Raw genomic sequence first — 109,240 nt, 5'->3', positions numbered from 1 at the left:
TGTCACAGCCTCATTTTTTAACTTAACTTCTTAAGAAATTTGTAAAACTCGTTTATTTAAAAGCTTTCAAATTATAAAATACTTTTTTCCCCTTATACTGGGCTAAGTCTCCCAATTCATCTTCAATGCGAAGCAATTGATTATACTTAGCAATTCGGTCCGTTCTACTTAAAGAACCTGTCTTAATTTGACCAGCATTAGTAGCAACTGCGATATCAGCGATCGTTGCATCTTCAGTTTCACCGGATCGATGTGAAATAACTGCAGTATATCCTGCTCGTTTAGCCATTTCAATCGCATCGAAGGTTTCAGTTAGGGTCCCAATTTGATTAACTTTAATTAAGATCGAATTACCCACAGCTTTTTCGATCCCTTTTTGCAAGATCTGGGTATTTGTCACAAAGAGATCATCTCCCACCAATTGTACCTTATCGCCTAAACGCTCGGTAAGTAACTTCCAACCTTCCCAATCATTTTCATCCATCCCATCCTCGATAGTAATAATGGGGTATTTAGTAACTAATTCTTCAAGATATGCTACTTGTTCCTCAGCATTACGTTTAGCTCCTGACTCCCCTTCAAATTGTCCATAATCATAGATGCCATCTTGGAAAAATTCAGATGCAGCACAGTCAAAACCTAAATAGACATCGGATCCCGGTTGATAGCCTGCCTGTTCAATCGCTGCTAAGATTGTCTCGATCCCATCTTCGGTAGATTCAAATCGAGGAGCGAAGCCACCTTCATCGCCAACCGATGTCTCTAATCCTCTTTCCTTTAACAATTTTTTCAGTTGATGGAAAATTTCAGCTCCCCAGCGTAGAGCTTCTTTAAAACTCTCTGCGCCAACTGGTAAAATCATAAATTCTTGGAACGCGATAGGTGCATCCGAATGTGAACCACCATTGACAATATTCATCATCGGAACAGGGAGTTCCTTAGTATTAAAGCCACCAAGATAATGATAGAGTGGTAATCCTAAATAATCCGCCGCTGCTCTTGCTACAGCAATCGAAACTCCTAAAATCGCATTAGCTCCTAATTTACCCTTGTTTGCCGTTCCATCTAGTTCAATCATTGTTCGGTCAATCCCTTGTTGATCTAAAACATCAAAACCAATCAAGGCTTCCGCTAAAACATGATTCACGTGGTCAACAGCCTTGCTAACGCCTTTTCCGTCATAGCGGTCTTGGTCTCCGTCTCGTAATTCAACGGCCTCGTGCTCACCGGTTGAAGCTCCTGAAGGTACCATACCTCGACCAAAAGCACCACTTTCTGTATAGACTTCAACTTCCACTGTTGGGTTACCGCGCGAATCTAAGATTTCACGTGCATAAATATCTGTAATAAATGACATAATTTTACTCCTTTATTGTTACTTAACTGCTACGGCTTGGACTAACTCAATATATGAGGCTGGTTCTAGACTGGCTCCCCCTACTAAAGCTCCATCTATGTCTGATTGATTGATAAATTCTTTAATATTATTAGGTTTTACGGACCCACCATACAAGATACGAATGGCATCCGCAATATCAGCACCCCATTCTTTAGCAATACTTTGACGAAGGCTAGCAATGATCTCATTAGCTTCTTCGCTCGAAGCCGTCTTACCTGTGCCAATCGCCCAAATAGGTTCATAAGCAATGACTATTTTCTTCATAGCATCTGATTCTACCCCTGTTAAAGCTTGCTTAACTTGATTCCATACAAACTCCTTGGTTAAACCTGCTTCATGCTGTTCTAAACTTTCACCACAGCATAAAATAGGCACTAATTCATTAGCTATCGCAGCTTGAACCTTATCATGAATCATTGCATCGCTTTCAGCAAAAAGCTGACGTCTTTCTGAGTGTCCTAAGACCAGATACTTAACCCCCATGTCACTTAATGCCTTTGGACTCACTTCTCCAGTAAAAGCCCCTTGATCTTCTAGATAAGCATTTTGAGCGCCTACTAAAATGGGACTGGCAAAAGCGGCTTGTAAGACCCGGTCAACAAATAAACTTTGGGGAATAATAATACTTTCAACAATCTCTTTATCGGGGATTTGATTCTTTACTTTATTCACAAATTCTTCGGCTTGCGACAAAGTTAGATGCATCTTCCAATTCGCTGCCACTATAGGTATTCGCGTCATTGTTATCCAGTTCCTTTCTATATTTGACTAAACTCGATCTTGAATTGCCGAGATGGCCACTAAATCTTGTCCTTCTAAATAAGTCAATGAGGCACCCCCACCGGTTGAAATATGTGTGAATTCATCTTGATAGCCCAATTGTTTGACAGCTGCTGCTGAATCCCCACCACCTACAATCGTTGTTGCATCCTCTAATTGACCAATCATTTGACAAACAGCAAGTGTTCCCTTCTCAAATCGTGGCATTTCAAAGACACCCATCGGCCCATTCCAAACGACTGTCTTGGCAGATTGAAGCGCTTCTTTAAATCGGTCGATCGTTTTAGGACCAATATCCATTCCCATATAGTCTTCTGGAATTTCATCAATTTCGACAATCTGTGTCTTGGCGTCATTATTAAAGGCACTGGCAACTATATGATCTACCGGCAAGATAAGTTTATCTCCCCCACGCTCTAAAAGTTCTCTAGCTAATTCTAAGCGGTCCGCTTCACAAATTGATTTTCCAATCTCATAGCCTTGCGCCTTTAGGAAAGTATAGGCCATTCCTCCACCAATCAGTAATTTATCCGCTTTATCCAGTAAGTTCTCAATGACTTTAATTTTATCGGAGACCTTCGCTCCTCCTAGAATGGCAACATATGGATGTTTAACGTCATGAATAGCTGGTGCTAATCCCTCTAATTCTTCCTCCATCAAGAATCCTACAGCAGAATCCAAATGACTCGCTATTCCCACATTAGAAGCATGTGCACGGTGTGCTGTTCCGAAGGCATCATTCACAAATAGATCGCCTAAAGAAGCCCAGTAACGCCCTAATTCTGAATCATTTTTAGATTCCTTTTTACCATCAAGATCTTCAAAACGTGTATTTTGTACCAATAACACATCACCGCTTTGCAAGGCTTTTATGGCTGTTTCTAACGCTTCTCCCCGCGTTTGTGGGCAAAAGGCGACTGATTGGTGTAATAACTCCCCTAATCGGATTGCGACAGGCTCCAAATTACGGTCAGGATTTTGCAAATCATCTTGACTTTTGATCTTACCTAGATGCGAAAATAATACTATTTTTGCTTGATGATCGATCAAATACCGAATCGATTTTAGAGCTGCCTTAATCCGATTATCGTCTTGAACTTTACCGTCTTTCATTGGAACATTAAAGTCAACACGCATTAAAACGACTTTTCCTTCAACTTGAAGGTCCTTGATTGTCTTTTTGGACATAATATTCCCCCTAAATAGCTACTAACAAAATGCTTCTTAACTTTCCATCACCAGCAATTATAGGCAAGGCTGTGACGAACATGTCACAGCCTTATTACCGTTTTGCAAATTTAATTTAAATGAATAAAATATTCTAATAATGAAATCATATTAGCAGTAAAGCCGTATTCATTATCATACCAAGCAGCAGTCATAACGATTTGCTCGTCACCTTTACCTACAACCTTCGTTAAAGAAGCGTCAAAAACTGAGCCCGCAGGGTAGCCAATAATATCTGCAGAAACAATTTCATCTTCTTCATAGACGAAAGCATCATTCGTATATTTCTTAACAGCAGCATTCACTTCTTCAGCGGTCACTTCTTTATCAAGAACTGAATACAATTCAGTAATAGAACCAGTAATCGTTGGCACACGCATTGCGGATCCATCAATCTTTCCATTTAATTCTGGAATAACTTTTCCAATTGCCTTAGCAGCCCCTGTTGAAGCCGGAATAATTGAGAAGGCTCCAGCACGGCTCTTACGACCTCCAGGAGCATCTTGTAATTTTTGTGTAGCCGTATATGCATGAACCGTTAACATTTGACCGGACTTCACTCCAAACTCTTTATGAAGTGCATTTACCATTGGCGCTAAACAGTTCGTCGTACAAGAAGCAGCCGAAATAATGACATCATCTTTGGTCAATGTGTCTTGATTCACCCCATATACGATCATTTTCGTTTGGCTATCTTTAGCAGGTGCAGAGATAAGTACCCGTTTAGCACCTGCATCAATATGGGCTTGAGCTTTCTCAGCGCTATTATAAAAGCCCGTACATTCTAGAACATATTCTACACCTAATTCACCCCAAGGTAAGTTGCGCGCATCTTTTTCTTCGAAGGCTTTAATTTCTTTGCCATTGACAACTAGCGCGTCTTCTTTAACAGCTACCTCATAAGGAAAACGACCTTGAGCAGAATCATATTTTAAAAGATAAGCTAGGTCTTCATTATCTGTAAGATCATTGATTGCTACAACTTCAAGATCTGATTTTTTCTCCAAAATACGACGTAAAGCTAACCGTCCAATCCGGCCGAATCCATTAATTGCAATTTTAGTCGTCATTACAGTTCCTCCTTGGAATTATCAATTTGAGCCTATTATACCATGAATCCGTTTAACATTTAATCCCTAAAGTAGGCTAAATTGAAAATGCTATCTTTTTTGTTGGAATATAATCCATAGCATTATTCGATTTTTAAATGGCAAAAAATGAAATAGGAGACTCAGGGATGATCCCTTAGTCTCCTAATAACGAATTATTATTTTTATGTTTTAACCGACTGTCTATTTTTCGTAAAAATCGCTGTTTTTCGAGTTATCCTCCACGCTAGCAACCACTATCGTTGAATCGTGTAAGATAATTGATTAACTATGATCAATCTTTTCTATTGGGTAATTTCTTACTTTCTAAGACCTCATCTACTAGTCCGTATTCCTTGGCTTCAATCGCAGTCATGAAATTATCACGATCGGTATCCTTCTCAATCACTTCAATGGGTTGACCGGTCCGTTCACTCAAAATTTGATTAAGCCGTTGACGCGTTTTTAAAATATGTCTCGCAGCAATCTCAATTTCCGTTGCTTGTCCTTGAGCACCACCTAGGGGTTGGTGGATCATAATTTCAGCATTAGGCAGGGCATAACGTTTTCCCTTCGTTCCAGCCGCAAGTAATACCGAACCCATGGAAGCTGCCAAACCAATCACAATCGTCTGCACATCGGCCTTAATAAAATTCATTGTATCAAAAATAGCCAATCCTGCTGTAACTGAGCCTCCTGGAGAATTAATATAAAGATAAATATCTTTATCAGGATCTTGTGCATCTAAAAAGAGCAATTGAGCGATGACGGCGTTCGCCATATTATCTTCCACTTGACCGGAAAGCATTATAATACGATCTTTTAACAAACGAGAATAGATATCATAGGCTCGTTCGCCACGAGAAGTCTGTTCAATTACTGTTGGTACTAAATTCATTCAATCTCCTCCTTTTGAAGCTATTTAAGCATCTACCTTAGTATAAATTAATGGTCAAATTAGGTCAAGCAATATGCTTCATTACAAAATAAAAAGGTACTAACGGTAAGCCCCCTAGTACCTTTATTGAATTAATTATTCACAACTTTTTTACCATCATAATAACCGCAAGCTGAACAAACGCGGTGGCTTAACTTTAATTCTCCACATTCAGGACATGCATTCATTCCCGGAACATTTAACTTAAAGTGCGTACGACGTTTTCTTTTAACGGATTTTGATGTTCTTCTCTTTGGTACTGCCATTATTGACACCTCCTGAAATTATTGTGATGATTCGACATCATCCTTATTTAATAACGTTTTTAAGGCTGAAAAACGCGGATCGACGGTTTCTATTTCTTCTTGACGGTTTTGATATTCTTCCTCTGTCAGAACGTCCCAATCATTTCCCTTAGGGAGTTCTTGGCCTTCTTCATCTGAAGCGAGCACCTTATATGGTAAATTCAGGAGAATATTATCCACCGCCGAAGTGATTAAATCAATATAATCATGGTCAAGCGTTAAAGTAGTTTCTTCATAGTCTAAAAGAGTCTCATCCATTCCTGGTCGGACATAGCGTTCTTTTACCTCGATCTCTAAAGGTACTTGAACCGGCTTTAGACTGCGAGTGGACGGTAGGGTCACTTTTGCCTTTAGTTGGCAATGCAGAAAGATATCCTCTTGTCTATCTACGAAATACCCTTTTGCTTGAACTGGGCTAATCGCAATAATCTCAGATTTTCTTTCTTTTATCGCCGCTTGGATATCCAAGGTTTCATCAAAGGAAAGGATCCCTTCACGACTTTGATCGTGAATCTGACGTATCGTCCATTTCATTTCTATCACCTCTAAAACGACAAAGGTAATTATACGTAACTTTGTCTAAAATGTCAATCTTTGCTGTCATTAAAACGGAAGAATCATAGCCCGTCTTTTCACAATTTGTTCTGGAACTTGATGATTTAGATTATTCTGATAAATACGATCTACTTTTAAATTTAATTGATAGGAGTCTTCAATCGTTTGACTTAAATTCGTAAACAATTGAACAGTCCCTTGACGACGGCTTTTTAAAAATGCCTGACCTCGTCGATTAAATCCTAGCACTCGTAAAGCTGGCTTTTCATCAAAAACATTCAAAGCGCTTTGCCATTGGCTTTTGGTATTAGCTAATAAGATTTGTAATAAGACTCGCTGAACCGCTGCGCGAGTCCAACGTTGATTTACCAATCGATTGAGTAAATCCTCGTAGCTCGTTGAAAGCAGAGCTGCTTGATAGATAGCTGTCTCAACACCATCTTTCACCAAATGTATCGTCTTGAGTTGGGAAATACCGCGAGAGATGATGGCATATTTTAATAAAGGATAATAATCCTCCCACCTTATTAAGGGGCCTGATAAGTATGCTTGATAGCTTGCAATCGGCAAATCAGCCGCTTGCAGTTGCCCATGAATCATACGGGACCGTAACTGACTCGCTGAAAAAATCTGGCCCGGCATGAGGTATTGGGGTAGCTCCAGACTTTGAAAAATAGTCTCTGCTTTTTTCTCTCGTTGAATAACGATCATTTTGGTTTTCGTTTGATGGAGTTCTTGATAGTAACCAAATCCCAGGAGATTATTTCCCTCTTTTAAATTCACAGGATCTTTGATAAATTGATCTCTTTGAAGACTCTCCAAGGCAATTTCGTAGGCCTTAGGATATGACGATCCTTCCTTTAATGCTGCTTTCAGGTAATTATCAAAAGTCGACTGATGGTCATTCAATAACCGATATAAATCATGATACGCATGTGTATCTAACCCATGACTAGCAAAAGCAAGAAAATCACATTGCAACGCTGCTACCAATTCCGCAGATCGTCTGGCAAAATAATCAGCTGCTTGAATCGTGGCAGTAGCAGGTAATTCTAATACTAAATCAGCCCCATTTAAGAGGGCAGATTGCGCCCGTTGCCATTTATCTAAGATGGCGAATTCTCCCCGTTGAACGCTATTACCACTCATCAATACCATCATACACTGCGCCTGACTTTGACGACGAGCTTCTTTTAGTAGGTATGCATGTCCATAGTGGAAAGGATTGAATTCCGCAATTACTGCACAAGTACGCATCAATCTTCCTCCTTATAACAAGCAAAAAACCAACGAGCAGCAGTTTTATCCTGATCCGGCGAATAGGCATCTAGGCTAAAATCACACGTCACCTTAATTCGAGAAGATTTAAACCCTACTGCCTGTAATAAGGTTAAATAGGTTGACATAGGATAAGTTCGTTCAATCAAAGTTGTCTTTAGACGTTGATACATCCTTGGATCTTCTACCGATTGCTCATAGTAAGTCAATTGATGTTGAACCCTTAACTGACTTTCATCCACCTGACTATCCCATAATAGAGCTCCTCGATCATCCTGATCATGATAGGAAAAATCCGCAAAATAATCGGTCAATTGATACGGCGTCCAAACGTCAAACAATAAAAGCCCTCCTGGTACTAAGCGCTGATATAATTGGTCCAAGGCACGTCTTAAAGATACCTCATCAACTAGGAAACACAAACTATCCGCATAACAAGTCACTAAATCATAATCACTCGCTAAACTCTTTAAATCAAGCATGTCAGCTTGAAAAAACTGACCATTCATCAGTGGTTCGTTAATAGAATCTGAATTGCCTGCTAACATCGCTGGATCACGATCAAAACCATGAATCTCTTTGGTAAAAGGTGCAAGCATGCGAGTAAAATACCCCGTCCCGCACGCTGCATCCAAAACTTTATAACCCGGACCATCAAGATGTGCCAAGGTAAAAGTTAACCATTCTTCATATAGACTTAGATCATTAAAACGATCATAGATTGTCGCAATATTTTTAAACTCGTTCATTAATTGAGCCATGAGCTAACATCCATAAGTGGAGCATCTGCCCAAATTTTTTCCAAATTATAATGACTTCGTTCTTCATAATGAAAAACATGGACCAAGATGTCATACACATCAATCAAAATCCAACGTCCACCCTCTTTACCTTCAATTCCTTTAATGTCAAGCCCAGATTCATGTAATTTTTCACAAATTGAGTCCACAATCGCCTTTAACTGACGATCATTAGATGCTTGCATAATCACAAAGTACTCTGCCATAGGCGTCAAACCACTCACATCTAAAGCCATGATATCTTGAGCCATCCGATCATCCGCTGCTCTAACAATCAGTTCTAATTTTTCAATTGATTTAATAGTCATCCTATTCTATATAACTCCTTCTTTTTTTATTCCTTGTGTCCATGCATTGTAAGCCTCCAATTGCAATGGGTAAATCTCAGTGCATTGGTTCATCAAATGACTAAAACTCATCCGAATTTTGTCATAACAAGCCTGATCTAAATTCTCAAAAGCCTTCTTTCGAATTCGATCAACCCCTTCAAATTGACGGCCTGGTTCAATATAATCAGCTAAATAAAGAATTTTAGCTAACTGAGACATATCAGGCTGTCCGGTCGTATGAAAGGCAATCGCTTGAAGAATCTCATCATCTTGACAAGCAAATTCTTGTTTACAAATCTGAGCTGCTGCAAACCCATGCCATATAGCTCCATTGGCTGACCGTAAATCCTCTTTGGGATAATAAGCTAGAGCTAGCTCCAATAGCTGTGCATCGGGCATTTCTTTCGCATAATCATGCATCAAACACACAATCGATGTTTTTTCAACGGATTCATGATAGCGTTTAGCTAACATCATACCGGTTGCTTCTACTCCTAGCACATGCTTAAAGCGCTTGGAGGATAATTTGATTCTTAAGCGTTCAATAAGTTCATCTCGGGAAATTATGAGCCAGTTCGTTTGATAAGTTATCATTTTCATTGTCTCTCCTATCTGGGATATGCATAAAGACCTTGCTGCTGAATGTAAGCCTCTACTACAGCTGGTACTTGATAACGGATGGACTGGTCAAGATAGACCCTTAAGCGAATTTCAGTGGAAGATAGGTCTACAAGCGGGCTATCTACCCATAAAATAGGGTATTTATCCTGCTCAACCATGAATCCCGGTCGATTCACCCCGACAATTTGCACTAATTGAAGGAGTTCGTCAGGTTTGTACCAAGTCGGTAAATCCTTGACGGAATCAGCCCCCATAATAAAATAAAAGTCCGTTTCTGGGTAATTTTCCTTAAAATGACGCAGAGTATCCACCGAATAATTCTTTCCTCCACGATTCACTTCATAACTTTGTAACTTAAATAGGGGGTTATCCGCGATCGCTAATTCAACCATCTTTAGCCGATGACTAGCAGCAATCGTTGTTTTTCCTGGAACATGAGGCGGTTTAGCTGTTGGCATAAACCAAACTTCATCTAGCTCCAATTGAGTCCCCACCTGCTGTGCCATCATCAAGTGACCTAAATGCGGTGGATTAAAAGTACCTCCCAGAATGCCAATCCGTTGATTAGACTTAGGCTGATGAATAACTAAGGTGGAAGAATCTGTCATAACTTCCTCATTCACCTCAATTGTATCAATAGTATTTGCACCCATCACATGCATGGCTGGTAATTTCATGACTTAATCTCCTATTTTAGCCACGTCTTGACTCAGCGATTGATATTTTTCTTTTTTAGATGGCCGATAAAGAACCGCCGTACTTCCAATTACGTGTACCACATGCGCCTGAGTCGTCTGTGCGATCCTCTCAGTCACTTGGTCAATCTCTTCACTCGTATTCTGAAGGAGGTTAAATTTAATTAATTCCCTTTTTTCAAGTGCGGAATCTATTTGTTCAATAAAGGCCTCCGTCAAGCCTTGTTTACCCATTTGAAAAATTGGCTTTTCTTTTTGACCTACTTTTCTTAAAAATTTAAGTTGTGCTTTTGATAAGTTTGTCATACTTTCTCCTTTCTTATTAAATCATGGATGGACGAACAACAGGAACCATTCCTTTAGGAAGTTGAACATTCACTTGTACTCTTTCATTGACCGCTATCCACCCTAATCCAGGAATAACTAAGTCTTGATCAGACTTAACCGTTAGATGATGGGCTTGCCATTGAGGAATCAGACTTCTCTCCTTAGCTGTCGGAGGCATTAGTAAATCATCACAATGCGCTTTATAAAAATCCGCGGCTTTTTCTAATTTACTTCGATGCAAATACAAATCATTAGCCACGTTTAAGATAAAACTAGTCCGCTCCCCTTCCACAAAATCAATTTGACACAGCCCAGCTAAAAATAGCGTCTGCTTGGGATTCAACTGAAATACTCTAGGTTTAATTGGTTTTTGCGGGATGACTTGGCCATAACTTTTACGACTCAAATAATGTGCCCATTGATCCTTCTTCACAAAGCCAGGTGTATCTACTAAACCATATTCTTCCGATAAAGGAATCCGAATAAGATCCAAAGTCGTTCCGGGATGATTCGATGTGGTAATCACTTCTTGATCGCCCCCATAATGCTGAATCAAACGATTTAACAAGGTCGATTTACCGACATTAGTGATTCCCACTAAATAGATATCTCGGTCTTGAATGAAATGATTAATAACCTCAACTAATCCTTCAATCCCATTGGCTTGCTTGCCTGAAGCAAGAATTACTTGCTTGGGCTTTAATCCTAAACTGCGAATATACTGCATCAACCAATGTGTTAGTCGTGATCGATTCACAGATTTTGGTAGGAGATCCACTTTATTCGCTATAACCACAATATTATCCTGACCTAGCAAACGAGGCAAACTTGTTAATAGACTCCCTTCAATATCGAAGATATCGATAACATGAATAATCAGAGCCTGATCATCGGTAATTTTTCGAAGCTTATCTAGGAAAAAGTCTTCATCCAGTTCTAAATCACTTAATTCATTATAATGTCTCAAACGAAAGCAACGTTGGCAGTAGAAATCTCCCTTTTCAAGCCCCTTTTTAAAAGCAGAAGCAGGCAAGTAACCCAATCGATCTGGTGATTCGGTTTGGATTAAAGCACCACAACCAATACACTGATAACCTGCTTGATGATCATTTGTTTCCAAGCTCTCCCCCCCAATCTGAATGGCTATCAATACCTAAAATTTTAAAAGCATAACGCTCTAACTTACGATTCACATAAGTATATACATTATCATGATTAAGTATTGGCTTAACCAAAATAACCGACAGTCCTAAACGATTAGCTCCAATTACATCCGTCATAATTTGATCCCCAATCACAACAACCTCTTCTTTTTTAAGGCCCAAGGCCTTTAAGGCTTTTTTAAAGTTATACGTTAAGGGCTTTAAGGCATTCGCTTTAAAAGGAAGTTCCAAAGGATCAGCCACACGCTTAACCCGCTCTGGATAATTATTTGAAAGAATAAAGCAAGAAATTCCAGCCTGATTCATCATCTCAACCCACTGGCTAAGCTGGGGAGTCCCCTCCGCTTGATTCCACGCTAACAAAGTATTATCTAAATCAACAATCATTCCACGGATTCCTTGACGAAGTAAATCCTCTGCATCTAGATTATAAGGCGAATTAACCATCCATGTCGGACGAATTAAATGTTTAAGTCTCATAAGCGCTCCTTCTTTTTATATAGCTTATAGTATATCATATCCGCACGCTATTATTAAAAAAGAGACCGGATCTACGATAAAAAAACTGTTTACAAACTCAACCTCATCGATTCAGTCTGTAAACAGTCTTTTAATTAATCTAACAAATCAAAAATTTCAATAGCTACTAAATCAATATTATCAAAGCGAAAAACCGTATTCGTTTGACTATCAGTCATTTCAAAAATATCTTCGTTGAGTAGGTAGGCCACTTGACATTTTTCAACGCCCTCCAACTCAAAACGACGAACTTCAATGGTCTCATTAGTTTTTGTCATAGTTTCTAAGCGTTGAATGATCCCTGTTAAAACTGATGCTTTCATTTTATCTCTCCCATCTTCAACTCTTCTGATCGAATGATTGTATGGTAACAAATTCAGATAGAATTGCAAGAACTTTATGGTCTAAATAGCTATTAATTTAATAAGAAGCCTCTCTCTTAAGAAGACTTAGCGATCTATTTTATCACCAATAACCAATTCCCTGACGCCTTGTTTAATTTTATTAAAGAAGACATCAAATAAGTCATGTTCCTCTTTAGCATATGCTTCTTGCATCTTTTGGTAAAAAGCAAGCACCTCATCAGCAAATTTTTCACTAGACAGCTCATAGAGATCACTTTCTTGGATTGGAGCAATCTGTCCAGCTGCTTGTTCAGCTAAAAATTCGGCAGTTACCCCAGCTAATGTCTCCTGATTTGTATATAATCGGCCAAAACTATCCTTGACCATAATCGATTTAAGGTAGTCATTTTCTTTAGCAATAATGGGACAGCGATTGACCAATGATTCGAGGTAAGTCAAGCCCTGCGACTCCGATTGACTGGCATTTAGATATAGATCAGCTATTTGATAATAATCAGATACATGCTCATGATCGACAAAGCCAACAAAGTCAACTTCCAAATGATGCTTACGACAATAAAGTTCCAGAGCTTCTCTTTCTGGTCCATCCCCTGCAACAAGTAACTGTAGCTTTTTATTCGTTTGTCGTAACTCCTTATAAGCCTCTAACACTTCCTGAATATTCTTTTCTTTAGATAGTCGTGAAAGCGTCAAAAGGACCGTATCTTCTGCTTGGATTCCCATTTTTTGACGCAAATCCTGCCGCAAGTCTGTCTTAACCGTTTGGATTGGGACGCCTGTTGGAATTACTTGAATAGGAACCGTCACCCCATAATCCTGCAAAGTATCTTGCGTCAATTGACTCGGTGCGATAACACCATCCGCTCGGTTACAATATTGTTTAGATAAGGCACGAACATGACTAGGCTGTAATAGCATACCATCCATAATATAATGTGTATAGTTTTCATACATTGTATGATAAGTATGAACTAAAGGTATTTTTAAGCGACTCGCCACATAATGTCCCGTTAGCCCAACGGAAAACTCGGTATGCGTATGAATTAAATCTAAATCCATAGACCGAGCTATTTTTAAGCAGCGATCAAAGCCACGGTATGCAATCCGCCGATCAGCAAAACTTAAAAATGGAAGGGATGCAAGTCGAACGATATCTTGCTCTTCTTCCGCCTTAGGATCTGTTGTAGTGAATATAATCACTTGATGTCCCTGTTTTCGTAATTCATCAGTTAAAGTTTTTATTGACGTTGACACCCCACTTAATTGCGGAAAATATGTGTCCGTAAACATACCTATTTTCATAACAATTCCTTTCTTTACATGGGCCTTTACCTTAATTATAGCCTAAGTTTTGTTAAGATCCTAGTTTTATCTGAAGGAATTTTTAAACATAGCATTTTATTAAAATAGCTTCCTAGTTACTATTATAACCCTAGCAATTATCCTATACATACCCATTTATTAATGGTAATATTAGATGCAACAGTCATATATAGAGGAGCTTATTGATGATAAAAAATTCTACTAATCCATCCCAAAAAAGACTTACTACTTTACAAGTCTCCCTTTTAGGAATTATCCTAGGTTTACGAATTGTTCTATCCTTCGTCCCATCCATCAACCTTGGTAATCTCGTCCAACTAGGAGTTGGATTTATAGGGGCTGCACTGTCTGGAGCTCTATTCGGCCCTTGGTACGCCCTTATCCTTTCACTTTTTAATGATTTAATCACTTCGCTTTTACAAGGTAAAAATATATTCTTGGGCTTCACCCTATCAGCTGGACTTGGTGGTCTTTTTTATGGCTATTTTTTATATCGTAAGCCAGCTTCTTGGAAAAACATTTTCTTTGCCGTTTTATCGGTGACCCTAATCATTAATCTTGGTCTAAACTCTATTTGGATTAAAATGATGTATGGCAAAGCGTGGGCTGTTTTTATGCCAATGCGGATCGTTAAAAATACACTATCGCTTCCATTAAATACAATCATTCTATATTTCGTTTTTAATAACCGAACTGTAAAATCTTTTATTAATAAATATCAATTTTAATTCTCATAGAATACCAAAACAACTAAAAAAACTCGCTGTAGAAGCTTTTATAAAGTCTCTACAGCGAGTTTTTTTATGTCAAAGAAGCAGTATCCTTGATAAGGACCAGCAATCATTAGCCAGACTAACTTTCAGCAATGATAGCTTCTAATAATCTTTGAACCTCTTCTTGGGTACAGGTTTCATTCAAAATTCGGTCTAAAATCGACTGACCAACCTGACTATCCAGTTTACGAATTAAGTGTCTCTGCTTTAAAATACTAGCTGCAGACATCGAAAATTCATCTAAACCCATAGCCAATAATAAAGGTGCAGCCGCTGCTTCTCCTGCCATCTCACCACACATACCCACCCATTTTCCTTCTTTATGAGCAGCATCAATCACAAATTTTATCAATCTCAATATAGAGGGATTAAAGGGTTGATAAAGATATGAAATTCGTTCATTCATTCTATCAGCAGCCATCGTGTATTGAATCAAATCATTAGTGCCTATTGAAAAGAAATCTACTTCCTTAGCAAAATGATCTGCTAATAACGCTGCTGCTGGTATTTCAATCATCATACCCAATTGAATATCGCTAGAAACAGAATGTCCCTGTTGAATTAATTCTTCTTTTACTGATTCAAAAATTCGTTTAGCTTGGCGAAACTCATCTAAGCTAGCGATCATCGGAAACATAATTCTTAACTGCCCATAGATAGAGGCTCTTAACAAAGCCCTAAGTTGCATTCTAAAAAGGGCCTCTTGATCCAAGCATAAGCGGATTGCTCGATATCCTAAAAATGGATTCATCTCTTGAGGCATTGTCATATAGGGTAATGTTTTGTCCCCACCAATATCCATGGTTCGAACCACGACTTGTTTTGGAGCCATTTTTTCTAAAACGAATTTATAAGCCTTAAATTGTGCTTCTTCACTAGGCATAGTGTCTGAATCCATGTATAAGAATTCAGTACGATATAGACCGATCCCTTCTGCCCCGTTCTTGATAGCCATCTCCAAGTCTTCCGGCCTACCGATATTAGCAGCAAGCTCTACCTTTACTCCATCTTTAGATTGGGTATTTTTATGAATAAGGGCTTGCAACTGCTGGGACTCTTGATCTAATTGGTTAATTTTTGCTTGATAAACTGCCTGCTCATCAAGACTAGGTTTTAATATAAAGTGCCCTGATATAGCATCCACGATCCCGTGTTGACACCCCTTAACCTTAACCATTAGATCTTTTACACCCACGATGGCTGGAATTCCAAGCGACCGAGCCATAATCGCTGAATGAGAGGTCCGACCACCCACTTCAGTTACAAAGGCCTTTACAAAGCGGGGATCTAACTGAGCCGTATCACTTGGCGTTAAATCGTGAGCCACAATGATAGCAGGTTGATTTAATTGCCAAGAACCTTTTGACTGCTTTCCTAGGAGCTGCGCCATCAATCGTTGACTAACATCTCGAATATCCATGGAACGCTCTTTCATATAGTCATTCTCGGACATCGCTTCAAAGCTAGTCAAATAGAAGCGGCACACCTGTTGTAAAGCCGCCTCTGCATTTAGATGTTCATTTAATATTTTGTCATAAATCGCTTGTAAGAACTCTGGATCTTCTAGCATTAACTGGTGTGCATCAAACACCTTTGCTTCTTCTTCACCCATGGTTAAACAAGCTTGAGAGCGCAATTGATCAATCTCTTGTTTAGAAGCTTCAATTGCTTGAAGCAACCGTTCTTTTTCTCGGTCTGGATCCTTCACATAATAAGTATTAAAGCTTAAATCCGCCTTTTCTAAACAATAAAGAGGGGCTAACGCAATCCCATCACTGGCAGCGATCCCCTTCAACTTTTGCGACATTAGTCTGATAATCCTTCTTTTTTCATTGTCTCTTTAACAACAGCCATTGCTTCTTCTTCATCAGAACCTTCTGTAAGAATAGTTACTTCTGATCCCTGACCCACACCTAAAGACATCACTCCCATAATGGATTTAAGGTTAACAGATTTTCCTTTATATTCTAGCGTGATATCTGAAGAAAATTTACTTGCTGCTTGTACTAACAAAGTAGCTGGACGAGCATGAATTCCAGTTTCTGATGTTACAACAAAGTTTTCCTTTTTCATATTTGATCTCTCCTTAATGATATTGCTTCGATGGTAAATCACTTACCTTATGCTAAAGGTAAACGTTGACATAATTATACACAAAAAAATGGTTAAAAGCGATAGAAAATAGATTTTTGTCAAGAACTAAACATAAATAACTCAACTAGTTCATAAAATCTTGAATCCATTTATAAACCATTCGCTCTCCAAAACTACATTTTAGCAATTGTGGTCACTTTAATAGACGACTGCCATGGCTGTAACTGACGATTACTGGTCCTATTAATAAGATTTAAATCTTTCCACATACCACCAGGTCATTGTTATTTATACCATTAGTACGCTCTTTATTACATTAATTGTTTAAGATGAACTTCTGGATGCTTATCTTTAAACCAATTTTCGGCAAACATATTTTCAAAAAGGAATACCGGTTGGTCAAAACGATCTCTAACTAACAAATTGCGTGATGAAGACATTTTCGGATCTAATTCAGCAGGATCAATCCAGCGAGCAATTTTGGAGCCCATATTCTCCATCTCCACTTCAGCATTATATTCATTCTTCAAACGATATTGGAAAACCTCAAACTGCAAAGCCCCGACCGCTCCAATAATATACTCTTCTGTATGATAAGAACGATAGAGTTGGACAGCGCCTTCTTGAACGAGTTGTTGCATTCCTTTATGAAAGGATTTTTGTTTCATCACATTTTTTGGCGATACTTTCATAAATAATTCAGGGGTAAATTGAGGTAAATCCGGAAATTGAACTTCCTGATTACCTGCATAAATGGTATCTCCGATTTGAAGATTGCCTGTATCATAGAGACCAATAATATCTCCTGCATAAGCATCTTGAATCTCTTCACGACTATCTGCCAAAAATTGGGTTGTATGAGCCATCCTTAAAGTCTTACCCGTTCGTTGAAGAGTCACGTTCATACCCTTTTCGAATTTGCCTGAAATAATTCGCACAAATGCAATTCGGTCTCGGTGAGCCGGATTCATGTTCGCTTGAATCTTAAAAATAAAACCAGTTAGGTTCTTTTGAACCGGATCTATAACCTCACCAGTTACCGTCTCAACAGCTGCTGGACTAGGTGCTAAATCCACAAATGCATCTAAAAAGGTCTGTACTCCAAATCCTGTCAAAGCTGACCCAAAGAAGACTGGTGTTAATTTTCCACAATTAACTTTTTCTCGATCAAACTGATTCCCGGCTTCATGTAATAAATCGGCTTCTTCAATCGCTTGACTATAAATGGAAGACTTAGTGAAATCATATTGACCTTGAAGCAGCATTGGATCCGCTAAATCTATTAACTCATCTTCATCCTGCGAGTGCCGAATTTCTAAACGCTGATTATATAAATCATAAAGACCTAACAAAGTCTTACCCATACCCATCGGCCAGTTCATAGCATAGGCATCAATACCTAGGACTTCTTCTAATTCAGAAACTAAATCTAGAGGTTCTCGCCCATCTCGGTCTAACTTATTCATAAAGGTAAAAATAGGAATACCTCTTTTGGAAACCACTTCAAAGAGTTTTTTAGTTTGAGGTTCAATACCCTTGCCTGTATCCACCACCATCACACAAGCATCCACTGCCATCAAGGTCCGATAGGTATCTTCCGAAAAATCTTCGTGACCAGGCGTGTCTACGATATTAATCTGGTACCCATCATAATCTACCTGCATTACCGAAGATGTAACAGAGATCCCTCTTTGCTTTTCGATCTCCATCCAATCTGATTTGGCAAATTTGTTCGATTTTTTCCCTTTAGCTTTGACAGTCCCAGCCTCTCGAATTGCTCCTGAGTATAGCAGAAGATGCTCTGTAATGGTTGTTTTACCAGCATCCGGGTGAGAAATAATCGCAAATGTCCGCCGACGTTTAACTTCTTTGTTCAAGTTTTCTTCCATTTATAACTCCTCAAAATAAATTCTTTTTCATATAGTCAAATAAGAAAGCTGGACAAAGCCAGCTTTCATTTCAATCTATTTTTTTCAACTAGCCTTGCTTAAAGTGCAACAGCTTATCATCCTCTTGCTTTAAATGCTCTGTTTCATTCTTGATCACTTCTTGCACTAATCGTTGCAAGGTCGCTTTTTCATCTTGAGTCAAAGGATCTTTATTCGGTCGAACTTCCTTTGTAATTACGCTTAAACGATCCTCTTCTCGATAGTAATCCACTTGGTTAAGAAAACGATCAATCTGCTTATCTGGATAAACACGTTCAAAATCCTGTGCTTTAAGATATTGAACTTGCTCTTCCATCATCTCGATCATTTGTGACTGCATTGTCTTTAAACGGTCTTTAAGGTCTAATCCTGTGTCAGTCAGTTCCTGACTATAATGCGCCAGATTTTCCTTAAATTGAATAACCTGTTCATTGGTACGTTCTAGAAGTTGATCGGCTTGTTCTTGAGAATGACTAATAATCTCGTTCCCCGTTTTACGCGCATCTACCAAACCATCTTTTAGAGCAGCCTCGATCGATTGATAATAGGATAAGTCTTTTTCAAGGGTTTGAATTTTCTGCTGCATTTGAAGCAATTGGTTTTCAAGTTCTTTTATTTTCTGATCCCTATGTTCAACTAATTGACTAACTTGTTGACGGTTATAGCCAAAAAGAGCCGTCGAAATTTCAGAAATTTTATCCACCTTGCCACCCCATTATTCTTAATATCCAATCTATCCTACCAAAAATAACCGAGCTTGAACAGACTTTTCCTCATTTAAGCCATAGAACTTTCTAGATAATGACGAATTAATTCGTAAGTCGCATTCACTGAAGTCGCATGTGTACGTTCAAAAGCATGGCTCGCATCAATACCAGCCCCGAATAACCCGTGCTTAACATCATGGCCAGAGAACATGGCACCAGATGCATCACTTTGATAAAGTGGATAAATATCAATCTTATAGGGGATCTCATTTTCTTGACATAAGGACACCAATTGATTACGAAGGCCGACATGATAAGGGCCAGAAGCATCTTTAGCACAGATCGAAACAGTGTACTCATCAGAAGTCTGATCATCACCTAGCGCTCCCATATCCACCGCAATATACTCTTCAACTCGGGAATCAATATTCGAATTGCCACCATATCCAATTTCTTCATTGTTGGAAATATAAAAATGTGTCGTATGAGCCAAGGATAATTCACCTTTTTGAATGGCTTCCATCGCTTCAATTAATAAAGCAACACTTACTTTGTCATCTAAATGCCGTGATTTTAAAAATCCAGAATCTGTTATTTCAGCTCGAGGATCTAAAGAAATGAAATCTCCCACTTGAACTCCTAATTCAGCAACATCTTCCGGTGAAAAAACAGGATAATCTAGACGAACTTCCATATTCGTTTGGTTACGTTCTGCAGTGCGAGCATCGCGATAAACGTGGACTGAAGTTTGATGCATCAAAATGGTGCCAGAATAGGTTTTGCCAGTTTGAGCCGCATGCACTAGGCAGTATACACCTTCAATGGCGTTATACATGTAGCCTCCAATCAAATCTAACTTCAACCGTCCGTCTGGCTTAATCGCACGGACCATAGCCCCTAAAGTATCAACGTGGGCCGTCATAAAACGATGACGTTGAGTATCTTTTCCTTCTAAAGTAACTAATAAACCACCCTTATGCGTTGATTGAGCTTGAATCCCTTTATCTGCTAGATCTTTTTGAATATGATCTAAAATATCTTGAGCATAACCGGTAGGTGAAGGAATTTGAGTGAGTGCTTTCACTCGTTCGAGACGTTCTCTTGTTTTTGCATCTAATTGATAATTTAAATCTACTACCATTTAATCACTCCTTGATTTGTAATCGCTTAATACCACTATACAAAGGATTTAAAAGAAATTCAATGACTTTTCAAATCCTTATTGTTTTTTCATTTTAAAGATAACTTAGGAATAAACTAGCAATCGTAAAATAAATAAAAACTGACGTTAAGTCACTCAAAGTAGAAATAAAAGGTCCTGATGCGACCGCAGGGTCAAAGCCAAACTTAAGCATCACCTTTGGAATTAGAGCCCCTGCAATATTGGCTACAACAATCGCACAGGCCATTGCCACCCCAATAATCACGCCTAATAATAGATTCTGTTTCCAAATACCTGCTACTAAAGCAATCGTTAACCCCATCACAATACCTGTAATCACTCCCGTTAACATCTCAAAGCCAAAAGACTCAAAGAATGGATCATCCTCACTGCGATTCGTTAACTTACGAACCGCAACTGCTAAAGATTGTGTCCCGGCATTACCTGCCGTTCCTGTTATTAGCGTCACAAAAATAGATAAAACAGGGGCTATTGAAATCAAACCTTCAAATTGACTGATTAACGAAGCGGTCCCCATTCCCAAGAACAATAGGGTGATTAACCAAGGCAAACGACTCTTAGAAGCAGACAATGGACTTTTATGGGTTTCATTAACATCAACTGCTGCCAAACCGGAATAATCACTATCCGCCTCTTCTTGCATAACATCTAGTACATCATCTACAGTAATAATACCCAATAATTTATGGTCAAATCCCACAACCGGTAAAGCTAATAGATTATAGTCGCGTACCATTTTAGCAACTTCCAACTTATCATCTGACACTTGAACCGAAATAACCCGTGTATTTTCAATCTCCTTAATCGGTGTCAAATCTTCCTTGAGAATTAAATCTCTCAATGAAATAACACCTTTTAATATACGATCTTCGTCTACCACATAAGCATAGTAGATAGTTTCTGCATCAACAGCACAGGTCTTAATATAGTCATAGGCTTCCTTGACCGTAAAGTTCTCTTGAACCATCACTAATTCGGTAGTCATAATTGAACCGGCACTATCCTCAATATAATTCATCAATTGAGATAACTCACTAGCCGCCTCCTTAGGCATCAAATGAAGAAAAATAGCGATTTTATCGCGGTCCTCAATATGATTCAAAACATCCACTGCATTATCGGCATACATCTTTGCTAAGACAGTAGCAGCATACATGCTTTCCATCTCTAAAAAATATTCCTTACTCAAATCAAAATTTTCATTCTCCATATCATCAAAGATTTCTGCGATTTCGTCTGGAGATAAATATTGATAGACCAAGGCTCTTTCTTGGGCTTCAAAATGGTTGAAAAGCTTAGCCTGATCATAAGTATGTAGGGCTAAGTATTCATTCCTAAAACGCGTCATCTTTTTATGCTGTAATAATTGCTTGAAAATGGCTAAACTGTCTTCAAAACTTCTTTCAAATACTTCCATAACGGTCCTCCTGCTTCTTCTGTCTAGCTAACCAATCTATCATATCTTGGGGTAAAGACTGGTTAAAATGCATGGGTTCTTGGGTAAAAGGGTGAATAAAATGCAGTTCTTTACAATGAAGCGCTTGTCGCATCAACCCTTGATCCATTGGCCCTCCATATAAATCATCACCAATTAAAGGCCCTCCTTCATGAGCTAAATGAACACGGATTTGATGTGTACGCCCCGTGTGCAATCTCAATCTTAAGTGACTCCCTAATTGATAACGGTTTATGGTCCAATATTCCGTCTTGGCTTTCTGCCCTTGAGGATCCACCTTACGGGTAATAATGGAATCGCCACAACGAGCAATGGGTTGATCAATTATCTGATGATCCGGCCAATTCTTACGTGAACTCAAGGCTTCATAAAATTTATAAAATGTCCCTTGTTTTACTTGACGATCCATTAAGGCATGGGCCAAACGATGCTTAGCTACCAACATCAAACCGGTTGTATCACGGTCTAAACGAGTAACAATATGAATCACTTGATCTTGATAATTTTTAGACTGATAATATCCTTTTATTCGATTGGCAATCGATGAATCAGGTGTCTTAACTGAAGGGATTGAGGTGACATTCGCTGGCTTATTAATAACCAACAAATCGCGATCTTCATAAACAATCTCGATGGGAATCGATGAGGCCACAACCGAATCATAACCCTCTTCAACCGGAGCCACTAAACGTAGATGATCGCCTTTTTGAATGAAAAATCGAATCGGCACCTTAACATAATTTAAGTAAATACTGCCTGCGAATTTAACATCACGCATAAAGGCTCGTGGTAATTTTTGTTGATTCAAAAAAGCTTTAATCGTCATCGGCTGATCCTCTTGATAGATCCAATTTAATTCCATGACTTATCTCCTTGAAGGGGTGGCTTATCCACTTGTCGGTGACCAATAAAAGAAGCTTCTACCCGGTCCCAATAGTGTAAATGCTTCGCATAGACAAAATGAACTCGCTCTTGTGCCATTTGCAGGCGTAATCGTTCAATTTGACAATGATCTCTAAACAAATGATCAATACTTAAGAATAAAGGAATATCTGCCTCTTGAGGATAAAGATCTAGCCATTCCTGTTTTGGCAAAATAATCGGCGAAGCCAGAGTTCGGAATAAACGATTATTAACCGATGCCATCTCAGTCATTTGGATCGCCTCGACACAAGGGTGCAACACCGCACCACCTAGAGACTTATTCAATCCTGTCGACCCCGTAGGTGTTGCCACGCAGAGTCCATCGCCTCGAAAAGTCTCAAAAAAGACATCCTTGATCGACACATCACACACCATCGTCTTACCAAACGAACGAAGAGCTACCTCATTTAAAGCCAGACGTCGTTCGATCGTTTGATCTTGAAAATAAAGCTTAACTTCTAATAAAGGATAAGACGTTTCTTTCATACGGTTCTGAACCAAGCTATCAATCATACGATCGAACTCATCAGGTAACCAATCCGTATAAAAGCCCAAATGTCCAGTATGCAAGCCTAAAAATTGAACACGATCCATATGATCTTCATAAGCATGAAAAGCTCCTAAAAGGGTTCCATCCCCACCTATGGATAGAACGTAATCTGGATTTAATAACCCTTCTTGACAAATAAACCCCGCTTGAACTAATTTTTCCTTCACCTTACTCGCTAACTGAATAGAGGCTGTATGGGAATTTCGATAAATAGCTATTTTCTTCATGAATTGCTACCTTCATTTCGTGATTTTGGTAACCGAGGATCCTCTTTTTGAAAACGGCTATCAAAAATCTTATTTGCTTCACGAATTTCTTCACGAATGGCACTCATCTCTTCATCCAAACGAAAGGCAGCTTCAGACGCACGTTGCAAACGGCTTAAAATAGCTTGAGGGTATTGACCATCATACTTATAATTTAGGGAATGCTCAATCGTCGCCCAGAAATTCATCGCCAAAGTCCGAATCTGAACTTCCACAATCACATTCTGAACCTGACCATGTACCCGCTCAATCGGATATTCCAATACCATATGATAAGAACGATAACCCGAAGGTTTATGTTTCTTGATATAATCGCGGATTAAAATCACCTTGAAGTCCGAACGCTCCATTAAGATATCCGCTACTTCGTAGATATCATCTACAAATTGACACATAATTCGGATCCCAGCAATATCCTGCACACCTATCAGAATCTCTTCGGGAGCAATCTGCCGCATATCCATTTTTTCTAAAATACTTTCCTTTGATTTAACACGCCCAGTCACAAACTCAATCGGTGCGTGGCGATCTAAATCGTGGAATTCTTGACGAATATTTTTAAGCTTGACTTTTAATTCAGCCACTGCTTGCGCATAAGGGGCTAAAAAAAGATCCCAATCTTCAATAAAGTCCTCTCGCACGGACAAACCCTCCCTAAACTCATAATCAGATTTATTTTATCATAAGAGAAAGATTTAATAAAAGATTTCAAAAAAGGATTGATTTTTTATCAGCTTGATTAGATAATAGCATAGGTCTACTTATTAGTTTAATTAATATAAAGCATATCATTATTATATATCTCATCTATGTGTTACTATAATGGTGACTTGGAATTCAATAACAAAGGAGGAAATCAAATGAATAAATATCTTATTGATTATCATATCAATGGTCATGCTAAATATTTTGATTTTTATTTATTTGTAAATCCTTTAGGTCGCAAATGTTTCTTTTCTGAACAAGAAATCAGTCGAACTAAAGCGCTCATTTCTTCCAAAGTAGACTTGAATATCCTATGTGTTTGTAATGAATATATTCTCAACGATTTTTTAAGCCGAATCGGTTTGACGAACTGCTCCTTAAAAGTTCGCAATGAAGTTTACCATAAACTTTATCATACCGCATTGGCCATTAAATCTGCTAGCTTACAAGGTAAACAAAAAAGTCGGCATTATTTTCTTTGCTTAGAAAACAATTTAGAAAAAGATATGTCCAAACTTACTCAGGATACACTTTATCAAATTGCAGAACTAGCTAATTTAGATGTAGACCTATTCATTGAAGACTATCAGTCAAAATTAGTCCGTAAATTATACCTTAATGATTTAAAAATTGCACAAAGTATGACTGTTCATAAAACACCTACTCTGGTGGTTTTTGATTCAACAAATGACTTAGGCGGCTATAAAATTGAAGATAACGTTACACTAAAGAGTGCTCTAGAACTCTTAGACCAAATGATGATTTGCCAGTGTGACTGTTCACCGATAAACATCAAATCGACTCATCCTCTATTCATTCTCCATTAAGACCTTTATTCAACCTTTCTAATCGATTGCTTCCCCTTCGAAAATTTTCCTAGGAATTGCGGTCGATTCTTTTTGTTTTAGGACTCGAACAACTAACAAAGCAATGGTATGATAAAGAGTAAACGTTATTTCCTCCCTCAACCTATCTCCAACAAAAAAAGACCGGGAACGATCCCAGTCTTTCAAAAATCGAATTAAGCCAATGCTTTTTTAGCTTCTTCTACTAAAGCTGAAAAAGCTGCTTCATCATTAACTGCTAAATCCGCTAACATCTTACGGTTAACTTCAATACCAGCCTTTTTCAAACCATTCATTAAAACAGAATAGCTCAAACCATTTTGGCGTGCCGCTGCATTAATCCGTGTGATCCATAAACGACGGAAGTTCCGTTTGGTTTGACGACGATCACGGTAAGCATACATGTATGACTTCATTACTTGTTGCTTAGCTGTTTTATATAATTTAGATTTTGCGCCATAGTAACCTTTTGCTAATTTAAGGGTACGTTTACGACGTTGACGAGTAACATATCCACCTTTAACACGTGCCATATTTTAGTCCTCCTATTCCTGATTCTATAATGCGTCGATCATTTGCTTGATTCGTTTCATATCTGAAGCAGAAACAAGTCCTGATTTTCTTAATTGACGACGTTGTTTTTTAGTTTTTCCATGGAAACGGTGAGAAGTAAAGGCATGATCTCTTTTCAACTTACCAGAAGCAGTCTTCTTAACACGTTTAGCTAATCCACGGTGAGTTTTTTGTTTTGGCATGGTAATCCTCCTAAATATGTTGATTTTTGATTGTATAATTATTTGCCAGAATCTGTGTTAGGGGCCACTATAGTATACATACTACGCCCTTCCATCTTCGGCTTTGATTCAACAACCGCAATATCTTTGGTATCTTCAATAAAGTCCTCTAGAACATCTCGTCCTAGATCCTTATGAGTGATCGAGCGTCCTCTGAATCGAATGCTCGCTTTCACTTTATCGCCTTTTTCTAAGAATTTGATTGATTGACGCAATTTTGTTTGATAATCGTGGTCATCGATCGAAGGGCTAAACCGTACTTCTTTAACATTAACCGTCTTGGTATTTTTGCGTTGTTCTTTTTCTTTCTTTTGTTGTTCATAGCGATATTTGCCATAATCCATAATCCGAGCCACTGGGGGCTTGGCTTGGGGCGATACTAAGACTAAGTCCAATTCAAACGATTCCGCAATCGTTAGTGCATCTTTTAAAGATTTAATCCCGATTTGGTCTCCATTATCTCCGATAACTCGCAATTCTTTTGCGCGAATTTGATCATTTATCAAGGCTTCTTTAGCGATATGAGTCCACCTCCATTATATTTGATGAGTTTAAGTAAAAACACAAAAAGCCCGTCCAAAGACGCGCTCATTTCTCCATCAAAAAACCTATGATATAGGTTTTATCATGATTAGCCCTACACTTTAGTGCCCGGCGAGAAACAGCTGTCTCTACTTGTTGTCTCAACTTTTAGTATCATATCATAATACTCGGATGAAAGCAAGAACTCTTGAGATCATTTTTTAGTGCAAGCTACTTCTATCGCTTTTACTTTTAAACTCTGCTACAATAGGAACGATAAAATAAGAATGGTGAATTGTATGCAGAAAAAACTTTTCAGCCTATTATTAGGGATAATTTTCCTAAGCTCATGTAGTCAGACGCAAAATATACCTGAACCCGAAGAAAAAAATGATCAGGAAGCCGTTGCCGCCGTAAAACAAACACGTAATATTAAGGAAGAAAAAATGGCCAGTTTTAAAGAAACGATTAATTTAGAAGACGAGAGTTTTGAATTGGATTCTTGGAATTATGACAATTTCGATTCCATGGAAAAAGTCATTAACGAGGTTATTAATCAATATGGATTTTCAAAGAAAAATCTTGGAATCGCCTATTATAATCTGGTATCTGGTGAAAGTTACTATCTTAATGAGAACAAAGCTATCCATGCTGCTTCTACCAATAAAGTAAGTACTTGTGTCTTAATTTCGAACCTTATCAAACAACATAAGCTTAATTGGACCACCCACATCCAGGCAAACCCCTCGCATTTCGAAGAAGGAGCAGGAGATATTACTAACCATCCCCTTAAATCCTCCTACACCGTCGATGATTTGGTATATAACGCCTTAGTCTATTCCGACAATACCGCTTGGAATATTTTGATTGATTATTATTCTAAACATGTCGGGGACTATTGGACCGCCATCATTCAACAATCTAAACTCAAAAATCCACCCGAAAGCTTAAAATCGCATCTTAACTATGCCACTCCACGCATGCTGCAAAATTACCTATACCAGGTGGCCACTGAAGCTCAGCATCAGCGTATCTTAAAATATCTCTTTCTCTCTGAACCTAATGAGCGTTTTAAACTCTTTGTCAAAAATGGAATGGCCACAAAATATGGTCAATACGGGCCCGGCTACCACGATATTGGCATCTACTATGATGGCAAACGTCCTGCTTATATTTTAGTGCTTATGACACGAGATATTGGGACCGTTGACTTATTCATGGGAGAGTTGAATCTAAGGGTCAACCAATACTACCGCTATCAATTAAGCCATTAATCAAATAAATAAGTCACTAAAAGAACTCGTTAGCTATTCAATAGCTAGCGAGTTCTTTTCAACTTAACTTGTTTGAATTTCTCTCAAAGTTTCATCAGAAACAACCACTGAACATAAAAGCATATAACCCATTTGCACCCAGATAATTGAAACGTCCATTAGTCCATGAAATAGGCACACTCCTATCAAGCTAATTATTAAACCAAGCTCCGGAGTCAATCTCCATTCCTTTAGTTGAAAAACTAGCCAACGAAAGAATGGACTTAAAAAAAGAATAAGCAACATCATTCCAAAAATACCATAGTTAGCTAAACTATCAACAAGAATTTGATGAGCATGCATTTTAGCTTGGTCAGATACCAAATAGTAAAACTTAACAAAAGTCATGGACCCACGACCAATTAAAGGACTGGTTTCAAACAACTTCCAACCTGCTAACCAAATTCCATATCGATCCGCAAAACCATAAGCCAAATTAGTAAATCGTGGCAAAAGACTAGGCTTCAAAACAAGCCCCACAAGTAAACCAACTGATGCTACTGCTAAGGCCCATGCTAATTTTGGTTTTAAAGCCAAAACCATCATCACAACACCTAAAAAGGCCGTTGGAATCGACCAACGCGATCCCGTTAGAATAAGTGCTATTAAATTCATAAAGATGGCAATATAAGACAAGATTCGTTCATAAGGTTTTCGCGATTTAAAAATTAGGTAAATTGCCATCACCAAGACCATCGCAATCAGCAAACCGTAATAATTAGGATTGAAGACCGTGGCTTGGGCCCGCGTCTGCAAATTTTGATATTTAAAAATATACATCAAATCATAGCCTGCTCTTAATACTTGGTTTACATAATGACCAAAAGCATAAAATGCTAATAAAATCGAACCCCAAGTAAATATCTTTAAATTCCATCGATAAAGTCGAGCTGTGACTAGCTGTTTATAAATCAAAAAGAAGAGACCAAATATACCAAAGGCAAGAGGAAGTAGTATTCCTAGATAATTCCGATAATACAAAGCCACCGCAATCGCATAAATCACAAATATCAGCAAATAACGCAACTGACTAATCTCTGATATAAGATCTTTCCAGTGACGAATCGTTAAATAAATCGTCGCGATAACTATCACTGGCCCACAAATATAATAAGGCAAAAGAATTGCAAAGGAAGTTAATAAAAATACCTTTTCATCGTTAGATAGACTGGATACGTTCGAAAATAAAGATTTAAGCAAAAAAATCACTCCCTCATCTCAGCATAGAACATTCCACGTTCATATTAGTAAAATCTTACCTCAAAGCCCTCTTAATTACTAGTAATTTTCAAAGAGTCTATGACTTTTATTGGCTATCGAACTTAGTTGAGGTATAATGATCACGATTGACTTTATTATACAAGGAGGAAACCTATGCTTAAACTTCCTAAACTTACCCGAAAATTAGTCATCCATCTCAGCCTCTGCTGTCTAGCTGGTTCACTAATTACACTTCCTAACCAGATTAATGCTCAAGTTAACCAATTGAGTAAAACCCCTCATTTTTCCTGGTCTAAAGAACAATTTCAAAACATTGATCCAATAGTCATGCCAGACAGTTACCCCAATGATTTATTAGAAAAATTTGATCAAGAACTTGAGGCTCGTTCTTATGCTGTCATTGATGAGGAGACCCATCATATTCTTGCTCAAAAAGAAGGCAATATCCCCTATCCTATTGCTTCCATGTCAAAAGTTATTTCTACGTATTTAGTCTTCAAGGCAATCAAAGAAGGTCGCTTGAATATGGATGAGGAAATTCAAGCCCCTGAAGAGATTACTTCTGTCCTATCTGATGATCCTGAATTATCAAGTACAGGGCTTGTTGGTGGTGTTTCTTATTCTGTTAAAGACCTACTCCATGGTGTCATTATGAAGTCAGGAAACGATGCAACCTCAGTCTTAATGTGGCATATTTACGGTTCCGAGCAAGAGGGTACCCAAGCCATTATTGATCAGCTTAAAGAATGGGGAATGCGCGACTTTGCCTTCTATACAGTATCTGGTCTTCCCAATAGTCTAGTCCCTGAGTCTTGGCGACTACCCGGTTCCGATAAAACCAATGAAAATGTCATGTCTGCCCAAGATGTTGCCCTCATGGCTCAATATACTGTGGAAGAATTCCCTGAGATATTAGAGATTTCTCAAAAGCAACAATATGTTTTCAAAGAGGGGACGGATTACGAACAGATATTCTACACGACCAACAAACTATTACCTGGTCAAGAATATGGACGCGAAGGTATCACAGGTCTTAAATCTGGATCAACCGATGCTGCCGGCTTGAACTTTGTAGCTACTGGGCAAGAAAATGGTCGAAAAATAATTGCAGTCTCTATGGGCAATATGATGCGCGAAGATGGTAGCTTTTCTAGCCCTTACCAAGAGATCTATACTCTATTAGATGCTTTAGCCCAATACCCAGATCTTTATAAAAACGATCAGCTGCCTTCCAATAAACATCTAAGTCTTGCTGAACAGGAAGCACTCGAAGCATCGATCCAAGGCTCACTAGACCAAGCTAATCCAAACAAAGCCAATAAAGAAAAATCGACGAATAATTATACAAATCATCGCGACAATGCCATCACCAATTTCTTTAAAAAGATATTTCCCTTCTAAATCGGGAGCTCCTCAATCAAATTGAACTCTACAATTTAACAAGACTTATAATTATCATGCAATTGATGAGAAATATAAGTGAACATACTAGAAATAATCTTAAGTTATTAGACGGTTGACAAATTAATAAGCAGTCAACTAAACAAGTAAGGGATATAAAAATATTTTAATATATTTTAACGTATATTAAGAAAGATCGTTCAAAAAGCATATTACAAAAAGCGAGAAATGGGCTAGCCCGTTTCTCGCTTTTGATATATTTATTCTTTAATACGACTCTTATTGGCAATATCAGCTTTAATATGCTCAATAAAGCTTTCTAAAGACATTGCCTGTGTCTCTTCATGTCCATATCGGCGAACATTCACCTTACCAGATTCTACTTCCTTATCTCCAATTACTAATTGATAAGGTACCTTTTGAGTTTGAGCTTGGCGAATCTTGTAACCCAATTTTTCATTGCGAAGATCCATTTCAACCCGAATACCTTGTGCTTGTAATTGGTGATACATCGCCTCAACATGATCTCCATGCGCTTCGAGATTCACTGGAATTAATACCACTTGCTCAGGTGCTAACCAAGTTGGGAAGGCTCCTTTATATTCCTCAATCAGATAGGCAACAAAACGCTCCATTGTCGATACCACTCCACGATGAATAACCACAGGACGATGGGTATTTTGTCCATCTTCACCGACATAGGTTAAATCAAATCGCTCCGGTAATAAGAAGTCCAATTGAACAGTAGACATTGTTTCTTCAAGTCCCATAGCTGTCTTAAACTGAACGTCTAACTTAGGTCCGTAGAATGCTGCTTCTCCCTCCGCTTCAAAATACTCTAATCCCAACTCATCCATCGCTTCTTTTAACATCGCTTGAGCTTTTTCCCACATCTCATCATCATCAAAGTATTTCTTTGTATCCTTAGGATCACGGTAAGATAAACGATAACGATAATCGGTAATCCCAAAATCACGATAAACTTCTTGAATTAAATTTAAGACCCGTGTGAATTCTTCTTTAATCTGATCAGGTCGTACAAAAATATGAGAATCATTGAGTGTCATTTCACGAACTCGTTGAAGGCCTGATAAAGCACCTGATTTTTCATAACGATGCATCATACCAAGCTCTGCAATACGAATTGGTAATTCACGGTATGAATGAATATCATCTTTATAAATCAACATATGATGCGGACAGTTCATAGGCCTTAAAACAAGCATTTCCCCATCTCCCATGTCCATAGGTGGGAACATGTCCTCTTGATAATGGTCCCAGTGACCGGATGTCTTATACAAGTCCACTTTAGCCATTACTGGGGTATAAACATGCTGATAACCTAGTTCAATTTCCTTATCTTGAATATAACGTTCAACCACTCGACGAATGGTTGCTCCTTTAGGAAGCCAGAATGGCAGGCCTGAGCCTGCTTCTTGACTCAGCATAAAAAGCCCCAATTCTTTACCCAGTTTACGGTGATCTCTTTCCTTCGCTTCTTCCCGTTGTTTTAAGAAAGCATCTAGATCTGCTTGCTTAAAGAAAGCTGTTCCATAAACCCGTTGCATCATCTTATTATCAGAATTTCCACGCCAATAGGCCCCCGCTAAGGACAAAAGCTTAAAGACTTTAATCTTACCCGTTGAAGGAACATGACCCCCTCGACAAAGATCCGTAAATTCTCCTTGTGAATATACTGTAATCACTTCGTCTTCTGGTAAATCATGGATTAATTCTAATTTGTAGGGATCGTTTTGGAAAATTTCTAAGGCTTCTTCACGACTCACTTCTCTGCCTTCGATTGGGTAATTTTCTGCCACAATCTTCTTCATCTCTGCTTCAATTTTTGGCAGATCCTCATCAGTTAACGGAATTTCTTTATCCGTATCATAGTAAAAGCCATTTTCAATGGCAGGACCTACCCCAAAATGAATACCAGGATATAAACGCGTCAAAGCTTGCGCCATCAAATGTGCCGCTGAATGTCTTAACACTGCGAGGGCTTCCTGACTTTTATCAGTTAAAAGCTCCACCTGTCCGTCCTCTACAATTGGATGATTGTGATCAATAATTTGACCATTCAGTTTAGCAGCCAAGGTAGCTTTAGCTAAGGACTTAGAAATGGACTCTGCGATTAAATCCGGGGTAACACCGGATTCATATTCCCTAACCGAGCCATCCGGTAAAGTAATCTTAATAAGTGACATATTTTTTCCTCCTCTATCATAAAAAAACCCATTGGTTACTATATAACCAATGGGACGTCTAATTACGTGGTTCCACCCAATTTCATTACCAAATTGGTAATCTCAAAAGAGTTTAACGGCTCTACCGTCTCGACTTACCTATCTAATTTTCAGTCGAAAAAAATGAAAAGAGGTAATAAGATCTATCAATGGGACTTTTCATCAACCAGTCGCTTTCTAAAATTGAGAGAGACCTCATTTTGGCTTTTCATAGAGTCAAATGACTTCTAGCTTCATTAAAGCACGATTAAGTCGAGATTGCAAGGATTAATTTAATTTTCCTTATTCATCCGCAAAAAAAATCCTTAACTTTGACAAACCACTAATAACGATTTATAGACAATCCATTATTTGCCCAACTGGCTAGTCTTCACACATGCGACAAAATTAACAAAAATTCCCAACACCATCGGAAAAGCTAAAGCCACTTGTTTTTCTTTGAAATAATACAAAGCTAAAATAACGATTTGAATGAATAAAGCAATGACTAACAAAGTTGTAATATACCTTCTGTCTATCAGTATTTTTTCTTCGTCAATTTTGTGTCGATTATTCATAAGCTCCTCCTAATCGCGACCCTGTAAGCGTCGATTTTCTCCATCAAGGTAAAATTCTTTTGCTAAATACCGCACTCGTTGCATTAATCGCTTCGCCTTAACCGGTTCATCAGCCTCTCGAGTAGAAGCCAAATGTTGTTCCATTTCATTCATTGAAAAGTTTGACGTGAAGAAAGTCGGTAAAGATTCCTTCATCCGAGACTCTAGAATGACGGATAAAATATCATCCCTTAGCCAAGCAGAATTTGATTCTGCACCCACATCATCTAAAATAAGCACCGATACCCTTTGCAGCTTCTTAAGTTCATTATATACACCGTTATTCGACTTAATTAAAGCCTTCATTTCATTGGTCAAAGTTGGATAGTGCACCATTGTTACGTCAATATTTAAATAGACCAATGCATTGGCTAAGGCTCCTAATAAATAGGTCTTTCCCACACCAAAAGGACCCGTTAAATACATCCCCCTAGCTAAATGCATATCGTCCTGTACTTGACCCAAAAAATCAGTCACCGCTTCTAAAACTAGTCGTCTTTGTGGATTATTTATATCATATTTATCAAGTGACGCCTCCTGCACATCGCGTGACATCATTCGATTATCAATCAAGGATTTTTTGTAGAGCTGGCTTTGCCGTTCTTGATAGGCCCGTGTCGGCTCATAAGTAATATCAATATACCCTGCGTTCAAAAATAATTTAGGCTGAAACCCAGGGTTTTGACCCGGCTTTCCTGCAGCAAGTGCCTCACATTCTAACTTATATTCATTTAATTTCGACAAACTATTAACAATCATTTGAGTTGTTATCTCTTCTGGGTGTTCATTCAAAAACCGTTGAATGGGTTCAAAAGAAAGCAAAGATTGAAAAATCGCTTGACTCGATCCAGCTTGAGGCAAACGCTTCAACACCTGATCCATTACCTGTCCAATATTTTGCATCTATCTCCCCTCCTTTTTTAAAATCGCCTGTAGGCGCTGCCGAATCTCATCTTCTGATAGTTCAACCCCCGAATTCGTTTGCTTATCGGTCGATGGTGACTCTTCACTTCCATGCTTGTTAGGATCTGATGTAGCTAACCATGAAGGGAGTTTTTCCTGACGCTTAGACCGCCTTGAGTACTTATTAAATTTAGCAGTTCTAAAGTCATTTTTTGCTTGGTCTTTCTTCTTTTCCTGCGCTTTATGCAAGTAATCTAAAGTCTGGGCAGGATCCTTAAGACCAGCTTGTTGCCATTCATTAGCGATGCGATCAGACCACCCCTTCTCAAAGGTTGCCTTTTTCTCTAATGCAATCAGATAATAAATCAACATATTAATCACGCCATTAGACAGCGAAGAATTTTTTTGCAATTCTTTAACAAAATGATATTCAGAAGACGTCGCAAAGCCTCCTGCTGCTACTTTTACCCTTTGTAAAAATTCTTTTGGACTTAAACTTTGACAAAGAGTAACGATCTCCAATTCTTTATCTGAGAAATGAGGATAATTCGTTTTTAGCTGGGGATCAATAACCAAAGGTTGATCTTGAATAGTCAATTCTGGTTTTTTCCGCTCTTGCTTAAAGAAAACCTGCTTTTGTGCATATGTTTTTAAATCCACCAAGTTAATATGTCCTGAAATAGGATTTTGAGCTAAATAAGTTACCTGAGCCATCGCTGCTTCATCTAGTTGATAGAACTGACTCAAACTAGCTATTTGTAATAAAACAGCCTGAGTTAAATGATCCATGTTCATCGACTTGGTAGACAAAATCTGTAAATACAAATCAAAGTTAAAGGATAGATCTTGTAAACTCAAAGGATCTATCTGCAAACCTGATCGATCTTTAAAATCTAAGCCTTGAACAGCTTCTTGTATCTCTCCTAACCGATTACTTTGATTCCCCACGTGATAAACCGAGGAAAAATCAAGGGTCATGGGACGCCAACTGTCTTCTAAATCACTTTGATTAATCCACTGTTTGATCAGATTGAAGTAAGCCTGATCCCCAATCTGGTTAAACAAAGCCAGAGAAAGTTGAGGATCCTTAAAAAAACGTTCAGAAGACAAAGGCCATTTCAATTCATAAATAATGGTTTGCCGATCATGGTTCGAATGAGAAGATTGATCTCGATATGTCTCTAGCAAGCCTGCTCCTTCAAGGTTTACTCGTGCTTGATTGAAATCCTTAATCCCCACATTCATTTGACTGATTAACACTGCATGCAATTGACGCGTCGACCAATTAAGCGCCTCTAAGGGTTGATTCGCTAAGGTCAAATACAGACTCAAAGCTAGTCCTCCCATAAAAGGTTGATATAGCTGTGTTAACACTTGCAATTGGCTTGGCCCTAACTGATTTTGAGTCTTTACCCGATAAGCTTGATATGGATTAATCATTCATCTTCATCCTTCACAAGTTCTACAGGCGTTGTCGGGCTCTCCGTCTTTTTAGTATCTAAGGCTTCGAGTTCCTTAATGAACATCTCCTTCGATTGAAACTTACGATAGACAGAAGCAAATCGAATATAGGCCACTTCATCTAACTCTAACAATAAAGGCATCACATATTCACCGATTTGCTTACTTTCAATTTCTGATTGATTCTGTTCAATAATTTGTGTCTCAACTTGATTTACTAAGTCTTCCATCTGTTGACCCGTAATTGGTCGTTTTTCGGCCGACCGAACGATCCCTCTTAATAATTTATCGCGATTAAATTCCTCGCGCATCCCATCACGTTTAATCACTAATATTGGTCGTCGTTCAATACGTTCATAGGTATTAAAACGATAGCCACAAGCTAAACATTCACGACGGCGACGAATAGCATTCGCGGAGTCATCTGGTCTTGAATCAATCACTTTCAGCTGCGATTGATGACATTTTGGGCATTCCATCAAAGCCCCCCCTCTCTACTAACCCTTATAGAATCTATTATAACTTATTTATAAGCCCTTGTAAGGCTTGATTGACTTGATTTTTCATTTCTAAATAGCCATTTTGATTATTAATAACTCGGTCAGCTAACTGGCGCTTTTTTTCTAAGGGCCATTGACTATCGATTCGACTTTTGGCCTCCTGATAGGAATAGCCATTTCTCTTCATCAATCGTTCTAATTGACTCGCTTCATCCAACCAAACTAACCACACTTCATCATATAATTCTAATCGTCCGGATTCGTACAACAAAGGGACTTCCAAAAAACACAACTCTGCTTGAACTTCTGCCAACATTGCTTGCAGTCGTTCAAAAATATGCGGGTGCGTTAATTGGTTCAAAGTTTCCAAGGAGTTAGGATCACTAAATACGATTGAGGCTAATTGCCTCCGGTCAAGTTGACCACGATCGTCCACAATTCTATCACCAAAAGTATGACTTAAGGTCTCTAATAAAGGAGCTTGATTCATCAAGTCATGCGCAACCTGATCGCTATCAATAACGTGATAGCCAAGTTGTCTAAGGTAGGCCGCTACTGTGGATTTTCCTGATGCGATTCCACCTGTTATTCCAATAACGTAGGGCATTAATTTACTTCCCCCAATCTTTGACAATGCGGACAAAAATGAGTTCCTCTCTGAGCTAACTTTATTTTCTGAATCTCATGTCCACAACGAAGGCAAGCTTGTCCTTGTCGCTGGTAAACCTTCAACTGATCCTGATAATGTCCAGCCTCGCCTAAGGCATTTCGATAACTTCGAACTGAGGATCCACCAGCTTTTACTGCAGACTGAATCGTCTCAATAATCGCTTGATGCAACTGTATTATTTGATTGTTTCTTAAATCTTTTGCTCGCCTTGCCGGATGAATTCCAGCTTGATATAGACATTCATCAACATAGATGTTCCCTAAGCCAGCCACCAGACGCTGACTCAGTAAAGCCGGCTTAATCATTTGCTGTGACTTAGCTAAAGATTCTGTAAAATCCGGCAATAAAAAGCAATCCGCCGTGGGCTCTGGCCCTAACTTTTTATTCGCAAAAAATTCGGCCTCTTGACCCAATTCAAGTCGTTCAAAACGTCCAAATTTACGGACATCTTGATAAACCAACAATGATTGATCGGTAAAATAACATTTAAGATGAACATGAGCAGGCAAATCAGCCGAGTTGGCTTGCGGAAAAAAATGGAATTTTCCTTCCATTCTTAGATGAGACACCAAAATACCATCGTCCAAATAAAAGAGTAAGTACTTGCCACGGCGAGACACTTTTTGAATTGTTGAGCCTGCAAGACTAGCTTCAAACCCAGAGACTTCCTCTGGCGTTCTCGCATCAACAATTCGTGGCCATAATACTTGAATTTGTTCAATCGTTCGACCCGTCACTAAACGATCTAACCCTTGCCTAACAGCTTCAACTTCGGGTAATTCAGGCATGGTCTTCCTCCTTTTTAATCTGACGTGGTCTAATCTTTTCGCGATAAATTGAACAAATAATTAATGTAATAACTGAAATTATTGAAATACCCACCCCAAGGATAAGGCCCTTTGGAATAAAAGTTAATTCTACTTGGTGATTACCCCGATTGATTGGGAAAGCCAATAAGGCATCCCACGCTTTAATAGGTTGAACGCTTTGCCCATCTAGCTTAACTCGCCATCCCTCATCATAAGGAATCGATGTTAATAAATAATCGGAGTGATCAATATGGACTTGACCTGTGACATAATTAGAACCCCATTCGCTCACCTCTAGTCCCTCAGCTTGATGGGATTGAATCAAATCCTTAACTCGTTTAGCATCCATACGATATAGTTTCAATTGAGTTAGATCAAATTGGCGGTCTGCTTTTAAAGTAATTTTAAAAGATTGTTCAACCCCTTTTGCCCCTGAGGCCACATTGAAAACTTGATCGTTGGTAAATTTTGAACGATAAGCAAAGGATTGATCATTCAAGCTAAGAGTCACCTCATTAAGATAGGTCGATAAACTTCGCGGTATCTTAATAAAATAAGGATCATCTGTTTCAGGAGTGAAATGAAGGCTGATTTCACCGGTTTCACTTCCTTCTTTACGAGTATAGATTTGATGACCTTCAGCTGTCGTTCCAAAATTAACGTCCTGCGTTTGCCAATCAACCGGCACTTCTTCAAAGAAAGGATCAACACTTTGAGTCATCGTTTGAGCAATCAGGTTTTGATTCATAATCGGCTGATTATCTAATAAATTTAGACGAACCGTTGCTTCGTTTACCCCATAAGCAATGGGTAAACTATCCGGCACTTGATAAAGGGTAAAGCGATCCGTTTTCCCAATTTCATGATCTTGACTGACTAAATCAAAGCGAGTTACATCAGTCGGAAAAACGTATGTTTGGTCAATGATCGCCTGATCATCCGAATAAAAAGGCTCATTTTGAATCAAATACTTTACGGAAAGCAAAGCATCCGTTAAAGGCGTACCATAGTAATAGATTGCGGCATCGACACCTGAATTTCCTAAACGTTCAAACAGATCGCGAGTCGCCCCCTCTAGAGATGATGAAAAGTTAGTTAAGCCTGGATAATTAAAGGTCATAGGATCATTCTTAGACCGATAAAAAGTCTTGCTAATCCGATAAAAATCATGTTGATCTGGACGGACTTGGTCGACTGCCTGGCCAATTGTGGCCAAAGCATTTTGGAACTTGTAGGCATTATTATGATTAATATCTTCCTGTGAAAAATAGGCGTTAGCCCCTAACTCTGAAAAAGTCAATATAAGAACTAGTCCCCATTTTAAAAACTCATTTGAAAAGTAATAAAGACCGACCATCATAATTCCAGCAATCAAAGCAGACAGTTGAATCTGGATCGGCGATAAGAATGAATAATCACCGGCCATGACAATAACCATCACCATAAACCAAGCTCCTAGCCCCGTCATCACTTGCCAATCCTTAACACGACTCCGTTTTAGTCCTTGAAAAGCTAGAATCAGGAGATAGAATATAAGGATCCAAGAGAAACGATAAAAGAAGCCCGCAGGGTTTTGACCCATGTGCCATATTTTACTGGTCCACTCATGACAAATTGATAAGAAAAAGATTAACAGAACGATTGCTGAGCCTGCTTTTTGCTTCCATGATCTTTCTTTTTGTGTAAAATAACAAAACACACCTATTAATCCTAAGGATCCCATATATAGATTAGGTAGGTTAGGACCCGCTGACCAAGAATCATTGTCAAAAGCCCCTATCATGTATTTGGCTAAAATATCTAAAGGATTAATCTGAAAATGCCAATCAAAAACCATTGAAGAGGAAAGTGCTCCTTTAGAAAAAACTAAGTTATAGATATTAGGAATAAGAATGAATCCTGTAAGTCCAATAGCTAATAAAGAAAAAGCTGCTAATTGAAGAATTTTGATCAAAGATTCCCGATAAAAATTAATTTGAGGTTTTTGGACATGATTAACCCATAAGTAATAAAAAGTATAGATCGCGATAAAAATGCTAATCATATAAGCCATATAGTATTGGATCAAAAAAGTTAGCGCCAATAAAATGATATATTGTTTGGGATTTTCCCCATCTAAAAAACGTTCTAAACCAACCATCACTAATGGCAGAAGCCATAAAGCATCCATAAAAATAGGGGTCATCTGATAAGAAACGGCAAAACCATTTAAAGCATAGGCTGTAGCAATCGCTATCGTTAAAAAGGGTTTTGTCACTCCCTGATGCCGTTTCATTAAATAATAAGTCATCGATAGAGCCATCGCTCCATAGCGCAACCACACGGAAAAGAAGACCGCATCAATCATTCGTTCAATTGGAAATAGTACGTAAAATAGATTAAAAGGACTTAATAAATAATAGGCCCAAGTCCCTACCATATTTCCTCCTAGAGACTTAGTAAAAGAATAAAATAAGGTTCCCCAATCTCCCGTATGGATAACACGTCTAAGCAAAATATACAGATCAATAAATTGCTGATTAAAGTCAATCGCTAAAAAAGACTTGACGCCAAAAGGGTAGAACCCATTAAAATACCAAGCCAACATCATCACAGCCAGAGTCACAAGAAAAGTACTCATATAAATTGAAATCTTTTTTTTCATGTTTATTTTTCCTCCTCAACATTAGTTTCTTGAATAATGTAATGGGGCCGACGTTTCACTTCATAAAAAATTTTCCCAATATATTCTCCTAAAATCCCAATTGAAACAAGCTGCACTCCACCAAAGAATACAATGGTAAAAATAGTCGTAAAATATCCCGAAACGGTTTGGTCCTTATTCACAAAATACATGACAAACAAATATAATATATACAGAATAAATAAACCAATACAAAATAAACCGAGTCCGAAAATTAAGCGTAACGGCTGATTTGAAAAAGATAAAATACCATCCAAAGCATAATTGAGAGATGATCTAAAAGACCACTTAGTTGTTCCAGCTTCACGCAATTCATTATCATACTCCACCACAGCTTCTTTAAAGCCGATCCATGCAAAAATCCCCTTGGAAAACCGATTATATTCAGGCATTCTTCGAATAGCTTCAACAGCCCGACGTGACAAGAGACGGAAATCCGATACTCCGTCCTTTAAATGCACTTCCATCATATGATTGGCTACTTTATAAAATGAATGGGCAAAAAATGTTGTAATTGCCTTTTCGCCTTTACGGTTACGCTTTGCCGAAACTAAGTCGTATCCTTCCTGGAATTTTTCGAGCATAGGTTGGATCAGATAAGGGGGGTTTTGTAGATCGCCATCCATAATAATTACACAATCACCAGTCATATGATCTAGCCCAGCTAGTAGTCCAGCTTCTTTCCCAAAATTACGACTAAAGGAATAATAACGAACCCGACTGTCCGCTTGAGCAATCGACCGCATTAAAGGCAAAGTCTGATCATTTGACCCGTCATCAATATACACAAATTCAAAATCGTAGTCCGATAACTGATTGACATAGTCTGATAGCACTTGATGCATTTTTTCAATCATTTCCTCTTCATTATAAAAAGGGACTAATATACTGACTTTCATGGTCTCCTCCTATGCTTCAAAATATATTTTTCGTGACACAAAATTAAAGATCATGACCACGACACCGACTAAAACCTTCGATAACATGACATCAAAATTTAAATAGTCAACAAAGAATGCCAAACCAACCACCGTAATAATCAAACCAACGAGACTCAAAACAAAAAAAGCTATAATTTCTTTGTGACGACTCGTCGCATCAAACTTGGAAATAAAAACAAAACGCATACTCATCGCATAATTATAAAAAGTCGCTAAAATAAAAGCTAGCGTTGCCGCTATGAGATGGTTTACTCCCCAAAGATAGTTCAAGACATATAGAATCCCCATATCTAAAAGAGTAGCTGTTCCGCCAACTAATACAAAGCGAAAAATTTGTTTCATTAAATTATTCATAATTTAGCTCCTTACTATCCAATGACTCCATTATATCGTAAAAATTTATATTAAGCATTGCAAGTCTACAATCTAGCTAATGAAGAAATAACTTAAAATATTCATACAATGATCATCAATTGAAGTGAAGCTAACCCATCACTATTCATTCAACTGGGAACTAAATGCGATTCAAAAAAAGAACCAAGCCATTTAAATGGCTTGGTTCTCGATATGGAAATTTCCAATCATATATCTATTTCTGACTTTATAATCGCTCGGTAATTGCAACTAATACAAAGTACAAATAGTTAACTTTATTATTTTGGTGAGACAAGGATCTTAACTTGAGACTTATCTTGGGTCAAAGCTTCAAACCCTTGTTCAACGATATCTTCTACTTTAATCTTTTGTGTGACTAATTTATCAGCAGGGAAGTAACCATTCTCCATTAATTCTAAGACCTTAGGGAACACATGACGATAGCCAATAATTCCCTTCATTGTTTTTTCTCCAATCGCAAATTCATTAGGATGAATACTGGCTTCTTTTTCCCAAATAGAGACAATCATCACTTCACCCGCTTTACGTACACTAGCAAGAGCTTGCTTCAAGACAACAGGTACACCTGTTACTTCATAAGCAACATCAACGCCACCATCCGTTAATTCCATAATCGCTTCAACCATATCTTGGTCAGCTTTTGGACGAACGACAACTGCACCTAATTCTTCTGCTTTTTCTTGGCGTTCCGTTGATAATTCAACTGCATAAATCTTAGAGGCGCCGGCAGCTTTTAGGGCTTCAATCACTAATAAGCCAATCGGACCACATCCAAAAACAACCGCTGTATCACCCGCTTTAATAGCAGATTGACGAACCGCATAAAGAGCAACAGCAGCTGGCTCAGTTAAAGCCGCTTGCTCATAAGATAACCCTTCTGGGATTATGTGCGCTAATTGTTCATCAACCACACAATACTCAGCAAAACCACCATCTGCTGCTAAACCAACAAAATTTAAATCAGGGTCTAGATTATAATCACCAATTAACCCATTGTGTGCAATGATCGGCTCGATCACAACACGATCGCCTACTTTGACACGATCCACCTTGTCTCCTACTTCAACCACTTCCCCACAAAACTCATGTCCTAATGTTACAGGAGCCTTAATTCCTGAAATAGGGTGAGGTTGATCTTGAGGAATGAAAATAGGTCCTGCTAAGTATTCATGCAAATCCGTACCACAAATCCCTGTATATTTAATCGCCAATTTAATTTCTTTTTCTTTCGGACTAGGAACCTCTACTTCTTCAATCCGAACATCTTTCGCACCATACCATCTTGCTGCTTGCATTTTCGCCATGCAACCACTCCTTTCAATGTTATCTCTAGTTTATAAAGCGCGATTACTTGCGTCAAATAATCCGCCTTGAAAATATATTGTAAATATTAATAAAAGTTTTAGTCAGCTCCTATCTTTTGAGATGAAGTCGTTAATTATCGCTCCAATAATCATTTTGTATCTATTAAAAAAAATAATAAATGTCTGACAACTATAATTAGATGAGCTGGATCTCCTTTTTCTAGGATTACTTAACTAGATTTCCTTATATTTATTGACTTTGCTATAATAGGAAAAATAGAAAGGAGTTTGATAATCGATGACGATTACTCTACCTAAAATTGGCCATCTCAATCCCGGCCCATATAATAAAATAACCGATGTCCCCGGCGTTAGAGTGGGCCATGTCACACTCAACGAAGGAGAAATTCAAACAGGGGTCACCGCAATCATCCCTGGTCCAGGTAATGCCTTCTTAAATAAGTTTCCTGCTGCAACCCATGTCATTAACGGCTTTGGAAAGTCAGTCGGCTTAGTTCAAATTGATGAACTGGGCTCACTAGAAAGTCCGATCATTCTATCCAATACTTTTGCCGTCGGAACTTGCCTCAATGCAGCGATTCGTTATAACTTGAATCAAAATCCTTGTATAGCGGATACGACCGGAACCATTAACCAAGTCGTTTTAGAATGCAATGACCAAAAACTTAATAATATCCGCTCAATGCCAATTCAAGAAAAACACGTTTTACAAGCCTTAGAAGAGGCACACTTTGGTTTTCCAGAAGGGGCTGTTGGTGCCGGTCGCGGCATGAAATGTCATGACCTTAAAGGAGGCATTGGATCTGCCTCAAGACAAATCCAGGTCGATGGTAAAAATTATATCCTGGGTGCTCTGTGTTTAACCAACCACGGCAAGTATGAAGATCTGGTCATCAATCATCAACCGATTGGTCAAGAGATTCCGAGACCCCACGATCCATCTAAAGATCAAGGGTCAGTCATCACACTTCTGGCTACCGATTTACCCTTATCAAGTCGTCAACTAAAACGGCTGGCCAAACGCGCTGTAGTAGGACTTTCTCAGTCAGGTTCTTTAATCACTAATGGAAGTGGCGAAATCGTTCTCGCCTATTCTACAGCCAATCGCATCCCCCATGAGAGTGGTCAATCCCTACATCAAATAACCGTCTTTGCGGATGACCGGCTTGACCAAGTCTTTCGAGCTGTAAAAGAGTCCGTCGAAGAAGCTGTTATCCATTCTTTGCTTTATGCCGAAAGTGTCACTGGCTATCGTAACTATCATTTAACAAGTTTAGCAGAAATTTTACCGATGGATTATTTTTCAACAACTAAACTCTAAAGGAGCTTATTATGAACGAAACAAAAACACAACTTCCAAAAAAGGACCCTAGCTTTGCTTATGCTAGTCTAGTCTTAGTGACCATCGCCATTATTATGGTCTGTGGCATTCGAATCTTCCAAGCCCCCCTAGCTGTAGTCATGTTTCTATCTTGGCTTATTGTCAATTTCTTCGCTCATTTTTTAGGTTATACCTATCCCGAGCTAGAAACCATTGCCATTGATACTATCCGCAACTCAATCCAAGCGGTCATCATCATGCTAGGAGTTGGCGTCTTAATCTCCGCCTGGATCGCTGCCGGAACTGTACCGACTATCATCTATTATGGTTTATCTTTGATTAACCCCTCCTATTTTCTTGTTGCAACCCTTTTGATCTGTGCATTAACCTCCATGTTCACCGGGACTTCATGGGGAACTATCGGAACAGTCGGTATTGCCCTTTTAGGTATTGGAAATGGCATGGGGATTCATCCTGGTATGATCGCCGGCGCCTTAATCTCAGGTTCATGGTTTGGCGATAAACTGTCTCCCCTTTCCGATACCACGAATTTTGCCTCCTCTGTAATGGGCGTTCCATTGATGACCCATGTTAAACACATGCTATACACAACCGTCCCTGCCTTGATTGTCTCAGCCATTCTATTTTTAATTCTTGGTTTTGGGGCAGGAACAGCAAATGTGAATACCGATTCAATCAGCACCATCCAAGCAGGTTTACAAGCAAATTATCATATTGGACTTATTTCCCTTATTCCTATGATTGTCGTTATTACACTGTTACTCATGCGTCGACCTGCCTCCCAATCAATCCTAATTGGAGGCGCCCTGGGAATCCTATTTGCCATTTTTTATCAAGGATTCGATACGAGCATGGTATTAAAAGCTGCTCTAACAGGCTTTGATTATGACTTTAATAATGACTTTTTATCAAAATTATTAAATCGTGGTGGTATGGACTCAATGACTCGAACCATTCAGGCTCTCATCTTCACAACCGGCATGGGAGGAATGTTACGTGAAATGCGAATTCTCAATGTACTCGTTGGAAAAATTTCCCATAAGATCAACTCAACCTTCTCATCGATTGCTACAGGAAGCTTTGTTTCTTATCTTTCCATCGCATTAACCGGCTCCCACATGTTTGCAGCCATTATGGTTCAATCCACCGTCCTTGATCTTTTTAAAAAGAATGGTCTTAAACCTGAGAATGCTTCACGAATCTGTGAAGATTGTGGAACGCTTGGTGTCACTTTAATTCCTTATGGCGTCACGGCGCTCTTCATTGTGGATACTCTAAATATCTCATTCAGTCAATATGTCCCTTATGCCTTTTTATGCTATCTTTGCCCTATTTTTGGCCTTTTATGTGGCTTAACAGGCTTTGGAATTGCTCGTTATTCCGAAGAAGAAATGTTAAAGCTTAACGAAGAAGGAAACATGTAGAGGTCTTAACGATATCATAGTACAATTATTCTAAAGCTCTCTATACTAATCATTAATTATTGTCATAAGTGGTGCTAAGTGCATTTACTCTGTCCGTTTCTCAGAACAATGATAGAGCTTCGCTTATAAACTGATCAATACTTATTCGAAGGACTTAAAAATCTAACTTATTATAAATAAAACCGCTCAGGTCAATATTTTAATGACCTGAGCGGTTATTTTAATATTCGGATTAACCCATTCAATCTGCTTCTTGATCCCAAATTCCCTTATGAGGTTCTATGCCTAGCGATTCTGGAGCAAAACTTGGCTTTTTGATTCCTTGAGCACGTTGATCAGTATAATCTTTAACAATTCGAACACCTTGATGTCCCACAAATAATAAGGCAATCACATTCGTCCAAGCCATTAGCCCATAACCAATGTCGGCCATTGCCCAAATAACATCTGAAACGACCATGGTGCCGATAAAAATTGATACAAGGAAACAACATTTCAACCCTACAAAAACTTTAGACTGATCGCCTACAATATAAGCTAAGCTACTTTCTGCATAGAGGTAGTAAGCTGTTAGAGCCACAAATGCAAAGATTAATATAGCTAAGGCCACAATCACGTTTCCAATATTTGGGATCGGAATAACGGATTGGATAGCATGGGCGACAAAGGGATTTCCCGCTTGTAAACCAGGTACTCCTTGATGAATGAGCGTTCCATTCGGATGGATCACATTATAAGAATCGGTTACCAAAATCATAAAGGTCGTCGTCGTACAGACAAATAAGGTTCCAATATATACACTTAAACCGCCTAACAATCCTTGTTGGGCTGGATGACTTACCTGAGCAGTTGCCGATGTAATAGCAGAGGTACCAATACCGATCTCATTAGCATGGACCCCACGACGGATACCCCACTGGAGTGCACTGGCTACTACCGCACCAAAAACTGCTTGCTGGCCAAAGGCTGATTGGAAAATTAAAGAGATTACTTCGGGCATTTTTCGGTAATTCACTACAATCACAATCAAAGATAAAGTAACATAAACCAAACCAGCAATCGGTGATAATTTTTGACTAGTATGACCAATTCGCTTTAATCCTCCAAAAATCACAATACCTAATAACAAAGTAAAAGCGATCGCCAATATAATTACAGGAAGATTAAAAGCATCATGCAAACCTTGAACAATATAAAAGGCTTGAACACCTGACATCAAAAAGGTCAATGCTATGGCAGTAATCAACGAATAAGCAATGGCAAACCCTTTGCCAAGCCTTTTCGATTTAAAGCCTTTAGCCATATAGTTAGCCGGCCCACTCTTGTATTCATTATGAATAACTTGTTTATATGTTTGACCAAGAGTTCCTTCTAAAATAGCTATGGATGATCCAAACAAGGCTAATACCCACAACCAAAAAATTGCACCTGGCCCTCCAAAATAAATCCCCATCGCCATTCCAGCAATATTACCCACACCGATCGTTCGAGCGGCTGTAAAAATAAATGATTGGAATGGTGACAATCCCTCCTCAGATTCGCCTCGCTCTTTCAATAATCGAAACATCTCCTTAAGTTGAGTGAACTGAGGAAATTTCATAATTACCGTATAATAGACACTCACCCCCAATATTAAAAAGATAATCGGCAAGCCCCACAGTAGGCCCGCTATTTGATTAAATAATCCTGACATCTAAGTCATCCTTCCTTAAACAGATTAGTCGCTTGACCTCATTATTAAAAGTCCATTAATTTTATGAGTTAGCTATAAGACTTTCTAATCATAGCGGAAAATCTTTATCAAGAAAAGACTTTTTTTCATTTTATTCGGTTTTCACAGCCAATCTGGTTTGCTACATACTCGTGTTAACCAAAAAAGTGTGACTAAATCTACTTTACTAACAGCTTTAGTCACATTTATTTAACGTTTTTTATACCAATGCCAACACCTCTGAAGTGCCTGCATCCATTAAAATGAATCGCTAATCTCGCATCGTCAAATTAAAAACGCTCGCTCCTTTTACCATATCGCTATCTTGAAAATGACGGAAAAAGCAAGTTTCTAACTTGGTCCCTCTCCCAATCGACTCATCAAGTCTAATATGAGATAACCCACCTATATTCAAGAAAATAGATACCATAAAAGGTCGCATTTTCTTCTCCTTTATTCCTCTAAAATTGAACGAATCACACGACAAGGTGACCCATAAGCTAAGACATTAGTTGGAATATCCCTGGTCACTAGGCTACCCGCACCAACCACTGAATTATCTCCAATGGAAACACCATTTAATATCGTGACATTCGCCCCTAACCACACATTCTTCCCGATTTTAACCGGTTGATTATATTGCAACTTTTTCCTTCTTTGTCTTGGATCAATAGGGTGTGAAGCAGTTACTATTGTCACATTGGGTCCAATCATGGTATCATCGCCAATCGTAATCATCGCATCATCCACCAAAGTCAGATTAAAATTACAATATACTCCTTTCCCAAAATAGGTATGTTTCCCCCAGCTTGCATGAACTGGTAATTCAATATAAGATTCTTGACCAAAGGATCCAAATAGCTTCTCACACAAAGCCGTTCTTCGAGTTAAATCTTCAGCCGGCGTTTGATTCAATTGATATAGTAATTGATTGTACTGCCTCTGTTGTTTGATAATATCTGTTTGACCGGGGTCATATAAACGACCATCATTAAAAAAATCATCCACCTGGTTATTCCTCATTTCTACAAATAAATTCTTAAAATATAAAATAAAAAAATATATTAATACTGGATCTTCGTTTATTCACCATGACCTAATTGGTTAATGAATCCTGCACAATCTAATACGTATCCTAGCAATATATCATCAATCTGCTAAGATATAGCCCTCACAAATAGACCATCGTAAGCTGGGCCTAGTATATCTTTTGATCCCCATCGTTTTCATACTTATAAAGCTTCGTTCGTCTAATAGCTGAGTAACAATCTATTTGCTAACTACTTATCCAATTAACTAAATAGCTAAATTAAAAAGCAATCATTGGTATGAGTCTAGATTTCTCTTCTAAGATCGTCTCAACTACCATAGAATCGATCCTATATTGGAGAATTGATACTACATCGTTCAATGCTACCACTTATATAAAAGTCATCAAACACCCCTCAATTTACAAAAATATGATGAAAACGTCACTAAACTAAGTTTAACAGTCTATAAGCGCTTATCAATATGTTTTTCAATTTATCAGTGCATGATTTCTTAAAAAACATTTTAATAACTACCCTAATATAAAAACAAGTACAAAAAAACCCAGAAAAATCTGGGTTTTTGCTAATCGATTAAATTAGATATTGTTCTATAGCTGTTTACCAAAGAAGGCCAAAGCATCTTCTGAGCGAATCATCTGACCATGTTCTTGCAGAACCGCTATAGTCACATAGACGGCCTCTCCATATTCAAATAAATTCAAAAGCCGATTCGCTTGACTTTCATCTTTTACAAATTCTTCTAAACCATATAGAACAAGGTAATAATTATCACCCATATGATACAGATCACTTTCAACTTCGGTAAGAGGGAGCTCTCTAGCCAATTTTAAGAAGTCCTCTAAGGATGAAAATTGAACCACTTCATATTCAATCGTCTCATCTTCGGGAGTCACTTCATCCGACTCATTAGCCGACTTACTTGGAATAGCTTCTAGAATTTGTTGAAGAATTCTTTTGTCCACATAAGAGTTTGGAGCTTCCATTAGATCTTCCGTTTCCTCTTGCCCTTCCTTATGAAGACGTTCTTGCCTTGCTCTTAGACGACGACTTAGTTCATCATCCCATACCTTATCTAAGTCTTCCACATTCGCCCGACTTATATATAATTCCAAGCCTTGACTATTAGGAATCACTTGGAAAGTTACCGCATCACTATCATTAAAGTGTCGATCCACATCAACTTCCTCAAGGATGGAATAAAAGAACTTTTCAATTTGAGCTTGATCTCCAATTAAATCTAAAAAGTTAATCCCTCTATCTAATAAATCCTCTGTCTTGATAATCACCTTAATCAGATTATCATTGATATGTTCCATTTCCAAAATGTGTCACCTCCACTTACTTTCATTATACTATTATTTGAATCACTTACCAATAAAATCACTAAAGTGTTGTTATCATAGCAAAATTTAACCCTGTTTTCAAGCTCAGGCCTAATGAGTAAAAAAAACAAGCAACGACAGTCACTTGTTCTTCTACATATTATGGATGCATAATTATTCATTGACTAAGGCTCGTGCTCTTTCTAATTCACGTGCCCTAACTTCTCGCGGTAAAAACCGACGAATTTCGTCGTCATTATAACCAATTTGAAGACGTTTATCATCAATAATAATTGGGCGTCTAAGTAAGCCTGGGTTTTCTTGAATCAATGAATAAAATTGGTTCAAGGGAAGCTCAGAAATTTTGACATCTAAGTTTGAATAAGCCTTGGAACGAGTAGAAACAATATCTTCCGTCCCTTCCTCGGTCATTCTTAGAATATTCTTTAATTCATCACGAGTTATAGGTTCTGTAAAAATATTACGTTCTTCAAATGGAATACCGTGCTCTTCTAACCACGCACGGGCCTTTCTACATGACGTACAACTGGGAGTGACATACAATGTTACCATGGAATAACTTCCTTTCTTTTAATGAACATGTTTCGCTCACGAATTTCGGTCACGTATATATTTAAGTTGTTAAGTTAAACACAACGCTTCAGAAGACCAAAAATAAGATAACGATTCTAAATTAGTCTTCCTATGTCTAAATATTACAATAAAAATCATTAAATTACAATGATCATTTGATTTTAAGTGTAAATTTCATAGAATCTTCATGATCAAACGTTTTTTCTTTTAGCTATTCTACTAAAAATAGCTTATAATAAGATTATGATAAGAAGTATGTAAGAAAGAGGTATCCACATGAAAGAACGTATTTTTTCTGGGGTTCAACCTTCAGGAATTCCAACTCTGGGTAATTATATAGGCGCAATGAAATCTTTTGTAGATCTACAAGACCAATATGACGCCATTTACTGTGTTGTTAATCAACACGCCATTACCGTTAACCAAGATCCTGAAACACTTAGACAGCGGACCAAACAACTCGCTGCCTTATATCTTGCTATTGGTATTGATCCCCAAAAAGCTACCATTTTCGTCCAATCGGATGTCCCTGCTCATACTAAAGCCTCTTGGTTAGTTACTTGTCTAACTGGTCTAGGCGAATTGGAACGAATGACTCAATTTAAAGATAAAGCTCAAAAACAACAATCTGTAGGGGCCGGTCTTTTATGCTACCCAGCCTTGATGGTCAGTGATATTATTCTCTACCAAGCCAAATATGTGCCCGTTGGAGATGACCAACGACAACACTTGGAATTAACCCGTAACTTCGTCGATCGTTTTAACAATCGTTTTGGTGAAAACTGCTTGGTGAAGCCTGAAGGGGTCTATCCAAAAGCAGGCAGTCGCGTAATGAGTCTACAAGACCCTTCCTCAAAAATGTCTAAATCAGACAGTAATCCTAAAGGCTATATCTCACTGCTAGATGATCCTAAACAAATGATCAAAAAAATAAAATCAGCGGTGACTGATTCACTAGGTCAAGTAAAATATGACCCTGAAAACCAAGCAGGTCTGGCAAATCTGATGGCAATCTATTCAAGCTTAAGTGGTCAATCATTAGAGTCAATAGAAGCAAATTATCAAGGTAAAGGCTATGGACCTTTTAAACAGGATTTAGCTGATTTACTTGTAGCTACTTTACAGCCAATCCAAGAACGTTACCAAGCCCTTATGACCTCTGACGAACTCTTTGATATCCTCTCTCAAGGAGCCATAAAAGCCAATGAATTAGCCAATCAAACATTAGCAATCATGGAAGATAAAATGGGGATTGCTTACCGATAATTTTTTAGTAAACCTCGAAATTTGGAAAATCAACTTAATCTCTAAACAGAAAGGCCCTGTAGGATGAACTTCCTACAGGGCCTTTCTGATATAACTAATAGAGTATCTTCTTTGTCATACGCTACTTCATTAGTTCTTCTTACAATGATTACATCGACCATAAAAAGTCACTTCAACATCACTTATATCATAGTCGCTCGCCTTATTAGCTGCTTGAACCATCTGATCTATTTCATTTAAATATAAATCTTCAACATGACCACAATCCTTACAAATAACATGTGCATGTCTTCCATGATTAAAATCATACAATTTTGTTTGCCCTTGAACATTTAATTCTAGAACATAACCCGCATTCACAAAGGTATTTAAATTATTATACACTGTCGCTAAGCTCATCCGATCAAACTGAGGCTTTAGTGACTCATAAATTTGTTCAGCGCTCGGATGACTAGGATGCGTCATTAAATAAGCAAGGATAGCCCTTTTTTGGGGGGTAATTCTTTGATTAGAACTTCTTAAATCTTCTAGGATACGACTAACTCGTTCTTCGACAAGTTGATTGTTCATGCCCCAGTTCACCTCTTTCCGTTTTGATTATAGCACTAATCCCAAAAAAATTAAATACCTTTTAGGCTTTCCTAAACAAATAAATATCAGAGAAATAAAAAAACGCACCTCAAAAGGTGCGTTGATCATTACTACTCTTGTAATCCTTCAGGATTTGATTCATGATCTTCAAAACGATATTTTAAGACTGGCTTACGTGAAGCTCCTGCTTCATCAAGTCGACGAACAGGTGTATTATGAGGCGCTTCTTGAACCAATTCAGGTGTTTCTTCAGCTTCCTTAGCAATCTTCGTAAATACATCAATTACAAAGTCTAAATCACGCTTAGATTCAGTTTCAGTTGGTTCAACCATTAAACATTCGTGAACAATTAATGGGAAGTAAGTCGTTGGTGCGTGGACACCATAATCTAATAGACGCTTACCAACATCTTTAGCATTCACATTGTAGTCTTTCTTTTGACGAGTTAAATCGAAGACAAAGTCATTCTTGTTGAATTTATCATATTTGTCAAATGGGCAATCATACAAGTGGTTCAAGCTAGCTCTTAAGTAGTTTGCATTAAGAACTGCATCTTCTGAAGCACGACGCAATCCTTCTGCGCCCATTGCACGGATATAAGTATAAGCACGTACATTGACACCAAAGTTACCGAAGAAGCCTTTCACACGACCATAAGATTGTTCTGGAGTAGCAAATTCGTATTTATCCCCATTTTTAACCACGTTTGGTCCAGGGATAAATGGAGCCAATTTTTCGTTAACACCAATTGGTCCAGAACCAGGTCCACCACCACCGTGAGGGCCAGTAAAGGTCTTATGTAGATTCAAGTGGCAAGCATCAAATCCCATAGCTCCAGGAGAGGTGATCCCCATAATGGCATTTAAGTTAGCACCGTCATAGTAAGCTAGTCCCCCAGCTTCATGAACAATGTCTACAATTTCTTTTGCATCTTTTTCGAACAATCCGGCTGTCGATGGGTTTGTAATCATGATACCCGCTGTATCAGGACCTACAGCTGCACGAACAGCTTCCACATCAATGATACCTTCCGGTGTAGAGGGTAACTCTACCGTTTCAAATCCAGCAACAATCGCTGTAGCAGGGTTTGTTCCGTGAGCAGAGTCAGGAATTAAAATAACACGACGTTGGTCTAATTCACCCTTAGCACGGAAGTAAGCTTTGAAAGTAAAGATTGCAGCTAACTCACCTTGTGCCCCTGCAGCAGGTTGTAAAGTTACAGCATCAAATTGTGTAATTTCCTTCAATGATTCTTGCAATTCATACATTAATTGCAAAGCACCTTGTGCAGTTTCTGGAGCTTGAGCTGGGTGAATATTAGCAAATCCATCCAAAGCAGCAATATTTTCGTTAATTTTTGGATTGTATTTCATCGTACATGATCCCAATGGATATGGACCTGATTCAACCCCAAAGTTACGGTTAGATAATGCCGTATAGTGACGAACAATTTGAAGTTCAGAAACTTCTGGCAAACGAGCAGGCTCTTTACGACTATATTCACCTAACTCTGCACCAAGATCATAATTTTCAACATCAGATTTTGGTAAATCATAGCCTGTATGACCTTTTTGAGAAATTTCAAAAATTAATTTATCATAATTTTGTAAATTCATTATTTAGCCACCTCCACTAAGGCTTTAACAAACTCATCAATTTCAGACTTGCTGCGTTTTTCAGTGGCACATAATAAGTAAGCATGGTCTACTCCCATTGCTTTCGATGCATCAAATCCACCCATAAAGCCTTTTTCTAATAAGTCTTTATTTACTTGAGCAATATCTTTTGATAATTTGATGGTAAATTCATTAAAGAATGGTTTCTTATTCAACAATTCAAAACCATTGTCTTTCAATTGTTTTGCTAAATAATGTGCATTATTAATATTAGCTTGTGCTAACTCTTGAACGCCTTCTTTACCATAAGCAGTCATCGCAATCGCAGAAGCTAAAGCAAACAACGCTTGGTTAGATGAATAGTTTGAAGTAGCTTTTTCACGGCGGATGTGTTGTTCACGAGTTGATAAGGTCATTACGAAACCACGTTTGCCTTCAGCATCTACCGTTTCACCAACAATCCGAGAAGGAACCTTACGCATTAATTTATCTGTTACAGCAAAGTAACCACAGTGAGGTCCACCAAATGACATTGGGATACCAAATGGTTGCACATCGCCGACTACAATATCCGCACCGAATTTACCAGGTGCTTCTAATTTACCTAAGGCTAATGGATTAGCAGAAACAATAAGTAAAGTCTTGCTACCTTCAAGTAAAGCCTTGATCGCTTTAAGATCTTCAATAGATCCGAAGAAGTTAGGATATTGAACAACCACTGCAGCAACATCTTTGTCTAATTTAGCCTTTAAATCTTCTAAATCAGTCACTTCATTGTCTAAAGCAACTTCATCCACGCTATAACCTTTACCGAAACCATAAGTTTGAATAGTCTCGATTGCTTGTGGGTGTAATGCTTTAGAAACTAAAACGCGACTTGATTTTTTAACATGACCAAAAGCAAGGTTAGTTGCTTCTGCTACAGCGTTGTAGCCATCATAAAGGCCGCAGTTAGCTAAGTCCATTCCGGTTAACTCACTAATCATTGTTTGCCATTCAAACAAGGCTTGAAGTTCTCCTTGAGAAACTTCAGGTTGATAAGGTACATAAGCTGTCAAGAATTCTTGACGCATAATAATATGGTTAACAATAGATGGAACATGGTGATCATAGACACCTGCTCCTAAGAAATAAGGAACTTGACTTGCTGTCGTATTCTTAGCAGCCATTTTCCCTAATTCTTTAACAATCTCCATTTCAGAAAGAGGTTCAGGTAAGTTCATCTTGCCTTCACGAAGCACATTTTTTGGAATATCGCTGAAGATATCCATAATGTCTTTAACGCCAATCTTATCTAACATTGCTTGGCGGTCTTGGTCTGTATTTGGTAAATATCTAAAATTCGCCATAATTTGCTCCTTTTTGATTATATTCTCTTGAAATCGATCTCAAAATTCAGCTAAAGATAAGAGTGACTAAAAAGTCACTCTTATCAATAACTTATCTGAAAATTATTCAGCAGGTTCTTCAGCTAATAAAGCAGAAGTGTCAATATCTTCGCTAGTTTCGATTTCAAAGAACCAACCTTTACCGCGTGGGTCTTCGTTTACAAGTTCAGGCGCATCTTCTAATTCTTCATTGATTGCAACGATCTTTCCACCGAATGGAAGTGCAACTTCAGATACAGATTTTACAGATTCAACTGTAGCGATTTCTTCGTCTGCATCGAATTCATCGTCAACTTCTGGTAATTCAACGTGAACTACGTCACCTAATTGTTCTGCAGCAAAAGCAGTTAAACCAACGCGAGCTTTGTTAGCTGCTAATACTTCGATAAAATCGTGTTCTTCTGTGAAAAATACTTCTGACATTCTAAAAATCCCCTTTTCAAATTATTCTATAAGTTAATTTTAACAAATTTTCTCAGTAAATGAAAGTCTTTACAGAAATTATTTTGTTTCGCTTAGCCAATCTTTCTTAGTTAGCTCTGCTTCAACATCTTTACCACGAACTTCAATCACTACTTTATCGCCCACTTTATATGTTGCGTTTACACGAACAAATCCTAGAGGGTATCCTAAGGTTGGTGATTTAGTTCCAGAAGTAACAACACCGATCACTTCGCCATCTGTATTACGAACTTCCATACCGTGGCGAGCAATTTGTTTGCCATCAATCTTGAATCCTCGTGAAGCTTCTTTGTCAGCTGTTTCTTGATCACGGTATTTAGCAATTGCGTCTTTACCAATATAGTCTGCTTCTTTAGCTTTTGGCACTGCAAAGGCAATTCCCCCAGCAATTGGGTTCACTGATTCATCAAAATCATTACCATATAATGGCAATCCAGCTTCTAAACGTAAAGTATCACGAGCACCCAATGCACATTCAACAACGCCTAGATCTTGACCTTCTTTAACAAGTTGTTTCCAGATATCTACCATGTGTTCAGCTGGGATGTATAATTCGAATCCTGCTTCCCCAGTATAGCCTGTACGTGAAATTTGTACACGTTCATGACCGCCTACTTTTTGATCTGCTTTATAGGCATAATATTCGATTTCTGAAAGATTTGTATCGGTTAAACGAGATAGTAATTCCTCAGCATTAGGTCCTTGAACAGCGATTAATCCCCAGTCATAAGTTTCATCAGTGATTTCTACTTGACCGTCTTGGTTATGATCATTCATCCATTTAACAATCTTTTCGCGGTTAGATCCGTTAGGAGTTGCCACAAATTCATCGTCATTCTTACGGTAATAGATCATATCATCTAACATACCGCCATCTTCTTTACATACAGCTGTATATTGAGCTTTTCCATTGTAAGTTGCCTTATGAACATCATTAGTAATTAAACCATTCCACCAGTCATAAGCGTTCATCTTACCAGATTTAACACGAACTTCACCCATATGGGAAGCATCAAATAGACCAACAGCTTCACGAACTGCTTTATGTTCATCAGCGATCTTAGTGATTTGGATAGGCAATCCCCATCCACCAAAGTCTGTGATTTTGCATCCTTTTTCAATGTAATAGTCATACATTGGGGTTTTCTTTAATCCATCTTCCGTTAATTGTACTTGTGTCATAAAAAATGCTCCTATTCTGTATTTTAAAACCTTTTATTTTAAAACATCTTTAACTTGATCATAGTAGCGATCAATCTGATCGGATAAAGCGGGTATCTTTTCATCAGCCAAAGCAATATACTCTGCCTTAATGGCTTCATCTGTAATTGAGCTACCATTTATATAGAGATTCAGCCGTGAAGAATGAAGGGCCGACCGTAACAACTGCAAGCCTACGCCCACATCTGAAATAATCATCTTTTTAATCAAAGGTAAAATGGCATCAAAATCTTTCAGAACCTTTTCAGTTTCTTTGATTAAATCTAGTGGTGGCTGCGAAGCAATGACTAATCCTTCTTGAATTGCTGCTTGTCTAGCTTCCTTTTCACTATCTGTTTCACGAGGCATACCATAAGCTCTCGAAAGGGGTTCGAATTCACTCGCATCACGATCAATGATTTCTAAAAACTTCAATTTGATCGATTCAAACTCTTCAATTCGACCCAACAAATATTGATGCTCTGCTTCAGACATTTTCTTAGTTTTAGAAAAGATCATGGCCATTAAAATAGCGCCGATCCCCATTGAAGCTGAAACACCAGCAGCTGCTCCGCCACCTGGTGTTGGTTGATCAGAGGCAAGTTGGTTAACAAATTCTGTAATCTTTAATTCTTTCATGGTTTCAACCCTTAATCAACGTGATTTAATAACTTAGCACCCTTGACAACTTGGGATGCTAAGACTGCTGTCGTTACAGAACCAACGCCTCCTGGTACAGGTGTAATTGCAGAAGCTTTTGGCTCCACTTCTTCAAAACGTACATCTCCCGTTGCCTTTCCGTCTTTAAAGCCATAGCCCACATCGATGACAGTGGCACCTTCTTTGATGTAATTTGCACCAACAAGTCCCAATGCACCTGTGGCAGAAACTAGAATATCCGCTAATGTAGTGTGGATCGTATTATCTTTAGTATAGACATGAGTATTTGAAACCGTCGCATTACGGTTAGATAACATGATTGCCAGTGGCTTACCTACTACCGGTGAAGAGCCAACCACACAAACCTCTGCACCTTCTAATTCATAATCATAATAATCTAAGATTTCGATACAAGCCTGTGCAGTGGAAGGAGCCATCGCTGTTGGATCGTTATTAACCAATTTTCCAAGGTTAACTGGATTCAAAGCGTCCACATCTTTGAATGGGTGTAAACGTTCAGCAACATCCGCACGTTCGATACCTTCTGGGAATGGTTGCATAATGATAACACCGGAAACCGACTTATCTTCATTTAACTCATCGATAATTTTAAGAACATCTTCGGTAGTCTTAGCATCTAATTCTGTCCGTGCTTCCGCTTCAATACCACATTTTTCCATTACCTTTAAGGCATTTTTTTCATACGCCATGGACGATGGATTTTCATCAACACGTAAGACAACTAGCTTAGGAACAATCCCTTTTTCGCGTAATGCTTCAGCTTCCTTTTTAGTCTTTTCACGTAAAAATTTACCTACTTCTTTACCATCTAAAATTTTTGCCATAATTGCCTCCTTCTTTATTTAAAAAACCGAACGAGCCATGTATACTCGCCCGGTTTTATGCTTTCAATCGGTTAACAATTAACTAATAAAAGACTAGAACAAACCGGTAATGTTACCTTTATCATCCACATCAATACGGTTTGAAGCAGGTTCTTTTGGTAAACCTGGCATCTTCATAATATCACCTGTTAAAGCAACAATGAATCCTGCACCGGCGGATACGGTTAAATCACGAATGGTAATTGAGAAGTCTTCTGGTGCACCTAATGCTGTTTGATCATCTGAGAAGGAGTATTGTGTCTTAGCCATACAAATTGGTAAGTTTCCAAATCCTTGTTCAGTAAATTGTTTGATCTTCTTCTTAGCTGCTGGTGTGAAATCTACCCCTTTACCACGATAGATCTTAGTTACCAAGGCTTCGATTTTTTCTTCGATGCTTGCATTCACATCATAAGCATACTTGAAGTTGCTTTCTTTATCCGCAGCTTCAACCACTGCTTCAGCTAATTCTTTCGCACCTTCACCACCATTAGCAAAGTGATCAGCTAGAACCACTTTCACGCCAACTTTTTCACATTCTTCTTCAAGAGCCTTAACTTCAGCTTCTGTGTCAGTTGGGAATTTATTAATTGCTACCACAGCAGGTAATCCAAAGACATTTTGAATATTATCAATGTGACGTAATAAGTTAGGCATACCTTTACGAAGAGCTTCAACGTTTTCACCATTACCTAAGTCTTTCTTAGCCACACCACCATGCATCTTAAGTGCACGAATTGTTGCAACAATCACAACTGCGTTAGGTTTGATTTCTGCTTGACGGCAAACGATATCTAAGAACTTCTCAGCTCCTAAGTCAGCTCCGAATCCACCTTCTGTAATCGTATAGTCTGCATAATTCATTGCTAATTTTGTAGCGATGATTGAGTTACATCCGTGAGCAATGTTCGCGAATGGTCCACCGTGTACAAAGGCTGGTGTTCCTTCCAAGGTTTGAACGACGTTAGGTTTGATAGCATCTTTAAGAAGGGCTGTCGTTGCACCTGCCGCTTTAATATCATTAACAGTTACAGGTGAATTGTCTTTACGTGTATATGCAACAATCATCTTACCTAATTTTTCTTTTAAGTCTGCTAGGGAATTAGATAAGCAGAAAGCAGCCATAACTTCAGAAGCTACTGTAATATCAAATCCATCTTCACGAGGCACGCCATCGGCACGACGTCCTAAACCATCGACAACATTACGTAGTTGACGGTCATTCATGTCAACTACACGTCTCCAAACGACACGGTTAACATCGATGTCCAAAGCATTACCATGGTGAATATGGTTATCTAACAAAGCAGCAATTAAGTTAGTAGCCGCACTAATTGCATGGAAGTCACCAGTAAAGTGAAGGTTGATATCTTCCATTGGAACTACTTGAGCGTAGCCCCCACCAGCTGCTCCACCCTTGATCCCAAATACAGGGCCTAAAGATGGTTCACGCAAGGCAACAGCAACTTTTTTACCAATTTTAGATAAACCATCAGCTAAACCAATTGATGTAGTTGTTTTACCTTCACCAGCAGGCGTTGGTGTAATTGCTGTTACAAGAATTAACTTACCTAAATTCTTGTGATCCATATCTAACTTGGTAAAGTCTAACTTAGCTTTATTGGTACCATAAGGTTCCAAAATATCGCTTGGGATATCTAATTTTGCAACAATATCTTGGATAGGTTGCAAAGTGGCTTCTTGAGCGATTTCAATATCTGTCTTCATTAAATCTATTTCCCCCTTTAGATAAATCACATAGATTACCTATGCATCTCTATCATATCATAAATTTTAAAAAAGGGGTTTAATTTATATCATTTTTTTTAAATAATCCCTGGCATTTATTAGAATTCCTTCACAAATCACGCTTTCTACTGAAATAGTTTTCTTTCAATATTGAAAACAATGCCATATCAAAGGGATTGAATTTTTTTCACAAAGTTTTTCGAGCCGATTTAATATAAATACGTTTTTCTTTTAAACAGAAACAGACTTAATTATCACTGAAATGTTTCTCAAGATTGGTAAAACACTTTGACTAACACCATGCGTGACTTATAATAACTAAGAGGTGTCATTATGAAAAATTTAAAATTCTATTGGAAGCTGTTCTATACAACTTTTCTTTTATCTGCCTTCACCTTTGGTGGAGGATATGTGATTGTTTCTTTAATGAAGAAGGATTTCGTCGATAATTACCATTGGTTTGAAGAAGAAGAAATGCTAGACTTAGTCTCCATTGCTCAATCTTCCCCTGGAGCAATCGCAATCAATGCTGCGATCATTATCGGCTATCAGCTAGCGGGCTGGCTAGGAATCAGCTTGACTGTATTAGCCACTGTTCTGCCTCCTTTCATGATTATTTCTATCATTTCTCATTTTTACCAAGCATTTATCCAAATTCAATGGATCCAAATTTTACTAACAGGTATGCAAGTAGGCGTTGCAGCAGTTATTTTATCCGTCGTCTATGAGATGATCACAAATCTGCTCCAGCTTAATCAAAAGGGACTGATTATCCTTTTAATTATTAGCTTTGTGAGCATCTTATTCTTTAATGCGAGCATTGTAATGATTATATTCACAAGTATTCTCCTAGGTATCATCTACTCTTATTTGAAGGGGGGTCGAACGATTTGATCTATTGGCAATTATTCTTAGCCTTTATCCAGATTGGTGCCCTATCCTTTGGCGGAGGCTATGCGGCACTTCCAATTATTGAAGACCTCGTTGTCAACCACCATGGCTGGATTAGTGCTAATGAGTTCTCAAATCTAATCACCATTTCACAAATGACACCAGGCCCTATCGCTATTAACGCTGCTACTTTCGTCGGTCAGCAACTCGGTGGCTTACCAGGTTCTATGGTAGCAACCTTAGGCTGCAGTCTTCCTTCAATTATCATCGTGACCATTCTTGCTAAAGTCTATGATCACTACAAACAATTAGAACTTATGCAAGACGTACTATTAATCCTTCGTCCAAGTGTCATCGCTATGATCGCTGCTTCAGGCGTCTCAATATTAATGAATAGTCTAGGAACTCCAGGACCCTTTCAATTATTGTCCATGAATTTTCCCTTATTGATTCTATTTATTCTAGCCCTCTTCTTATTAATAAAATACCGACTCAACCCTATTTTGGTTATGAGTATCAGCGGCCTTCTCTATCTGTTCGGTCACGTTTTATTAGCTTGCATTGAATAAATAAAGAATTCCTTTTAACGTCCATCTACTTTCTAAAGGGAAAATTATCTCATAAAAATAAAATGTCCCCAAAAATTGGTTTTTTAGTCCAATTTTTGGGGACATTTTTTAGCCTGCTTAACAGGATTATTTGAAATTATTTTAGCTAATCCTTAACACTATTCCTTTTATTTTAAACATTAGTGAAGATTTTTTAAGCCTTCTTTTTGCCGAGTAAAGTTATCCTCCAGACGATCAAGGTCCACTTGAGCTTGACGATCTTCAAGTAACACTCGGTATTCTTCAAGCGTCAAATCTTCTCGCATCATAAATTCCGCATGAATTTTTCCAACATAACGAAAATGCCAAGGTTCATAGGCGTAAGAAGTAATAGCGATCTTATCCTTAGGATAACGTAGAATAAAACCAAATTCTGCTGCATGACTGGCTAACCACTGGCCCGCTAAGGTATTACCATAATCAGGCACTAGATCGCCCCCTTGAGCTAACCATTCTTGATCAAGTAGATCAACGGCCAGTCCTGTCGAATGTTCCGAAGCTTGACTAGGGGCATAAAAAGAATTAACCCAAGCTCTAGCTTGCTGTTGGGTATACCCCTGCGATATATAACGGTCATAGGCTAACTGGCGATTTACGGCTTGGTTATCCGGCGATCGATAGGCAGAAATGACTTCAAATCGATATCCAGCTTCCTTCGCTTGATCCAACCAAGACTGCAGAGCACGGTAAGCCTCTCTATTCATTTTAGTCCCCCATGGCGTATCTACCAGGTCAAAATCAGCCCCTTTTGCTAATGCATGACTGGGATTAACTAAAACCAAAAAAGGGTCGCTTGGATCAGCTTCAACCGGAAGGCGATCCTTGTAAGCTGCTCTTTCACTCGAAGAAAAATCAGCCAATGAAACTCCACTCCTTTGGGTTTGACCACTAATTCTCAAGGGACTACAAATGGTCACACAAAATAGGCAAAATCCTAGGGCCACCGTTGATCCCCAAGTTCCCTTCATCCAAGCCATTATAAACGCCAGAAGGCATAGCCCGCCTTCTTAAAATGATCGGCATCCAAGACCGACTTAACATCCAAGAGAACCCGTTCCTCATTTGAAAGACTCGATTTATAGAAAGCTTCAATTTGCTCATTGGTCAAGGAAGCGAATTCTTTGTGTGCTACCGCAAAAATAAGTGCATCGCAATCAGTGACTTGATCCATACTTGCTAACTCAACCCCATACTCTCTTTGGGCTTCTTCAATATCTGCCCAGGGATCGACAATAATCGGGTCAACGCCAAATGATTTCAAATAGTCAATAATGTCTTTAACCTTAGAATTACGCGTATCAGGAGTATGTTCTTTAAAAGTTAAGCCGAGAATAGCCACTTTCGCTTTAGGAACGACCTTCCCCGCTTTAACCATTAAGTTGACAGCCTTATCACCAATGAATTCTCCCATCTGATCATTAATCTGACGACCCGACAAAACAATCTGACTATGATAACCTAAATTCTCCGCTTCATAGACGAAATAATAGGGATCCACTCCGATACAGTGCCCACCAACCAATCCTGGCATAAATCCAAGGGCATTCCATTTCGTATTCATCGCTTCAATGACATCTAAAGAATCAATTCCCATACGGTCGAAAACCAAAGCCAGCTCATTCATAAAGGCAATATTTATATCTCGCTGACTATTTTCAACAACTTTGGCAGCTTCCGCTACCTTAATACTAGGTGCACGGTGAACGCCCGCTTCAATCACTAATTCATAGACTTTTGCAATTATATCAAGAGCTTCTTCACTGGTTGCCGACACAATTTTTCGAATGGTCGTTAAAGTATGTACCTTATCTCCTGGATTAATCCGCTCAGGTGAATAGCCGACCCAGAAGTCTTGACCATGTTTCAAACCGGAAGTCCGCTCTAGTTCCGCAATACAAATATCTTCGGTTACACCAGGATATACCGTTGATTCGTAAGAAATAATACTTCCCTTTGCTAAATTTTCTCCAACAGTTCGAGTGGCAGAAATTACGGGGTCCAAATCGGGTGTCTTATCTTGCCGTATTGGTGTTGGAACCGCCACAATAATAAAATTAGCTTCCTTCAACCGACTTGCATCCGCAGTAAAAACCAAATCCGAATCCTGAACGGCTTGATCACCGACTTCTAAAGTAGGATCAATCCCCTTTAAATATTGATCAATCTTATGTTGATTGTTATCATAACCAATCGTATCCACATGCTTAGCAAATTCAATCGCTATTGGCATTCCTACATAACCTAATCCGACGACCGCTAGTTTAGCCTGACGTTTTAATAAATCTTCATATAAGTTCATAATTTTCTCCTGTCTTTATAGCGTTAATCTTATTATACGATTCCAAAATAAAATAGGCTAGATCCTTCGTAAAATTGCATGAAGGACATACTGACAAAAATAGTAACAACAAGGTATAAGTGGAAGTTGTTCCAAATGGCGATAGGTATGCCAGGTACGCTTTAAAGCTTGCCATTTATTCGAAGATATAGAGCCCTTAACCTGTCGATAATCATTCAACACGACATCCAAGCCATAAGCGGAAACCTTGCGAGTTCTCATCAACATGAGCCAGGTGGCTGTATCCTGCCCCTTACGCACTAACGGCATTTGAAAATCTTTGATTATTTTTCGATCAAGCATAACTGTTGAACAAGCAATCGCCGTTTCCTTTAATAAACCGTGATAATCTAACTTCTCTGGGAGATCAACTCTGGATTTTATCATTTGACCTGACTCATCCATAAAAGAAAAATTAGTATAAGAAAAAGCGTATTGATTCGAAATCATAAAATCTAACTGTCGCTCTAATTTGTCAAAGTGCCAACGATCGTCCGAATCAATAAAAGCCAAATAACGACCTTTAGCCCTTTGCAAACCAGCATTTCTAGCAACGGCCGCCCCTTGATTTTGATCCAATTGAATCACCTTAATACGGGCATCTTGCAAAGCCACTTCTTGCAAGATCTTTAGAGAGTCATCTTGACTACAATCATCTACCGCTAGTAGTTCCCAGTCAGGATAGCTTTGATTCCTGACAGACTCAATACTTTCCTGCAAAAATTCTTGGGCATTAAAAACTGGCATAATGATGGAAACTAATTGATTATCCATACCTTCATGTCACTCCTTATATAATCTGAATGATCTTCAAGCGTTTTGCAGATAATCGAGCCAAAGCCATCTGCTGTTTGAGCCATTCCTTCTCCGTAAGATTGGCATAAATTAAGATCACCATCTCATCCAATATTTGTTCAGGTTGTGCTTGGCTAAGATCATGATATAATTGAGCACTTTCAGGTAATACTTCACTAACCAGCTCCGCTGTTTGTACCCCATTACTTGTTTGAGCAAGCACCCAGCGTTTTAATTGATGAGGGCTTTGAATTAGGCCTTGTAATACACCGGGCGATTGGTGACGATCATAAATATAATGCTGATCCATTAGATCCCAACTATACTCAAAAGCGTAAGCAATCTTTTTATTAAAGAAACGGCCGAGGAACAAAATAGCAAAACTTGCCATTGCACCCAATATAAAACCTAATACGCCATAAACGATATTACCCTTTGCATTCCTTGACTGATAAGGGGTCAAAGTCTTTTCAGTAGGAACCTCTTCCACTAAATCCGTCGCAATCATTTCGCCTTGAGCAGGCTCTTGGATGACCGTTACCTTATTCGTCCCTAAAAAAGGTAGGGATTCTTCCTCAACTAAGTCACAATAAGCTTTAGCAATCTTGAGGTTATCCTCACTATTATCTGCTACTAAAAAACGCAGGGTAATCACATTCGACGACTGATCCCGTACACCAGCAAGCCCTCCTCTAAATTCATTCGTCTTGAACATTTCAAGGGCCTTCTCGTCTTCCAACCATTGACCAAACTTTACACCGGTTTGAGCTTCAACCTTTTTCACCATTTCAGGTGTGGAAAAATACTCATCAAAAATTGTAGCTGTCGTAAAAATTGATCCATCCTCCATGGTCACAATCATTTGAAATGAGGCAGGTTCCTGTTGATAAACTTGACTCAAATGACGATAAGCCTCATCCGTCTCCCGATATAAAAAATGATGAATTGCATAACGCCCACCAATACTTATCAGTGAGCAGACTAGGGCTCCCAACAAAATCCGCCATAAATTATTTAGTGTAAAACGCCAAAATTCTTTAATGATAGTTACAATACTCATGATTTCCCTCCTTAATAAAGCAGTTGGTCCTTTCCAATATTAGCAATGTTTAGAGTAGTCGCTGTCTCAAGTTGAACATCTTGATCGATAATTTTAACAAAAGCGATAATTAATGCAAAAAACACCCAATGCCATTCAATCAACATATTATTCGCTGACGTGATTGACCCTAAGATAAAAACTAACAAAAAGCCCACCAAACAATACGCTACATCCGCCTGGATTCGATGTTTTCTTAGTGAAGCAAAGAGGCTTAAACGCCGTGTTAAAGAAAAATAACCCCAGACATATAAGATAAATGGTACGACCCCAGTCGATACCAAAATTTCAAGCCACCAATTATGCATATTAGTGATCTCATTGGTTGGCCAAAAGCCACTATTTTTAGCCCAGATCTCGATATTTCCTGCTCCAACACCAAAACCATACGTTTGACCTAAAAATAATAAGCCGTTACGCCAAATATTCATTCGCTTAGCGTCTCCCGATAAATGAGCGCTAGGACCAGATAAGTAAATAATAGACGAAACTTTTTCTCTAATCTTAGGAATCAAGAGAAGCATCCCTATTAAAAGACCTACACTAAGGAACCCCTGTACAATTTGTCGCTTAGTGAAATCCCACTTTAATGAACGCGTTGCCCACCATAAGCTAAAAGCCATCATACAGATCAAAGACATGCGCGAATCGGTTCGATAGATTAAATAAGCTGCTAATAGATACATTACTAAATAAATGATCCGTTGAATGATCCCTGATTTGATAAAGTATAAACAAGCACATACGACCAAATAAGCTATTAATAAAGTGGCATAATCATTTTGATTGGCAAAAGTTGTAATGGGGATACGAGTCATTGGTTGACTAGCAAAGGTCCGATATTTATCGAGTTTTGTTAGATCTGCTAATAAATAGGTATTCGTTATAATCTCAAAGTAACCCCAAATAACCAGAGCTGTCATCCCCCACCAAGCCGCTTGGAGAATCTGCTGCCACTTAGCCCAAGTATCCACCCATAAATAAAAAGCTAAAATACTAAAAATACCCAGTGTCATCAAAAAGATAACCTGAAACCAATCCTTACCATCCACAGCCCAAAAACCAGACAATACAGCTAGTAACCACCATATTAAATAAATTAATAAAACCCGACTAGCTATAGAACGTGGTAAAAATTTAATTGAGGAATTCTCTGTCCATACCTGTATAATTAAAATAGGGACAACCCCTAAGGCTAATAATCGATAGAGGGTAATCTGAGCAAGTGGTGTTGGAATGGCTAAAATTTGTGATCCCATCAAAACACTAACCATCAATAATGCACAGTATAAAACCATCGGTCCCCTCCTTAATTAAAGTCCCAATCATCGCTATTTTTCCAGATTGAATAAGCGGTTCTTATGGTTGGCCATTGAACAAATAAACAAGCCACAGCTAAAAAGAAATAATAAATAAATCGTTCATTTGAATTGACAAAAGCATTAACCAGAGCTGCTAAAAACATCAGCAAAATAGCCAAAAAATGTTTTCGTTGACTAAAATAAAAACCAGTCTGCTTAGAAAAATAGGTTCTAGCCATATAAAACATGATATAAGCTCCGCAAGATGCAAAGGCTGCCCCTAAAGCACCCAACGACGGCGTCAATAAGAAGTTGAGTCCGACACTGGGAATTAAAGCTAGCATTGAAACAAAAATATTAAAATAAGTTTTACGAGAAAACACAATTCCTAAAGTGGTTGTTTCAGATAAAGTATACATGATATGAGGAAAACACAACAAACCTAAAATTTCTTGAGCAGGACGATAATGAGACCCTAGCAACAACATGATCACTGGTCTAAAAATTAATATGGCAAAAAACATACCGGATAGTAAAAATAAAAGAGCATCTGAAATAAACTTAAAATGTTTAATCGATTTGCCTTCTTCATACCAGCGATAAGCCGTAGGCGTCCAAAATGTCGCAAAGGCAGTCTTTAGAATACCGATCACATTCACAATTCCCATGCCCGCAGTGTAAATCCCTAATTCTTGCTTAGTCGATAAAGAATTCAGTAAAACATTATCAACCATATTCAGAATCGAATTTAAGGACATTGCCAACATTAAGGGCAAACCAAATAATAAAAGCCTTTTTAGAAGGTCTTGATCCCATTCAAAATGAGCTATCCGCAACAAATCCTTATAACGATAGAATAAGAGCATGTCACCGATCATCTGGCCCCCAATGATACCATAGACAATCACACGAAAATCACGCAAGCCCATAAAAATAAAGACCAGTGATAGCACAAAAATCAATAATTTTAATAGAATTGAAAAAAAGGAGTACTCCTTAGCCTTCTCCTCCATCCGAATCGCTAAAAGAACAAAGCGCTCTAGTATGACGGATAGTAATAAAACACAAGAAAGACTGATCACATAGCCATAAGAATCACTAGAAAAAAGCCATTGCGCAATCGGTCCACGAAAAACAAACATTCCACCAGCAAGGATTAAAGCCAATAACAGCGGTATGCAAACCGCTGTTTGAAAAAGTTGTTTTTTATCGTTTGTTTGATGATACTCTCTGGCAAAAGCTTGATCCAATCCCAAGTATAAAATATTTGGGACATAGAGCAATAAAGATCGAAACAGTCCCGACACCCCATATTGATCAGGCATCATCAACCGCGTCAAAATTGGAATCTGTACAATCGAAATCAAAGCTCCAATAACTGGCCCCAACGAAAAACCCAGTAGACGCTTTAAAAAATATTGCATAAGGATTTACCTCTCCTCTAAATAATATTCATTCAATTGGTGGTCAATCATCCTTCGATAAATCGCTAAAGCCGCAGCATTCGAAAAAGCATGAGCTTCAATGGCTGCCTGACGGTCACTCACAGAGGGACGTTTCTTTTGGCGACCAATTAATTGAACCAAAGCATCATACCACGCTCGAGGTCCCTGTGACAACTCACACTGTTGAATTAAGCCTAAGCCAAGGTCGGTCTCTAAAGTGACCGCATCCGATATCAGTACAGGAATACCACTTGCTTGCGCTTCAACCACAATGGTCCCAAAGCCTTCTGCGATTGAAGGAAGTATGACCGCATCAAGCCCCGCTAAAAAGCCTGAAATGGGACTTAAACGCCCCATAAACTGAACCATCGATTCCAGCCCCATCTCCTCAACCCTTTGTTCAAGACTAGACTGGCTAGCTCCTTGACCAGCAATTAATAAATGAATTGGATGCTGGCCTTCTCGGCTTTCCTTAACGATCTGCAAACTAAACTGATGGTTCTTAATTGGCTCCAGTCGTCCCACTTGACCGACTACCAGTGTTCCAGGTTCAAGTCCTTGATGCTGTTTTTGATAATGCGCTTGGATCGTCGTGTCATCTAAGAAAAAATCTTGGGGATTAATCGAGTTAGGAATCACCACAAAGGGCACTTCGGCTTTTAAGCCAAATAAGGACTGAACCGCCTGGCTCGAGCACCCAACTGGGATCCGCGACAAACTTCGATTAATATAAGGATCAATCCTTTGAGTTAAACGATTCTTCAAACTTTTATTATTAGGATCAAATAGATAATGTGCATGAATATAAAAATCTTCCACTAATCTTGGCTTAGTCCGTTTAACAAGATAATAGTAGGCTAAAGCCCGATAGCCCGAGATATGACAATAAACTGCTTGATAAGCCCTAGCTTGCAACACATTTACAAAAGATTTCTTAAAGGCCCTCCAACCTTCGATCTTGGGATTCACCATATAATAAACGTGGCCACCACTGGCTTCAATCATCTTTTTAAAGTGTTCTGGCACTACATGATAGGTCACCACATCAAAAATAAGCCGCTGTGATTGGGCCTGGCTAGCCAGATTAGCGATAAAGGTCGAAATTCCCCCTCCAAAAGAGGACATAATATGAAGTATTCTTTTTTCTTGCATCATCTACCCCTCCTTTGAAAGCATCAAATAAATCGTTATTTTTCTTGCAGATAACCCTTAGGATTCTTGTGTTGCCAATTCCAAGAGTCTCGACACATATCGACTAGGTCATACTGAGCTTGCCAGGATAATTTTTCTTTAGCAAGACTAGGATCTGCATAGGAAGCCGCAATATCTCCTGGTCGAGGATCAACAATCGAATAAGGAATCTTGACCTGTGAAGCTGCTTCAAAGGCCTTCACCAAATCTAAGACAGAGTATCCCTTACCCGTTCCTAAATTATAAATCTTAACACCGTCCGATTGAAGATTATCCGCAACCGCTTTAACGTGCCCTAAAGCTAAATCTACCACGTGAATATAGTCACGCACGCCAGTTCCATCTGGCGTTGGGTATTGATCACCAAAGACCTTTAGCTCTGGTAGCTTGCCAATTGCCACTTGGGTCAAGTAAGGCATAATATTATTTGGAATTCCCTGGGGCTCTTCACCAATTAATCCCGAAGGATGCGCTCCAATCGGATTGAAGTACCGTAAAAGCGTTACTGACCAAGTTGGATCTGCCACAACAAGGTCCTCCAATATATGTTCGATCACTACTTTAGAATAACCATATGGATTGGTAGCTGTAAAAGTCGGCATAGACTCTTTAAAAGGAACTGGATTCGATTCACCATATACCGTCGCAGAAGACGAGAAAATAATATGCTTAACACCAACTTCTTGCATTACTTCTAATAAAGCGATCGTGCCACCCACATTATTATGGTAGTAGGCTAAAGGCTTAGCGACAGATTCGCCAACCGCCTTATAGGCCGCAAAATGAATGACTAAATCAATATCTTGTTCATTAAAAATTTGACGCATGGCTGTTTTATCTAGAATATCCGCTTCATAAAAACATAAATCTTGTCCAGTGATCATTTTTAAACGGTTCAAAACTTCGGGCTTCGAATTATAAAAATTATCTACTAACACAACCTCTTGCCTTTCATTGAGCAATTCTACAACTGTATGAGAGCCAATATAACCCGTTGCTCCAGTTACCAATATAGCCATCTTGATTCTCCTTTTCCCACTTTTTATGTTTACTCATTATAACACATTTATAAAGCAGGCTGATATCGCAATCCGTCGATGTGATTAAAAGAATATTACATTAAGTATCTTTTTTGTTATAATACTTTTGAATGAGTTATCAAAAAGGAGAGTACTTATGTCTAAAGCTTTAATTATTTTTACTAGTTTAACCGGAAACACTGAAGAAATGGCTGATATCATGGCTGATCGCCTTGAAAGTCACCAAATTCAAACTGACGTGCAAGAAGTCATGCAAGCAGAAGCGGAAGATTTTCTAAACTATGATGCCGTTCTGGTTGGCTCATATACTTATGGGGTTGATGGAACACTTCCCGACGAAATGTTGGATTTCTATGATGATTTAGGTCAATTAGATCTAAGTGGGAAAGTCTTTGGCGTCTTTGGATCAGGCGATTCTTTCTACCCTGTCTTTTGTGGCGCGATCGATACTTTAGAAGAACAATTTTTAAAAACAGGTGCCACTCAAGGCGGCGTCTCATGCAAGATTGAGCTCAACGCTGAAACTGAAGACATCATCAAATTACACGCCCTAGCTGATGGCATTGCCGAAAAGCTAACCCAAAACGAATAGACATAGCCTCGGCTACCGTCTTTGCGAAAGGAGAAAACTGAGTGAGTCACTCTAATGAAATTAATCGTACCATTGAAGAAGAAATCAAAAAACAACTCAATGAAATTAACCGCCACGTTGATCGGACTGGCTGGCCATTCTTAATTGGTGGAATTTTTATTTTATTTATCGTTACTTATCTAATCATCTCATTCTTTGGTATTACCACCAATGATAACCCAAATAGCTCTACCAATGATCTTCAAAAGCAAGTCCAACAACTTGAATCACGCATTCAAAAACTTGAAAAGCAACTTGATGAAAGTGTCGAATAACATGTCCTTAAAAATTCTTCATATCAATTCTTATTTCTCAACGTCGGGTTTGTTCAAACAACTTTATGACCGACAAATAGAACAAGGTCATGATATATCCGTCTATGTCCCTATTTCCCATAGCTACCCTCAAAGTAAACTTGCAGCGAGCGGCGAATATACCCAAGTTGTTCCTTGTTTTGACCAGTGGCAACGCTATTTCTTTCATCTTAAACATCAAAGAATTTGGCAAGATTTGAAAAGCCGCTACTCTTTCTCATCCTATGATGTGATCCATGCCCATTCACTCTTTTCCAATGGATGGTTGGCACATCAAATCTACCAAGAATATGGTGTTCCCTACATTGTTGCCATTCGAAACGCAGATATCCACACCTTTTTTAATAAGCTTTTTTGGTTACGTCCCATGGGGCTCAGGATTCTCCAAGATGCCCGTCAAATCATCTTTATCTCAGAAAATTCCTACCACCGAGTCTTTGACCAATTTATCCCAAAAGACTTGCTTCAAGAATTTGATGCCAAAACTCAGGTGATTACCAATGGCATCGAGGATTTCTGGCATCAAGAAATTTATCTAGACAAAATAAAGGAAGTGCATCAACCGCTTCGCATTGTCTCAACCGGCAAATTAATGACCCTAAAACGCTTTGTCCCCTTGGCACGCATGATTCATCAATCCAGTCAACTGCTAGGCCCCATAGAACTCCATATTGTTGGACCCGCCTGGGATAAGGCCATCGAAAAGCAACTAAGTCATTATCCCTTTGTCACTTACCATGGTCCATTAAACAAAGAAGCCATGCGCGATCTCTACCGACAAATGGACATCTTTGCGCTATTATCCTATCCCGAGACTTTTGGCCTCGTCTATCCTGAGGCAATGAGCCAGGGTCTCCCCGTTATCTATACACGCGGAGAAGGCTTTGATTCCTTCTTCCCAGACCATCAAGTAGGTGCAAGTATTCAGCGCGATGATGCCATTGGCTTCCATCAAGGATTAGAATATATCCTTCAGCACTATAACCGCTTAAGCCAAAACGCCCTCTCAGCAAGCCAAATCTTTCAATGGGATCAAGTAGCCTCTCGCTATCAAGAAGTCTATAACCATATCTTACATTCTTAAACTATTCTAGGCGGATCAAGCCTATTCTTAGAATCATAAAACAAGAGAACCTGTTCTTCCATAGGAAAAACAGGTTCTCTTTTAATGATCGCTACTTAACAATCTCTAATCTGCCTGTAGGGTCGTCAACAAGGGACCGTCTGCGGTCACAATCAAGGAATGTTCATATTGAGCGCAGTAACCACCATCTTGCGTCCTTGCGGTCCAACCGTTGTCATCCATCTTCATCCGCCAAGTACCGGTTGTCACCATAGGTTCAATGGTAATCGCCATTCCTTCCTTCAAGCGTAACCCCTTGCCGGCTTGGCCATAATGCGGAATCATCGGATCTTCGTGGATTGATGGACCAATACCATGCCCCACGAAATCTCGAACAACCCCAAAGCCTTCCGCTTCAACATAGGACTGAATAGCATGGCCAATATCTCCAATACGATTTCCCACCACAGCTTGTTCAATTCCCAAATAAAGGGCCTTTTTAGTAACCGCCATTAAACGCTGATGTTCCGGGGAAACATCTCCAATGGCATAGCACCAACAAGAATCTGAAATGGCTCCTTCTAGATCAACACAAAAATCTACTTTGACGATATCCCCTGATTTTAAACGGTATTTAGAGGGGAAACCATGACAAATTTCATCATTGACAGAGGTACAGGTTGCGAATTGATAGCCTTCATAACCAATTTGAGCAGCTACCGCTCCTGCTTCTTCAATCCGCTTTTGAACAAATTGGTCAATCTCCCGCGTCGTTACTCCCTCTTTAATGTAATCTCTTAAAGCTACATGGATGCTTGATAAAATTTCACCTGAAGCTTGCATCGCTTTAATTTCACGTTCTGATTTTAAACTAATCACATTTAATCCTTCTTTCTATACAATCTCTGGATTTATTTGCCAGTTGAGCTTAATTTGACAGACAATTTCAAACTGTCGATAAACCCGATGATAGGTCACTGTTTGATCAGTCTTTGAATCGATCGCTAAGGTCTCTGTTCGATTATCGATCCAACTTTCAAGCTGAACGGCGTCTCCTGGATAAAGCTCCTTATGATATTTTACCGCAAATGATTGTAAAGTGTAGTGCTTTAAGATAAATTCTGGCAGTCGCTCCCAGACCCACTCTAAATATACCAGATTATTCACATGTTGATTATGATCAATCGCTGAATCTAAAATAGCTTGATCAACTCGACTATAACATTTCCAGTTGTCTTTGAAAGAAATTTTTTCAAACCGAGCGGTCATACCCTCAACAAGCAAATTATTTTCTTGGATGATTTGATGTGGGACTCGTTCCATCTGACGACTCCTAAGATTTAATATAGCGAATTGTATGAAAGCTTGCATGCACACTTGTTCCTCTTGAATCCATTCAAAGTACCTTGTCACAAAGAAACGGTTCGCCTGCACTATCGAGGTCTTTATCAAAGAAGACAGCTTGACATCCATCCTTTTCAATAATTCCCCACGATTTTGAGTAATCACCCAAGATTGATCCTCTACTAATAAATCAAGCCCACCCTTTTCTTGAATCTGTCGGTCATGAAACTGGGCAGCTTCCAACAAGCGCTGAATAATGAGGGTCAATGTCTGGCTTTCATTTTTCTGATCAATCGAATTGCTAGCTAATTGGTATGAATAAGTTGTTTCAAGCATTCCACTCCTCCTTTATCTCTTAGTATAACAAAAACTGAACCGCTTCAATATAAAAAGCGCCCTAAGAAACCCCTTTAAATGAACTTAGCAGCCTACTCCAAATGCAGCCTCATTAAATAAAAAAAGACTGTGACACAGTCGTCACAGCCTCTAAATCTGATTCAATTAAGCTTTTTTGCTGTTCTTCATAATCGCCGAGACCACAATAATCAAGATTATTGATCCTAATAATGCTGGAAAAACAGCAATTCCTCCCATGATAGGTCCAAAGTGGAAGAATTGATCACCGATCCATGATCCTAACATTCCCGCTACAATATTACCAATAATACCTCCTGGGATATCGCGGCCCATAATCATTCCTGCTAACCAGCCGATAATACCGCCTACAATTAATTTAATCATAATTTTTCCTCCTCTTTTCACTTTGTAACTCTATTATAACTTAAAAGTTTCTAAAAAGCGATTTATATGCTCATAATCCCTTGGATTTTTCCTCAGAAGACTAAGCCTTATTACGACGCTTGCCCTTATTCTTTTGCACGGCGTGTCGTTTTTTATTTGACTTCTTCTTAACCGGTTGCCCGTTTTTTTGAGAAGTTCGTTTTTTTGAAGATCGTTTAGACGATTTTTTAGATGACTTGTTAGCTGGTTTATTAGCAGCTGACCCCTCTTTTTTTTCTGGCTTATCAGCCAAAAGTTGACTTTGATAGAGAAAACGTTCGTTAAGATCAATCCCCTGCCCATCAAGAATACGTTTTAAGTCGAGCGCCTCTTGTTGATTCAATAAGGAAATAACTGTCCCAGCTTGACCCATCCGTCCGGTTCGTCCAGATCGGTGGATATAAGTATCCGCTTCTGACACACGATCAAACTGAATCACATAGGGAATCTCCGGCAAATCAATGCCCCTAGCAGCTAAGTCAGTGGTTAATAAATAGATGGCCTGCCCTTTACTAAATATTTCAAGTGCACGCTGACGTTCTATCTTAGAAAGTTGGCTATGAAGCGCCACAACGGGTATCCCTTCATAGATCAATTTTGCTGCAGCAATCTCTAAATCATTAATCTGATCAAAAAAAACAATGGCTTGCATCCCTTCAACAAAGGCTAGATTCTTCAACATAGCAACCTTACGACGATTTTGACAGGTCAAGTAAATATGTTGAATGGTAGACACTGGCTGAGTTAACTCAAAGCGTCGATCCAAAGCTTGATCAGCTAGGTAATCCTTAAGATCTTGGTGATAACTCGCAGAAAAATAGGACTTAGCCACATCTCGCATCAAACGATGATTAATCAAGGCAAGATCCTGATCCAATTGGCTATCAGCTTGGAAAAGGTAGTCGGCTTCATCGTAGATCACACGTTGAACTTGATGGACCTTGAGTTTGGCGGATTCATTTAATAATTCTGCGAAACGGCCAGGAGTGGCAATAATTACTTCTGGCTTTTCCTTTAAAGCTTGTATTTGATTTCTCTTATTAGCTCCTCCAATCAGGCACTGAATGGTAAGACCCAATCCTTGACCCCATTCCTGTGCCACCTCATATATCTGTCGTGCCAATTCCTGTGAAGGTACAAACACCAGGGACTGAAGCTGACGATTCGGTTGAGTTAAACTTAATATGGGTAAAAGATATGCCAAAGTCTTCCCAGTTCCAGTAGGGGAAATAGCTAATACCGAATGATTAGCTAATAATTCAGGGATCACTTCTTCTTGCACCTGGCTAGCTGCTTGAAATTCTTTTTCTTGCCAACGCTTTTGCAGCGTCAGAGGTAATTTTTCAATCATAATAACTCCTTAGTCTTTTAATTAAAACAAGGGCCGTGTTTCCAGCACCGCCCTTAACTTCTTCTATTTTGCAGACTGCCTCAAGGCTTCCATCACCTGGATAACCTGTAAAGAAAGTTGCCGCCAATTCTCATAACGTACTTGATTATGAATGCTCGGCTGAGCTTGGATCATTTCCGCAAAGCTCAATAATTCATCAAACATAGGATTCGCCGGAATATAATCGACTAATTGCACCTTTTCTTCCGATCGATTGACCAACTTAACCTTGGTAAGGCGAGAAATATCCTCAATGACCACTGTCTCTTGCCCAAGATAAATCTCTGAAGACAAGTTGGAATGAACCGTTTTTGATAGAAAAATCCCGACTTGAAATTGAGGATAGGTTAATAAGGCATGCCCTGATAAGTCTACTCCCTGATCATCTTTTTGAGCTCGATAGCTAACGGATTGAGGCATCCCATAAAGGTCTAAAGCGATATACAAGGGATAGGTCCCAAGGTCCATCAAGCTCCCCCCAGCATACTCTGAAGAAAAAGCATTAGGTACCGGCCAGTCATTAGCCACTGCCTCTCGATAGGTATCATAACGGCTAGAATACTGCCCTATATTGAAATTAGCTCCCATTAAGGGTTGATCCAATTCCTTTATCTTTTGCTTTAACAGCGGACGAATTCGACCATAATTACGACTATGATAGTGTAAAGCCGCTTCAAAAACAAAGACATGATTGCGATCGGCAGCCTCAAAAACTTGATGCCATTGAGCAGAAGTCTCGAAAAGAGGCTTTTCCACGATCACATGTTTTTTATGTTCAACGATCTCTAGAGCTTGTTGGGCATGTAGGGAGTTAGGAGAAGCAATATAAACCAGATCGATCTCTGGATCAAATAATAGATTATTAAAATTATCGGTATAGTAGTCAGCTCCCGTTTTTTGGGCGAGTTGTTTGGCTTTATCAAGGTGTCGGGAATAGACTGCTTTTAAATGGTATTGTTGGGTATAGGTAGCCGCTTGAATCATCTGCTCAGTGATCCACGAACTTCCAACCGTAGCGTAATTCAGCATAGGAACTCCTTTCTATTCCTTCGATAAAGTTTTATTTTAGTAAGGCTTGGGGATCGACAGCTGATAGATACTGATCGATCGAGGCAACCGTTTCTTCCAGATTACCAGGCTCAAAAGGCGATTTGAGATTAGCCGCTGCAACGACTTGGGTAAAGGTCTTGGTACCCCCAAGACGACAGATACGTACATAATCTTCCCAAGTCTTCGGATCATGGTCTACATGATCTCGCTTCCAGAATTGGAAGGCGCATACTTGAGCCAAGGTATAATCAATATAATAGAAAGGCATGGTAAAGATATGTAATTGTTTAAACCACAGTCCACCTTGTTCATAAAAATCATTACCTTCATAGTCAATCCAAGGGTTATAGATTTTTTCTAAACGACGGAAAGCTTGACGACGCTCTTGTGGTGTCCATTCTGGATGCTCATACACTTCATGTTGGAAGTGATCCACTAAGCAGCCATAAGGAATAAACATCAAAGCACCCGCTAAATGTTGATATTTAAACTTAGTGGTTGACTCTTGGAAGAAGTTTTCCATCCAAGGCCAAGTTAAAAATTCCATCGACATCGAGTGAATTTCACAAGTCTCGTAGGTTGGCCAGACCACCTCTGGAGTTTCAATCCACATGGACGAATAAACTTGGAAACCATGCCCTGCCTCATGGGTTAAGACTTCCACATCGTGGGAGGTGCCGTTAAAGTTAGCAAAGATGAAGGGTGCTTTATAATTAGGCAAGTGCGTACAATACCCGCCTGTATCCTTACCCGGCTTACTTTCAAGGTCTAATAGGTCACCCGATCGCATAAAGTCGAAATATTCACCCGTTTCTTTAGAGAGTTCATGATACATGGTCTGGGCTTTATCGACAATCTCTTGACTCGTTCCACTTGGATTGGCATTTCCCTTAGGAAACATCAGGCCTAAATCATAGTAAGCCAAATGATCTAAGTTCAACCGTTCCTTTTGTGCTTGAACTAATTTCTCAGCAAGCGGCACAACATATTTAATCACTTCTTGACGGTAACGTTCTACATCCTGGCGATCATAATCTAAGCGTAGCATCCGAGCATAACCTAATTCCACAAAGTCCTTAAAGCCAAGCTTCTTAGCAATCTCATGACGAACTTTGACCATTTGGTCATAAATCCGATCAAAATCGTCTTGGTGTTTTTGATACCATGCCGATATCTTTTCAAAGGCTTCTTTACGTTCCAAACGATCAGCCGATTGCGTAAAGGCTCCGATTGAGGATAAATTATAGACTTGACCTTTAAATTCAATTTCGGCAGAGGCTTTTAGCTTCCCATATTCTGAAACCAAGCGATTTTCTTCTTGTAAAAGAGGAATAACCGCTTCTGAATTTGTCCGTAGCTGATTTTCTGCAATCGCAAAGAAGGGCTCAGGTAAAAAGTCCCCTTTTAAAGACTGGCTAAGCTCATTTTCTAAAACAGCTTGATAATAGTCTTTTTCCCAATTAGCAATCAATGGATAATGCTCATCCCAAAAGTCTGTCTCCTGACTATAAAAATCATCCTTGGTATCGATTGAATGACGAATCGAACAAAGTGTTCCTTGGGTCGCTAAATTATTTTGAATATGACGAACGGCTTGAATGGCTTCCTTCAATGCTTCAAGCGAAGTCGCTTCTTTAATTTGATGAATAGCTTGATAGAATTGTTCTTTAACTTGGTCTAATTGAGGACGTTCATACTTAAATGAGGCAAATTTCATACTTCCACTTCCCTTTATCTTAGTAACTCTAGTATAGCACAGGCACCAAAGAAAGAGGCAAGAAATCCTATTGCTTAAAAAATATTTTATTTGACAGTTTTGTTATAATGAAAGTATCTCAAAAATTATAAGGATTCAGTCAGGAGGGGTGATCATGGATACTCATAAAAAAATTCAATATAAAGGACAAGTCGTCAATTATAAGCTTGTTCAAGCCCAGGACCCCAGCTTAGTGGTCTTTAAATTAAAGCTCATCGACCATCCACTTAATCCAACAGACCTCGTTCATCAAGACATCAATTGCCTCATTGCTTACCGGGCTCTTAGTTTCATATTAAAGGTTCATATTGGTGATATCATCGTTATTTACGGACACTATAACCAACGCAAACAATTTATTGTTCAACGCTATCTTGTCGAACAAACCGCTCCAACACCCCAAGACCGGTCTCAAGCCTATCCCAAACGACGGACCTATGACTAATTCAAGAAGGAGGGATTATCATGACCCATCAGTCTTTTGAAAGCCAAGCTCAAATAAGAGCACAAATTGAAAACAAGCTGGCACTCTTGCCCACCCTCCCAGGATGTTATCTGATGCATAATGCCCAAGATGAAATCATCTATGTCGGCAAGGCTAAGAACCTACGAAACCGAGTCAGATCCTATTTTAGAGGGGCTCACGACACCAAAACAACCAAGCTAGTGGCTGATATTCACCATTTCGAGTTTATTGTAACCAATTCTAATAAGGAAGCACTTATTTTAGAAATTAACCTCATCCAACAATATAAGCCACAGTATAATATTAAGCTTAAAGAAGGAACTATGTATCCTTACCTCAAAATCACCCATGAAAAGGACCCGCAATTGATTATCACGAATCAGGTCTTAAAAGATGGAGGAATTTATTTCGGGCCTTTCCCAAATGTCTACGCGGCAACCCAAACACAACACCTTCTCCAGAAAGTCTATCCCCTAAGACGCTGTAGTAAACAGGAAAAACGCGCTTGTTTTTATTACCACTTAGGCCAATGCATTGGCTGTTGCGACCACCCAATCTCAAAAGAAGAGTATCAACAACAAATTGACCATATCAAACAATTCTTTAACGGTGAGGTCGGCACCATTAAGCACGACCTCAAAAAGCGGATGCAAGAAGCGGCAGAGAAACTAGACTTTGAACAAGCAGCTTCTTATCGTGACTTAATTAATTATATTGAAACCACCGTGGAGCGTCAGTCGGTCATGAGCCAATCCTATAATAACATGGACGTCTTCAATTATTATTACGATCGTGGTTGGCTTTCTATTCAAGTCTTCCTCTTACGCCAAGGGTCTATTCTAAAGCGCAAGGCCGCACTCTATCCACTCTATGGTGAGCAGACACCCGAAGAAGAGCTCACGACTTATATCGCTCGATTTTATAGTGAACAAAATCAACTCATGCCTAAGGCTATCCTAGTGCCAAGTACAGTGGATCAAGATAGTCTATCGGAACTATTCAATATTCCTGTATCCACTCCCTTACGCGGCAAAAAACGCGCCATGCTTGAACTCTGTGAGAAGAACGCCAAGCTAGCCCTAGATGAATCATTTAGACTCAATGAAATGCGCAATCAGAAAACGATCGGTGCCAGTCAAGAATTAGCTAATTATCTAGACATTCCTCAAGCAAGCCATATCGAATCCTTCGACCACTCCAATATTCAAGGAACCTCTAGCGTCTCCGGTATGGTCGTCTACAAGGATGGTGTCCCTGATCGAAAGAGTTACCGTAAATTTAAGATCAAAACCAGTCAAGGCGCCAATGAGTTCGCCAATACCCAAGAAGTCATCAGACGCCGCTACACTCGGCTACTACGCGAGGAAAAAGCCCTGCCGGACTTGATCTTGATGGACGGCGGGATTGTCCAAGTACGAGCTGCCCGAGATGTTATCGAAAATGAATTAGGGCTAGCTATCCCCGTAGCTGGTATGATTAAAGATGACCATCACAGAACCGCATCGCTCTTAGATGGCTACCGTGAAGAGATTGTCGACATGGACCAACGAAGCCAGGCCTTCCATCTTCTGCAACGAATCCAAGAAGAGGTTCACCGCTATGCGATCTCCTACCACCGCCAGGTCCGGTCCAAGGCTCAATATGCCTCACGCTTAGATCAAATCCCTGGCGTGGGCCCCAAAACAAGAACCAAACTACTCAAACAATTTAAATCCTTAAAAAATATCCAGAAAGCAACGCTCGAAGAAATCACGCGCTTAGGCATTCCTCGCCCTGTCGCTCAACGCATTCTGGACGATTTAAATAAATAAAGAGAGTACAGCTTTTAGGATCCCTCAAAGCCGTACTCTTCTTTAAATTTGCTTCTAAAAGCTAGACCTGAACAATATACGCTCGCTCGCCGGTGCTTTTAAAGCCCCTCACGCGCTCACTTATTACGGCAGCCCAAAATGCTTTTTGGCGCACTCTCTATTTATGACATTTTTATTACGAAATCGGTCTCATCAAAAATAGGGATTGTTCCCTTTTTTAAAAAGGTGTAATATTAGCAGCTATGAAAGGCGTGTGTACTGTGAATTTATTCAAACAATTATTTTGGTTATTTTTCTTTTCGATTGTTGGCGAAATTATCTCGCTATTAATTCGACCTTTAATCAGTCTCCCTGCCAGCGTGATCGGCATGGTGCTTCTTTTTTTATGTCTCCATTATTCAATCCTTTCGATGGAAAAGGTAGAGCAAGTGGGATCCTGGCTAACTAACCATATGGCCATCCTCTTCGTCCCAGGAGGAGTCGCCTTAATGACTCAGTTTCCCTTATTAGCTAAGATCTGGTGGCAATTAATCCTATTAGTCCTTGTCACCACTGTCATTACCATGATTGTCACCGGAAAAATGGTTCAACAGTCAATCATCAGAAGTCAGAAAGGAGAAGCCCCTTATGTTAACGCCCCTATTGAATAGTCCTTTCCTAAATACCCCCTTATTTGGTATCACACTTACGGTAGGGATGTTTTTATTAGGAGATCGGCTCCATCAGCGATATCCGATTGTACTATTTAATCCGCTAGTCTTTTCTATCGGAGGAATTATCCTACTTTTAATGACGACAGGGATCACTTACGACCACTACAATCAGGGAGCTCAACTCTTCTCCTGGTTGATCACCCCTGCAACTGTCGCTTTAGCCATTGGACTCGAAAAGAATTTTGACTATCTCAAAACATACCTGGTTCCCATTCTAATGGGCTGCTTGAGTGGCACCTTAATCCATACTTCCATGGTCATTGCCTTAGCCTTTTTATTACGATTCAACCTTCAAATGGTAGCCACAGTCTATCCTAAATCAATTACCACTGCCATTGCGATTAGCGCCACCGATTCCCTGGGGGGAATCGTCTCGCTTACGATTGCCTTGGTGATTGCGACAGGAACCCTAGGAGCCATTCTAGGCCCTAAGCTCATTCCCCTTTGCGGCATCCATCATGAAGTGGCCCAGGGAGTCATGTTAGGAACTAGCGCCCATGCCATGGGAACCTCACAAGCTATCAAAATGGGACAAGTCCAAGGAGCCATGTCTTCAGTAGCCTTAATTACAACCGGCATCACCGTAATTCTACTCACTCCAGCTGTCAATCAAATTCTCTGTAATTTCTTTGTCTAAATAGTTATCCAAGTAAAAGCTTGAGACTTTCTCGCGTCTCAACCACGAATTTCATCTATTTTTCCTTGGTAAGTCCCCTTATAAAAGATTTATTCAACGATATAATCAAAAATCGCCCGGCATGATATGATCACGCCGAGCGATTTTTTTTGCCAATAAAAGATTCACTCTCATCAGTGAACACTTTATGCATCCAGTATCTTTTTGTCGATCACTTTCAAATCTGTATCAAATTCATACACAATTGGAACACCGGTCGCTATCTCTAAGGAAGTAATCTCATCATCTGCAATGCCTTCAATTTTTTTAATTAAGGCACGAAGGGAATTACCATGAGCCGCCACCAAAACATTCTTATCATCCAATAAGGCGGGCACGATATGATCTTCATAAAAAGGCATCACTCGTTCAAGGGTAATTTTTAAATTTTCTGTTAATGGAATCCGGTCCTTAGCCAAATTCGCATAACGCGGATCTACTAAAAACTTAGATGCTTGATCCGCAGCCATTGCAGGTGGACAAACATCATAGGAACGACGCCAGATATGCACCTGTTCATCCCCATATTTTTCTGCCGTTTCCTTCTTATTTAAACCTTGTAAAGCTCCATAATGACGCTCATTTAGCCGCCAAGTCTTGGTTACGTCTACCCATAGCCGGTCGGTTTCATCAAGAATGTAATATAAAGTCTTAATCGCACGTTTCAAACGCGATGTATAGGCTAAATCAAAATCAATGCCAGCTTCCTTCAATTTATGACCTGCTGATTTGGCTTCATTAATACCTTTTTCGGTTAAGCCAACATCTTCCCAACCTGTAAATTGATTAAGCTGATTCCACTCACTCTGTCCATGACGTACAAGAATTAATTTCATTAAATCACCCTCTATCCCGTATTTTCAGTTTTATTATACCATAAGCAAGCGCTTAATCGTTAGCCCTTTCCCATAAATCATCTAATATTTCTACCTTATCCATGGTAAACTAAGACTAAATGTATTAGGAGGTCATTTATGCAGATTCACCAAGCTCTAAGTCATTACTTTGGTTATTCATCCTTTCGAGAACCCCAAGAAGCGATTATCCAAGCCATCTTACACAAAAAAGACACCTTAGCGATTCTACCTACAGGAGGCGGTAAATCCTTATGTTACCAATTGCCCGCCATCCTGTTGCCAGGTTTAACAATCGTTATCTCCCCCTTAATCTCACTCATGAAGGACCAAGTCGACTCCCTAAGAGCCCAACAGATACCAGCCGCCTATCTGAATTCATCCTTAGATAGTCATAACTATCAAGAAATTCTAACAGCCGTTCATCAAAAACAAGTTAAACTCCTCTATGTGGCCCCTGAGCGTCTCTTACAACCAGGGTTTATCGCTTTAATGAACCAAGTTCAGCCCCAGCTGGTTGCCGTTGACGAAGCCCACTGCGTTTCTCAATGGGGGCATGATTTTCGGCCTTCCTATCGTCAGATCCGTGACTTTGTCCAAACACTTGATCATCGACCTATCCTATCAGCTTTTACCGCTACGGCCTCCGAACTGGTACGCCAAGATATCTGTCAACAGCTCGATTTAAACAATCCCCAAGTCTTTATCTCGTCATTCGATCGGCCCAATATTCAGTTATCCATCCAAGAACCAGCCGATAAATTTACTGCACTTAAAGACCTCTTGCCGAGTAAAGAGGCCTGTATCATCTACTGCTCTTCTCGTAAAGGAGTCGATCAATTAGGAACAGCCCTACAAGAGGCCGGTTATCAAGCCGCTTGCTATCACGCTGGACTAAGTCACCAAGAAAGGCAAAAAGCTCAAGATGACTTTCTTTATGATCGCATCCAAATAATGGTCGCAACCAATGCTTTTGGTATGGGCATTGACAAAAGCGATGTCCGATTGGTGGTTCACTATAATATGCCCAAAGATATTGAAAACTACTACCAAGAAATTGGGCGGGCTGGGCGCGATGGCTTAGCCTCTCAAGCTGTTCTTTTCTTTGCCAGCCGGGATATCCTAACCGCCAAATATTTTATTGAAGAAAGCCAAGACCAATATGCAAAAGACCGTTTGGAAGCGATGATTCGCTACGCCAGACATTCTGGCTGCCTACGTCAATACTTGCTTTCCTATTTTGGTCAAGTTGCTCCTGATCACTGTGGTAACTGCTCCTACTGTCTGGGTGAATTTAAGGTGAGAGACATGACTCGCGAGGGTCAAATGATTCTGTCTTGCCTAATACGTATGAAGGCCCCCTATGGCATGACCCTTTTAGCGGAAGTCCTCAAAGGAAGCCAAAATCAAAAGATTCGCCAACATCATTTTGATCAACTCTCAACCTACGGTCTCTTAAAAGACCTGAACCTGACAACAATCAAGCATCTCATTAGTCAAGTGATCGCCAGTAACTATCTCCTAGTCAACCGTCACCATGGATTAGAAATCGGTCCTAAGGCCCTGCGATTATTACAAGGGGAAGACCGGCTAGCTATTCGTGAGAATCTCATGATCACATCTAATCTCCTTCGCTACAATCACACTTCTAGCCAGGACGCTGTTCTATATCCAGATCTCTATCAAATGCTTAAAGAATTACGTCTAGAGCTAGCACAGGAAGAGAATCTACCTGCCTACATTATTTTCAATAATGCCAGTCTGGTTGATATGACCAACCAATTACCCCTTAATGATCAAGATTTTCAACGAATAAATGGAGTTGGTCCTGTAAAAGCGGATAAATATGGCCAAGCTTTTCTTGATATCATTCAGACTTATTATCAGGATAAGGGGCTGTCCTTAGAACAACGACAAGCCAATCTTCTTAAAAATCAAGCCCCAATCACCCATTATTATCAAAATGAGCAAGATTCCGTTAATAAAGACGCCGTCTCCATCCAAGAGGTCGTTCTTAATCCAATGATCCTGGAAGACTATCCCGACCGAATGCCTAGTTACTTCCTGTGCGGGCAGCTGCTCGGCCAAGGCTTTTCTATCCAAGAGATCGCTCATAAGCGCCACCTACGACCCGAGCAAGTCCTTCAGCAACTCGAACGGTGTAAACAGGCTGGTTACCTCCAAGAACTTCACTTAAAACTAAGCCCCGAGGTCCAGCAAACACTAAAAAATAGCGATAGCTCTCAATTAGACCCTCTTGATCTTCGTCTCATTCAACTTAGCCAACGACAAAAAGACAGGTTTTAAAGATCTTATATCCTCAAAACCTGTCTTTTATTCATCCATGAAAGCTCAATTAGGCATCTTCCTTAATCATCGCCTCCATAATGGCGTCATTTTCTTCTCGATTAAAAGTAAAACCTTCCCCATCAACTTGTTGAACAGCATTCACTGCCACAAAAGCCTTGGGGTCAATTTGGTGAATGATTTTTTCAACCGCAAATAATTGCCGCATCGAAACAACGATGTAGAGAATTTGCTTATCATTCCTAGAATAGAAGCCCTTACCATTAAGAATCGTCACACCACGCTTCACTTGACTCATGACGGCTTGTCCCACCTCTTCATAATGGTCAGTGATAATCATAATGGCATGTTTTGGATTATAACCCGTAATCCAGAAATTCAAAATACGACTACAAATCAAAATCCCAATAATCGTGATAACCCCACGTTCAATCCCAATCGCAATAAAAAGCAAGAACACAATGATCCCATCACACATCAAGAGCGCATTCGAAACTGAAATCCCAAAGTATTTATTGATGATTAGCGCTATGACATCGGTTCCCCCCGTCGATCCACCTCCGCGAATGACAATCCCCAAGCCAGAACCCATAATCACTCCTGTCACAATTGGTGCAATGAGCTTATTCTCTGGTAGGAATACGGGCGGCTTAATATAAGCTAAGAAGAAGGATAAGGCTCCAATGGAAACTAAGGTATAGAGAATCGTCTTAGTATCCAACAATTTCCAACCAACCACTAGGACGATCACATTCAATATGAAAGCTGTAATCGGAATATTCATATTAAATACATAGTGAAAAAATAAAGTCAGCCCCGTAATTCCCCCATCCCCCAATTCGTTTGGCAAGGAAACGAAATTAATCGAAAAGGCGACTAAGGCTGTTCCTAGTAAGGTCATAAATAAGGAAATAGCTACCTTCTTCATTGGCAATACCCCCAGATCAATAATATTAACGCTTACATTATATCAAATTCTTCCAATCATAAACTAGCCCTTAAAAATAAGGATTTTCTAATAAAAGGCTTTCAAAATGACAGCGTTTAGATAGACTTCTTATTTTTAAGGGCTGTTATTGACTTATTTATTTTTTACTAAAGATCGATAGTAGTCCAACCAGATCTTAGCTATCCGGTCTGGATGGTAATAATCCGCTCCTTGCTTGGCACGGTTCAATTGTTCCTGATAAAAGCTAGTATCACTCGCCAAACGATTCAAACAATCCGTCCAAGATGACACATCATTGGCTGCCAGATAATAGCCATCAATCACATCTCGATAAAGATTGAGATCGCGCACTAAAACTGGAGTATGCGCAGAAAAAGCTTCTAAAATCGACATCGGAAATAGCTCGTTGTACGATGGCAAAAGAAAAACGTCCGCTAAATTATACCAATCATTCATTAATGGACGATCCACAATCCCTGTAAATCGCACGTTTGCAGGTGGATTATCATAAATTTTTTTGTAGTCTTCATAGCCATCGGTAATCCGCCCAAATGAAAAACCACCTACCCAAACAAAGAGCTTATCTGGGTTCATTTGTGCCAAGCGGATAAAGTCATCAATCCCCTTGCGCTTTTGTATCTGCCCTACTCCAAGAACCACAAATTGGTCTTGATCAATATCCTGTTCCAATCTGAAAGCTTTCTTGGCTGCTTCATCCTTGGGGAAAAATTCCTGATCGGAGACAAAATTAGGAATATAAGTCACCTTATTAGGATCAATGCCATAAGCTGCAATCTCTGGTATAAAGCTCGGGTTGACTACAACCAACTGATCCATCTGCTTATAAAAGGCGATCACATATCGCTCCATTAATTTTTGTAAAGGCCCCAACAACTTAATCGACCCTGCCAAGGTATCCGGCAAAAAATGGACATAGCCCACCTTCACCCCCCGCTTCTTAGAAAAACTTGTCAAAAAATATTGCGGGTTAATCGTATGGTAATGAGAAATATCCGAGGGAGCGTAGTCATTAATTTGAATCGTCAATTGATTCTTAAGTCGTGTCTTTTGGAGTCGAATTAATTCGAGGTAAGCAGATCCTACTCCTTGACCCTTGACTGAATCCGCCTTCGAAAAATGAGCAACCGTAAGCATACAAAAACTCCTTTATCCTAAGTAGATATCTTATTATAACATACACTCGCTATGATCTATAAAAATAAAGAGTCGCTAGAAAGATGATTCTTTCAGTGACTCTATTTATAAGCTATTCATAAAAACATAATTAACTTCAAATAACAAAAAAGGACCAAACCTTCAGGTTTGATCCTAAATATTATAAACTAAACGAATTAGTTTTCTTTTTTAGCTACAAATCCTAATCCTGCTAATGCAGATAATACTGCTGCTCCAGCGATTGCGAAAGTAGAAGCTTCACCTGTTTGAGGTAATTCAGCTTTCTTTTCATCTTTCTTAGCTGGTTTAGCTGCTGGTTTGTCAGCTGGTTTGTTAGTAGATTCTGTTTCAGTTGCTACTTCTTTTTGACCTTGTTTTTCTAATTTTTGATTAGTGTCTTGTAATTTACCTTCTACATTTTCTACTACAGATCCTTTAGTTCCTGCAATTTTTTCGTAAGTAGTAAATACATAGTATTTTCCATTTTCATACATAGGGAATGAACCTGGGAAAGCTTTCATTGCATCTTCATAAGAATCAAAAACATGTGTTAATTTTGGTAATTTATTTGTATAAACAATATACTTACCATCTTTAAACATTGGGTTAGCATCTTCTCCAAAAGCATCAACTGCTTCTGCTAATGTTTTAAATTCATATTGAAGACGAGGAGCTTGATCGGTAAATACATAGTATTTTCCATTTTCGTACATTGCTTTTTTATTTGGGAAAGCATTTACAGCATCTTCAGAAGAATTAAATACAAAAGTTTTTTGACCTTGAACATCTGTATAAACTACATAATCATTTGTTGATGGTTCATACATAACGAAAGCATTTGGATAAGCTTCAACAGCTTCTGCTAATGTCTTAAAGTGACGACCAACATTTTCAAATGCATTCTTTTGAGCACCCTTATCTAATTTAGCTTCAGTTCCAAATGGATCTTCTGCTTTAGTAGGAGCAATTGTTGTAGTAGTTGTAGATTCCTTAGATTTTTCTTCAGTTGTTGGTGCTACTGTTGTAGCTGGTGTATTATCAACTACATAGAATTGTCCATCTTCTTCAACAACAGCTAAAACTTCGTTTGCAGCTTTATTGTTATCAATCCAGTATTGAGCTGATTCTTTAGTAGAGAATACTGGTGCACCATTCAAAACATTTTTAGGAGCTGCTAATGCTGAAGCAGATCCAACTAATGTTAAAGCTACAGCTGAAGTTGCTACTAATTTAACTAATGATTTTTTCATAGTAAAAATCTCCTTTTTATTTTAAATTATTCGACGTATCAAGAGGTCTTATCTCAACCTCAATTGTATAGTACCAAAGATTTTTTAAAGTGTCAAGCAAATTTCTAAACTTCCTAAAGAAATCTTTAGAAATTCTTTAAATCTTCAAATTCTTTGATTCCATATATAGATTGACTAAGAATCTTGTCCATCGACAGTTATCATGGTATCAATTATTAAAGAAAAGGTAAAGATCTTTTATTTAACACTTATATTACAAAGGGGTTGCTGATCCATAACATCAGTAACCCCTTTTCATACAATCTCAGCGATTGCTTACATGGATTGTAACTTATCTAAAATTAATTGGTTAACGACCTGTGGGTTAGCCTTGCCACGCGTTTGCTTCATAACTTGTCCCACGAAGAAGCCTAAGGCACGATCCTTACCATTCTTGTAATCTTCCACAGACTTTGGATCCCCTTCAATAATCATATCGATCATTGGTTTAAGAACAGATGGGTCAGAGATCTGAGCTAGACCCTTTTCTTCCACGATCACTTCCGCGTCTCCGCCCTTTTGGGCCAATTCCTTAAAGACCTGTTTAGCAATCTTCGAAGAAATAGTGCCATTATCGATCAAACGAATCATTTGAGCTAGATTATGAGGGTTCAGACCGGTCTCTTTTAAGCTAACTTGTTGAGCATTCAAGTAGGCAGAGACTTCCCCCATTAACCAGTTAGAGGCTTGCTTAGGATCGGCTCCCGCGGCAACGGTCGCATCAAAGAAGTCGGATAAATCCTTCTGTAGGGTCAAGACCATCGCATCATATTCTGGCAGATCATAGTCCTTGGTATAACGTTGACGACGCTCTTCCGGCATTTCAGGCATGGAAGCACGAACTTGGTCCATCCATTCTTGCGAGATGGTCACGGGTGGAATATCGGGTTCTGGGAAGTAACGATAGTCCGCAGCCCCTTCTTTAACCCGCATCAAGATCGTTTTACCTGTCTTCTCATCGAAGCGACGAGTCTCTTGGAGAATCTTCCCACCAGAACGAAGGACTTGTGCTTGACGTTCTTCTTCATGGGCAAGGCCTCGACGAACATAGTTAAAAGAGTTCAGGTTCTTCAACTCGGTCTTCGTTCCAAAGGCTTCCTGACCATATGGGCGGATAGAGATGTTAGCATCACAGCGCAAGGATCCTTCTTCCATCTTCACATCTGAGACCCCAGTATACATGATCCGTTCTCTAAGAGCTTCCAAGTAGGCATACGCCTCTTCTGGCGACCGCATGTCTGCTTCTGAGACAATCTCAATCAATGGCGTTCCTTGACGGTTCAAGTCAACATATGAATAGCCATCATCTGCGTGAGTATTCTTACCCGCATCTTCTTCTAAATGAATTCGTTCAATACCAATCCGACGTTTCTCTCCATCCACTTCAATATCGATATACCCATGTTGGCCGATCGGTTGATCGAGTTGAGAGATTTGGTAAGCAGCCGGATTATCTGGATAGAAGTAATTCTTTCGATCGAACTTCATCCACTCGGCCACTTCACAATTAAGCGCCATCGCAGCCTTCATCCCGAATTCCACCACTTGACGATTCAAAGTAGGTAAGGCTCCTGGATAGCCCCAATCTTTTTCATTCGTATTCGCATTGGGTTGGCTTCCAAAGAGGACTGGGGATGAGGAAAAGATTTTGGACTTAGTTTTTAATTCAACGTGGACTTCGAGTCCAATAACTGTTTCAAAGTTCATCAGTTACCTCCTATAATTTGGGTTCTACGTCAAGATAGTCATGCCCTTGTTCAAAGGCGTAAGCTACTTGATAAAGTAGGGCTTCGCTCAAGTTTGGTCCGGTAAGGGCCATCCCAATTGGGAGTCCCCCTTCATCAAAACCAGCTGGAATCGCTAGACTTGGAATTCCTGCTAAATTAATCGGAACCGTTAATAAGTCTGCCACATACATTTCCAAAGGATCCGATTGGCGTTCGCCAATCTTATAGGCCGTGGAGGTGGTGACTGGTCCCATGATTAAATCATACTCTTCAAAGATGCGTTCAAAATCTTGACGAATTAAAGTCCGAACCTTGGCCGCCTTGCCATAGAAGGCATCATAGGCTCCGGCCGATAAGGAGAAAGTCCCCAACATGATCCGACGTTTAACTTCCGCCCCAAAGCCTTGAGAACGTGACTTGACATAGATATCTTCTAGATTGTGAACATCTTCTGCACGATAACCATAGCGAATTCCATCAAAACGTTGTAGGTTCGATGAGGCTTCTGCTGAAGAGATAATATAATAGGCATTAATACCATATTGCGAGTGAGGCAGTGAGACCTCTTCCACAATCGCACCCTGTGACTTAAAGTAGTCTGCAGCTTTATCCATAGCCTGACGAACCTCTGGTTGAATCGCATCGGATAAGTATTCCTTCGGATAAGCAATCTTCAATCCCTTAATGGATTGACCAATTTTAGCCGAAAAATCCAAATTGTTATCATCTAAGGTGGTGGAGTCATGCGCATCAAGTCCCGCAATAACCTGTAATAGAAGGGCATTATCTTCCACCGTCAAAGTCATCGGGCCAATTTGGTCGAGACTCGACGCAAAAGCAATCAGACCATAACGAGAAACGCGACCATAGGACGGCTTCATACCAACGATCCCTGTATAAGCAGCCGGTTGTCTCACCGAACCACCTGTATCCGATCCTAATGAAGCAGGCACTTGTCTAGCAGCAACCGCGGAAGCAGATCCACCCGACGATCCTCCTGGTACACGTTCTAAATCCCAAGGATTACGACTGGTCTTAAAGTAAGAATTCTCCGTGGATCCTCCCATCGCAAATTCATCTAGGTTCACCTTACCCACAATAATTGCTCCGGCTTCCTTAAGCTTGGTAATTACATGCGCATCGTAAGTTGGAATAAAATCTTCGAGCATTTTTGAAGCAGCAGTCGTTGCAAATCCTTGGGTTACAATATTATCCTTAATCGCTAAGGGAATCCCATTTAAGATAGGACTATCTTCTCCATAACCACGCTCATCCGCTGCTTTAGCAGCTTCTAAGGCAGCTTCTTTATGATTTTGATAATTAATAAAGGATTGAACTTGGTCTTCTTTAGCTTCGATCGCTTGATAAGTATGTTGGATTAGCTCCACCGCTGTAAAATCGCCGGCCTTCAATCCAGCCTTCAATCCTGTAATCGTTGTTGGATAAGTCGTCATTCTAAGCTCCCTCCCCATCATCTAAAATCGCTGGCACTTGAATATACCCGTCTTTGCTAGTAGGGGCATTATCCAGTAAGGCTTGATAATGATCATTTTCGACCGGCTGATCTTCACGGTAGACATTCATCCGTTGATTGCCATGATAAGTCGATTCGTCAGCTTCCGTATCCACTTCAACCAAGTGCTCTACCATATCCACCAAACTTTGCATTCTTGGTGTCAATTCATCAAGTTCTCGTTCATCAAAGCTCAACTTAGCCAATTGAGCCACATGTTCTAATTCTTCACGTGTTATCATGCGTTTCCTCCCTTATTATTGTCTAAAGATATAAGACTGATAATCTGCCTGCTGGGCCTTTTTGCCAACATAAGCTTCTGTTCCCACATTGGATGAGATCTTAATCTCAGTTTCAACATCGGTCGGTAGATACCTTCGGGCCATGTCATAGACATGCTGTGTTAAAGCTGCAATCTCGGTCTGCTGATAGAATTGGGTCACAATCTCGATATCCAAAGTTTTTAATTGATCATCAACATAAAGAACCTTGGCTGAGACACCATTCAAATTAGGGAAAAGATCTCGAACCCCCTTGGAGAAGTTGTCAAAGTATGCATATTGCTCTCCTTCAACTCCACCGTCCAATAAAGGAAGGGAAAGACGATACTCATTGCGGTCACTCCAATCGGATACCGCATTACCCTCACGGGATATACCGTCTGAGATATAAGTACCCCCAACAATCTCGTCTGCAGGAGCCTGTCGATAAATACCAACAACAATCGGAATCGATCGCAATTCTTCAGTTGCCCGCAAACGACCCACAATAATATTAGCATAGGCACGACCGCGTTCTCGCATTTCTCCTACAGAGATCTCTTGTTTGTAGACTACACCGGCTGGATCCGTATATTCATAAGTTGAATTCATCGACAGGCCTAGCACAATACCGGCCAATTGATAACCATCCTCTCCCTCAACCAGAATGTTTTTTTCCATAATTTGCGAAAGATAAATGGGCGTCGATTCCACTTGAGGAGATCCTTCATAAACGGCTCCTGCTTCTTTTTCCCCAGCTTCTACCGGATTACCATCCTGATCAACAATAACTTCCTCTCCAGCTTCATTAACCGAAACCTCGGTCGATTCCTGAGATTCTTGAGTAGTAGTAGTTTCTTCCTTATCTGGTCCGACAGCTGCAGGATTAAGTCCATCCGGATTCTCATCTGATTCACGACTAACCCATGAAGTTAGGGTGTCCGCATCAATTAACTGCCCCTCTTGAAGATAGTACTGGTCCGTCGGAAAGACTTCTTGTGACAATCTTAAGAGCCCATCCTCAAAGGCAAAGGCATTACCCGTTGAAGAGAGATTATAGTCCACTGAAGCGGCCGTCCCTAAATGATACTGGCCATCTGTAATGACAGCGCGGTAATGATCCGGGCTCAAACGACTGGAAGTCACTTGAGCAGTTACTTTATTAGCGGGTTGATTGGAACTCGTTTTTTCTTCCTGATCAAGATTATTCAAACATCCTGATAAAAGCGAGACCAGGACCAACAAGGTCAAATATTTATTAGCTTTCTTCTTCATAGTTTACTCCACTTTCTGCTAATTTTGCGATAAAGTGCGCTTCATCCATAGTATCCACTCCCAATTGCAAGGCCTTATCATACTTAGACCCAGGAGCATCCCCATAGATAACGCAGTCTGTCTGCTTAGAGACAGAACTAGTGACTTGACCGCCTAAGTGTTCGATCAAATCTTTGGCTTCCTTTCGACTATAGTAACTCAAAGAACCCGTTAAGACAATGCGTTTTCCTTGCCAAAATTCTTTGTCCACTTGAGCAAACTCAGCCGATTGGTCTAGGTAGGTCATATTGACCCCCGCCCGCTTCAAAGATGCTAGTAATTTTTGGGAATCTTCTTGTCCAAAATAATGATGGATTGAGGAAGCGATCATTGGCCCAACCCCCTCAATGCTAGTTAATTCTTCCAAGCTAGCCGCCATAAAGGCTTCCATTGTCTTGAAGGATCGCGCCAATACTTGCGCAACTTTGGCTCCAACATGCCGAATACCTAGAGCAAAGATTAAGCGTTCCAAGGAGTTGGACTTAGAAGCTTGAATCGCTCGAGTATAATTTTGAGCGGATTTTTCTTTGACTTTATCCAATGTTAAGAAATCAGCTTCATCTAAATAGTATAGGTCGGCCACATTATGTATCAATTCCTTTTCCAATAGAGCGGCAACTACCTTTTCACCCAGACCCTCAATATTCATCGCTTGTCTGGAAACAAAGTGCGTTGCTAAGGCCAAGACTTGAGCGGGACAATTCGGATTCAAGCATCGTAGTGCAACTTCACCATCCGGACGCTCTAAGGGGCTTTGACAATCTGGACAGTGAGTTGGAATCTCTAAAGATTTTGAGTCACTCGGTCGCTGATCCAATAAAACTTTTGATACTTCGGGGATGATATCCCCTGCCTTATGAATCAATACTTGATCCTTCAAGCGAATATCAAGTGCTTGGATCAAGTCGATATTATGAAGGCTGGCACGTTGAACAGTTGTCCCTGCTAATTGAACTGGCTCCATGACTGCAGTAGGTGTGACCACCCCTGTTCGTCCAACCGTCCATTCAACCGATAGGATCGTTGTTTGAGCCACTTCTGCTGGAAACTTATAAGCAATCGCCCAACGAGGTGCTTTTACCGTATAGCCCAATTTAGACTGGGTGGCCATTTGATTCACTTTGACTACCACCCCATCAATCTCATAGGGTAAATCATGGCGCTTTTGTCCAATTTCTTGAATATAGGACCAGACTTGGTCCAAATTATGACATTCACGGCGCAAATGGTTATTACGCAGCCCTAACTCTTCCAAAGTCTCAAATAAACCCGCCTGGGTTTGAATAGCCAGACTTTCAGGATCTGCTACCCCATACATAAAAACCGAAAGCTGACGGTGTCTAGCCACCTTAGGATCCAACTGTCTCAAAGCACCCGCTGCTGCATTTCGTGGATTAGCCAATGGAATCTTCCCTGCTTCTTCGCGCTCCTTATTCAAGGCTAGGAAGCGTTCTTTAGGTAGATAGGCTTCGCCGCGAAACTCTCCAGAAACAGCTTTTCTTAATTTGAGAGGAATCGCCGAGATGGTGCGCAGGTTTTGGGTGATATCTTCACCCACTTGGCCATCTCCCCGGCTGGCACCACGGACAAATTGCCCATTTTCATAAGTCAAGGCCACGGCTAATCCGTCAATCTTACATTCACATAAATAGGTCACCGGATCTGTCGTCTGATTTTCCACCCGTTGAATAAAGGATGCTAGATCTTCCCGATTAAAAGCATTCGCCAGGGAGTATAAGGGAGTCGCATGCTCAACTTTTTGAAAACCATCCAGGAGTTGATCTCCTACTCGTTGACTGGGTGAATCCATGGTCACCCACTCGGGATGGTCTTTTTCGATGGCTAATAGCTCTTGGTAAAGCTGATCATATTCCGCATCAGAAATCAGTGACTCATCCAACACATAATAATGGTAGGCATAGCGATTCAGATCTTCTTTGAGTTGATTTAATCGTTGTTCTAAAGTCATAGCTATTTTTCACCTTCATCTTGATGCTTTTCAATAGGTGCCAAACTGGCAAGTAGTTGCTTAATCCCCTGATCAGGAAAGGCAATATGTAAGGTCGTATCTGACTTACTAGGACTAACCTGGATGACCGTTCCTACACCCCAGACCCGGTGGTCTACCTTATCGCCCACTTGCCAATCAATAGTCGGATTTTGGACTGGTCTTGACCTTTTTTGAGTTCTGGCAACCGGTCGTCTTGCACTTAATTTCACCCGTTTGCTCGCATTTTGGCCATCATTAGCGGAATGATGAATCCGGCTACTTACAAAATCCCTAGTTTTCGATTCCACAAGATCCGCATCCACTTCGTCCACGAAGCGTGACAACTTGTTTTGTTGAAGACGGCCATAGAGCATCCGGCGCCGGCAAGCACTCAAGTAGAGCTTCTCCTCGGCTCGAGTCATACCAACATAGGCGAGGCGACGCTCTTCTTCCATCTCATCGAGATTCTCAAAGGCTCGATAACTTGGAAAGATTCCTTCTTCCATTCCAACCACAAAAACCACTGGAAATTCGAGCCCCTTGGCGGCATGGAGCGTCATCAAGGTCACAACTGATTCATCCGAATCCCGCTGGTTTTCTTGGTCTGTAGATAAAGAGACCTGCCCTAGGAATAGCGTTAAGCCCGACAAGTCCTCTTCACTGCCTGCTTGAACTAAATCCGGGTCTGTTTCTCCCAAATCCTTTAGGTCGCTTTGGTCAAATTCTTGCGTGACCGACTTTAGTTCATCAATATTTTCAAGTCTCGCCTGGCTTTCTAGGTCATTCTGATCCAGAAGAGCTTGACGATATCCCGTCACTTCTAAAACTTCTTCTAATAATTCAGTCATTGAAAGATACTTTGCCTGTTCATGTAGACGGTCGATCATCACACTGAAATCCTGGAATTTTTTCTTAACCGAAGCAGATAGATTCGACGCGTTGACTTGTTGAGCCGCTTGGAAATTCGACAAATTCAAACTCGCTGCAAAATCTTGCAATTTACTAACACTGCTGGCCCCAATTCCTCGCTTAGGTTCATTAATAATTCGATTAAAACTTAAATCGTCCTTAGGATTATCTACTAACCGCAGGTAAGCCAAAACATCTTGAATTTCTTTTCGAGCATAGAAGCGTACCCCTCCTACTACCTGATAGGGGATATTAGCCTTCAAAAACTGATCTTCCAAAGATCGGGACTGAGCCTGCGTGCGGTAAAGGACCGCAAAATCTGAATTCTGGCGTTGATGCAAGTCCTTCTCGGTCAAGATCTCTTGAATCACAAAGCCTGCCTCATCCAAATCTGAATCTGCTTCATAATAGACAACCTTATCTCCAGCTTCCTTATTCGACCACAATTCCTTGGCTTTACGATTCACATTATTCTTAATCACACTATTGGCTGCCTTAAGAATGGTGGGCGTCGAACGATAATTTTGCTCCAACAGAATTGATTTTGCCTTAGGGAAATCCTGTTCAAAATTCAAAATATTGGTCATATCAGCTCCACGCCAGCCATAAATAGATTGATCAGCGTCACCTACAACACAAATATTTTGAGCTTCATTCACTAAAAGTTGGACCAATTGATATTGCGTCTGGTTGGTATCTTGATATTCATCAACATGTATATAATCAAATTTATTCTGATAGAATTGCCGCACATAAGCTTGCTCTTCAAATAACTGCACCGTATTCAAGATTAAGTCATTAAAGTCCATCGCATTGGCTGCTTTCAAATTCTTTTGATAACAATGATAAATCTCAGCTTGCTTAATGGCTTGTGGATACTTGGCATCCGCTTTAACTTGTTCCGGAGTCAGCCCTTGATTCTTAGCTTGATCAATCAGATACAGCATTTCCTTTTCTGGGAAGAACTGACTGCTAAGGTTTAACTCTTTTAAGACCCGTTTCATTAAAGTCTTTTGTTCCGATTGATCCACAATCGAAAAATTATTCGTATATCCCAGTAAATGAGCTTGTTGACGTAATATCCGAACACATAAAGCGTGGAAGGTAGATACCCAAATTGAATAGCTAGCCTCTCCCACTAATTGATGGAGTCGCTCCTTCATCTCATTAGCGGCTTTATTCGTAAAAGTAATGGCCAAAATATGCCAGGGCTTCACCCCTAATTCTTCAATTAAGTACGCGATTCGATGCGTCAAAACTCTGGTCTTCCCAGATCCTGCTCCAGCAGCAATAAGCACTGGCCCTTGCGTGGTTAATACGGCCTCACGTTGTTTATCGTTCAATCCTTGTAATGCTTCCTTTAATGTCACTTAACCACTCCATTCTATTCATACGGCATCGGTTCTATTATAACAAAAATGTTCCCCTCAGGATATGTTAAAGAAAAAGTCCTCCGATCTTATCCATAACCATTAAAAAACCTGGTCCCTTTGACAAGACCAGGTTATAATGAGTCTCACTTTAAATCAAAGCTATGCATGATAAAGATTCGTAATTGTAATCTGTTGGTCACAGTCAGATAAATCTTCCCCAGTCACGACCACTAATCCTTCAAGTAAGTTAACGGACTTTTGAGGCTGATTCAAAAATACAAAGTCCCAATCCGTTCGGGTCATATACTGAATCATGACCTTTTCGATATTTAAGGCGGCGATCGGCAAGGCGATAGCTGCTGGTACTTGAGACTCTAACTTACCAAGCGGTAAGCCCACCAAAGCCCTGCAAGTAGCCTCGACCATTGGCATTGACATGACTTTATGAGTAAACACGCCTGCTTCTTTAAGACCTAGAGAGGCATGATTAACATAAATCACCCCTGCGGATGTCATAAAATATTCAATATTGATCGCTCCAACAACTGCTAATGATTGTGCAATCGATCGACCAATGCGCTCGATCTCATCTTGAACCGATTCACTCACCGTGGCCGGATAGCGAACTTGCCGTCCAATCAAATCCCCTTTATCCACGACTTCAAAACCAGGATAAACCATCTGTTGCCCAGCTTCATTCTGAACAATCGTCAGTGTGACCTTCTTTTCAACAGGAATCCAAGCTTCTAGGATACAAGTTCCTTGATCTAACAACTTAGTAACTTGCGTCAAATCCTCTTCATTAAATAAAATAACTTGATCACTTTTAATACCCAGATTACGTTGGGCAGATTTTAACACACAAGGATAACCAATATATTCAACCGCTTCTTGAATGTCTTCCAAGTTGGTCACCATCGAGAAAGGTGGCACGAGATGTTTATTGGAATCCAGATATGCCTTCTCAATTAATCGATCGGTTGATATAGCAATTAAATCGTCCGTTAAAGGCAGATATGTCACCTGAGATAAAAGGCGAAAATCCCGATTGGACAATAGACCCGGCTCGATATAGACAACATCCACCTGCTCACCAAAGGCTAATAGTTCTTCCGTCGAATAAGAATCCACCACCTTTTGCCAAGAAGCAAATTGTCTCACACCATTCCAAGCTTGAGTCACCAAGGATCCCACATGATAGCCAAGACGACCTGCTTCTTGAGCTAACAAGGCCGATGAATGGCCAGATCCAATAATTCCAATGCAAGTCCCTGGATAAAATCGATGCACCATAAAACTCTCCTCACTTCAAGCCTCCCAACTAACATCAGAAGGCTTTCATCCTTTGTAATCTTTCTTACCACATGCTTAAACAGTCATGAATGACAAATAATCTATTAATGGGTCATAGGTTGGTCATATTGATTCAGCTGCCAGTCTTCAATCATTCGGATAATCTTATCAGCATAATCCGGATCCGTCGCATAACCAGATGATTGGAGGCCCCGTGCTTGTTCTTGATAATTCTGTCCTGCTAAAACCGATGCATATTGTTGAGGATTCCAGGAAGTTCCATTCACGATCAAGCGAGCATGCTCACGCATCGACTCTTCCCAAGAATTATAGTGCTTGAAAGCATCCATAATCTCAACCCATTCCCCATTCTGAAACTCTAGCGTCGGATAGAGTGCCTTATTAGGATCAGATGGGTCCGTTTTAACACCATATAAATTATAATCCTGACTTGCTAATTGACTCCGGCCAAAATCGGACTCTAGCATCGCTTGAGCTAATGAGACCGATGCCAAGACCCCATATTCCCGCTGCAAAGATTGAGCAGTTGGAACCAAACGTTTTACAAAGTCTTTCTTCTGAGCTAACTCTTCTTGCCTAGCCGTCTCTTCTTCATTTAATTCTATCGAATGATTCAAATAGCGAAAAACCAGAGCAAATAACAAGGCAAATAGAATAAATAGGAAAACAACTATACATCCCATTTTTTGGAAAAAATTAGCTGAAAAGTGTTTCCATTGTCTTTTAATTCGCCGCCATTTTGGAGAACGGCGAACGCTCTTTTTTGTTTTTTTAGGTCGCTGACTCTTTTTCTTGGCCAAGCTTTCACCACGCTCTCTTATTTTCCATCCTTCAATTGGCCAGTCTGATCATCAAACCATTGTAGTAATTTTACCTCATCCGTTTCAATTTGTGATCGGACAACTCCGGGAAGTCTAATTTCAATAATATCATTGTACCCCCAAAAATTATAGTCCGCAATTAATTGCAAAATCATTGTGTTAGCTTGATGACTTTTAGATTCACTTTGATGCCATTCCATTCGTACCATACCATGGTTTACCCATGTTTTAGCGATTTGATATTTCAAATAGAGGTATTCACCCACCGGATTTAACTTAATCTCTGAAATAATCTCTGCGTTACGAACCACTTTTTGAACTAACATCCATTCATAATCCGTAAATAAGGTTGAAATAATCTGAATATTTTCAAATTTTAGTCCTTGCTCACCCTTCTTCCATCGATCCCAAGACTGAGGGCTGATACCCAATTTCTCACTATAAAAAGCCTTTTCTGTTTGATATTTTTCTCTGACAGTATACACTACGATATCGACAAGTACTGGACTCATTGTAATTCCCCCTTTTCTTAATCATACACCTAATAGGTGTATTTTTAAAGAGGAAGAAACCAACTTAAGGGAAGCTAATTATCCGTCAATAAATAAGAGACTGCAACTCATAAGTTGCAGCCTCTCTAAATTTAAACGCTCTTTAAAAGGATCGGTAAAGTAAGACCTTGCCTAACGATAGTACCAACCACCATCAGCGCCTTGATACCAAGTTCCTCGGCGATAAACATCCCCAAACCAATATTGGTTAACGGTTTGCTTACCTTCATAGAGATTATCGGTAGGTTCCGGATTCTGACTGGTTTCACTCGTCATTCGGACTTGATCGCTGCTCGTTGTTTGTACCGCCTCATAGCTTGTAACAGTGGTTTCAGCTTGGGTCGTCTCAACTTCAGCAGTCGTTTCTTTCACTTCACCCGTTAATAAAAGCGAAACAGCTTGTCCCAGACTCGATTGAATCCGCTGATTAATTGTTTCCGTTTGTTTAAAGTCTGTCGTTAAAATCACCACGATAATAGGTTGGTCTTCTGTCTGAATAATCCCCGCATAATGTTGATTCTTAGGATTATAGTCCCAGCTAGCTAATTGGATTTTAGGCGCATCTGTTTCGATCGAAGACGTAAAACGATTAGCCTGATTAGCATGTCCCAAGGCTTCTATCAAAGCTTGGTCCGTCTCTTCATCCACCAGTTCTTTATGGGCTAACTTGGTTAATAACTTGGCAATGTCAGTAACATTAGTTAAGGCTCCTGTAATATAAGACTCTTCCTCAACACCTAATGGAGCATCCATTCGAGTCGCGAAATAACCTGCCTCTTTCAACCAATAGTTAAAGTCATTCACACCACCGGCTAGTTGCACTAGATGATTCATGGCACTCGGATCTGACTCCATGATCACTAAATTGATTAGATCCTGAACCGTATAAGCCTCAACTCCTTGACTCGCCACCGTTCCTGCATCCCCAGAAGCCATCAATTGTTGATTCATCTCAACCACTTGGTCCGTTTGAAGCTCTCCACTAGCAATCAATTCATAAGTCCGTTGCAAGATGAACCAAGAAATCATTTGGTCCGCTGCAACCGTCTGATTATCATAGACATAAGGTGCTTTTTTAGCGTCTGATTGAGCCAAGAAAGATACCTTTCCTTCTTGATCAAAGGCCTGGGTGATTAATTCATTTAATTGATCCTTGCTTTGCTGATCCAAACGATTAGCTGGCAGGTCATAATTCACTGTTTCTTGGAAATCTTTAGCTGTAATCTCCAGAGATTGTTTATCACCCACTTCATCCACCAAGGATAAGCCTGGATCAACGTAACTCAATTTGAGTTGCTTACCATCCTTGAAAAGAGAATAGTCTTCTCCAAGATCCAAATCTGTATTATTATAAGTTACCTTAAACTTAAAAGTATCTTGGTCCACTTGATCTAAATCTTCATCAAAATCAAGCGTTACTTGGATTGTTGGATAATTCGTCAAGTCTACCTTATGATCCGCTAAAGTGAAGGCAGCATTTTTAACTTGGGTCGTCGATTGATCTTCGACTTGACTCGACGTCTCTTCAGAAGTTGAAGATGAATCTTTAACTTGACCCGTTTGATGATTGCTCCACATCGTCTTCACTTTGGTATAAAGCTTTGGTGCTAACATAAACAAAGCAAAGATTACCGCTACGGCAAGCAACCATTTAAACACCTTGCCTAGGCAAGAACCTTTTCCGGCACGACTACTTGGTAGGATTTCTTCATCAATATCAATGTCAGAATCAATTTCCTCGTCATCGCTAGCATAAGGATAAGAAAAAACCTCATCTGCTCGCCGTCTAAAGGCTTCCTCTTCAGATAATGGGGCCTGATCCTCTCCACCCTTACCGCTTTGATAGGCTTTTTTGGCCTCTTCTTCGGCTTGGGCCATTTCTGCTTCTAAAGACCTTCTTGCTACCGAAATCCGTGCGCGCCGGGCTGGTTTCTCCTCTTTTGAACTAGCTACTGGTGCGTCTGCTTCCAACGTGTTTGAAGAAACTTCTTGACTTCGAGAGGACTGATCTTTCTTAGTTCTCGAAATAATATCCTTATCTTCTTTGATCTCATCCCGCTTCACATCAGGTCTTTCACTAGCTGGTTCTCGATTAAACTCTTTTTTATCGCTTGAATTAAACTGATACCCACAATAAGCGCATTGGGTTTTACTTCTAACATGCCGTCCACAATTAGGGCATTGCATAAATCTTCCTCCTCATACATTTAAAAGGGTTTTTCTCTTTATTATTGTAGCATACTTCCTACCATATTTTGAGATGATTTTAGGGAACATAAAAAACCAAAACTTTCAAATAAGCACTCTCAGGATCTGAACTTGTTGGGAAGTCTTCAGGTAATTCAAATTGTTGAATTAATTGTGCTTTCTTATTTGCCCCCGCTAGGGTCATTTGTTGCCGAAATGTCTCTAACATTAATGATGCATTATTTGTTGATAACAAACAAATTCCCCCAGGTCGCGTGATTTCAAATAGATCCTGAGCCAAGGCGAAGTAATCCTTATCCACTGAAAAATGCCGTTTTTTGCTTCGAGCAAAACTTGGCGGGTCGCAGATCACAAAATCATATAAATATTTGTGTTTTTTAGCATAAGCAATGTAATCAAAAACATCCATCACTCGAATCTCATTAGTGTCATTCGATGCTTCAAGTTGATTCAAGCAAAAATTCTCCCTAGTCCACTCCAAAGAGCGATTAGCAATATCTACTGAAACTGTCTTTTCAGCCTGGCCTACGGCCGCCGCTACCGAAAAGGCGCCAGTATAAGAAAATAGATTCAAAACCTTTAATCCCTGAGCCTGCTCTTTAACAAATTGCCGGACTGATCGCTGGTCTAAAAAGATGCCAGTCATCCAAGACTGACCTAAATATACCGCATAGGAAACCCCATTTTCTCGGATCACTAGGGGTTGGTCAGCTGCTTGGCCAAGGACTGGATCCAAAGCAGATTCTTGATCATCTAATTCAAAACGTTTTACTTGATAAATTCCTTTAATGCCATGATCCCAAGCTTCTAACACTTGGATCCACCACTGACGGTATTGGTATGCTCCCCTGGAATACCAATTGATGACAGCGTAATGATCATAATAATCAATTGTTAAGCCTCCACAGCCATCCCCTTCACCATTAAATAAACGAAAGGCAGTCGTGTCTTCAGAGGCCAAAAGGTTCTCACGCTTCATAACCGCCTCTTCAAATAAAACAGTGACAAAGTCGCTAGACCATTCCAATAAAATATCCGGATCTAATAACCAAGCAAAGCCTTTATTTTGTCTACCGACAATTGCTTGACCAATTTGTTGTCCCGATTGATCAGCTAAACCAAAGACCCATCCTTCCGGAGCTTGTTCAATCGCCTCAGGCGCTTCCAGGTCCTTCAAGCTAATTAATCGTTTGCCTAATTCCAAAGCCTTCACGGCTTGAGCTTTTAATTTAAACTTTTTCACAAACTAATCCTCACTTTCCAAGAGGCGTTCCATATAATAATTTGCTTCTGCTTGATTCATCGTTGGTAAATCACCTAGACTCGGAATTGGTCGTTTAACAGGTCGTAAGGTATATTCAAAACGCACTGGCCGGGTTTGCAAATTAGCGGTATTCGTAGAAAGTAGATTGAAATCAACATACTCGGTCATACCTTCTAAGACCACACGATAAACACGGTCTTTAACATCAAAATCAAGACTAAATTTCGTTAACTTATCCATAATTCCAGCCGTCGATAATGATTCTTTGCGACTTAAGGGTGGTAAAAGGGGTAAACGTGCCTTAGAGGGGTTAGCTTTGGCTAAATCTTGACTAATAGTGGTGTTCAAATCAACATTAAAAGCTAAATAAGGCTTATCTTTTACAAAATTCATTTCTTGCTTAATCGACTGGTTTAAGTGTTGATCTTTACTAGTCGGATTCAGTTCATAATCTTGACGATAAGTAAAATTTAATAGGCTCTCCCCCTCAAAGAATTGAGCAGGTATCTCTAAGCGTTCTACCGACAAACGATAATTCCCTTGATCTTTCACAAGATAGTCTTTTGCCACTTGATTCAACTTATCTCGATTGGGTAACAAAAGAAGAGATTGAAGCATATTACTTGATAAAGGCTTGGCTTGTAGGTAATCATTATCTACCTGTAAATAATAATTTACAAAGGGTGCTAGCCTCAAATCCGTTAAATATGGAAAAAAGGCCTGCTTAAAAAAACCGAGTGATTCCCAGTACTTAAAGCTTTGCACATAAGCTAACTCAAAATGACGGTAGGCTACAAAATTAAAATGGGTGGTCATGGGTGTGAATTCATCCGAGAAAAAACGCAACCGACCTAAAAGATCACCCTGGCTTTCATCAGCTAATAAAAAAGCCTGCCCCATTAGATGATTATCCGTTAAGTCAGTCCACTTCATACTGACTTGATACTGGTCCATCTCCAACATTCGATCAATGGCACGATTAAAAGCCTCCACAGAGACGGTTGATTCATCTTCGCTTGAGTTAATGACTGGTTCTTGACTAGCATTCGACGGAGTCACTGCGATTATCATTTGGGCCATGGTTGATAATGCGAAGAACAAAATCAACACGAATCCAAAGAATATCTTCTTAGCTAGGTTCTTCATAACCTTCCCCCTTTCTATCTTAGGTCTATTATAAACAAAATCCGTCCCTGCGGATACTTTTTTCCATTAAAAAAAGGCCAGCTTCAGCTGACCTTCATTTAAGTTATTATTCATATTTGTAATCCCAAGATAAGTGCTCCTCACCCAAGGCCATTTGTTGGTCATAATCCTTAAGAATTTTAGAAGCAGTTCTTGATAGAATAAGTAAAGCAATAATATTAGGTAAAGCCATGAGTCCCATAGCCAAGTCTGCCAGATCCCAGATAATACCTGTTCCTGCAAAATAACCCAAAGCAATCGCAGTCAGTCCGACTAGCTTAAACCAACGCACGATACTCGCCTTCTTAAAGATGAATTTCACATTAGATTCTGCAAAGAAGAACCAACCAACGATCGTCGTCAAGGCAAAAGCAGATAGAGAAATGGATAAGAAGGCTTCACCTACTTGACCAAATTGCAAGTTAAAGGCTGTTTGGGTCATCACTTGTGCATAATTTTCCATTTGGATAGCTTCAGTAAATGTGCTCATCACATCTGCTGAATAAGCACCTGTTAACATATTAATCATAACCGTTGCCACACAGATAACAAAGGTACAGATAAAGACCCCGATCATAGCTACGAAACCTTGTTCTGCCGGGTGGTTGTTTAAGGCTACCGCATGTGAATGAGGGGTTGAACCCATACCGGCTTCGTTAGAGAAAAGACCTCGAGCGAGCCCGAAACGGATCGCTTGTTGCATACTTATTCCAAGTGCTCCCCCTGCGATAGCTTGAGGGTTAAAGGCTCCTGTAATAATTAGTTTCAAGACTGGAATCACTTGATTTAGATTTAAGATCAAGATAACCACAGCAGATGCTACATAGGCAAAAGCCATTACCGGCACCACTGTTTCAGAGAATTTAGCGATCCGGCTCATTCCACCTAAAAGAATCCATCCAACGACGATCATTAATACCACAGCAATGAGTTTTTGATTAACACCAAAAGCGGTATTAATGGAAGTGATAATCGAGTTCGATTGAACCATAATCCCAACTATTCCTAAACCAATAATACATAGAATCGCAAAGATGTAAGCCAACCATTTTTGCTTAGCACCATTCTTAATGTAATAAGCCGGTCCACCTACTAGTTCACCATTTTCATCCCGCTCACGGAAGACTTGAGCCATCGAAGCTTCGGTAAAGATAGTCGCCATCCCTAAGAATCCTGATACTAGCATCCAAAACGCAGCTCCAGGACCTCCAGAAGCGATGGCGGTTGCTACCCCAACAATGTTCCCCGTTCCAACCTGAGCAGCAACAGCCGTTGCTAGTGATTGAAAAGGAGTCATTCCACCTGGTAATGCAGGCTCTTTATTGATAATACCCATAATCATCTTCTTTAAAGCTGGAAAAACTCTCGAGAATTGTGGAAATTTTAAAACAACGGTCAAATATAATCCCATTCCAATAAATCCAAATAATAGCACATAATCCCACAAAAAGTCTCGAATGGTTACAACGATATCATTTAACATTTAAAAATCCTCTCTTTATATATATAACGCTTTCGAAAATAAGGCTATACGTCTCATTAATAGTACGGTATTTTAATGAGATACTTAGTAATTCCCTTATAAACCACCCTCCATTCATTTATTATTGTTACTGATAGGTAATACTTTACCATAAGGAAATCCTTTTCACAAGCACTTTTTGTATAGCCTTTCAAACCATTTATTAAAACAAATCTTAATAAACAATCACAGGATTTTACTTTTAGATATTGCAAGCGTTTTAATTTGGAGGTATAATAAGTGAAAGCGAAAACAAAATAACAGAATCGAGGGAGGCGATACCCATAAAATTAATATTGTTTATGTTTAGCCATTATAATAAATAGGAGGTAAATAACATGGACGCATTAGTATCACTTGTTCAATCAATCAACAGTCTCCTTTGGGGGCCACCAATGATGATTATTTTAATTGGATTTGGTCTTTTTGCCACAGGTTATCTTGGATTCCCTCAATTCTCAAAACTAAAATTAGGTTGGCGAGAAAGCTTTGGTAAATTCCTTCATAAGGATAACTCCAATAAAGAAGGGTCTCTATCTTCTTTCCAATCGCTTGCAACAGCGATCGCCGCTCAAGTAGGTACCGGTAATATTGGTGGGGTTGCTGGGGCAATCCTAACTGGGGGACCTGGTGCTGTATTCTGGATGTGGGTAACCGCCATTGTAGGGATGGCAACCATCTTTGTCGAAGCCGTCTTAGCTCAAAAGTATCGTCAAACACGTAATGGTGACTTAGTTTCAGGACCTGCTTACTATATTAGTCAAGGTCTAAAAGAACGGAGATTAGCCGGTTTAGGTAAATTCTTAGCTAGTGTTTTCGCTGTATTAATTGTTTTGGCACTTGGTTTTATTGGTAATATGGTTCAATCGAATTCGATTGCCTCTGTTATGAGTGAAGCCTTCCCAATTCAACCTATCTTTATCGGAATTGTTTTAGCTATTTTAGCTGGTTTAATCTTTATTGGCGGTATGCAACGGATTGGTAAATTCGCTGAATTAACCGTTCCAATCATGGCTGTATTCTATATTATTGGTTCTATTGCCATTTTAATTGTTTTTGCTGATAAGATCATTCCAACATTAGGACTTATTCTTTCAAATGCCTTTAGACGTGAAGCAGTAGCAGGTGGGGTACTAGGTTATACCATTAAATCGGCCATCCGTTATGGGGTTGCTCGTGGACTCTTCTCTAACGAAGCTGGTATGGGTTCCACTCCAAACTCTCACGGGGTTGCTGACGTAAAACACCCAGCTATCCAAGGGGCTGTCGCAATGGTCGGGGTATTTATTGATACCATCGTTGTCTGTACAGCAACTGCTATGATTATTATTGTAACAGGGTCTGCTGACCCTGAATTAGGTTATGAAGGGGCACAAGTGACCATGAACGCCTTTAGTACGGCTTTCCCATCCTTCGGGGCCCAATTCTTAGCCATCGCCCTTCTATTCTTCGCCTTTACTACCATCATCGGTTGGTATTACTTTGGTGAAGCGAATGTCAAGTATCTATTTGATTCCCAATTAGCGGTTCGTATCTATCAAGTCCTCGTTTTAGGCTTTATCATTATGGGGACACTCTTTAAGATCAACGTCGTTTGGGAATTAGCGGATATGTTTAACGGATTAATGGTTATTCCAAATATTATCGGTCTCGTCTTCTTACTCAGTGAAGCACGTACCATCTTAGAAGATTACAATCACCAAATCCACGTAGGTGAACCTCTTCACTATGATTACAAATACGAATCGATCAATCGACACGTAAAATAGGACACTCATATAAAGAACCCAAGCAAATGAGGTGACCCTCAAAAGTTGGACTTTTATCC

103 protein-coding genes are annotated in these 109,240 nt (G+C 39.5%); 18 read left to right on the top strand and 85 right to left on the bottom strand.

Annotation, left to right across the window (positions count from 1 at the left end):
• Positions 1-52 precede the first annotated feature (52 nt).
• From eno to HMPREF2758_RS01525, 17 genes are all read right to left on the bottom strand, one after another.
• Positions 53-1,357 carry a phosphopyruvate hydratase gene (gene eno, locus HMPREF2758_RS01605; protein ID WP_070608742.1) on the bottom strand — a complete coding sequence of 435 codons (1,305 nt, stop codon included), beginning with the start codon at positions 1,355-1,357 and terminating at the stop codon, positions 53-55.
• An 18-nt stretch (positions 1,358-1,375) separates the two neighbouring features.
• Complete coding sequence (gene tpiA / locus HMPREF2758_RS01600) at positions 1,376-2,140, bottom strand: triose-phosphate isomerase (RefSeq protein ID WP_070608740.1); 765 nt, start codon at positions 2,138-2,140, stop codon at positions 1,376-1,378.
• 27 nt (positions 2,141-2,167) lie between these two features.
• Positions 2,168-3,367, bottom strand: coding sequence for a phosphoglycerate kinase (pgk, locus tag HMPREF2758_RS01595; protein ID WP_070608739.1), 1,200 nt, complete (start codon positions 3,365-3,367; stop codon positions 2,168-2,170).
• Positions 3,368-3,477: 110 nt separating this feature from the next.
• Positions 3,478-4,476 (bottom strand): type I glyceraldehyde-3-phosphate dehydrogenase, encoded by a 999-nt coding sequence (gene gap / locus HMPREF2758_RS01590; RefSeq protein WP_070608737.1) that lies wholly within the window; start codon positions 4,474-4,476, stop codon positions 3,478-3,480.
• Between the two features lie 313 nt (positions 4,477-4,789).
• Positions 4,790-5,392 carry an ATP-dependent Clp endopeptidase proteolytic subunit ClpP gene (gene clpP / locus HMPREF2758_RS01585; protein WP_070608735.1) on the bottom strand — a complete coding sequence of 201 codons (603 nt, stop codon included), beginning with the start codon at positions 5,390-5,392 and terminating at the stop codon, positions 4,790-4,792.
• 131 nt (positions 5,393-5,523) lie between these two features.
• Entirely contained in the window at positions 5,524-5,697 is a 174-nt protein-coding gene (rpmF, locus tag HMPREF2758_RS01580; RefSeq protein WP_070608733.1) for a 50S ribosomal protein L32, read from the bottom strand.
• Positions 5,698-5,715: 18 nt separating this feature from the next.
• Positions 5,716-6,270: a YceD family protein gene (locus HMPREF2758_RS01575; RefSeq protein WP_070608731.1), complete on the bottom strand. Its 555-nt coding sequence runs from the start codon at positions 6,268-6,270 to the stop codon at positions 5,716-5,718.
• A 69-nt stretch (positions 6,271-6,339) separates the two neighbouring features.
• A complete protein-coding gene (locus HMPREF2758_RS01570) occupies positions 6,340-7,548 on the bottom strand; it encodes a tRNA(Met) cytidine acetate ligase (protein WP_070608729.1) in 1,209 nt (402 codons plus the stop codon).
• Positions 7,548-8,330, bottom strand: coding sequence for a class I SAM-dependent DNA methyltransferase (locus tag HMPREF2758_RS01565; protein WP_070608727.1), 783 nt, complete (start codon positions 8,328-8,330; stop codon positions 7,548-7,550). Before HMPREF2758_RS01565 ends, HMPREF2758_RS01570 begins: the two co-directional genes overlap by 1 nt.
• Entirely contained in the window at positions 8,318-8,677 is a 360-nt protein-coding gene (gene rsfS / locus HMPREF2758_RS01560) for a ribosome silencing factor (protein WP_070608723.1), read from the bottom strand. The genes HMPREF2758_RS01565 and rsfS overlap by 13 nt, the downstream gene beginning before the upstream one ends.
• A gap of 6 nt (positions 8,678-8,683) precedes the next feature.
• Positions 8,684-9,292 carry a bis(5'-nucleosyl)-tetraphosphatase (symmetrical) YqeK gene (yqeK, locus tag HMPREF2758_RS01555; RefSeq protein WP_246823150.1) on the bottom strand — a complete coding sequence of 203 codons (609 nt, stop codon included), beginning with the start codon at positions 9,290-9,292 and terminating at the stop codon, positions 8,684-8,686.
• Positions 9,293-9,306: 14 nt separating this feature from the next.
• The gene (locus HMPREF2758_RS01550; protein WP_006908094.1) at positions 9,307-9,996 is read right to left on the bottom strand and encodes a nicotinate-nucleotide adenylyltransferase; all 690 of its coding nucleotides are present in this window, start codon (positions 9,994-9,996) and stop codon (positions 9,307-9,309) included.
• Positions 9,997-9,999: 3 nt separating this feature from the next.
• Complete coding sequence (gene yhbY / locus HMPREF2758_RS01545) at positions 10,000-10,320, bottom strand: ribosome assembly RNA-binding protein YhbY (RefSeq protein ID WP_006908095.1); 321 nt, start codon at positions 10,318-10,320, stop codon at positions 10,000-10,002.
• 16 nt (positions 10,321-10,336) lie between these two features.
• Positions 10,337-11,461 (bottom strand): ribosome biogenesis GTPase YqeH, encoded by a 1,125-nt coding sequence (gene yqeH / locus HMPREF2758_RS01540; RefSeq protein ID WP_070608720.1) that lies wholly within the window; start codon positions 11,459-11,461, stop codon positions 10,337-10,339.
• A complete protein-coding gene (locus HMPREF2758_RS01535) occupies positions 11,448-11,984 on the bottom strand; it encodes a YqeG family HAD IIIA-type phosphatase (protein ID WP_070608718.1) in 537 nt (178 codons plus the stop codon). Before HMPREF2758_RS01535 ends, yqeH begins: the two co-directional genes overlap by 14 nt.
• Before the next feature lie 134 nt (positions 11,985-12,118).
• Complete coding sequence (locus tag HMPREF2758_RS01530) at positions 12,119-12,346, bottom strand: DUF1797 family protein (protein ID WP_070608716.1); 228 nt, start codon at positions 12,344-12,346, stop codon at positions 12,119-12,121.
• Between the two features lie 126 nt (positions 12,347-12,472).
• Positions 12,473-13,690 (bottom strand): glycosyltransferase family 4 protein, encoded by a 1,218-nt coding sequence (locus tag HMPREF2758_RS01525; protein ID WP_070608713.1) that lies wholly within the window; start codon positions 13,688-13,690, stop codon positions 12,473-12,475.
• Positions 13,691-13,896: 206 nt separating this feature from the next.
• On the opposite strand from HMPREF2758_RS01525, the gene HMPREF2758_RS01520 reads away from it, so the two are divergent.
• Entirely contained in the window at positions 13,897-14,439 is a 543-nt protein-coding gene (locus HMPREF2758_RS01520; RefSeq protein WP_006908100.1) for a folate family ECF transporter S component, read from the top strand.
• Positions 14,440-14,563: 124 nt separating this feature from the next.
• Here the strand turns inward: HMPREF2758_RS01520 and ptsP are convergent, their stop codons facing one another.
• The 9 genes from ptsP to HMPREF2758_RS01475 all read right to left on the bottom strand — a co-directional run bounded on the left by ptsP (position 14,564) and on the right by HMPREF2758_RS01475 (position 24,233).
• The gene (ptsP, locus tag HMPREF2758_RS01515) at positions 14,564-16,291 is read right to left on the bottom strand and encodes a phosphoenolpyruvate--protein phosphotransferase (protein WP_006908101.1); all 1,728 of its coding nucleotides are present in this window, start codon (positions 16,289-16,291) and stop codon (positions 14,564-14,566) included.
• Positions 16,291-16,557 (bottom strand): phosphocarrier protein HPr, encoded by a 267-nt coding sequence (locus HMPREF2758_RS01510; RefSeq protein WP_006908102.1) that lies wholly within the window; start codon positions 16,555-16,557, stop codon positions 16,291-16,293. Before HMPREF2758_RS01510 ends, ptsP begins: the two co-directional genes overlap by 1 nt.
• A 332-nt stretch (positions 16,558-16,889) precedes the next feature.
• Entirely contained in the window at positions 16,890-18,467 is a 1,578-nt protein-coding gene (locus HMPREF2758_RS01505; protein ID WP_070608711.1) for a peptide chain release factor 3, read from the bottom strand.
• Positions 18,468-18,555: 88 nt separating this feature from the next.
• Positions 18,556-19,209: a DivIVA domain-containing protein gene (locus HMPREF2758_RS01500; RefSeq protein WP_016648077.1), complete on the bottom strand. Its 654-nt coding sequence runs from the start codon at positions 19,207-19,209 to the stop codon at positions 18,556-18,558.
• Between the two features lie 74 nt (positions 19,210-19,283).
• The gene (locus HMPREF2758_RS01495) at positions 19,284-20,354 is read right to left on the bottom strand and encodes a M42 family metallopeptidase (protein WP_016648078.1); all 1,071 of its coding nucleotides are present in this window, start codon (positions 20,352-20,354) and stop codon (positions 19,284-19,286) included.
• A 94-nt stretch (positions 20,355-20,448) separates the two neighbouring features.
• Positions 20,449-21,813 carry a magnesium transporter gene (gene mgtE / locus HMPREF2758_RS01490; RefSeq protein ID WP_006908106.1) on the bottom strand — a complete coding sequence of 455 codons (1,365 nt, stop codon included), beginning with the start codon at positions 21,811-21,813 and terminating at the stop codon, positions 20,449-20,451.
• A complete protein-coding gene (locus tag HMPREF2758_RS01485; RefSeq protein ID WP_006908107.1) occupies positions 21,800-22,714 on the bottom strand; it encodes an RluA family pseudouridine synthase in 915 nt (304 codons plus the stop codon). The genes mgtE and HMPREF2758_RS01485 overlap by 14 nt, the downstream gene beginning before the upstream one ends.
• Positions 22,705-23,553 (bottom strand): NAD kinase, encoded by an 849-nt coding sequence (locus tag HMPREF2758_RS01480; protein ID WP_006908108.1) that lies wholly within the window; start codon positions 23,551-23,553, stop codon positions 22,705-22,707. The genes HMPREF2758_RS01485 and HMPREF2758_RS01480 overlap by 10 nt, the downstream gene beginning before the upstream one ends.
• Complete coding sequence (locus HMPREF2758_RS01475) at positions 23,550-24,233, bottom strand: GTP pyrophosphokinase (RefSeq protein ID WP_006908109.1); 684 nt, start codon at positions 24,231-24,233, stop codon at positions 23,550-23,552. Before HMPREF2758_RS01475 ends, HMPREF2758_RS01480 begins: the two co-directional genes overlap by 4 nt.
• Positions 24,234-24,452: 219 nt before the next feature.
• Here HMPREF2758_RS01475 and HMPREF2758_RS01470 point away from each other — a divergent pair, with 219 nt between their 5' ends.
• Positions 24,453-25,124 carry a DsbA family protein gene (locus HMPREF2758_RS01470; RefSeq protein WP_006908110.1) on the top strand — a complete coding sequence of 224 codons (672 nt, stop codon included), beginning with the start codon at positions 24,453-24,455 and terminating at the stop codon, positions 25,122-25,124.
• A gap of 194 nt (positions 25,125-25,318) precedes the next feature.
• Here the strand turns inward: HMPREF2758_RS01470 and rplT are convergent, their stop codons facing one another.
• Genes rplT through infC form a run of 3 tightly spaced genes read right to left on the bottom strand, consistent with a single transcriptional unit; the run spans position 25,319 to position 26,457 of the window.
• The gene (gene rplT / locus HMPREF2758_RS01465) at positions 25,319-25,675 is read right to left on the bottom strand and encodes a 50S ribosomal protein L20 (protein WP_006908111.1); all 357 of its coding nucleotides are present in this window, start codon (positions 25,673-25,675) and stop codon (positions 25,319-25,321) included.
• A gap of 24 nt (positions 25,676-25,699) precedes the next feature.
• Complete coding sequence (gene rpmI / locus HMPREF2758_RS01460; RefSeq protein ID WP_006908112.1) at positions 25,700-25,897, bottom strand: 50S ribosomal protein L35; 198 nt, start codon at positions 25,895-25,897, stop codon at positions 25,700-25,702.
• A gap of 38 nt (positions 25,898-25,935) precedes the next feature.
• Positions 25,936-26,457, bottom strand: coding sequence for a translation initiation factor IF-3 (gene infC, locus HMPREF2758_RS01455; protein WP_081580744.1), 522 nt, complete (start codon positions 26,455-26,457; stop codon positions 25,936-25,938).
• Positions 26,458-26,757: 300 nt separating this feature from the next.
• Between infC and HMPREF2758_RS01450 the strand changes: the two genes are divergently transcribed.
• Positions 26,758-27,732, top strand: a complete 975-nt coding sequence (locus HMPREF2758_RS01450) for a serine hydrolase (protein WP_070608709.1) — start codon at positions 26,758-26,760, stop codon at positions 27,730-27,732.
• 63 nt (positions 27,733-27,795) lie between these two features.
• Here HMPREF2758_RS01450 and HMPREF2758_RS01445 read toward each other — a convergent pair whose 3' ends face one another.
• Complete coding sequence (locus tag HMPREF2758_RS01445; RefSeq protein ID WP_246823139.1) at positions 27,796-28,980, bottom strand: O-antigen ligase family protein; 1,185 nt, start codon at positions 28,978-28,980, stop codon at positions 27,796-27,798.
• Positions 28,981-29,145: 165 nt separating this feature from the next.
• Here HMPREF2758_RS01445 and HMPREF2758_RS01440 point away from each other — a divergent pair, with 165 nt between their 5' ends.
• Entirely contained in the window at positions 29,146-30,393 is a 1,248-nt protein-coding gene (locus HMPREF2758_RS01440; protein ID WP_070608704.1) for a D-alanyl-D-alanine carboxypeptidase family protein, read from the top strand.
• 260 nt (positions 30,394-30,653) lie between these two features.
• Here the strand turns inward: HMPREF2758_RS01440 and thrS are convergent, their stop codons facing one another.
• From thrS to HMPREF2758_RS01385, 11 genes are all read right to left on the bottom strand, one after another.
• On the bottom strand, positions 30,654-32,600 hold the full coding sequence (gene thrS / locus HMPREF2758_RS01435) for a threonine--tRNA ligase (protein WP_070608702.1): 1,947 nt from the start codon (positions 32,598-32,600) through the stop codon (positions 30,654-30,656).
• Between the two features lie 386 nt (positions 32,601-32,986).
• Positions 32,987-33,196, bottom strand: coding sequence for a hypothetical protein (locus HMPREF2758_RS01430; RefSeq protein WP_070608700.1), 210 nt, complete (start codon positions 33,194-33,196; stop codon positions 32,987-32,989).
• A 9-nt stretch (positions 33,197-33,205) separates the two neighbouring features.
• A complete protein-coding gene (gene dnaI / locus HMPREF2758_RS01425) occupies positions 33,206-34,138 on the bottom strand; it encodes a primosomal protein DnaI (protein WP_070608698.1) in 933 nt (310 codons plus the stop codon).
• A complete protein-coding gene (locus HMPREF2758_RS01420; RefSeq protein ID WP_070608696.1) occupies positions 34,139-35,578 on the bottom strand; it encodes a DnaD domain protein in 1,440 nt (479 codons plus the stop codon).
• Positions 35,575-36,078, bottom strand: coding sequence for a transcriptional regulator NrdR (nrdR, locus tag HMPREF2758_RS01415; RefSeq protein ID WP_070608694.1), 504 nt, complete (start codon positions 36,076-36,078; stop codon positions 35,575-35,577). The genes HMPREF2758_RS01420 and nrdR overlap by 4 nt, the downstream gene beginning before the upstream one ends.
• Positions 36,079-36,115: 37 nt before the next feature.
• Complete coding sequence (coaE, locus tag HMPREF2758_RS01410) at positions 36,116-36,706, bottom strand: dephospho-CoA kinase (RefSeq protein ID WP_231285834.1); 591 nt, start codon at positions 36,704-36,706, stop codon at positions 36,116-36,118.
• Positions 36,706-37,557 (bottom strand): DNA-formamidopyrimidine glycosylase, encoded by an 852-nt coding sequence (mutM, locus tag HMPREF2758_RS01405; RefSeq protein ID WP_070608692.1) that lies wholly within the window; start codon positions 37,555-37,557, stop codon positions 36,706-36,708. The genes coaE and mutM overlap by 1 nt, the downstream gene beginning before the upstream one ends.
• Entirely contained in the window at positions 37,550-40,222 is a 2,673-nt protein-coding gene (locus HMPREF2758_RS01400; RefSeq protein ID WP_070608691.1) for a YfhO family protein, read from the bottom strand. Before HMPREF2758_RS01400 ends, mutM begins: the two co-directional genes overlap by 8 nt.
• Positions 40,223-40,224: 2 nt before the next feature.
• Positions 40,225-41,160 (bottom strand): glycosyltransferase PgfS, encoded by a 936-nt coding sequence (locus tag HMPREF2758_RS01395; RefSeq protein ID WP_070608689.1) that lies wholly within the window; start codon positions 41,158-41,160, stop codon positions 40,225-40,227.
• A 9-nt stretch (positions 41,161-41,169) separates the two neighbouring features.
• Complete coding sequence (locus HMPREF2758_RS01390) at positions 41,170-41,556, bottom strand: GtrA family protein (protein ID WP_070608687.1); 387 nt, start codon at positions 41,554-41,556, stop codon at positions 41,170-41,172.
• Positions 41,557-41,855: 299 nt separating this feature from the next.
• On the bottom strand, positions 41,856-42,902 hold the full coding sequence (locus tag HMPREF2758_RS01385; protein WP_070608685.1) for a 2,3-butanediol dehydrogenase: 1,047 nt from the start codon (positions 42,900-42,902) through the stop codon (positions 41,856-41,858).
• Between the two features lie 298 nt (positions 42,903-43,200).
• On the opposite strand from HMPREF2758_RS01385, the gene HMPREF2758_RS01380 reads away from it, so the two are divergent.
• Positions 43,201-44,244, top strand: coding sequence for a DmpA family aminopeptidase (locus tag HMPREF2758_RS01380; RefSeq protein WP_070608683.1), 1,044 nt, complete (start codon positions 43,201-43,203; stop codon positions 44,242-44,244).
• 11 nt (positions 44,245-44,255) lie between these two features.
• Positions 44,256-45,689, top strand: coding sequence for a Na+/H+ antiporter NhaC (gene nhaC / locus HMPREF2758_RS01375; RefSeq protein ID WP_070608681.1), 1,434 nt, complete (start codon positions 44,256-44,258; stop codon positions 45,687-45,689).
• 241 nt (positions 45,690-45,930) lie between these two features.
• On the opposite strand, the gene HMPREF2758_RS01370 is transcribed toward nhaC, so the two are convergent.
• The 5 genes from HMPREF2758_RS01370 to spxA form a co-directional block, all read right to left on the bottom strand.
• Positions 45,931-47,382, bottom strand: a complete 1,452-nt coding sequence (locus tag HMPREF2758_RS01370; protein ID WP_070608679.1) for an alanine/glycine:cation symporter family protein — start codon at positions 47,380-47,382, stop codon at positions 45,931-45,933.
• A 289-nt stretch (positions 47,383-47,671) separates the two neighbouring features.
• Positions 47,672-47,842, bottom strand: coding sequence for a hypothetical protein (locus tag HMPREF2758_RS08890; RefSeq protein WP_168163126.1), 171 nt, complete (start codon positions 47,840-47,842; stop codon positions 47,672-47,674).
• An 11-nt stretch (positions 47,843-47,853) separates the two neighbouring features.
• Positions 47,854-48,423, bottom strand: a complete 570-nt coding sequence (locus HMPREF2758_RS01365; RefSeq protein ID WP_040444585.1) for a sugar O-acetyltransferase — start codon at positions 48,421-48,423, stop codon at positions 47,854-47,856.
• A 616-nt stretch (positions 48,424-49,039) separates the two neighbouring features.
• Positions 49,040-49,768, bottom strand: coding sequence for an adaptor protein MecA (locus HMPREF2758_RS01360; RefSeq protein ID WP_231285890.1), 729 nt, complete (start codon positions 49,766-49,768; stop codon positions 49,040-49,042).
• A 180-nt stretch (positions 49,769-49,948) separates the two neighbouring features.
• Entirely contained in the window at positions 49,949-50,347 is a 399-nt protein-coding gene (gene spxA, locus HMPREF2758_RS01355) for a transcriptional regulator SpxA (protein ID WP_006908136.1), read from the bottom strand.
• Between the two features lie 297 nt (positions 50,348-50,644).
• On the opposite strand from spxA, the gene trpS reads away from it, so the two are divergent.
• Entirely contained in the window at positions 50,645-51,634 is a 990-nt protein-coding gene (trpS, locus tag HMPREF2758_RS01350; RefSeq protein ID WP_006908137.1) for a tryptophan--tRNA ligase, read from the top strand.
• 129 nt (positions 51,635-51,763) lie between these two features.
• On the opposite strand, the gene HMPREF2758_RS01345 is transcribed toward trpS, so the two are convergent.
• The 8 genes from HMPREF2758_RS01345 to HMPREF2758_RS01310 form a co-directional block, all read right to left on the bottom strand.
• Complete coding sequence (locus HMPREF2758_RS01345; protein WP_006908138.1) at positions 51,764-52,204, bottom strand: Fur family transcriptional regulator; 441 nt, start codon at positions 52,202-52,204, stop codon at positions 51,764-51,766.
• A 131-nt stretch (positions 52,205-52,335) separates the two neighbouring features.
• Entirely contained in the window at positions 52,336-53,841 is a 1,506-nt protein-coding gene (gene gcvPB / locus HMPREF2758_RS01340) for an aminomethyl-transferring glycine dehydrogenase subunit GcvPB (RefSeq protein ID WP_070608677.1), read from the bottom strand.
• The gene (gene gcvPA, locus HMPREF2758_RS01335) at positions 53,841-55,190 is read right to left on the bottom strand and encodes an aminomethyl-transferring glycine dehydrogenase subunit GcvPA (protein WP_070608675.1); all 1,350 of its coding nucleotides are present in this window, start codon (positions 55,188-55,190) and stop codon (positions 53,841-53,843) included. The genes gcvPB and gcvPA overlap by 1 nt, the downstream gene beginning before the upstream one ends.
• A 102-nt stretch (positions 55,191-55,292) precedes the next feature.
• On the bottom strand, positions 55,293-55,652 hold the full coding sequence (gcvH, locus tag HMPREF2758_RS01330; RefSeq protein WP_070608674.1) for a glycine cleavage system protein GcvH: 360 nt from the start codon (positions 55,650-55,652) through the stop codon (positions 55,293-55,295).
• Positions 55,653-55,730: 78 nt separating this feature from the next.
• Positions 55,731-56,873: a glycine cleavage system aminomethyltransferase GcvT gene (gene gcvT, locus HMPREF2758_RS01325; RefSeq protein ID WP_070608672.1), complete on the bottom strand. Its 1,143-nt coding sequence runs from the start codon at positions 56,871-56,873 to the stop codon at positions 55,731-55,733.
• 33 nt (positions 56,874-56,906) lie between these two features.
• Positions 56,907-57,530, bottom strand: coding sequence for a cyclodeaminase/cyclohydrolase family protein (locus HMPREF2758_RS01320; protein ID WP_070608670.1), 624 nt, complete (start codon positions 57,528-57,530; stop codon positions 56,907-56,909).
• 11 nt (positions 57,531-57,541) lie between these two features.
• A complete protein-coding gene (locus tag HMPREF2758_RS01315) occupies positions 57,542-58,396 on the bottom strand; it encodes a bifunctional 5,10-methylenetetrahydrofolate dehydrogenase/5,10-methenyltetrahydrofolate cyclohydrolase (RefSeq protein ID WP_070608668.1) in 855 nt (284 codons plus the stop codon).
• Positions 58,397-58,489: 93 nt separating this feature from the next.
• Positions 58,490-60,163, bottom strand: coding sequence for a formate--tetrahydrofolate ligase (locus tag HMPREF2758_RS01310; RefSeq protein ID WP_070608667.1), 1,674 nt, complete (start codon positions 60,161-60,163; stop codon positions 58,490-58,492).
• Positions 60,164-60,517: 354 nt separating this feature from the next.
• Here HMPREF2758_RS01310 and HMPREF2758_RS01305 point away from each other — a divergent pair, with 354 nt between their 5' ends.
• Together HMPREF2758_RS01305 and HMPREF2758_RS01300 are read left to right on the top strand one after the other, a co-directional pair.
• Entirely contained in the window at positions 60,518-61,078 is a 561-nt protein-coding gene (locus HMPREF2758_RS01305) for a chromate transporter (RefSeq protein ID WP_070608664.1), read from the top strand.
• Positions 61,075-61,644: a chromate transporter gene (locus HMPREF2758_RS01300; RefSeq protein ID WP_070608662.1), complete on the top strand. Its 570-nt coding sequence runs from the start codon at positions 61,075-61,077 to the stop codon at positions 61,642-61,644. Before HMPREF2758_RS01305 ends, HMPREF2758_RS01300 begins: the two co-directional genes overlap by 4 nt.
• Positions 61,645-61,823: 179 nt before the next feature.
• Here HMPREF2758_RS01300 and HMPREF2758_RS01295 read toward each other — a convergent pair whose 3' ends face one another.
• Genes HMPREF2758_RS01295 through galE form a run of 8 tightly spaced genes read right to left on the bottom strand, consistent with a single transcriptional unit; the run spans position 61,824 to position 70,871 of the window.
• A complete protein-coding gene (locus tag HMPREF2758_RS01295) occupies positions 61,824-62,660 on the bottom strand; it encodes a M15 family metallopeptidase (protein ID WP_006908148.1) in 837 nt (278 codons plus the stop codon).
• Positions 62,660-63,982, bottom strand: coding sequence for a nucleotide sugar dehydrogenase (locus tag HMPREF2758_RS01290; protein ID WP_070608659.1), 1,323 nt, complete (start codon positions 63,980-63,982; stop codon positions 62,660-62,662). The genes HMPREF2758_RS01295 and HMPREF2758_RS01290 overlap by 1 nt, the downstream gene beginning before the upstream one ends.
• 57 nt (positions 63,983-64,039) lie before the next feature.
• Positions 64,040-64,795 carry a glycosyltransferase family 2 protein gene (locus tag HMPREF2758_RS01285; RefSeq protein ID WP_070608656.1) on the bottom strand — a complete coding sequence of 252 codons (756 nt, stop codon included), beginning with the start codon at positions 64,793-64,795 and terminating at the stop codon, positions 64,040-64,042.
• A gap of 16 nt (positions 64,796-64,811) precedes the next feature.
• On the bottom strand, positions 64,812-65,876 hold the full coding sequence (locus HMPREF2758_RS01280) for a YveK family protein (protein ID WP_070608653.1): 1,065 nt from the start codon (positions 65,874-65,876) through the stop codon (positions 64,812-64,814).
• Positions 65,877-65,887: 11 nt separating this feature from the next.
• Positions 65,888-67,213, bottom strand: a complete 1,326-nt coding sequence (locus HMPREF2758_RS01275; protein WP_070608651.1) for an O-antigen ligase family protein — start codon at positions 67,211-67,213, stop codon at positions 65,888-65,890.
• An 11-nt stretch (positions 67,214-67,224) separates the two neighbouring features.
• Positions 67,225-68,640, bottom strand: coding sequence for a lipopolysaccharide biosynthesis protein (locus HMPREF2758_RS01270; protein WP_070608649.1), 1,416 nt, complete (start codon positions 68,638-68,640; stop codon positions 67,225-67,227).
• Positions 68,641-68,646: 6 nt separating this feature from the next.
• Positions 68,647-69,816: a glycosyltransferase gene (locus HMPREF2758_RS01265; RefSeq protein WP_070608646.1), complete on the bottom strand. Its 1,170-nt coding sequence runs from the start codon at positions 69,814-69,816 to the stop codon at positions 68,647-68,649.
• A 32-nt stretch (positions 69,817-69,848) separates the two neighbouring features.
• Positions 69,849-70,871 carry a UDP-glucose 4-epimerase GalE gene (galE, locus tag HMPREF2758_RS01260; RefSeq protein ID WP_070608644.1) on the bottom strand — a complete coding sequence of 341 codons (1,023 nt, stop codon included), beginning with the start codon at positions 70,869-70,871 and terminating at the stop codon, positions 69,849-69,851.
• A 157-nt stretch (positions 70,872-71,028) separates the two neighbouring features.
• On the opposite strand from galE, the gene HMPREF2758_RS01255 reads away from it, so the two are divergent.
• The 3 genes from HMPREF2758_RS01255 to HMPREF2758_RS01245 are packed head-to-tail and all read left to right on the top strand — an operon-like array spanning position 71,029 to position 72,921.
• Positions 71,029-71,484 carry a flavodoxin gene (locus HMPREF2758_RS01255; RefSeq protein ID WP_006908156.1) on the top strand — a complete coding sequence of 152 codons (456 nt, stop codon included), beginning with the start codon at positions 71,029-71,031 and terminating at the stop codon, positions 71,482-71,484.
• Between the two features lie 41 nt (positions 71,485-71,525).
• Positions 71,526-71,798 (top strand): hypothetical protein, encoded by a 273-nt coding sequence (locus HMPREF2758_RS01250; protein ID WP_070608642.1) that lies wholly within the window; start codon positions 71,526-71,528, stop codon positions 71,796-71,798.
• A gap of 1 nt (position 71,799) precedes the next feature.
• Entirely contained in the window at positions 71,800-72,921 is a 1,122-nt protein-coding gene (locus tag HMPREF2758_RS01245) for a glycosyltransferase family 4 protein (RefSeq protein WP_070608640.1), read from the top strand.
• A gap of 105 nt (positions 72,922-73,026) precedes the next feature.
• Here the strand turns inward: HMPREF2758_RS01245 and map are convergent, their stop codons facing one another.
• From map to HMPREF2758_RS01215, 6 genes are all read right to left on the bottom strand, one after another.
• Complete coding sequence (gene map, locus HMPREF2758_RS01240; RefSeq protein ID WP_070608639.1) at positions 73,027-73,779, bottom strand: type I methionyl aminopeptidase; 753 nt, start codon at positions 73,777-73,779, stop codon at positions 73,027-73,029.
• A gap of 15 nt (positions 73,780-73,794) precedes the next feature.
• Entirely contained in the window at positions 73,795-74,580 is a 786-nt protein-coding gene (locus HMPREF2758_RS01235) for an acyl-ACP thioesterase domain-containing protein (RefSeq protein ID WP_070608637.1), read from the bottom strand.
• 165 nt (positions 74,581-74,745) lie between these two features.
• Complete coding sequence (locus tag HMPREF2758_RS01230; protein ID WP_006908161.1) at positions 74,746-74,985, bottom strand: GlsB/YeaQ/YmgE family stress response membrane protein; 240 nt, start codon at positions 74,983-74,985, stop codon at positions 74,746-74,748.
• 100 nt (positions 74,986-75,085) lie between these two features.
• Positions 75,086-76,375: a DEAD/DEAH box helicase gene (locus HMPREF2758_RS01225; protein ID WP_070608635.1), complete on the bottom strand. Its 1,290-nt coding sequence runs from the start codon at positions 76,373-76,375 to the stop codon at positions 75,086-75,088.
• A 63-nt stretch (positions 76,376-76,438) separates the two neighbouring features.
• Complete coding sequence (locus tag HMPREF2758_RS01220; RefSeq protein ID WP_070608633.1) at positions 76,439-77,443, bottom strand: Gfo/Idh/MocA family oxidoreductase; 1,005 nt, start codon at positions 77,441-77,443, stop codon at positions 76,439-76,441.
• 31 nt (positions 77,444-77,474) lie between these two features.
• On the bottom strand, positions 77,475-79,181 hold the full coding sequence (locus HMPREF2758_RS01215) for a M3 family oligoendopeptidase (protein ID WP_070608631.1): 1,707 nt from the start codon (positions 79,179-79,181) through the stop codon (positions 77,475-77,477).
• A gap of 154 nt (positions 79,182-79,335) precedes the next feature.
• Between HMPREF2758_RS01215 and HMPREF2758_RS01210 the strand changes: the two genes are divergently transcribed.
• The 4 genes from HMPREF2758_RS01210 to HMPREF2758_RS01195 all read left to right on the top strand — a co-directional run bounded on the left by HMPREF2758_RS01210 (position 79,336) and on the right by HMPREF2758_RS01195 (position 82,847).
• Complete coding sequence (locus HMPREF2758_RS01210; RefSeq protein WP_016648113.1) at positions 79,336-79,665, top strand: hypothetical protein; 330 nt, start codon at positions 79,336-79,338, stop codon at positions 79,663-79,665.
• Positions 79,666-79,685: 20 nt separating this feature from the next.
• Positions 79,686-81,497, top strand: a complete 1,812-nt coding sequence (uvrC, locus tag HMPREF2758_RS01205) for an excinuclease ABC subunit UvrC (protein ID WP_070608629.1) — start codon at positions 79,686-79,688, stop codon at positions 81,495-81,497.
• A 260-nt stretch (positions 81,498-81,757) separates the two neighbouring features.
• On the top strand, positions 81,758-82,147 hold the full coding sequence (locus HMPREF2758_RS01200; protein ID WP_016648115.1) for a CidA/LrgA family protein: 390 nt from the start codon (positions 81,758-81,760) through the stop codon (positions 82,145-82,147).
• Complete coding sequence (locus HMPREF2758_RS01195; RefSeq protein WP_006908168.1) at positions 82,125-82,847, top strand: LrgB family protein; 723 nt, start codon at positions 82,125-82,127, stop codon at positions 82,845-82,847. The genes HMPREF2758_RS01200 and HMPREF2758_RS01195 overlap by 23 nt, the downstream gene beginning before the upstream one ends.
• A gap of 185 nt (positions 82,848-83,032) precedes the next feature.
• On the opposite strand, the gene gpmA is transcribed toward HMPREF2758_RS01195, so the two are convergent.
• On the bottom strand, positions 83,033-83,722 hold the full coding sequence (gpmA, locus tag HMPREF2758_RS01190) for a 2,3-diphosphoglycerate-dependent phosphoglycerate mutase (RefSeq protein WP_070608626.1): 690 nt from the start codon (positions 83,720-83,722) through the stop codon (positions 83,033-83,035).
• 138 nt (positions 83,723-83,860) lie between these two features.
• On the opposite strand from gpmA, the gene recQ reads away from it, so the two are divergent.
• Positions 83,861-86,047, top strand: a complete 2,187-nt coding sequence (recQ, locus tag HMPREF2758_RS01185) for a DNA helicase RecQ (RefSeq protein ID WP_070608624.1) — start codon at positions 83,861-83,863, stop codon at positions 86,045-86,047.
• 49 nt (positions 86,048-86,096) lie between these two features.
• Here the strand turns inward: recQ and HMPREF2758_RS01180 are convergent, their stop codons facing one another.
• The 16 genes from HMPREF2758_RS01180 to HMPREF2758_RS01105 all read right to left on the bottom strand — a co-directional run bounded on the left by HMPREF2758_RS01180 (position 86,097) and on the right by HMPREF2758_RS01105 (position 107,373).
• A complete protein-coding gene (locus HMPREF2758_RS01180) occupies positions 86,097-86,975 on the bottom strand; it encodes a YitT family protein (RefSeq protein WP_006908171.1) in 879 nt (292 codons plus the stop codon).
• Between the two features lie 153 nt (positions 86,976-87,128).
• Positions 87,129-88,151 (bottom strand): glycosyltransferase family 4 protein, encoded by a 1,023-nt coding sequence (locus HMPREF2758_RS01175; protein WP_070608622.1) that lies wholly within the window; start codon positions 88,149-88,151, stop codon positions 87,129-87,131.
• A 197-nt stretch (positions 88,152-88,348) separates the two neighbouring features.
• Complete coding sequence (locus tag HMPREF2758_RS01170; protein WP_006908173.1) at positions 88,349-89,422, bottom strand: LPXTG cell wall anchor domain-containing protein; 1,074 nt, start codon at positions 89,420-89,422, stop codon at positions 88,349-88,351.
• A 315-nt stretch (positions 89,423-89,737) separates the two neighbouring features.
• A complete protein-coding gene (gene gatB, locus HMPREF2758_RS01165) occupies positions 89,738-91,168 on the bottom strand; it encodes an Asp-tRNA(Asn)/Glu-tRNA(Gln) amidotransferase subunit GatB (RefSeq protein ID WP_070608620.1) in 1,431 nt (476 codons plus the stop codon).
• Between the two features lie 10 nt (positions 91,169-91,178).
• A complete protein-coding gene (gene gatA / locus HMPREF2758_RS01160; protein WP_070608618.1) occupies positions 91,179-92,642 on the bottom strand; it encodes an Asp-tRNA(Asn)/Glu-tRNA(Gln) amidotransferase subunit GatA in 1,464 nt (487 codons plus the stop codon).
• Position 92,643: 1 nt separating this feature from the next.
• A complete protein-coding gene (gatC, locus tag HMPREF2758_RS01155) occupies positions 92,644-92,943 on the bottom strand; it encodes an Asp-tRNA(Asn)/Glu-tRNA(Gln) amidotransferase subunit GatC (RefSeq protein WP_070608616.1) in 300 nt (99 codons plus the stop codon).
• 15 nt (positions 92,944-92,958) lie between these two features.
• Entirely contained in the window at positions 92,959-94,236 is a 1,278-nt protein-coding gene (locus HMPREF2758_RS01150) for a CamS family sex pheromone protein (RefSeq protein ID WP_070608614.1), read from the bottom strand.
• Positions 94,220-96,244 (bottom strand): NAD-dependent DNA ligase LigA, encoded by a 2,025-nt coding sequence (ligA, locus tag HMPREF2758_RS01145; RefSeq protein ID WP_070608612.1) that lies wholly within the window; start codon positions 96,242-96,244, stop codon positions 94,220-94,222. Before ligA ends, HMPREF2758_RS01150 begins: the two co-directional genes overlap by 17 nt.
• A gap of 2 nt (positions 96,245-96,246) precedes the next feature.
• Positions 96,247-98,544 (bottom strand): DNA helicase PcrA, encoded by a 2,298-nt coding sequence (gene pcrA, locus HMPREF2758_RS01140; RefSeq protein WP_070608610.1) that lies wholly within the window; start codon positions 98,542-98,544, stop codon positions 96,247-96,249.
• A gap of 162 nt (positions 98,545-98,706) precedes the next feature.
• The gene (locus tag HMPREF2758_RS01135) at positions 98,707-99,840 is read right to left on the bottom strand and encodes an ATP-grasp domain-containing protein (protein WP_070608608.1); all 1,134 of its coding nucleotides are present in this window, start codon (positions 99,838-99,840) and stop codon (positions 98,707-98,709) included.
• Positions 99,841-99,944: 104 nt separating this feature from the next.
• Complete coding sequence (locus tag HMPREF2758_RS01130) at positions 99,945-100,661, bottom strand: glycoside hydrolase family 73 protein (RefSeq protein ID WP_006908181.1); 717 nt, start codon at positions 100,659-100,661, stop codon at positions 99,945-99,947.
• Positions 100,662-100,678: 17 nt separating this feature from the next.
• Positions 100,679-101,194 (bottom strand): hypothetical protein, encoded by a 516-nt coding sequence (locus HMPREF2758_RS01125; RefSeq protein ID WP_006908182.1) that lies wholly within the window; start codon positions 101,192-101,194, stop codon positions 100,679-100,681.
• Positions 101,195-101,365: 171 nt separating this feature from the next.
• On the bottom strand, positions 101,366-103,420 hold the full coding sequence (locus tag HMPREF2758_RS01120) for a serine hydrolase (protein ID WP_006908183.1): 2,055 nt from the start codon (positions 103,418-103,420) through the stop codon (positions 101,366-101,368).
• A gap of 79 nt (positions 103,421-103,499) precedes the next feature.
• Positions 103,500-104,684 (bottom strand): class I SAM-dependent rRNA methyltransferase, encoded by a 1,185-nt coding sequence (locus tag HMPREF2758_RS01115; RefSeq protein WP_006908184.1) that lies wholly within the window; start codon positions 104,682-104,684, stop codon positions 103,500-103,502.
• A gap of 3 nt (positions 104,685-104,687) precedes the next feature.
• Entirely contained in the window at positions 104,688-105,851 is a 1,164-nt protein-coding gene (locus tag HMPREF2758_RS01110; RefSeq protein WP_070608607.1) for a hypothetical protein, read from the bottom strand.
• A 106-nt stretch (positions 105,852-105,957) separates the two neighbouring features.
• Entirely contained in the window at positions 105,958-107,373 is a 1,416-nt protein-coding gene (locus tag HMPREF2758_RS01105; RefSeq protein ID WP_016648135.1) for an alanine/glycine:cation symporter family protein, read from the bottom strand.
• A 377-nt stretch (positions 107,374-107,750) separates the two neighbouring features.
• Here HMPREF2758_RS01105 and HMPREF2758_RS01100 point away from each other — a divergent pair, with 377 nt between their 5' ends.
• Positions 107,751-109,181, top strand: coding sequence for an alanine/glycine:cation symporter family protein (locus HMPREF2758_RS01100; RefSeq protein ID WP_016648136.1), 1,431 nt, complete (start codon positions 107,751-107,753; stop codon positions 109,179-109,181).
• The last annotated feature ends 59 nt before the right edge of the window (positions 109,182-109,240 follow it).

Origin of the sequence: Facklamia sp. HMSC062C11, assembly GCF_001810675.1 — a bacterium.
Lineage (GTDB): Bacteria > Bacillota > Bacilli > Lactobacillales > Aerococcaceae > Facklamia > Facklamia hominis.
The sequence above is the reverse complement of the archived record's forward strand: the minus strand, read 5'-3'. Positions and strand labels throughout refer to the sequence as shown.

Coding starts and splice junctions, on each gene's coding strand:
- HMPREF2758_RS01225 (WP_070608635.1), bottom strand. CDS start 76,375: ATGATTGAAAAATTACCTCTGACGCTGCAAAAGCGTTGGCAAGAAAAA.
- HMPREF2758_RS01470 (WP_006908110.1), top strand. CDS start 24,453: ATGAATAAATATCTTATTGATTATCATATCAATGGTCATGCTAAATAT.
- HMPREF2758_RS01570 (WP_070608729.1), bottom strand. CDS start 7,548: ATGCGTACTTGTGCAGTAATTGCGGAATTCAATCCTTTCCACTATGGA.
- uvrC (WP_070608629.1), top strand. CDS start 79,686: ATGACCCATCAGTCTTTTGAAAGCCAAGCTCAAATAAGAGCACAAATT.
- HMPREF2758_RS01510 (WP_006908102.1), bottom strand. CDS start 16,557: ATGAAAAAGGAAAACTTTGTTGTAACATCAGAAACTGGAATTCATGCT.
- HMPREF2758_RS01285 (WP_070608656.1), bottom strand. CDS start 64,795: ATGGATAATCAATTAGTTTCCATCATTATGCCAGTTTTTAATGCCCAA.
- HMPREF2758_RS01420 (WP_070608696.1), bottom strand. CDS start 35,578: ATGATTAATCCATATCAAGCTTATCGGGTAAAGACTCAAAATCAGTTA.
- HMPREF2758_RS01485 (WP_006908107.1), bottom strand. CDS start 22,714: ATGGAATTAAATTGGATCTATCAAGAGGATCAGCCGATGACGATTAAA.
- HMPREF2758_RS01280 (WP_070608653.1), bottom strand. CDS start 65,876: ATGAGTATTGTAACTATCATTAAAGAATTTTGGCGTTTTACACTAAAT.
- nhaC (WP_070608681.1), top strand. CDS start 44,256: ATGAACGAAACAAAAACACAACTTCCAAAAAAGGACCCTAGCTTTGCT.
- gatB (WP_070608620.1), bottom strand. CDS start 91,168: ATGAACTTTGAAACAGTTATTGGACTCGAAGTCCACGTTGAATTAAAA.
- HMPREF2758_RS01520 (WP_006908100.1), top strand. CDS start 13,897: ATGATAAAAAATTCTACTAATCCATCCCAAAAAAGACTTACTACTTTA.
- yqeK (WP_246823150.1), bottom strand. CDS start 9,292: ATGATAACTTATCAAACGAACTGGCTCATAATTTCCCGAGATGAACTT.
- HMPREF2758_RS01535 (WP_070608718.1), bottom strand. CDS start 11,984: ATGAGACTTAAACATTTAATTCGTCCGACATGGATGGTTAATTCGCCT.
- HMPREF2758_RS01220 (WP_070608633.1), bottom strand. CDS start 77,443: ATGCTGAATTACGCTACGGTTGGAAGTTCGTGGATCACTGAGCAGATG.
- HMPREF2758_RS01310 (WP_070608667.1), bottom strand. CDS start 60,163: ATGAAGACAGATATTGAAATCGCTCAAGAAGCCACTTTGCAACCTATC.
- HMPREF2758_RS01265 (WP_070608646.1), bottom strand. CDS start 69,816: ATGATGCAAGAAAAAAGAATACTTCATATTATGTCCTCTTTTGGAGGG.
- mgtE (WP_006908106.1), bottom strand. CDS start 21,813: ATGGAAGTATTTGAAAGAAGTTTTGAAGACAGTTTAGCCATTTTCAAG.
- HMPREF2758_RS01320 (WP_070608670.1), bottom strand. CDS start 57,530: ATGAAAGAATTAAAGATTACAGAATTTGTTAACCAACTTGCCTCTGAT.
- HMPREF2758_RS01450 (WP_070608709.1), top strand. CDS start 26,758: ATGCAGAAAAAACTTTTCAGCCTATTATTAGGGATAATTTTCCTAAGC.
- HMPREF2758_RS01430 (WP_070608700.1), bottom strand. CDS start 33,196: ATGAATAATCGACACAAAATTGACGAAGAAAAAATACTGATAGACAGA.
- HMPREF2758_RS01195 (WP_006908168.1), top strand. CDS start 82,125: ATGTTAACGCCCCTATTGAATAGTCCTTTCCTAAATACCCCCTTATTT.
- rpmI (WP_006908112.1), bottom strand. CDS start 25,897: ATGCCAAAACAAAAAACTCACCGTGGATTAGCTAAACGTGTTAAGAAG.
- rpmF (WP_070608733.1), bottom strand. CDS start 5,697: ATGGCAGTACCAAAGAGAAGAACATCAAAATCCGTTAAAAGAAAACGT.
- HMPREF2758_RS01290 (WP_070608659.1), bottom strand. CDS start 63,982: ATGAACTTATATGAAGATTTATTAAAACGTCAGGCTAAACTAGCGGTC.
- HMPREF2758_RS01530 (WP_070608716.1), bottom strand. CDS start 12,346: ATGAAAGCATCAGTTTTAACAGGGATCATTCAACGCTTAGAAACTATG.
- HMPREF2758_RS01395 (WP_070608689.1), bottom strand. CDS start 41,160: ATGAAAGTCAGTATATTAGTCCCTTTTTATAATGAAGAGGAAATGATT.
- mutM (WP_070608692.1), bottom strand. CDS start 37,557: ATGCCTGAATTACCCGAAGTTGAAGCTGTTAGGCAAGGGTTAGATCGT.
- gatA (WP_070608618.1), bottom strand. CDS start 92,642: ATGACGACTTATCCAACAACGATTACAGGATTGAAGGCTGGATTGAAG.
- HMPREF2758_RS01135 (WP_070608608.1), bottom strand. CDS start 99,840: ATGGTGCATCGATTTTATCCAGGGACTTGCATTGGAATTATTGGATCT.
- HMPREF2758_RS01175 (WP_070608622.1), bottom strand. CDS start 88,151: ATGCTTACGGTTGCTCATTTTTCGAAGGCGGATTCAGTCAAGGGTCAA.
- HMPREF2758_RS01215 (WP_070608631.1), bottom strand. CDS start 79,181: ATGAAATTTGCCTCATTTAAGTATGAACGTCCTCAATTAGACCAAGTT.
- HMPREF2758_RS01210 (WP_016648113.1), top strand. CDS start 79,336: ATGGATACTCATAAAAAAATTCAATATAAAGGACAAGTCGTCAATTAT.
- gcvH (WP_070608674.1), bottom strand. CDS start 55,652: ATGTCAGAAGTATTTTTCACAGAAGAACACGATTTTATCGAAGTATTA.
- HMPREF2758_RS01315 (WP_070608668.1), bottom strand. CDS start 58,396: ATGGCAAAAATTTTAGATGGTAAAGAAGTAGGTAAATTTTTACGTGAA.
- yhbY (WP_006908095.1), bottom strand. CDS start 10,320: ATGACAAACTTATCAAAAGCACAACTTAAATTTTTAAGAAAAGTAGGT.
- nrdR (WP_070608694.1), bottom strand. CDS start 36,078: ATGGAATGCCCAAAATGTCATCAATCGCAGCTGAAAGTGATTGATTCA.
- HMPREF2758_RS01400 (WP_070608691.1), bottom strand. CDS start 40,222: ATGAAAAAAAAGATTTCAATTTATATGAGTACTTTTCTTGTGACTCTG.
- gap (WP_070608737.1), bottom strand. CDS start 4,476: ATGACGACTAAAATTGCAATTAATGGATTCGGCCGGATTGGACGGTTA.
- HMPREF2758_RS01360 (WP_231285890.1), bottom strand. CDS start 49,768: ATGGAACATATCAATGATAATCTGATTAAGGTGATTATCAAGACAGAG.
- HMPREF2758_RS01270 (WP_070608649.1), bottom strand. CDS start 68,640: ATGCAATATTTTTTAAAGCGTCTACTGGGTTTTTCGTTGGGGCCAGTT.
- gcvPA (WP_070608675.1), bottom strand. CDS start 55,190: ATGGCGAATTTTAGATATTTACCAAATACAGACCAAGACCGCCAAGCA.
- HMPREF2758_RS01305 (WP_070608664.1), top strand. CDS start 60,518: ATGAAAAATTTAAAATTCTATTGGAAGCTGTTCTATACAACTTTTCTT.
- HMPREF2758_RS01255 (WP_006908156.1), top strand. CDS start 71,029: ATGTCTAAAGCTTTAATTATTTTTACTAGTTTAACCGGAAACACTGAA.
- trpS (WP_006908137.1), top strand. CDS start 50,645: ATGAAAGAACGTATTTTTTCTGGGGTTCAACCTTCAGGAATTCCAACT.
- spxA (WP_006908136.1), bottom strand. CDS start 50,347: ATGGTAACATTGTATGTCACTCCCAGTTGTACGTCATGTAGAAAGGCC.
- HMPREF2758_RS01345 (WP_006908138.1), bottom strand. CDS start 52,204: ATGAACAATCAACTTGTCGAAGAACGAGTTAGTCGTATCCTAGAAGAT.
- HMPREF2758_RS01565 (WP_070608727.1), bottom strand. CDS start 8,330: ATGGCTCAATTAATGAACGAGTTTAAAAATATTGCGACAATCTATGAT.
- HMPREF2758_RS01150 (WP_070608614.1), bottom strand. CDS start 94,236: ATGAAGAAGAAAGCTAATAAATATTTGACCTTGTTGGTCCTGGTCTCG.
- HMPREF2758_RS01380 (WP_070608683.1), top strand. CDS start 43,201: ATGACGATTACTCTACCTAAAATTGGCCATCTCAATCCCGGCCCATAT.
- HMPREF2758_RS01180 (WP_006908171.1), bottom strand. CDS start 86,975: ATGAAGAAGGTAGCTATTTCCTTATTTATGACCTTACTAGGAACAGCC.
- rsfS (WP_070608723.1), bottom strand. CDS start 8,677: ATGACTATTAAATCAATTGAAAAATTAGAACTGATTGTTAGAGCAGCG.
- pgk (WP_070608739.1), bottom strand. CDS start 3,367: ATGTCCAAAAAGACAATCAAGGACCTTCAAGTTGAAGGAAAAGTCGTT.
- galE (WP_070608644.1), bottom strand. CDS start 70,871: ATGGCTATATTGGTAACTGGAGCAACGGGTTATATTGGCTCTCATACA.
- HMPREF2758_RS01100 (WP_016648136.1), top strand. CDS start 107,751: ATGGACGCATTAGTATCACTTGTTCAATCAATCAACAGTCTCCTTTGG.
- gcvT (WP_070608672.1), bottom strand. CDS start 56,873: ATGACACAAGTACAATTAACGGAAGATGGATTAAAGAAAACCCCAATG.
- HMPREF2758_RS01245 (WP_070608640.1), top strand. CDS start 71,800: ATGTCCTTAAAAATTCTTCATATCAATTCTTATTTCTCAACGTCGGGT.
- thrS (WP_070608702.1), bottom strand. CDS start 32,600: ATGTCACTTATTAAGATTACTTTACCGGATGGCTCGGTTAGGGAATAT.
- HMPREF2758_RS01480 (WP_006908108.1), bottom strand. CDS start 23,553: ATGAAGAAAATAGCTATTTATCGAAATTCCCATACAGCCTCTATTCAG.
- recQ (WP_070608624.1), top strand. CDS start 83,861: ATGCAGATTCACCAAGCTCTAAGTCATTACTTTGGTTATTCATCCTTT.
- HMPREF2758_RS01370 (WP_070608679.1), bottom strand. CDS start 47,382: ATGTCAGGATTATTTAATCAAATAGCGGGCCTACTGTGGGGCTTGCCG.
- HMPREF2758_RS01575 (WP_070608731.1), bottom strand. CDS start 6,270: ATGAAATGGACGATACGTCAGATTCACGATCAAAGTCGTGAAGGGATC.
- HMPREF2758_RS01105 (WP_016648135.1), bottom strand. CDS start 107,373: ATGTTAAATGATATCGTTGTAACCATTCGAGACTTTTTGTGGGATTAT.
- HMPREF2758_RS01235 (WP_070608637.1), bottom strand. CDS start 74,580: ATGCTTGAAACAACTTATTCATACCAATTAGCTAGCAATTCGATTGAT.
- HMPREF2758_RS08890 (WP_168163126.1), bottom strand. CDS start 47,842: ATGCGACCTTTTATGGTATCTATTTTCTTGAATATAGGTGGGTTATCT.
- HMPREF2758_RS01495 (WP_016648078.1), bottom strand. CDS start 20,354: ATGGTAGTAGATTTAAATTATCAATTAGATGCAAAAACAAGAGAACGT.
- clpP (WP_070608735.1), bottom strand. CDS start 5,392: ATGAATTTAGTACCAACAGTAATTGAACAGACTTCTCGTGGCGAACGA.
- dnaI (WP_070608698.1), bottom strand. CDS start 34,138: ATGCAAAATATTGGACAGGTAATGGATCAGGTGTTGAAGCGTTTGCCT.
- HMPREF2758_RS01385 (WP_070608685.1), bottom strand. CDS start 42,902: ATGGCGAAAATGCAAGCAGCAAGATGGTATGGTGCGAAAGATGTTCGG.
- gatC (WP_070608616.1), bottom strand. CDS start 92,943: ATGATAACACGTGAAGAATTAGAACATGTGGCTCAATTGGCTAAGTTG.
- HMPREF2758_RS01505 (WP_070608711.1), bottom strand. CDS start 18,467: ATGGAAGAAAACTTGAACAAAGAAGTTAAACGTCGGCGGACATTTGCG.
- ptsP (WP_006908101.1), bottom strand. CDS start 16,291: ATGTCGCAAAAGTTGAAGGGGATCGCTGCCAGTGATGGGATTGCGTTA.
- eno (WP_070608742.1), bottom strand. CDS start 1,357: ATGTCATTTATTACAGATATTTATGCACGTGAAATCTTAGATTCGCGC.
- HMPREF2758_RS01525 (WP_070608713.1), bottom strand. CDS start 13,690: ATGAAAATAGGTATGTTTACGGACACATATTTTCCGCAATTAAGTGGG.
- gcvPB (WP_070608677.1), bottom strand. CDS start 53,841: ATGAATTTACAAAATTATGATAAATTAATTTTTGAAATTTCTCAAAAA.
- HMPREF2758_RS01230 (WP_006908161.1), bottom strand. CDS start 74,985: ATGATTAAATTAATTGTAGGCGGTATTATCGGCTGGTTAGCAGGAATG.
- coaE (WP_231285834.1), bottom strand. CDS start 36,706: ATGCCCTACGTTATTGGAATAACAGGTGGAATCGCATCAGGAAAATCC.
- HMPREF2758_RS01440 (WP_070608704.1), top strand. CDS start 29,146: ATGCTTAAACTTCCTAAACTTACCCGAAAATTAGTCATCCATCTCAGC.
- tpiA (WP_070608740.1), bottom strand. CDS start 2,140: ATGACGCGAATACCTATAGTGGCAGCGAATTGGAAGATGCATCTAACT.
- HMPREF2758_RS01365 (WP_040444585.1), bottom strand. CDS start 48,423: ATGAGGAATAACCAGGTGGATGATTTTTTTAATGATGGTCGTTTATAT.
- HMPREF2758_RS01390 (WP_070608687.1), bottom strand. CDS start 41,556: ATGAATAATTTAATGAAACAAATTTTTCGCTTTGTATTAGTTGGCGGA.
- HMPREF2758_RS01125 (WP_006908182.1), bottom strand. CDS start 101,194: ATGAGTCCAGTACTTGTCGATATCGTAGTGTATACTGTCAGAGAAAAA.
- HMPREF2758_RS01295 (WP_006908148.1), bottom strand. CDS start 62,660: ATGGCTTGGATGAAGGGAACTTGGGGATCAACGGTGGCCCTAGGATTT.
- HMPREF2758_RS01120 (WP_006908183.1), bottom strand. CDS start 103,420: ATGCAATGCCCTAATTGTGGACGGCATGTTAGAAGTAAAACCCAATGC.
- ligA (WP_070608612.1), bottom strand. CDS start 96,244: ATGACTTTAGAACAACGATTAAATCAACTCAAAGAAGATCTGAATCGC.
- rplT (WP_006908111.1), bottom strand. CDS start 25,675: ATGGCACGTGTTAAAGGTGGATATGTTACTCGTCAACGTCGTAAACGT.
- HMPREF2758_RS01275 (WP_070608651.1), bottom strand. CDS start 67,213: ATGGTTTTATACTGTGCATTATTGATGGTTAGTGTTTTGATGGGATCA.
- HMPREF2758_RS01550 (WP_006908094.1), bottom strand. CDS start 9,996: ATGAAATTACCAGCCATGCATGTGATGGGTGCAAATACTATTGATACA.
- gpmA (WP_070608626.1), bottom strand. CDS start 83,722: ATGAAATTAATTCTTGTACGTCATGGACAGAGTGAGTGGAATCAGCTT.
- HMPREF2758_RS01170 (WP_006908173.1), bottom strand. CDS start 89,422: ATGAAAAAATCATTAGTTAAATTAGTAGCAACTTCAGCTGTAGCTTTA.
- HMPREF2758_RS01110 (WP_070608607.1), bottom strand. CDS start 105,851: ATGAAGAACCTAGCTAAGAAGATATTCTTTGGATTCGTGTTGATTTTG.